This window comes from Acidimicrobiales bacterium, assembly GCA_016794585.1.
GTDB lineage: Bacteria > Actinomycetota > Acidimicrobiia > Acidimicrobiales > DATDAH01 > JAEUJM01.
This window is the reverse complement of sequence record JAEUJM010000026.1, coordinates 115343-230270: the sequence shown is the minus strand read 5'-3', so window position 1 is coordinate 230270 and position 114928 is coordinate 115343. Positions and strand designations below refer to the sequence as shown.

At 72.6% G+C, this 114928-nt stretch carries 102 protein-coding genes (1 of these 102 only partly in view); 38 read left to right on the top strand and 64 right to left on the bottom strand.

Annotation, left to right across the window (positions count from 1 at the left end):
• A protein-coding gene (locus JNK12_13655) for a PIG-L family deacetylase (protein MBL8776982.1) crosses the window boundary here: on the top strand, positions 1-212 show its 3' end. Its footprint begins 529 nt before the window's first position; 212 of the gene's 741 nt are visible here — the last part of the coding sequence; the start codon falls outside the window, past its left edge; its stop codon occupies positions 210-212.
• Positions 213-329: 117 nt separating this feature from the next.
• Here JNK12_13655 and JNK12_13650 read toward each other — a convergent pair whose 3' ends face one another.
• Together JNK12_13650 and JNK12_13645 are read right to left on the bottom strand one after the other, a co-directional pair.
• Positions 330-971 carry a hypothetical protein gene (locus tag JNK12_13650; protein ID MBL8776981.1) on the bottom strand — a complete coding sequence of 214 codons (642 nt, stop codon included), beginning with the start codon at positions 969-971 and terminating at the stop codon, positions 330-332.
• Positions 972-1090: 119 nt separating this feature from the next.
• A complete protein-coding gene (locus JNK12_13645) occupies positions 1091-2890 on the bottom strand; it encodes an amidohydrolase family protein (GenBank protein MBL8776980.1) in 1800 nt (599 codons plus the stop codon).
• Positions 2891-3062: 172 nt separating this feature from the next.
• On the opposite strand from JNK12_13645, the gene JNK12_13640 reads away from it, so the two are divergent.
• Genes JNK12_13640 through JNK12_13630 form a run of 3 tightly spaced genes read left to right on the top strand, consistent with a single transcriptional unit; the run spans position 3063 to position 5713 of the window.
• Entirely contained in the window at positions 3063-4328 is a 1266-nt protein-coding gene (locus JNK12_13640) for an amidohydrolase (protein MBL8776979.1), read from the top strand.
• Between the two features lie 17 nt (positions 4329-4345).
• The gene (locus JNK12_13635; GenBank protein ID MBL8776978.1) at positions 4346-4903 is read left to right on the top strand and encodes a hypothetical protein; all 558 of its coding nucleotides are present in this window, start codon (positions 4346-4348) and stop codon (positions 4901-4903) included.
• A 48-nt stretch (positions 4904-4951) separates the two neighbouring features.
• Positions 4952-5713 carry a VOC family protein gene (locus JNK12_13630; GenBank protein MBL8776977.1) on the top strand — a complete coding sequence of 254 codons (762 nt, stop codon included), beginning with the start codon at positions 4952-4954 and terminating at the stop codon, positions 5711-5713.
• A 3-nt stretch (positions 5714-5716) separates the two neighbouring features.
• Here the strand turns inward: JNK12_13630 and JNK12_13625 are convergent, their stop codons facing one another.
• Entirely contained in the window at positions 5717-7363 is a 1647-nt protein-coding gene (locus JNK12_13625) for a fumarate hydratase (protein MBL8776976.1), read from the bottom strand.
• A gap of 53 nt (positions 7364-7416) precedes the next feature.
• A complete protein-coding gene (locus tag JNK12_13620; protein MBL8776975.1) occupies positions 7417-9603 on the bottom strand; it encodes a protein kinase in 2187 nt (728 codons plus the stop codon).
• Between the two features lie 71 nt (positions 9604-9674).
• On the opposite strand from JNK12_13620, the gene JNK12_13615 reads away from it, so the two are divergent.
• Together JNK12_13615 and JNK12_13610 are read left to right on the top strand one after the other, a co-directional pair.
• Positions 9675-10421 (top strand): ROK family protein, encoded by a 747-nt coding sequence (locus tag JNK12_13615; protein ID MBL8776974.1) that lies wholly within the window; start codon positions 9675-9677, stop codon positions 10419-10421.
• Between the two features lie 179 nt (positions 10422-10600).
• Positions 10601-13459: an NPCBM/NEW2 domain-containing protein gene (locus tag JNK12_13610; protein ID MBL8776973.1), complete on the top strand. Its 2859-nt coding sequence runs from the start codon at positions 10601-10603 to the stop codon at positions 13457-13459.
• Positions 13460-13538: 79 nt separating this feature from the next.
• Here JNK12_13610 and JNK12_13605 read toward each other — a convergent pair whose 3' ends face one another.
• The 8 genes from JNK12_13605 to JNK12_13570 form a co-directional block, all read right to left on the bottom strand.
• The gene (locus tag JNK12_13605) at positions 13539-15806 is read right to left on the bottom strand and encodes a DUF11 domain-containing protein (GenBank protein ID MBL8776972.1); all 2268 of its coding nucleotides are present in this window, start codon (positions 15804-15806) and stop codon (positions 13539-13541) included.
• Positions 15807-15958: 152 nt separating this feature from the next.
• On the bottom strand, positions 15959-17443 hold the full coding sequence (locus JNK12_13600) for an extracellular solute-binding protein (GenBank protein MBL8776971.1): 1485 nt from the start codon (positions 17441-17443) through the stop codon (positions 15959-15961).
• A 70-nt stretch (positions 17444-17513) separates the two neighbouring features.
• Positions 17514-19028 carry an extracellular solute-binding protein gene (locus JNK12_13595; GenBank protein MBL8776970.1) on the bottom strand — a complete coding sequence of 505 codons (1515 nt, stop codon included), beginning with the start codon at positions 19026-19028 and terminating at the stop codon, positions 17514-17516.
• Between the two features lie 37 nt (positions 19029-19065).
• Positions 19066-19971 carry a carbohydrate ABC transporter permease gene (locus JNK12_13590; GenBank protein MBL8776969.1) on the bottom strand — a complete coding sequence of 302 codons (906 nt, stop codon included), beginning with the start codon at positions 19969-19971 and terminating at the stop codon, positions 19066-19068.
• Complete coding sequence (locus JNK12_13585) at positions 19961-21382, bottom strand: sugar ABC transporter permease (protein MBL8776968.1); 1422 nt, start codon at positions 21380-21382, stop codon at positions 19961-19963. Before JNK12_13585 ends, JNK12_13590 begins: the two co-directional genes overlap by 11 nt.
• Entirely contained in the window at positions 21379-22464 is a 1086-nt protein-coding gene (locus tag JNK12_13580) for an ATP-binding cassette domain-containing protein (protein MBL8776967.1), read from the bottom strand. The genes JNK12_13585 and JNK12_13580 overlap by 4 nt, the downstream gene beginning before the upstream one ends.
• Before the next feature lie 188 nt (positions 22465-22652).
• Positions 22653-24095 (bottom strand): xylulokinase, encoded by a 1443-nt coding sequence (gene xylB, locus JNK12_13575; protein ID MBL8776966.1) that lies wholly within the window; start codon positions 24093-24095, stop codon positions 22653-22655.
• Between the two features lie 134 nt (positions 24096-24229).
• Positions 24230-24988, bottom strand: a complete 759-nt coding sequence (locus JNK12_13570) for a cyclic nucleotide-binding domain-containing protein (protein MBL8776965.1) — start codon at positions 24986-24988, stop codon at positions 24230-24232.
• A gap of 143 nt (positions 24989-25131) precedes the next feature.
• Between JNK12_13570 and JNK12_13565 the strand changes: the two genes are divergently transcribed.
• Together JNK12_13565 and JNK12_13560 are read left to right on the top strand one after the other, a co-directional pair.
• Positions 25132-27753 carry a hypothetical protein gene (locus JNK12_13565; protein MBL8776964.1) on the top strand — a complete coding sequence of 874 codons (2622 nt, stop codon included), beginning with the start codon at positions 25132-25134 and terminating at the stop codon, positions 27751-27753.
• Positions 27754-27781: 28 nt separating this feature from the next.
• Positions 27782-28549, top strand: a complete 768-nt coding sequence (locus JNK12_13560) for a tetratricopeptide repeat protein (protein MBL8776963.1) — start codon at positions 27782-27784, stop codon at positions 28547-28549.
• A gap of 19 nt (positions 28550-28568) precedes the next feature.
• On the opposite strand, the gene JNK12_13555 is transcribed toward JNK12_13560, so the two are convergent.
• From JNK12_13555 to JNK12_13545, 3 genes are read right to left on the bottom strand one after another with little or no spacing between them, the layout of a single operon-like run.
• The gene (locus JNK12_13555) at positions 28569-30866 is read right to left on the bottom strand and encodes a copper-translocating P-type ATPase (protein MBL8776962.1); all 2298 of its coding nucleotides are present in this window, start codon (positions 30864-30866) and stop codon (positions 28569-28571) included.
• Positions 30863-31042: a hypothetical protein gene (locus JNK12_13550; GenBank protein ID MBL8776961.1), complete on the bottom strand. Its 180-nt coding sequence runs from the start codon at positions 31040-31042 to the stop codon at positions 30863-30865. Before JNK12_13550 ends, JNK12_13555 begins: the two co-directional genes overlap by 4 nt.
• A complete protein-coding gene (locus JNK12_13545) occupies positions 31039-31245 on the bottom strand; it encodes a heavy-metal-associated domain-containing protein (GenBank protein ID MBL8776960.1) in 207 nt (68 codons plus the stop codon). The genes JNK12_13550 and JNK12_13545 overlap by 4 nt, the downstream gene beginning before the upstream one ends.
• A 94-nt stretch (positions 31246-31339) precedes the next feature.
• Between JNK12_13545 and JNK12_13540 the strand changes: the two genes are divergently transcribed.
• Positions 31340-31624 (top strand): metal-sensitive transcriptional regulator, encoded by a 285-nt coding sequence (locus JNK12_13540; GenBank protein ID MBL8776959.1) that lies wholly within the window; start codon positions 31340-31342, stop codon positions 31622-31624.
• Between the two features lie 19 nt (positions 31625-31643).
• Here JNK12_13540 and JNK12_13535 read toward each other — a convergent pair whose 3' ends face one another.
• The 5 genes from JNK12_13535 to JNK12_13515 all read right to left on the bottom strand — a co-directional run bounded on the left by JNK12_13535 (position 31644) and on the right by JNK12_13515 (position 38286).
• Positions 31644-32480, bottom strand: coding sequence for an SRPBCC domain-containing protein (locus JNK12_13535; GenBank protein MBL8776958.1), 837 nt, complete (start codon positions 32478-32480; stop codon positions 31644-31646).
• A 1-nt stretch (position 32481) separates the two neighbouring features.
• Positions 32482-33114: a helix-turn-helix transcriptional regulator gene (locus tag JNK12_13530; GenBank protein ID MBL8776957.1), complete on the bottom strand. Its 633-nt coding sequence runs from the start codon at positions 33112-33114 to the stop codon at positions 32482-32484.
• Positions 33115-33236: 122 nt separating this feature from the next.
• Complete coding sequence (locus JNK12_13525) at positions 33237-33566, bottom strand: hypothetical protein (protein MBL8776956.1); 330 nt, start codon at positions 33564-33566, stop codon at positions 33237-33239.
• 42 nt (positions 33567-33608) lie between these two features.
• Entirely contained in the window at positions 33609-36440 is a 2832-nt protein-coding gene (locus JNK12_13520) for a protein kinase (GenBank protein ID MBL8776955.1), read from the bottom strand.
• Positions 36433-38286, bottom strand: coding sequence for a dynamin family protein (locus JNK12_13515; GenBank protein ID MBL8776954.1), 1854 nt, complete (start codon positions 38284-38286; stop codon positions 36433-36435). The genes JNK12_13520 and JNK12_13515 overlap by 8 nt, the downstream gene beginning before the upstream one ends.
• Before the next feature lie 143 nt (positions 38287-38429).
• Between JNK12_13515 and JNK12_13510 the strand changes: the two genes are divergently transcribed.
• From JNK12_13510 to JNK12_13500, 3 genes are all read left to right on the top strand, one after another.
• On the top strand, positions 38430-40187 hold the full coding sequence (locus JNK12_13510) for an Hsp70 family protein (protein MBL8776953.1): 1758 nt from the start codon (positions 38430-38432) through the stop codon (positions 40185-40187).
• Positions 40188-40314: 127 nt separating this feature from the next.
• Positions 40315-41448 (top strand): C40 family peptidase, encoded by a 1134-nt coding sequence (locus JNK12_13505; protein ID MBL8776952.1) that lies wholly within the window; start codon positions 40315-40317, stop codon positions 41446-41448.
• Between the two features lie 139 nt (positions 41449-41587).
• On the top strand, positions 41588-43255 hold the full coding sequence (locus tag JNK12_13500) for a serine/threonine protein kinase (GenBank protein MBL8776951.1): 1668 nt from the start codon (positions 41588-41590) through the stop codon (positions 43253-43255).
• Positions 43256-43306: 51 nt separating this feature from the next.
• Here the strand turns inward: JNK12_13500 and JNK12_13495 are convergent, their stop codons facing one another.
• From JNK12_13495 to JNK12_13485, 3 genes are all read right to left on the bottom strand, one after another.
• On the bottom strand, positions 43307-44077 hold the full coding sequence (locus JNK12_13495; GenBank protein ID MBL8776950.1) for a hypothetical protein: 771 nt from the start codon (positions 44075-44077) through the stop codon (positions 43307-43309).
• Positions 44078-44088: 11 nt separating this feature from the next.
• Entirely contained in the window at positions 44089-44991 is a 903-nt protein-coding gene (locus tag JNK12_13490) for a hypothetical protein (protein ID MBL8776949.1), read from the bottom strand.
• Between the two features lie 105 nt (positions 44992-45096).
• Positions 45097-45879 (bottom strand): LmeA family phospholipid-binding protein, encoded by a 783-nt coding sequence (locus JNK12_13485; protein ID MBL8776948.1) that lies wholly within the window; start codon positions 45877-45879, stop codon positions 45097-45099.
• A 9-nt stretch (positions 45880-45888) separates the two neighbouring features.
• Between JNK12_13485 and JNK12_13480 the strand changes: the two genes are divergently transcribed.
• A complete protein-coding gene (locus JNK12_13480; GenBank protein ID MBL8776947.1) occupies positions 45889-46371 on the top strand; it encodes an HIT family protein in 483 nt (160 codons plus the stop codon).
• Positions 46372-46442: 71 nt separating this feature from the next.
• On the opposite strand, the gene JNK12_13475 is transcribed toward JNK12_13480, so the two are convergent.
• The 3 genes from JNK12_13475 to JNK12_13465 all read right to left on the bottom strand — a co-directional run bounded on the left by JNK12_13475 (position 46443) and on the right by JNK12_13465 (position 48913).
• A complete protein-coding gene (locus JNK12_13475) occupies positions 46443-47849 on the bottom strand; it encodes a wax ester/triacylglycerol synthase family O-acyltransferase (protein MBL8776946.1) in 1407 nt (468 codons plus the stop codon).
• A gap of 75 nt (positions 47850-47924) precedes the next feature.
• Positions 47925-48599 (bottom strand): GNAT family N-acetyltransferase, encoded by a 675-nt coding sequence (locus JNK12_13470; protein ID MBL8776945.1) that lies wholly within the window; start codon positions 48597-48599, stop codon positions 47925-47927.
• Positions 48600-48649: 50 nt separating this feature from the next.
• Complete coding sequence (locus JNK12_13465) at positions 48650-48913, bottom strand: hypothetical protein (protein MBL8776944.1); 264 nt, start codon at positions 48911-48913, stop codon at positions 48650-48652.
• A gap of 9 nt (positions 48914-48922) precedes the next feature.
• On the opposite strand from JNK12_13465, the gene JNK12_13460 reads away from it, so the two are divergent.
• Genes JNK12_13460 through JNK12_13450 form a run of 3 tightly spaced genes read left to right on the top strand, consistent with a single transcriptional unit; the run spans position 48923 to position 51164 of the window.
• The gene (locus JNK12_13460; protein MBL8776943.1) at positions 48923-49732 is read left to right on the top strand and encodes a TIGR03084 family protein; all 810 of its coding nucleotides are present in this window, start codon (positions 48923-48925) and stop codon (positions 49730-49732) included.
• Complete coding sequence (locus tag JNK12_13455) at positions 49729-50490, top strand: crotonase/enoyl-CoA hydratase family protein (GenBank protein ID MBL8776942.1); 762 nt, start codon at positions 49729-49731, stop codon at positions 50488-50490. The genes JNK12_13460 and JNK12_13455 overlap by 4 nt, the downstream gene beginning before the upstream one ends.
• Before the next feature lie 23 nt (positions 50491-50513).
• Positions 50514-51164: a NifU family protein gene (locus JNK12_13450; protein MBL8776941.1), complete on the top strand. Its 651-nt coding sequence runs from the start codon at positions 50514-50516 to the stop codon at positions 51162-51164.
• A gap of 76 nt (positions 51165-51240) precedes the next feature.
• Here JNK12_13450 and JNK12_13445 read toward each other — a convergent pair whose 3' ends face one another.
• Together JNK12_13445 and JNK12_13440 are read right to left on the bottom strand one after the other, a co-directional pair.
• Entirely contained in the window at positions 51241-52449 is a 1209-nt protein-coding gene (locus JNK12_13445; GenBank protein ID MBL8776940.1) for an acetyl-CoA C-acetyltransferase, read from the bottom strand.
• 117 nt (positions 52450-52566) lie between these two features.
• Positions 52567-54090, bottom strand: a complete 1524-nt coding sequence (locus JNK12_13440) for an adenylate/guanylate cyclase domain-containing protein (protein ID MBL8776939.1) — start codon at positions 54088-54090, stop codon at positions 52567-52569.
• Between the two features lie 137 nt (positions 54091-54227).
• On the opposite strand from JNK12_13440, the gene JNK12_13435 reads away from it, so the two are divergent.
• Positions 54228-55013: an enoyl-CoA hydratase/isomerase family protein gene (locus JNK12_13435; GenBank protein MBL8776938.1), complete on the top strand. Its 786-nt coding sequence runs from the start codon at positions 54228-54230 to the stop codon at positions 55011-55013.
• Positions 55014-55143: 130 nt separating this feature from the next.
• Here the strand turns inward: JNK12_13435 and JNK12_13430 are convergent, their stop codons facing one another.
• Positions 55144-55917 (bottom strand): DUF2786 domain-containing protein, encoded by a 774-nt coding sequence (locus tag JNK12_13430; protein ID MBL8776937.1) that lies wholly within the window; start codon positions 55915-55917, stop codon positions 55144-55146.
• A gap of 172 nt (positions 55918-56089) precedes the next feature.
• On the bottom strand, positions 56090-56494 hold the full coding sequence (locus JNK12_13425) for a transglycosylase family protein (GenBank protein MBL8776936.1): 405 nt from the start codon (positions 56492-56494) through the stop codon (positions 56090-56092).
• Between the two features lie 254 nt (positions 56495-56748).
• Here JNK12_13425 and JNK12_13420 point away from each other — a divergent pair, with 254 nt between their 5' ends.
• The gene (locus JNK12_13420; protein ID MBL8776935.1) at positions 56749-57990 is read left to right on the top strand and encodes a PQQ-dependent sugar dehydrogenase; all 1242 of its coding nucleotides are present in this window, start codon (positions 56749-56751) and stop codon (positions 57988-57990) included.
• Between the two features lie 18 nt (positions 57991-58008).
• On the opposite strand, the gene JNK12_13415 is transcribed toward JNK12_13420, so the two are convergent.
• From JNK12_13415 to JNK12_13350, 14 genes are all read right to left on the bottom strand, one after another.
• Positions 58009-58398, bottom strand: coding sequence for a CBS domain-containing protein (locus tag JNK12_13415; protein ID MBL8776934.1), 390 nt, complete (start codon positions 58396-58398; stop codon positions 58009-58011).
• A 117-nt stretch (positions 58399-58515) separates the two neighbouring features.
• Positions 58516-59742: a threonine ammonia-lyase gene (locus JNK12_13410; GenBank protein ID MBL8776933.1), complete on the bottom strand. Its 1227-nt coding sequence runs from the start codon at positions 59740-59742 to the stop codon at positions 58516-58518.
• A gap of 45 nt (positions 59743-59787) precedes the next feature.
• Entirely contained in the window at positions 59788-61479 is a 1692-nt protein-coding gene (locus JNK12_13405; protein MBL8776932.1) for a hypothetical protein, read from the bottom strand.
• Positions 61472-62176 (bottom strand): cysteine hydrolase, encoded by a 705-nt coding sequence (locus tag JNK12_13400; GenBank protein MBL8776931.1) that lies wholly within the window; start codon positions 62174-62176, stop codon positions 61472-61474. Before JNK12_13400 ends, JNK12_13405 begins: the two co-directional genes overlap by 8 nt.
• 27 nt (positions 62177-62203) lie before the next feature.
• A complete protein-coding gene (locus tag JNK12_13395; GenBank protein MBL8776930.1) occupies positions 62204-62809 on the bottom strand; it encodes an isochorismatase family protein in 606 nt (201 codons plus the stop codon).
• Between the two features lie 11 nt (positions 62810-62820).
• Positions 62821-63582, bottom strand: coding sequence for an alpha/beta hydrolase (locus JNK12_13390; GenBank protein ID MBL8776929.1), 762 nt, complete (start codon positions 63580-63582; stop codon positions 62821-62823).
• Positions 63583-63590: 8 nt separating this feature from the next.
• Positions 63591-64724: a BMP family ABC transporter substrate-binding protein gene (locus JNK12_13385; protein ID MBL8776928.1), complete on the bottom strand. Its 1134-nt coding sequence runs from the start codon at positions 64722-64724 to the stop codon at positions 63591-63593.
• A gap of 70 nt (positions 64725-64794) precedes the next feature.
• Positions 64795-65694: an ABC transporter permease gene (locus JNK12_13380; protein ID MBL8776927.1), complete on the bottom strand. Its 900-nt coding sequence runs from the start codon at positions 65692-65694 to the stop codon at positions 64795-64797.
• The gene (locus JNK12_13375) at positions 65694-66887 is read right to left on the bottom strand and encodes an ABC transporter permease (GenBank protein ID MBL8776926.1); all 1194 of its coding nucleotides are present in this window, start codon (positions 66885-66887) and stop codon (positions 65694-65696) included. The genes JNK12_13380 and JNK12_13375 overlap by 1 nt, the downstream gene beginning before the upstream one ends.
• A complete protein-coding gene (locus JNK12_13370) occupies positions 66884-68473 on the bottom strand; it encodes an ATP-binding cassette domain-containing protein (GenBank protein ID MBL8776925.1) in 1590 nt (529 codons plus the stop codon). The genes JNK12_13375 and JNK12_13370 overlap by 4 nt, the downstream gene beginning before the upstream one ends.
• Positions 68473-69177, bottom strand: coding sequence for a GntR family transcriptional regulator (locus JNK12_13365; GenBank protein MBL8776924.1), 705 nt, complete (start codon positions 69175-69177; stop codon positions 68473-68475). Before JNK12_13365 ends, JNK12_13370 begins: the two co-directional genes overlap by 1 nt.
• 164 nt (positions 69178-69341) lie before the next feature.
• Entirely contained in the window at positions 69342-70118 is a 777-nt protein-coding gene (locus JNK12_13360) for an enoyl-CoA hydratase/isomerase family protein (GenBank protein ID MBL8776923.1), read from the bottom strand.
• Between the two features lie 17 nt (positions 70119-70135).
• Positions 70136-71416 carry an amidohydrolase gene (locus tag JNK12_13355; GenBank protein MBL8776922.1) on the bottom strand — a complete coding sequence of 427 codons (1281 nt, stop codon included), beginning with the start codon at positions 71414-71416 and terminating at the stop codon, positions 70136-70138.
• A gap of 119 nt (positions 71417-71535) precedes the next feature.
• Positions 71536-72000, bottom strand: a complete 465-nt coding sequence (locus tag JNK12_13350; protein ID MBL8776921.1) for a DoxX family protein — start codon at positions 71998-72000, stop codon at positions 71536-71538.
• Positions 72001-72205: 205 nt separating this feature from the next.
• Here JNK12_13350 and JNK12_13345 point away from each other — a divergent pair, with 205 nt between their 5' ends.
• Together JNK12_13345 and JNK12_13340 are read left to right on the top strand one after the other, a co-directional pair.
• Positions 72206-72901, top strand: coding sequence for a TetR/AcrR family transcriptional regulator (locus tag JNK12_13345; protein ID MBL8776920.1), 696 nt, complete (start codon positions 72206-72208; stop codon positions 72899-72901).
• The gene (locus JNK12_13340; GenBank protein ID MBL8776919.1) at positions 72898-73875 is read left to right on the top strand and encodes an alpha/beta hydrolase; all 978 of its coding nucleotides are present in this window, start codon (positions 72898-72900) and stop codon (positions 73873-73875) included. The genes JNK12_13345 and JNK12_13340 overlap by 4 nt, the downstream gene beginning before the upstream one ends.
• A gap of 90 nt (positions 73876-73965) precedes the next feature.
• On the opposite strand, the gene JNK12_13335 is transcribed toward JNK12_13340, so the two are convergent.
• The 3 genes from JNK12_13335 to JNK12_13325 form a co-directional block, all read right to left on the bottom strand.
• On the bottom strand, positions 73966-74910 hold the full coding sequence (locus JNK12_13335) for a TauD/TfdA family dioxygenase (GenBank protein ID MBL8776918.1): 945 nt from the start codon (positions 74908-74910) through the stop codon (positions 73966-73968).
• Positions 74911-75019: 109 nt separating this feature from the next.
• Positions 75020-75889, bottom strand: coding sequence for an alpha/beta hydrolase (locus JNK12_13330; protein MBL8776917.1), 870 nt, complete (start codon positions 75887-75889; stop codon positions 75020-75022).
• A gap of 79 nt (positions 75890-75968) precedes the next feature.
• On the bottom strand, positions 75969-77636 hold the full coding sequence (locus JNK12_13325) for a long-chain fatty acid--CoA ligase (protein MBL8776916.1): 1668 nt from the start codon (positions 77634-77636) through the stop codon (positions 75969-75971).
• A gap of 74 nt (positions 77637-77710) precedes the next feature.
• Here JNK12_13325 and JNK12_13320 point away from each other — a divergent pair, with 74 nt between their 5' ends.
• Both JNK12_13320 and JNK12_13315 read left to right on the top strand, forming a co-directional pair.
• Positions 77711-78478, top strand: coding sequence for a class II aldolase/adducin family protein (locus JNK12_13320; protein MBL8776915.1), 768 nt, complete (start codon positions 77711-77713; stop codon positions 78476-78478).
• Positions 78479-78596: 118 nt separating this feature from the next.
• Positions 78597-79004: a hypothetical protein gene (locus JNK12_13315; GenBank protein MBL8776914.1), complete on the top strand. Its 408-nt coding sequence runs from the start codon at positions 78597-78599 to the stop codon at positions 79002-79004.
• A 207-nt stretch (positions 79005-79211) separates the two neighbouring features.
• Here JNK12_13315 and JNK12_13310 read toward each other — a convergent pair whose 3' ends face one another.
• Both JNK12_13310 and JNK12_13305 read right to left on the bottom strand, forming a co-directional pair.
• Positions 79212-80123, bottom strand: coding sequence for an SDR family NAD(P)-dependent oxidoreductase (locus JNK12_13310; protein ID MBL8776913.1), 912 nt, complete (start codon positions 80121-80123; stop codon positions 79212-79214).
• A 124-nt stretch (positions 80124-80247) separates the two neighbouring features.
• Entirely contained in the window at positions 80248-81492 is a 1245-nt protein-coding gene (locus JNK12_13305; GenBank protein ID MBL8776912.1) for an amidohydrolase family protein, read from the bottom strand.
• Positions 81493-81653: 161 nt separating this feature from the next.
• On the opposite strand from JNK12_13305, the gene JNK12_13300 reads away from it, so the two are divergent.
• On the top strand, positions 81654-82712 hold the full coding sequence (locus JNK12_13300; protein ID MBL8776911.1) for a cyclase family protein: 1059 nt from the start codon (positions 81654-81656) through the stop codon (positions 82710-82712).
• A 33-nt stretch (positions 82713-82745) separates the two neighbouring features.
• On the top strand, positions 82746-83117 hold the full coding sequence (locus JNK12_13295) for a VOC family protein (protein ID MBL8776910.1): 372 nt from the start codon (positions 82746-82748) through the stop codon (positions 83115-83117).
• Between the two features lie 19 nt (positions 83118-83136).
• Here the strand turns inward: JNK12_13295 and JNK12_13290 are convergent, their stop codons facing one another.
• The 3 genes from JNK12_13290 to JNK12_13280 are packed head-to-tail and all read right to left on the bottom strand — an operon-like array spanning position 83137 to position 86344.
• On the bottom strand, positions 83137-84354 hold the full coding sequence (locus JNK12_13290) for a type II toxin-antitoxin system HipA family toxin (GenBank protein MBL8776909.1): 1218 nt from the start codon (positions 84352-84354) through the stop codon (positions 83137-83139).
• Positions 84344-84670, bottom strand: coding sequence for a helix-turn-helix transcriptional regulator (locus JNK12_13285; GenBank protein MBL8776908.1), 327 nt, complete (start codon positions 84668-84670; stop codon positions 84344-84346). Before JNK12_13285 ends, JNK12_13290 begins: the two co-directional genes overlap by 11 nt.
• 42 nt (positions 84671-84712) lie before the next feature.
• Entirely contained in the window at positions 84713-86344 is a 1632-nt protein-coding gene (locus JNK12_13280) for an NAD(P)/FAD-dependent oxidoreductase (protein ID MBL8776907.1), read from the bottom strand.
• A gap of 118 nt (positions 86345-86462) precedes the next feature.
• On the opposite strand from JNK12_13280, the gene JNK12_13275 reads away from it, so the two are divergent.
• From JNK12_13275 to JNK12_13255, 5 genes are all read left to right on the top strand, one after another.
• A complete protein-coding gene (locus tag JNK12_13275; protein MBL8776906.1) occupies positions 86463-87839 on the top strand; it encodes an aromatic ring-hydroxylating dioxygenase subunit alpha in 1377 nt (458 codons plus the stop codon).
• A gap of 108 nt (positions 87840-87947) precedes the next feature.
• Positions 87948-88388: a nuclear transport factor 2 family protein gene (locus JNK12_13270; GenBank protein MBL8776905.1), complete on the top strand. Its 441-nt coding sequence runs from the start codon at positions 87948-87950 to the stop codon at positions 88386-88388.
• Between the two features lie 55 nt (positions 88389-88443).
• Positions 88444-89271, top strand: a complete 828-nt coding sequence (locus tag JNK12_13265) for a TIGR03560 family F420-dependent LLM class oxidoreductase (protein ID MBL8776904.1) — start codon at positions 88444-88446, stop codon at positions 89269-89271.
• A gap of 51 nt (positions 89272-89322) precedes the next feature.
• Entirely contained in the window at positions 89323-90159 is an 837-nt protein-coding gene (locus JNK12_13260) for a TauD/TfdA family dioxygenase (protein ID MBL8776903.1), read from the top strand.
• 85 nt (positions 90160-90244) lie between these two features.
• Entirely contained in the window at positions 90245-91009 is a 765-nt protein-coding gene (locus tag JNK12_13255) for an SDR family oxidoreductase (GenBank protein ID MBL8776902.1), read from the top strand.
• A 104-nt stretch (positions 91010-91113) separates the two neighbouring features.
• On the opposite strand, the gene JNK12_13250 is transcribed toward JNK12_13255, so the two are convergent.
• From JNK12_13250 to JNK12_13225, 6 genes are all read right to left on the bottom strand, one after another.
• A complete protein-coding gene (locus JNK12_13250) occupies positions 91114-91452 on the bottom strand; it encodes a nuclear transport factor 2 family protein (protein ID MBL8776901.1) in 339 nt (112 codons plus the stop codon).
• Positions 91453-91520: 68 nt separating this feature from the next.
• The gene (locus JNK12_13245) at positions 91521-92726 is read right to left on the bottom strand and encodes a cytochrome P450 (protein MBL8776900.1); all 1206 of its coding nucleotides are present in this window, start codon (positions 92724-92726) and stop codon (positions 91521-91523) included.
• Positions 92727-92814: 88 nt separating this feature from the next.
• Complete coding sequence (locus JNK12_13240) at positions 92815-93309, bottom strand: (2Fe-2S)-binding protein (GenBank protein MBL8776899.1); 495 nt, start codon at positions 93307-93309, stop codon at positions 92815-92817.
• Between the two features lie 107 nt (positions 93310-93416).
• On the bottom strand, positions 93417-94325 hold the full coding sequence (locus tag JNK12_13235; protein ID MBL8776898.1) for a xanthine dehydrogenase family protein subunit M: 909 nt from the start codon (positions 94323-94325) through the stop codon (positions 93417-93419).
• Positions 94322-96715 carry a xanthine dehydrogenase family protein molybdopterin-binding subunit gene (locus JNK12_13230; GenBank protein MBL8776897.1) on the bottom strand — a complete coding sequence of 798 codons (2394 nt, stop codon included), beginning with the start codon at positions 96713-96715 and terminating at the stop codon, positions 94322-94324. Before JNK12_13230 ends, JNK12_13235 begins: the two co-directional genes overlap by 4 nt.
• A gap of 3 nt (positions 96716-96718) precedes the next feature.
• Positions 96719-97453 carry an SDR family oxidoreductase gene (locus JNK12_13225; protein ID MBL8776896.1) on the bottom strand — a complete coding sequence of 245 codons (735 nt, stop codon included), beginning with the start codon at positions 97451-97453 and terminating at the stop codon, positions 96719-96721.
• A gap of 143 nt (positions 97454-97596) precedes the next feature.
• Here JNK12_13225 and JNK12_13220 point away from each other — a divergent pair, with 143 nt between their 5' ends.
• Complete coding sequence (locus JNK12_13220; GenBank protein ID MBL8776895.1) at positions 97597-98793, top strand: cytochrome P450; 1197 nt, start codon at positions 97597-97599, stop codon at positions 98791-98793.
• Positions 98794-98898: 105 nt separating this feature from the next.
• On the opposite strand, the gene JNK12_13215 is transcribed toward JNK12_13220, so the two are convergent.
• Positions 98899-100095: an amidohydrolase gene (locus JNK12_13215; protein MBL8776894.1), complete on the bottom strand. Its 1197-nt coding sequence runs from the start codon at positions 100093-100095 to the stop codon at positions 98899-98901.
• Between the two features lie 78 nt (positions 100096-100173).
• On the opposite strand from JNK12_13215, the gene JNK12_13210 reads away from it, so the two are divergent.
• The 3 genes from JNK12_13210 to JNK12_13200 all read left to right on the top strand — a co-directional run bounded on the left by JNK12_13210 (position 100174) and on the right by JNK12_13200 (position 103370).
• The gene (locus tag JNK12_13210; GenBank protein ID MBL8776893.1) at positions 100174-101391 is read left to right on the top strand and encodes a CoA transferase; all 1218 of its coding nucleotides are present in this window, start codon (positions 100174-100176) and stop codon (positions 101389-101391) included.
• A gap of 105 nt (positions 101392-101496) precedes the next feature.
• Positions 101497-102672, top strand: coding sequence for a thioesterase family protein (locus JNK12_13205; GenBank protein MBL8776892.1), 1176 nt, complete (start codon positions 101497-101499; stop codon positions 102670-102672).
• Positions 102669-103370, top strand: a complete 702-nt coding sequence (locus JNK12_13200; protein ID MBL8776891.1) for a DUF427 domain-containing protein — start codon at positions 102669-102671, stop codon at positions 103368-103370. Before JNK12_13205 ends, JNK12_13200 begins: the two co-directional genes overlap by 4 nt.
• A 152-nt stretch (positions 103371-103522) precedes the next feature.
• Here the strand turns inward: JNK12_13200 and JNK12_13195 are convergent, their stop codons facing one another.
• Both JNK12_13195 and JNK12_13190 read right to left on the bottom strand, forming a co-directional pair.
• Positions 103523-105019, bottom strand: coding sequence for a long-chain fatty acid--CoA ligase (locus JNK12_13195; protein MBL8776890.1), 1497 nt, complete (start codon positions 105017-105019; stop codon positions 103523-103525).
• A gap of 131 nt (positions 105020-105150) precedes the next feature.
• Positions 105151-105459: a hypothetical protein gene (locus tag JNK12_13190; protein MBL8776889.1), complete on the bottom strand. Its 309-nt coding sequence runs from the start codon at positions 105457-105459 to the stop codon at positions 105151-105153.
• A gap of 155 nt (positions 105460-105614) precedes the next feature.
• Here JNK12_13190 and JNK12_13185 point away from each other — a divergent pair, with 155 nt between their 5' ends.
• From JNK12_13185 to JNK12_13175, 3 genes are all read left to right on the top strand, one after another.
• Positions 105615-106535: an enoyl-CoA hydratase gene (locus tag JNK12_13185; GenBank protein ID MBL8776888.1), complete on the top strand. Its 921-nt coding sequence runs from the start codon at positions 105615-105617 to the stop codon at positions 106533-106535.
• On the top strand, positions 106536-107921 hold the full coding sequence (locus JNK12_13180; protein ID MBL8776887.1) for a TetR/AcrR family transcriptional regulator: 1386 nt from the start codon (positions 106536-106538) through the stop codon (positions 107919-107921).
• A gap of 134 nt (positions 107922-108055) precedes the next feature.
• Complete coding sequence (locus JNK12_13175; GenBank protein MBL8776886.1) at positions 108056-108847, top strand: SDR family oxidoreductase; 792 nt, start codon at positions 108056-108058, stop codon at positions 108845-108847.
• 86 nt (positions 108848-108933) lie between these two features.
• On the opposite strand, the gene JNK12_13170 is transcribed toward JNK12_13175, so the two are convergent.
• From JNK12_13170 to JNK12_13160, 3 genes are all read right to left on the bottom strand, one after another.
• A complete protein-coding gene (locus tag JNK12_13170) occupies positions 108934-109647 on the bottom strand; it encodes an ABC transporter ATP-binding protein (protein MBL8776885.1) in 714 nt (237 codons plus the stop codon).
• Positions 109647-110561, bottom strand: a complete 915-nt coding sequence (locus JNK12_13165) for an ABC transporter ATP-binding protein (GenBank protein ID MBL8776884.1) — start codon at positions 110559-110561, stop codon at positions 109647-109649. The genes JNK12_13170 and JNK12_13165 overlap by 1 nt, the downstream gene beginning before the upstream one ends.
• Before the next feature lie 88 nt (positions 110562-110649).
• Positions 110650-112755: an ABC transporter permease gene (locus JNK12_13160; protein ID MBL8776883.1), complete on the bottom strand. Its 2106-nt coding sequence runs from the start codon at positions 112753-112755 to the stop codon at positions 110650-110652.
• A 251-nt stretch (positions 112756-113006) separates the two neighbouring features.
• Between JNK12_13160 and JNK12_13155 the strand changes: the two genes are divergently transcribed.
• Both JNK12_13155 and JNK12_13150 read left to right on the top strand, forming a co-directional pair.
• Positions 113007-113834, top strand: coding sequence for an SDR family oxidoreductase (locus JNK12_13155; protein MBL8776882.1), 828 nt, complete (start codon positions 113007-113009; stop codon positions 113832-113834).
• A 96-nt stretch (positions 113835-113930) separates the two neighbouring features.
• Positions 113931-114887, top strand: coding sequence for a TIGR03564 family F420-dependent LLM class oxidoreductase (locus JNK12_13150; protein ID MBL8776881.1), 957 nt, complete (start codon positions 113931-113933; stop codon positions 114885-114887).
• Positions 114888-114928: the final 41 nt, after the last annotated feature.

The window sequence follows — 114928 nt, the reverse complement described above, 5'->3', positions numbered from 1 at the left end:
CCGTGGCGGTCGAGCACGCGGTGGCCAAGGTGAACGCCCTGCTCGCCCACGAGAGCCAGTTCGAGACCACCATGCGCATCGACCTCGACAGCGAGGCCGCCTCCGCCGAGCGGGCCGCCTTCCACGACCGCATCCAGCGCGAGCTGGCCGAAGCCGGCGCCGCCCACGGAGTCGAGCGCGCCGAGACCTTCAAGCTCATCGACGACCTCTGACCCTCCCCCTCGCCCCACGTTCCGCCGAACTCGACGCAATGCCTGTCGGATTCCGACAGCTATTGCGTCGGGTTCGAGGGAGCGAGGGCCGAGGGATCCGTGTGAGTGAGCGGCGCCTCAGGCGTCGCGGCGGGCGGCCATGCGGGCCTGGATCTCCTCGAAGTCGACCCGGATGAACAGCGCCTCGGCCTCGGCGGTGAGGAGGTCGCCTCCGCCGGCGTGGCACGTGGCCTTGGCCACGATGCGCTTCCCGTCGTCGGACTCGATCCAGGCCGCGAAGCGCAGCTCCTCCTCGACCGGGGTGATGTGGCGGTACCGCACGGTGAGGCGGCCGGTGACGCCGGGATCGCGCACGTAGCCCTGGGCGGCGCCGAGGATGTCGTCGAAGAGGCCGGCCACGAAACCTCCGTGCACGCCGTGGGGCGGGCCCTCGTAGGCCAGGTTCAAGGTGACGTGGCCCACCTTCACCCGGGAGCCGTCCGAGCGCACCTCATCGGTGAGGACCAGCGGCGGCGCCACCGGGTTCTCGGTTCCCCGGAAGGCGCCGTGGGCGAGGAAGGGGCTCACCGGGTCGTCGATGGCGGTCTGGATGCCGGTGCCGTCCATCAGCCCGTCGTACCAGCGCTCCCGGCGGGGACCGTCGAGCAGCGCCCGCAGTTCCCGGGCCAGGGCGAGGGCGTGCTCCTCCTTGCCCGCCGGCACGGTGTTGGCCGCCAGCTCCCCGATGATGCTCCGGACCTCGTCGGCGAGCTCGCGCATGGGACCCGTTCTAGCCCGTGGCGCGGAGGCGCTACGACGACGAACCGGATGCCGAAGGCGCCCCGAGGGACGAGGAGCCAGTGTGGGACCGGGGTACGTGGCGGAGCGGAGCGGAGCCGCTACGACGACGAACCGGATGCCGAAGGCGCTCCGAGGGACGAGGAGCCAGTGTGAAGGCTGACGGTCTCGGTGTCGCGGCCGGAGCGCAGGAGGGTGCCGGGGCGGGCGTCGGTGAAGGTGGCGCCGGGGCCGACGATCTCGACGCCGTTGACGAGCACGTGCTCGACGCCCTCGGGCTCGGAGTAGAGGCGGGCGGCGCCGGCCGGGAGGTCGGCGCGCATGCCGACCGGGCCGGGGGCGATGCGGTCGGGATCGAAGACCACGACGTCGGCGATCCAGCCCTCGGCGAGGCGCCCGCGCCCGGTCAGCCCGTAGAGGCGGGCGGGAACGTCGGTCAGCTTGTGCACGGCCTCCTCGAGACCCATGAGCCCCCGGTCGCGCACCGAGTCGCCGAGGAACGCCGTCGTGTAGTTGAAGGTGGCGATGAAGTCGAGGTGGGCGCCGGCGTCCGAGGCGCCGAGGATGACCCGAGGGTCGCGCCACGTCTGCGCCCGCAGCGCCCAGCTGTCCTCGTCGTCGCCGCTCTGGGGCGGGAGGATCACCGTGCGCAGCCCGTCCTCGACCACGATGTCGAGCAGCGCGTCGAAGGGCTCCTTGCCCTGTTCCTCGGCGATGTCGCCGACGAGGCGCCCCTCGTGGCGCTTGGTCTCGTCGGTGAAGGCCTCCTCGACGGTCATGCGGTGCCACTGGGCGATGCGGGCGAAGGGGCCGGCCTCGGGGCTGTTCACCCCGTCGAGCAGACGCCGGCGCACCTCCGGGTCGGCGAGGGCGGCGAGCTTCTCGTCCGCCGGGAGGGTCATCACCTTCGCCCAGCCGGGGAACGTGTCGAGCAGGAAGCCCGTGAGGAAGCACAGACGGATGCGCATGAGGTCAGGCACGGTCAGGGCCAGGACGCGGGCACCCCGCTCGGCGGCCCGGTCCGAAGCGGAGAGGCGCTGGGCGACGTCGTCGGCCGAGCGGGCGTTGGCGGCCACAAGGACGTTCCAGTTGAGGGGCCGGTCGGCGGCGAGGGACATGTCCGCCATCAGGTCCATGTGCTCGTCGGCGAACGGGCCCACCGTGGGGATGAACTCGAGCGCCGTGCCCGGGTGGTCGCGCAGCACCGAGCAGAGGCGCACGAGTTCGTCGTGGGTGGCGTGGCGGGAGGGCACCGGGTCGCCCTCGCCGTCGCTGTGGGTGGTGGCCCAGGACGACGAGAAGCCGAGCCCGCCGGCGGCGAGGCCCTCGGCCAACAGGGCCGCCATGGCGTCGACCTGCTCGTCGGTGGCCTCCTCCCCCACTGCGTCGTGGCCCATGACCGCACGACGAAGCGCCGAGTGCCCCACGAGGAAGCCCGCGTTCACCGCGAGGGTGCCGTCGAGGCGGTCGAGGTACTCGGCGGTGCTGCGCCAGTCCCACGGCACGCCCTCGGCCAGCGACTCGAGGGGCATGCCCTCCACCCGGGCCAGCATCCGCATCAGGTACTCACCGTCGGCGGGGTCGCCGCTCAACGGGGCGATGCTGAACCCGCAGTTGCCGGCCACCACGGTGGTGACGCCGTGGAGGGGCGACGGGCTGAGGGTCGGGTCCCAGAAGGCCTGGGCGTCGTAGTGCGTGTGCAGGTCGACGAACCCCGGGGCCACGACCAGCCCCTCGGCCTCGATGACCCGGGCGGCGTCCCCGGCGGCCACGGCATCGTCGAGGCCGCCCGGCTCGACGACGGCGGCGATGCGCCCGCCCTCGATGGCGACGTCGGCGGGCCGACGCTCGGCCCCCGTCCCGTCCACCAGCACGCCCCCTCGGATGACCACGTCGAACATGTCGATCCCCCTGTGTCGGTGGCGGTTCGGGGCCACGGACCCCTGCCGACGTTACCGTCGGCGGCGGTAGGGGTCTCCGTCGCACCGCGAGTCCACGCCGGCACGGCCATCGGTCGGCGCTCAGGGCGGCAACGGCCCACACCCCTCGGGCTGACCGTTACCGTTGGCGGCCATGGGGGACTCCGCCGCACCGGGCCAGGCCGCCACCACGGGTGCGCCCGACCCCGTCACGGGCCTGCTGCCCGACCCCGAGCCGGGGCCGGTCCACTACACGGTGATCTCGGTGGACGACCACCTCGTCGAGCCCGCCGACCTGTTCGACGGTCGCCTCCCGGCCCGCTTCGCCGATCGTGCGCCCCACGTCCGCGACACCTCCAAGGGGCACCAGGTCTGGGAGTTCGAGGGCAAGGTCTTCCCCCAGCTGGGCCTCAACGCCGTGGTGGGGCGGGACCGCAACGAGTCGGCCATCGAGCCCCGCCGCTTCGAGCACATGCGGCCGGGCTGCTTCCGCATCGACGACCGGGTGCGTGACCAGGACCTCGCCGGCATCTGGGCGTCGCTGAACTTCCCGTCGCAGATCACCGGCTTCTGCGGCACCGTCTACGCCAAGGCCGAGGACCCCGAGCTGGGCCTCGCCGTCACCCGAGCCTGGAACGACTGGGTCCACGACGCCTGGTGGCAGCCCCACCCCGAGCGCACCATCCCCCTCGGGATCACCTGGCTGGCCGACGCCGAGCTCGGCGCCGAGGAGGTGCGCCGCAACGCCGAGCGGGGCTTCCGGGCCGTCACCCTGCCCGAGAACCCCCACAAGCTCGACCTGCCGTCGGTCCACTCCGGCTGGTGGGACCCGATCCTCGCCGCCTGCGAGGAGACCGACACCGTCGTCTGCCTGCACGTGGGGTCGTCCGGGATGATGCCCATGCCCCTGGACGCCCCCATGATCGAGCTCGGCGCCACCCTCTTCGGCGCACTCTCCCTCGACGCCTGCGCCAACTGGCTGTGGTCGGGGGTGCCCGTGCGCTTCCCCGACCTCAAGATCGCCATGTCCGAGGGCGGCATCGGCTGGATCCCCATGCTCGTCGACCGCCTCGACTACATCGTCGGGCACTCCGGCCACGGCCGGAAGGCCTGGCGGGCGCTCGGCACCGACCTGTCCCCCAGCGACGTGCTGCGCCGCAACTTCTGGTTCTGCACCATCGACGACCCCACCTCGCTGGCCGCCGCGCAGCAGGCGGTCGGCACCGAGCGGCTCATGGTCGAGGTCGACTACCCGCACGCCGACTCGACGTGGCCCGACACGCAGTCGTTCCTGCACGATCGGCTCTCGGGCCTCCCCGACGCCGACGTGGCCGCCATCACCTACGCCAACGCCGCTTCCTTGTTCCGCTGGCCGCTGCCGCCCGACCCGCTCCCGCCACTCCCCCCGTCCCCCACCTGACCTGCCAGGAGACCCCCGTGCACCGTCCCGACCTCGACCACCTCCCGGTGCCGTCGCTCGCGTCGCTCCAGTCCTCCCTCGACGCCCTGCCCGCGCTGTCGGAGATCCAGGCCAACCTCTCGGCACTCGCCGAGCTCCAGGCCAACCTCCCGGCGCTCCCGTCCCGGTCCTCGCTGCCGGTGCTCCCGCCCGTGCCCCCCTGGGTGCCGATCACGCCGTTCCAGGCCAAGGTCACCCTCATGTCCCTTCGCTCGCTCATCGGGGTGTTGGGCTGGCTGGCGCCCAACTTCAGCGCCTGGCTCTTCGGCATCGACCCGGCCCGCAACCCGTCGGCTCCGTACCTCGGCCGTCTGTTCGCGGCCCGCGAGCTCGCGCTCGTCGCCCCGCTGCTCGTCGAGGACGTGGACGTGCAGCGCCGCTCCCTGCACGTCGGCATGGCCGTCGACACCGCCGACGCGGCCGCCTCGGTGGCCGCCGGCGTGCGGGGCACGCTGCCCAAGCGGGCCGCGGTGATGACGTTCCTCACCGCGGCCGCCGCCGTCGTTCTCGGCTGGATCGCCGCCTCGGACACCTGAGCGCGGATCCCGGGCACACGGGCGGCCTGCCCGCGGTAGGAAGGTCCCATGCTGCGCTTCGAGAACATCATCGTCGACGCCCGGGACATCCGGGCCGCCGCCGATTTCTGGCGACAGGCCGTCGGCTGGGTGGTCACCTTCGACGACGGTGAGGAGATCTGCATCAACCCGGGCGGCGGCGATCCGAACGACGCGGCGACGTGGCCGTTCCCGGACATCGCCTTCGAGCCGGTCGACGACCCCGACGCCCACCGCCAACGGGTCCACCTCGACCTGGCGAGCGCCTCGGTCGAGGAGCAACGGGCCACGGTCGAGCGACTGATCGCGCTCGGCGCCACGCCCGCCGACGTCGGCCAGCCCGCCGACGCCCCCTTCATCGTGCTGGCCGACCCGGAGGGCAACGCCTTCTGCGTGCTCGATCCCCGGGAGGAGTACACCGGCACCGGCAGCCTCGCCGCCGTCGTCGTGGCCGCCGAGGACGCCAACGCACTGCGGGACTTCTACGCGGCCGCCACCGGCTGGGACCTCGTGCGCGACGAGCCCGGCTACGTGGCGTTCCGCGACCCTCGGGGCACCGGCCCGTTCCTGGAGCTGATCACCCGAGAGGGCCTCGATCCCGCCGATGACCGCAAGAACCGCATCCACCTGGACTTCTCACCCCGGCAGGACGAGGACCAGACCGCTGCCGTGGACCGGCTCGTCGCCCTGGGCGCCCGCCGCGTCGACGTCGGCCAGGGCCCCGACGTCACGTGGGTCGTGCTCGCCGACCCCGAGGGCAACGAGGTCTGCGTGCTCTCGCCCCGTGAGTGACCCTCAGCGCTTGGCGGCGATGTCGACGGGGCGGGTGACGGCGGCGAAGAAGTCGTTGCCCTTGTCGTCCACGACGATGAAGGCGGGGAAGTCCTCGACGTCGATCTTCCAGACCGCCTCCATGCCGAGCTCGGGATACTCGAGCACCTCGACGTGGCGGATGCAGTCCTGGGCGAGGCGGGCGGCGGGGCCGCCGATCGAGCCGAGGTAGAAGCCGCCGTTGCGCTTGCAGGCGTCGGTGACCTGCTGGCTCCGGTTCCCCTTGGCCAACATCACGTGGCTACCGCCGGCGGCCTGGAACTGCTCGACGTAGGAGTCCATGCGCCCGGCGGTGGTGGGGCCGAACGAGCCAGAGGCGTAGCCGTCGGGGGTCTTGGCCGGGCCGGCGTAGTACACGCAGTGGTCCCGCAGGTACTGGGGCATCGACTCGCCGGCGGCGAGGCGCTCGGCGATCTTGGCGTGGGCGATGTCGCGGGCCACGACCATCGGGCCGGTCAGCGACAGGCGGGTCTTCACGGGGTACTTCGAGAGCTCGGCGCGGATCTCGTCCATGGGCCGGTTCAGGTCGATGGCCACCACCTCACCGCCCTCGGCGGCCTCCTGGTGGGCCAGGTCGGGCAGGAAGCGGGCCGGGTCGCGCTCGAGGTCCTCGAGGAAGATGCCGTCGGCCGTGATCTTGGCGAGGGCCTGGCGGTCGGCCGAGCACGAGACGGCGATGGCGACCGGGCACGACGCGCCGTGGCGGGGCAGGCGGATCACCCGCACGTCGTGGCAGAAGTACTTGCCCCCGAACTGGGCGCCGATGCCCGTCGTGCGGGTGAGCTCGAGGATCTCGGCCTCGAGCTGCGGGTCACGGAAGCCCCGGCCCAGCTCGTTGCCGGTGGTGGGGAGCGAGTCCAGGTAGCGGGCCGACGCGTACTTGGCGGTCTTCAGCGCGTACTCGGCCGACGTGCCGCCGATGACCACGGCGAGGTGGTAGGGCGGGCAGGCGGCGGTGCCGAGCATGCGGGTCTTCTCGTCGAGGAAGCGCATCAGGCTGGTGGGGTTGAGGACCGCCTTGGTCTCCTGGAAGAGGTAACTCTTGTTGGCCGAGCCGCCGCCCTTCGCCATGAAGAGGAACTTGTAGGCGTCGCCGTCGGTGGCGTACAGCTCGATCTGGGCGGGGAGGTTGGTCCCCGTGTTCTTCTCCTCCCAGACCGTCAGCGGAGCCATCTGGGAGTAGCGCAGGTTGGCCTCGGCGTAGGTCTGGGCGATGCCCTTGGAGAGCGCCGCTTCATCGTTGCCGGCCGTGAGCACGTTCTGACCCCGCTTGCCCATGACGATGGCCGTGCCGGTGTCCTGGCACATGGGCAGCACACCGCCGGCGGAGATGTTGGCGTTCTTCAGCAGGTCGAGAGCCACGAAGCGGTCGTTGGCCGACGCCTCGGGGTCGTCGAGGATGCCGGCGAGCTGCGCGAGGTGGCTCGAGCGCAGCAGGTGGGCGATGTCCCACATGGCCTCCTTGGCGAGGAGGGTCAGTGCCTCGGGCTCGACCTGGAGGAAGGTGCGCCCGGCGGCCTCGACGGTGGACACCCCCTCGGTGCTCACGAGGCGGTACTCGGTGTCGTCGCGGCCGAGGGGAAGGAGGTCCTGGTACTCGAATTCGCTCACGTCGCCACGCTACGGCGTCCCGCCGCTGCGACGGAATCCGGCGCCGGCGCCGCTCAGTTGGGGTCGACGCGGGTGAGGACGCTGCCGTCGTGGGGCACGGTCCAGAGCGAGCCCTCGCCCGCGGCCACCTCGCGCAGCTCGCCGCCGACGTTCACCTCGCCGACCACCTCGAGGGACTCGGGATCGATCTGGAGCAGGCCGCTGAGGCCGTCCACCCACGGGCGGCCGCCGTCGTCGATGGCCACCCCGCCAACGCGTTGGCCGATGTCGATGGTGTCGAGCACCTCGCCGCTCTCCTTGTCGATGCGCAGCACCGCTGAGGAGCCCTCGCTGGCCAGCCACACGAACTCGTCGTCCACCGCCGCCTCGGCGGGCTGTGCGCCCACGTCGAACGTGCCCACCACGGAGCGCTCGGCGACATCGATCTTGGTGAGGGTGCCGTCCTCGCGGTTGGTGACCCAGACCGCCTCGTCGCCGTCCGCCACGATGGCGACCGGGTCGGCCCCCACCGCGATCTCGGCCACGGTCTCGAGTGTGTCGGGGTCGATGGCCTCGACCGAGGCGTCGGCCCGGTCGGTCACCCACACCAGTCCACCCGCGGTCGTGACCGATTGCGGCCCGCCCTCGAAGGCGATGGTCTCGCGCACGGTGCCGTCCGCCGGATCGAGGCGCGCCACCTCCTGGGCCTCGAGCGACGCGACCCAGACCGACCCGAGCCCCACGGCCACGTCGCGGGGCCCCTCCCCCACGTCGACGGTGGCGGTGACCTTGTCGTCGCCGGCATCGACACGCGTGACCGTGGCGTCGTCGCGGTTGGCCACCCAGGCGGCACCGTCGTCGACGGCCACACCGCGCGGGGTGGCGCCCACCGGGACGGTGGCCACCACCTCGCCGCCGGTGCCACTGGGCACGTCGGCGCTCTCCGCGACGTCGTCGCCTCCGCCGCCGCCGGCATCCTCGCCCCCGTCGTCGCCACCACCGCCGCCGAGCAGCACTACGGCGCCGACGACGAGCAGAGCGACCACGACCACCGCGCCCAGGACCAAGGGCAGCTTCGAGCGGCGGGCCGGGGGATCGGCGGGTGGGACCGGCGGCGGCGCGGACTGGTCGGCCACGGATGGGGCCGGCGACGAAGCAGCCGGCGGTGTGGCAGGCGGCGGCGCGGCAGCGGGCGCAGGCGGCGCGGGTGCGGACGGTTCCGTGGCGGCCGCCGCCGGAGGTGGCGGCGGCGCGGAGGCCGGAGCAGGGGAAGCCGGTGGCGCCGGAGGGGCTCCCGCCGCCGGCTCGCCGGCGTCGGTGGCCACCTGCACGGTGGTGCCCGAGTCTTCGCCGGCGGCAGGCACATGCGGAAGGACGGCGCCCGTCACGGTCGGGCCGGATACCTCGCCGCGAGGGTCGAGGCGCATCTCGGTGACGGGCACCCCGAGGGCGCGCTGCGCCTCCTGGAGGGCGCGACCGAGCTCGGCGGGGCTCGCGGGCCGATCGGCGGGATCCTTGGCCGTTGCCGCCTCCACCACCGCCGCCACCTCGCCGGGCACGCCCAGACCTCGCAGGTCGGGCACCGGGTCGTTGACCACGCGGGTGACGGCGGCGAGCACGTTCTCGTCGGATGCCCGCAGGAACGGCGGATGGCCGGCGAGCAGGTGGAACAAGGTGGAGCCCAGCGAGTACACGTCCCCCGCCGCGCCCACCCGCTCGCCCCGGAGCGCCTCGGGGGAGGCGTGGGCGAGGGTGAACGACGCCATGCCCGCGGCGGTGGCCACCGTGTTCTCGCCGGTGGCGAGACCGAAGTCGGACAGCTTGGCCTCGCCGTAGAGCCCGATGAGCACGTTCTCCGGCTTGAGGTCGCGGTGCAACACGCCGGCGTCGTGGGCGGCCTGGAGCGCGCCCGCCACCTGGATGACCATGTTGACCGCCTCCTCCCACGGCAGCGGCCCGAGGTGCACGAGGCGGTCGGCCAGCGAGCCGCGGTCCAGGTACTCCATGGCGAGGAACGGGTCGCCTTGGCCGGTGGTCCCGAGGTCGTAGACCACGACGATGTTCGGGTGCCACGAGAGCGCGCCCATCGCCCGGCACTCCCGCTCCCAGCGCCGCGTGGCGCCCTCGTCGCCCTGGAGCTGGGAAAGCACCTTCAGGGCCACGACGCGGTCGAACTGCACATGGCGCGCCTTGTAGACGATGCCGAAACCGCCCCGGGCCACCTCGGTGATCTCGTCGTAGCCCTGCACGTCGATCGACATGGCGCGATGGTAGGTCGGACGCCGCCGCGGCTTCCGGCGGACCGGGAGCGCCCGCGCTACCGTCCCCCGCGATGGAGCGCTTCGGCATCGACATCGGCGGCAGCGGCATCAAGGGTGCACCGGTGGACACCGCCACGGGTCGCCTGCTGGCCGAGCGCCAACGCTTCGAGACGCCCCAGCCCGCCACTCCCGAGGCCGTCACCGACACCGTGGCGCAGCTCGTCGCCGGCTTCGGCTGGACCGGCCCCGTCGGCGCCACCTTCCCCGGCATCGTGCGCCACGGGGTCATCGGGTCGGCGGCCAACGTCGACAAGGCGTGGATGGGGGTCGACGCCGCGGCTCGCTTCGGGGCGGCGGTCGGAGCGCCGGCCACGGTCCTGAACGACGCCGACGCGGCCGGGGTCGCCGAGGTGGCCTTCGGCAACGGCAAGGGCGTGGCCGGCGTGGTGCTCCTGCTCACCTTCGGCACCGGCATCGGCAGCGCCCTGTTCGTCGACGGCCGCCTCGTCCCCAACACCGAGCTCGGGCATCTGGAGGTCGACGGCCACGACGCCGAGAGCCGGGCGGCGGCGTCGGTGCGCGAGGAGCACGACCTGAGCTGGAAGCACTGGGCCACGCGCGTCGATCGCTACCTCGAGGTCGTCGAGGCCCTCTTCTCCCCCGAGCTCATCATCATCGGCGGTGGCGTCAGCAAGAAGGCCGACAAGTTCCTGCACCTGCTCGAGCGCAGCACCCCGGTGGTCCCGGCCGAGCTGCGCAACGAGGCCGGCATCGTGGGAGCGGCGATGGCCTCGGTCCCCGCCACCCCCGGCCCCTAACAACGGCGCCGCCGAGGGCCGACGGGTACCCCATCGACCACTCGACGCGCGCCCCGGCGCAGGGGCAGGCGGGACCCGAGCCCGAGCAGGCGCTCGCGCGCCCGGGGCCGCCCGGGCGCGGACGGGGACGGGAAGGCACGGCTGGACGCCCGCGACGGCGCCGCCTCACCGCCCTGGTCGTGGTCGGCGCGCTGACCGCGCTCGCCGGGGTGACGGTCGGGCCGACCCCCGGGGGCACCCCCGGCCCCAGCGATGGTGTCGGCACCCCCGCCGCCGAGGCCGAGACCCTTCCCGCCGGATTCCAGGACCGGGTCGTCATCGCCGGCCTGGACGACCCGACCGTGGTGCGCTTCGCCGTCGACGGCCGCGTCTTCGTGGCCGAGAAGGCGGGCCGCATCAAGGTGTTCGACGGGCTCGACGACCGCACCGCCACGGTGGTGGCCGACCTGCGCACCAACGTGCACGGCTACTGGGACCGGGGCCTGCTCGGGTTCAACCTCGACCCCCAGTTCCCGGGCCAGCCCTACCTCTACGTGCTCTACGCCCACGATGCCGCCATCGGGGGCACCGCACCCCGATGGGGCGACACCTGCCCCACTCCCCCAGGGCCGCTGACGAACGGCTGCGTGGTGTCGACCCGGCTCTCGCGCTTCGAGCTCCAGGGGACGACCGTGGGCCCGGAGCAGGTGCTGGTCGAGGACTGGTGCCAGCAGTACCCCAGCCACGGCGCCGGCGACATCGAGTTCGGTCCCGACGGCACGCTCTACGCCAGCGGGGGCGACGGGGCGAGCTTCACCTTCAACGACTACGGCCAGTTCGGGGTCCCCGCCAACCCCTGTGGCGACCCTCCGACCCCGCCAGGGACCATGCTCAGCATTCCCCACACCGAGGGCGGCTCGCTGCGCTCCCAGGACGCCCGCACCACCTCCGACCCACTGGGCCTCGACGGCACCGTCATCCGGGTCAACCGCGCCACTGGCCGGGGCGTGCCCACCAACCCGTTCCCCAACCGCACCGGCAACTGGAAGCGCCTGGTCGCCTACGGACTGCGCAACCCGTTCCGGCTCGCCTTCAACCCCGCCGGCGAGCTCCACATCGCCGACGTGGGCGGCGGCGCCTACGAGGAGGTCGAGCGCCTCGCCGACCCGAGTGGCCAGGCGGAGAACTTCGGGTGGCCGTGCTACGAGGGCCCGGCCCGGATGCCCGCGTTCGACGGCATGGGCATCGACCTGTGCGAGCGCCTCTACACCCGGCCCGAGGCCGTGACCACCCCGGTGTTCTCCTACCGGCACGACGCCCACGTCGCCCCGGGCGAGTCCTGCCCGGTGGGCAGCTCGTCGCTGTCGGGCATCGGCTTCTACGACGGCGGGGACTACCCCGACGAGTACGACGGGGCCCTGCTGCTGGCCGATTACAGCCGCAGCTGCATCTGGGCCATCCCGCCAGGCGGCGACCCCGTGGCGCTGGTGGACGGCGCCCATGCCCCGGTCGACCTCCAGATCGGCCCGGACGGAGACGTCTTCTACGTCGACCTCACCGGGGGCGCCATCCGCCGCATCACCTGGGACGCGCTGGCTCCGCCCTCACGGTCGGCGTACCTGAGCGACCTCAGCTGGGCCACGGCGACCAACGGCTGGGGCCCCGTCGAGCGAGACACCAGCAACGGCGAGGAGGCGCCCCTCGACGGTCTCCCGCTGTCCATCGAGGGCGCGACCTACGCCAAGGGCCTCGGCACCAACGCCCCGTCGACCCTCACCTACCCCATGGGCGGCCGCTGCTTCTCGTTCACCGCCGACGTGGGCATCGACGATGAGGTCGGTGCGGGCGGCAGCGCGCAGTTCGTCGTGCGGACCGACGGCACCGAGCGATTCCGCAGCCCGGTCCTCACCGGCGTGGACGGGCCCCTGCCCGTCACCGTCGACCTCACCGGTGCGCAGCAGCTCGAACTGGAGGTGCTCGACGGCGGCGACGGCAACGCCGCCGACCACGGCGACTGGGCCGATGCCTTCGTGGACTGCACCCCCTCGGGCCCCGCTCCGCTGAGCGCCCGGGCCTGGCACGCCGCCAGCAACGGCTTCGGCCCGGTCGAAATCGACCAGAGCAACGGGGCGAACGGCGCCGGCGACGGTGGCCCGCTGACCTTGGACGGGGTGACCTACGCCGACGGCCTCGGCGCCCACGCGCCGTCGCGCGTCGTCTACGACCTCGAGCCCGGATGCACCTCGTTCACCGCCGACATCGGGGTGGACGAGGAGGCCGGCATGGCCGGCTCGGTGCAGTTCCGGGTCGAGGGCGGTGGCGGACGGGTCCTGTACGAGAGCGCGGTGATGCGATCGTCCACCCCCACCCGCCACCTGGACCTCGACCTCGCCGGCGAGACCCGCATCAAGCTGGTCGTGGCCGACGGCGGCGACGGCAACACCGGCGACCACGCCGACTGGGCACAGGCCCGGGTGACCTGCGACAACCCGCCCGCGGCCGGACGGGTCCACATCGACGCCCCGTCGGCCACCAGCCACTGGCGGGTCGGTCGGGTGCTCGCCTTCTCGGGCGGCGCTGAGACCGCCACCGGGGTCCCGTTGCCGGCCTCCCGCCTCAGCTGGGCGCTGATCATGCAGCACTGCCCGAGCAACTGCCACAGCCACGTGGTCCAGACCTGGCGCGGGGTGCGCTCCGGCACCTTCCTCGCCACCGACCATGAGTTCCCGTCACACCTCGAGCTGCGCCTGACCGCCCGGATGCCCGGCGGCGACACCGTGGTGCGCCGGCGCGACCTGGATCCCCGCACGGTGGAGCTCACCTTCGCCAGCACCCCGACGGGCCTGCCCCTGGTGGTCGGCGCCACCTCCGAGCCCGCCCCCCTCACCCGCACCGTGATGATCGGTTCGGTGAACTCGGTGGCGGCGCCGGCCACCGCACCCGTGATCGGGGGCACCGCCACCTTCGACCGCTGGTCCGACGGCGGCGCCCGCAACCACACCGTCACCGCGCCCTCCCACGACGCCCGCTACCGCGCGTACTTCACCATCACCCCCTGATCGGGCGGGCGCGGTACCGGTTCCCGATCCCGGTGCTTCCGCACCGAGATCGGGAACCAGAGGCGGACGGGCGCTGAACCTACGGCCGGCGGAGGCGGAGTCGGCCGCCGGGGGCCCGGCGGGCCAGGCCCACCAGGGCGGCGCCGGCGGCGACGAGGCCGCCACCCCACGCCGCCAGCTCGGCGACGTCACCACCGGTGCGGGGCAGCGGCCCGGTGCCGCCGGACGGGTCGGGGTCCCGGGTCAGGGGCGGCTCCTCGAGCACCGGCACGACGACGGTGTCGACGTCGATGTCGTGGTTGTCGTCGGGTGACGGGTCCGGCCCGTGGGTGCCGTCGTCCTGCACGCCCACCTGGTTGAGGATCTCCGCTCCCGCCACGGCGTCGTCGAGGACGGCCACGGTGACCTCCACGGTGCGCTCCTCGCCGGCGGCCAGGCCGAACCAGGGCCACACCACGGCGGGGCTCCCGTCGCGGGCCGGGTCGCCGGCGCCGTCGAACGCGGCGTCGTCCGATGCCGAGACGAAGCGCGTGCCCGGCGGCAGCACGTCCACCAGGGCCACGCCGGAGGCGTCGACCGTGCCGTGGTTGGCCACCGTGATCTCGTAGGTGGTCTCGTCCCCGGGAGCCAGGGTGTCGACCCCGTCGTCCTTGCTGACGGCGAGGTCGGGCCCGTCCAGCTCGGTGAACTCGACCACGGCGTCATCGCTCGCCTCCACGTCGTCGCCCTCGACACCGCTGGGCAAGAGCTCGACGCCGTGCACCGTGACCACGTCCACGTGGGGCCCGCCGTCGTGCGCGGGCTCGACCCGGGCCACGAACGAGCACGTGCCGGTGGCGCCGGGCGCCATCACCCGACTGCCGGGCTCCGAGTCGTCGCAGGTGTTGTCACGCACCAGGGTGTTGTCGGGGTCGAAGAGGTCGCCGTAGACATCGTCGTAGAGCGCGTCGATGCGCACGGGCTCGACCGCGTCCGGGTTGGTGAGGGTCAGGGTGAACGTGGCGTCGCCCGCCGTCGGCAGTGACGTGGGGGCGGCCACCTTGTCCAGCTCGAGCCCGGGGCCCTGTTGGTAGTTGCGCACCTCGCACACCGTCTGGAGGTGACGGGGCACGGTGACCGCGAACCAGGGCGTTTCGGAGGCCTCGGCCCCCCGCTCCACCGTCCCGGTCTGGCGCGACCCCGCCGACGGGGTCGAGCACGTGACCCCTGCCTGGCGCTGCCCGTCGGCCAGTTGCTCGGTCACCACCACGTCGGTGTCCCCCGAGGGGTTCAACCAGCTGAGGGTGGTGGTGCCGTCGGCGCCGGTGGTCACCTCGGTGCCCGGCGCGAGGAAGGCCGGGGCGCCACCGGGGAAGCTGACGTCGAAGTCCCAGTTCGCTCGAGGCACCCACGAGCCGGGCTCGGTGCCGGGCACGAGCTTGCGGATGACCAGCGAACCACCGCAGATGCGGGTGGCCACGTCGAGCAGGGCGTCGCTGAGACCCCCGAAGTCGGTCAGCCAGTAGTCCTGGAACTCTTCGGCGGCCGGGTAGCCCCCGGTGACCCGCTCGAGGTTGGGGGCGTTCACGTCGCCCACGCCGACGGCGATGACGCGCGTCGGGGCCGACGTGGTCTTCACCTCCTCGGCGGCGGCCAGCGCGCTGTCGACCTTCGCGTCGGTGGCGTCGACGCCGGCGACGCCCGCCGCAAGCTGGGCGTTGTCGATGGTGGGGGCCCCGTCGGTGAAGAAGATCACCACGTCGGCGTCGCGCGGCCGGTCACCGTTCGGTGCGACCGCGCCGGGGATGCCGTGCGAGGAACGGCCGAGGCCGGCCTCCCAGTTGGTGGCTCCCACCCGGCGCGTGTCCGGATCCGTGTCGGCGTTGAAGGTGCGGGTGAAGGGGATGGCGTCGACGGTCCCCCGCACGGTGGCCACACCCCCGGGCGTGGCCAGCGACGTGAAACCGACGCTCGGGTAGTCGGACGCCGAGATGGTCGCGCCCGCGGGGGCGCCGGCGAACGGGTTCGGGCCGGTGTAGCCGGAGGCCAGGGTGCCGAAGGACCAGACCGCCATGCTGGCGCCCGTGCCGCGGAGGCGCTCGGCGAGATCGCCCACGGCGCCGCGCACGAGCGCCGGGTTGGCCTCGCTGGCGCCCTTGATGGAGTCGGAGCGGTCGACGACGACGCCGACGCGCATGTTGCAGTCGGTGGGCCACGCGTTGTTGGCGATGCCCGGCCCGGGGTCGGCGCCGGCGGGCCGGGCCCCGGCCAGCAGGGCGACGGGGACGAACCACACCACCGAGGCGAGGAACAGGGCGACGGCCCACAGGGCGCGACGCGGGGGCGGACGGAAAAGGATGACGGGCATGGGCCCCTCCTGGTGCGACGGATCGAGGCCGGCGGTGCGTCAGCCGTCAGCGAGTCCGGGCACGGGGCCCAACGGGTCCTGAAACGCCTTTCAGTATGTATCAGTATCTTTCATGCGGTGCAAGGCCCGGGGTCGAGGCCCCGGGCCCGCCGCTAGAAGTTCTCCTCCTGGTACCGCTCGATGGCCTCGGTGATCTCGGCCTCGGCGTCGGCGAGCACGTCCTCCGGCGCGGCGTCGTTGAGGAGCATGTCCTCGACCGCTTGGCGGACCGCGGTGCGCATCTCGGTGTAGGGCCCGACCAGCGGGCCGGGGAACTCGGGATCGATGCCGTTCTGCTGCTGCTCGAACGAGATGGCCAGCCACTGCCCCGAGAGGGTGTCCGCCCAGGTGCGGGCCACCTCGGGCACGTCGGCCACGCTCACCAGGGTGGGGTCGTTGCTGCCGACCAGGTTGCTCACCACCTGCATGTCGACCGAGTTCACCCACTTCATGTAGTCCCACGCCGCCGCCTGCACCTCGGGGGGCGTGGTGCTCATCATGTAGTAGACGCCGCCGCCCACCTGGATGTGGCCGGGCTCCTCCATGCCGGGGAACTCGTCGGCGCCGATGTTCAGGCCGCTCAGGTCGACGTCGGCGTTGACCCGGCCGTCGGTGAGGTCACCAGCGCTCAGCTGGCCCTTGAGGAAGGCCTCCACCGAGGTGGCCGCGCTCGATGCCTCGACGCTGAACGAGCCCTGCTCGTTGGCGAGCGCGAGGTACTGGTCGATCTGGCCGGGCACGTCGGTGATGGGGAGCATCAGGCCGTCGTCGTTCATGTCCTTGAGCCACTGGAACAGCTCGAGGGCGCCCTCGCTGTTCAGCACCGACTCGGTGGCCGGCGCCTCCCGGCCGTTGTTGTTGTCCACGAACGGGATGTGGTTGCCGGTCAGCCAGAACTCGACCTGCCACGGGGCCATGTGCCACACGAAGGGGTGCTCGGTGACGCCGGCGTCCTTGATGGCCTGGGCCGCCTCGCGGATCTCGTCGAGGTTGGTGGGCGGGTTCTCGGGGTCGAGACCGGCCTCCTCGAAGTGGTCGACGTTGAAGTAGATGAGGGCGTTCGAGCCCGTCATCGACGCCGGGTAGAGGTTGCCGTCGACCGAGTAGTAGTCCACGAGGGTGGGGACGAAGTCCGACATGTCGTAGTCGTCGGCGGCGATGCAGGACTGCGCCGGCAGGATCGTGCCGGAGTCGGCCATGGCCTGGGTCTGAGTGTCCTCGAGCAGGGCGATGCCGGGAAGGTCGTTGCTCGGGATGGCCTGGTTGTACTTGCGCTGGAGCTCCTCGAACGAGGTCGCCTGGTTCTCGACCTCGATGCGCACCCGGTCCTGCGAGGCGTTGTAGGCATCGGCGATCTCGTTGATCGCCTCCTCGCCCTTGGCCACCGACGCGTGCCAGAGGGTCACCTCGATGGGCAGGTCGCTCTCGGGGACGTCGTCGAGCGCGGTGACGGGGCACTCGGGCAGCGCACCGGCGTCCCCGGCGCCGGCGTCACCGGCCTCGTCGTCGCCCGCTCCCCCGCCGGAGGTGCCGCCGCAGGCGGCGACGAACAGGGCCGCGACGACGGCCAGGGCGACGACGAACGGGGTGCGGCGCATGGCCGCAGGCTAGGCGACAGGTCCGGGTCAGGGCAGGGCCGGAAGACCCTGCCCTGACACCGGAGTGTCGTCAGAAGTTCTCTTCCTCGTACTGCGCGATGGCGTCGTCGACTTCGGTCTGGGCGTCGATCAGCACCGCCGCCGGATCACCGTCGTTGAAGTACATGTCCTCGAGGGCACCGGTCATCGCCGCCCGGAACTCGGTGTAGGGCCCGAGGGTGATGCCGGGGAACTCGGGATCGACACCGTTGAGGAGCTGGTCGTAGCCGAGGGCCAACCACTGGCCCGACAAGGTGTTCTGCCAGGTCTCCTGGAGCGTCGGGTCGGCGGCGGCCGACTCGAGCAGCGGGAGGTAGGAGCCCTGGAGGTCGTTGAAGACCTGGCTCTCGGTGGTGTTGATGAACTTCATGAAGTCCCACGCCGCCGCCTGGACCTCGGGCGGGGTGGTGTTGGTCATGTAGTAGACGCCGCCGCCCACCTGCGGGCGTCCCGGCTCGGAGACGCCGGGAAGCTGGGTGGCGCCGATGTCGAGGCCCTCGAGGTCGAGCCCCTCGACGTTGATGCGCCCGTCCCCGCTCAGTTGGCTGGTGTCGAGCTGACCCTTGAGGAACGACTCGATGGAGGTGGCCGCCGTGGTGGTCTCGACCGCCATCGACGACCGCTGCGTGGCCATGGCCGTGTACTGGTCGATCTGGCCGTCGGTGTCGGGGATCGGCAGCATCAGGCCGTCGTCGGCCATGTCGTTCAGGTAGCTGAACAGGTCGTTCAGCTGCTCGTTGTCCTCGAGGGTCGCCTCGGTGGCGGGCTCGTCGCGGCCGTCGCCGTTGTTGACCAGCTCGACGCCCTCGCCCGTCATCCACGACTCGATGAACGACGAGGTGGCCACCTGGACCCACGGGGCCTCGACGCCGGCGATGTTGGCGTCGGCGATGGCCTGCGCGGCGTCCCGCATCTCCTCGAGGGTGGTCGGCGGGTTCTCGGGGTCGAGGCCGGCCTGCTCGAAGTGCTTCTTGTTGTAGTAGAGGATGGGCGTCGACAGGTTCATCGAGGCCGGCCACACCACGTCGTCGATGCCGTAGTAGTCGAGGGCGATGGGCAGGAAGTCGTCGGTGCTGAAGCTGTCGTCGGCCTCGTCGCACGAGGTCAGGGGGATGACCGTGCCGCTGTCGGCCATCGACTGGTTCTGGATGTCCTCGAGGATGGCGATGGCGGGCAGGTCACCGCTGGGGATGGCCTGCTGGTACTTGCGCTGGAGCTCGCGGTACGACGCGCCCTGGCTCTCGATCCTCACCACGACCTTGTCCTGGGACTCGTTGTACTGCGCGGCGAGGTCCTCGAGGGCCTCCTGGGTCTTGGCGACGTAGGCGTGCCACACGGTCACCTCGACCGGGCCGGTGGCGCTCTCCAGCGCGTCGACCGGGCACTCGGGCAGGTCGGCGGCGGCGTCCTCGCCGCCGTCGCCACCGTCGCCACTGTCGCTGCTGCCCCCGCCGCTCGAGCCGCCGCAGGCCGCCACCACGAGGGCGAACAGCACGGCGACGACGACGGCGAGGAAGGTCCGGGAGGGTCGGGAGGTGCGGTGCATCACACTTCTTTCTGGTGGAAGCGCTTCATGGGTCCGGTCAGCCCTTCACCGCTCCGGCCGTGAGGCCGCGGATGAGCTGACGCTGGAGGAAGATCAGGAGCAACAGGACGGGGACGGCGGCGATGATGGCGGCGGCGAAGCCGATGTTCGACTCCTCCACGTTGCTGGCCGCCACGGACTTGAGGCCGATCTGCACGGTCTCCCACTCGGAGACGGTGACCACGGCCCGGGGCCAGAGGTACTGGTTCCAGGCCGCCAGCAGCGAGATCACCCCGAACGACGCCACCACCGGTCGGGTGATGGGCACGGCCACGCGGGTCATGAACGCGAAGTGGCCGTAGCCGTCGAGCTTGGCGGCGTCGAGCAGGTCCTTCGGGATGCCCATGAAGCCCTGGCGGATCAAGAAGATGCCGAACGCCGTGGCGAGGAAGGGAACGGTGAGGCCCTGGTACGAGTTGAGCCAGCCGAGGTCCCGGATGGTGCCCACGTTGGGGATCAGCGTGACCTCGATGGGCAACATGAGCGTGGCCATGAAGACCACGAAGACCAGGCGCTTGAACGGGAAGCGCAGGAAGGCGAACGCGTAGGCGCAGAGGATGGACGTCACCAGCTGGCAGGCGGCGATGATCACCGTGACCACCGCGCTGAGGGCCATGCGCCGGCCCAGCTCGCCTTCGGAGAAGGCCCGGCTGAAGATGTCCCACTCGGTCGAGACGGGATAGAGGGGAAGGCCCTCGTTGACGTAGGCCACCGGGGTCGAGAGCGCCCGCACCAGGGTCATCCACACGGGGAAGAGCACGAACAGCGAGAGGAACGACAAGAACAGGTACCAGCCCACGTTCTTGGCCGTGCGGGCGTGCTTGCCCGGCATGGCGCCCACCGCGGTGGACGGAGCGCCCAGCACCGGGGCCGGGTCGTTCATGGCGATGGTGTCAGCTGCCATAGTGCACCCGCCGATCCAGGATCAGGAACTGGCCCATGGTCACGATGAAGGTGATGCCGAACAACCCGAGGGCCATGGCGGACCCTTCACCGAGGTCGATGGGTTGTTGGAGCTGGAAGATCTTGAACACCAGCGTCTCGCTGGCCCCCGCCGGCCCGCCGGCGGTGAGGATGTCGATCTGGGCGAAGGCCTGGAAGGCGAACACGGTGAGCACCACGATGAGGAACAGCAGCGTGGGCGAGATGATGGGCAGGGTGACGCTGAAGAACCGGCGGATCGGGCCGGCGCCGTCGAGGGTGGCGCTCTCCACCAGTTCGTCGGGTACGGCCTGGAGGCCGGCCAGCACGATGATGAAGGTGAGGCCGAGGTTCTGCCACACCGACGACAGCGACACGCCGAACAGCACCTGGTTGGGCTCGGCCAGCCAGTCGACCTTGAAGTAGCCCACCTGCGGGTTGAGCAGCACGAAGAAGATCACCGACGCGACCGCGACCGACGTGGCCACCGTGGACGACAGCACGGTCTGGAAGAACTTGATGCCCTTGAGGCGGCGGTTGGCGACCACGGCGAGGACGATGCCGAGGACCAGGCCCGCGGGCACGGTGAACAGCACGTAGGTGAGGGTGTGCACCAACCCCTCACGGAACTCGTCCCCCGCCAACACGTCGGTGAGCTGGCTCGGGCCGACATAGCGCTCGGCGGTGCCGGTGCGGTTCTGCTGGTAGAGCGCGAAGTGCACCAGGCGCCCGAGCGGGTAGAAGAAGAACCCGTAGAACACGGCGAAGGCAGGCGCGAGGAACACCACCGCCAGGAGGGCCTCGCGTCGCTCGCTGGGGCTGCGCCAGTTCCACCGCTCGCTCGAGCCGCCGAACGACGAGCTGCCGCCGGCGGAGGCACTGGGGAACGGCCGCTGACCGCCGATGGCGAACAGCGCCAGCGCCACGAGGGGCAACACGACGGCCACGACCGGGAACACGACCGCGTCCTTGGTGATGACGAGGGTCCAGAAGGCGAAGAGGGCGCCGACGCCGAGGAACCACCACTGGAGGCCGACCGCGCTGGGCACCGCCTCGGGGTCGCCGGCGAGGAGCGCCCGGCCGAGGGTGATCTCCTTGCGGCTGAGCAGCAGCAGGCACGTGGCCACGACGGCCAGCAGCAGGTAGGTGTCGAGGTTGGCGATGGCGAGGTCGGGGAACAGGCCCGGGGTGGCGGCATCGATGCCCACCGTCCGGATCAGCGCCCAGACGATGCCGACCACCAGGTCGAGGGTCATCCCGAGGGTGACCACCGCGGCGACCGCGCCGGCCACGCCGAGGATGGCGCCCTGGAGGAACAGGACGATGGCCGCGCCGGTGACCCCAGCGGACCGCACCGGTGGCGCCACCGGCTCGATCGGCTGGATGAGGGTCAATTCAGGCGCTCCGTCGTCTGCGCGTCGAAGACGTGCACGTTCTCCAGGTGGTGGCCGAGCGTGACCGCGTCGCCGATCTTCGGCGCCGCGCCCTCGTCGGTCTCCTGGCGCACGATGGCCTTCGAGCCGGCGATGTCCACGATGATGTGGCGCTCGTGGCCCAGCCACTCGACGGCCTTGACCGTGGCGGCGATGGAGCCCTCACCGAGGTGCAGGTGCTCGGGGCGAATGCCCACGACCACCTTGGTGCCGACGGCGACGTCGCCCTGGAAGGGGATGCGGCTTTCGCCGGCGGCGACCATGCCCGCCTCGGCCACCTCGCCGTCGATGGTGTTCATCGGCGGGCTGCCGATGAAGCGGGCCACGAAGAGGTTGGCCGGGCGCTCGTAGACGGCCTGCGGCTCGCCCACCTGCTGGAGCCGCCCGTCGGCGATGACCGCCATGCGATCGGCCATGGTCATGGCCTCGACCTGGTCGTGGGTCACGTAGACGAAGGTGGTGGCGACCTCGCGGTGGAGCTCGACGATGTCGAGACGGGTCTGGGCCCGCAGCTTGGCGTCCAGGTTGGACAGGGGCTCGTCCATGAGGAACACCTCGGGCCGGCGCACCATGGCCCTGGCGAGGGCGACGCGCTGGCGCTGGCCACCGGAGAGGGCGCCGGGCTTGCGCTTGGTGAGCTCGGTGAGGCCCAGGGTGCGCACCGCGTCGTCGACCCGCTCCGCGCGCTCTTCCGCGGTGAGCTTGCGCGGCGTCCCACCGTCGACCGCGTACTTGCGGGCCTTCAGGGGGAACTCGATGTTCTGGGCCACGGACATGTGCGGATAGAGCGCGTAGCTCTGGAACACCATCGCGATGTCGCGGTCCTTCGCCTCGACGTTGTTGACGATGCGGTCGCCGATGCGCAGGGTGCCCTCGGTGATGGTCTCGAGGCCGGCGATCATGCGCAGGGCCGTGCTCTTGCCGCAGCCCGACGGGCCGAGCAGCACCATGAACTCGCCGTCGACGATGTCCAGGGTGAGCGCGTCGACCGCGGTGACGGTGTCGAAGCGCTTCGTGACGCCTTCGAAGGCGACCCCGCTCACCGCCGTCGCTCCCGGCGCCGACCGTCGACCACTGTGCTCATGTTCTGCTCCGCCCCAAGCTCGATCCGCTCATCGGTTGGCTGCCTCTCCCCTTCGACCCGGCCGTCAACGTAGGCCCGAGCGGCGACGCCGAGGCCAGGCGCGGGTAAACGTAGCCCACCGCGGAGGTGAACGATCGCCTCTGGTCGTCACCCCCGGGCCGCGGCGTAGGCGGCCCGAATGGCCGCGGCGTCGGTGCCGGCGTCGGGCTCGATGACCGGCCCCTCCCCCAGACCCCAGGCCGAGGCCACGGCGACCGGATCTGTGCCCGTGAGCGCGGCGGCGGCCTGGACGCACGCACCGGTCGCCACCAGCTCGCCGGCGGCCGGCACCGTGATGGGGCGATCCGACAGCGCGGCGAGCACGTGGCGGTACGCCCGCGAGCGCGCCCCGCCGCCGACGAGCACCGTGCGCCCGGACGAGACGTCCACGCCCGCGGCCACCAGGGCGTCGAGGCCCTCGAGCAGGCTGCACACGACGCCCTCGTAGGCGGCCCGGGCGAGGTGCGCCTTCGAGGTGCCGTGGCGCAGGCCGGCGACCGTGCCGGTGGCGTCGGGCCGGTTCGGGGTGCGCTCGCCGTTGAAGAACGGGACCAGGACCACCCCACCCGAGCCTGCCGGCGTCGAGAGGGCGAGGTCGGAGAGCGCGTCGGCGTCGAGGCCGAACAGCCGGCCCATGTCGTCGGTGACGCCCGTGGCGTTGAGCGTGCACACCAGCGGCAGGAAGCGCCCGGTGGCGTCGGCGAAGCCTGCCACCGCGCCGCTGGCGTCGGCGGTGGCGGTCTCGCTGACGGCGTACACCGTGCCCGAGGTGCCGAGGGAGAACGCCACGTCACCGGCCCCGAGACCCATACCCAGTGCGGCGGCCATGTTGTCGCCGGTGCCGGCCGCGACGAGGGGCTCGCCGCGGAGTCCCAGCACGTCTGCGGCGCCGCGGAACAGCGGGCCGGCGGCCTCGCCGGGCCCCAGGACCTTCGGCAGGCGGGCCAGCCAGCCGTCGTCGCCCGGGGCGTCGTCCACCACCCGCAGCAGGTCGGTGCGGTAGCGACCCTCGGTGGGCGACCAGTAGCCCGTGCCCGAGGCGTCGCCGCGGTCGGTGACCATGGCGCCGGTGAGCTTGTAGGTGAGCCAGTCGTGGGGCAACAGGACGTGGGCGAGGCGTTCGAAGTGCTCGGGCTCCTTGCGGTGCAGCCAGGAGAGCTTGGTGATGGTGAACGAGGCCACGGGCACGCTGCCGGCGGCCGCGGCCCACGCGTCGGGGCCGTCGAGCTGTTGCACCAGCCAGCCGGCGTCGGCCGCGGTCTCGGTGTCGTTCCACAGCTTCGCCGGGCGCAGCACCTGGCCGTTGTCGCCCAGCGCCACCATGCCGTGCTGTTGGGCGGCGACCGACAGGGCGTCCACCTCGGTGACGCCGGCGGCGGCGATCGCCCCCGCCAGCGCGCCCCACCACGCCTCGGGGTCCTGCTCGCTGCGCGGCGGCGCAGTCGGCGGGTGCGGTGCCTGGCCGGAGGCGACCAGCGCGCCGGTGTCCGCGTCGCGGACCTCCACCTTGGTGGAGCGGGTGGACGAGTCGATGCCGAGGACGAGCGCCATACGCGCGCCTGTCTAGTGCATTCCCGGCGCCGGTCGGGCCGAGCCCCTCGCTCGCGGAACCAGGATCGTGATGCCGGCGTGCGGACCCTGGTGCCGGAACGGGTCGGGCGGGCCGGGGCCGAGAAGCGAGGAAGCTAGAAGGAGGTGGCGCCCGGGGGTGCCCCCGGTGGCGGGCCGCCGGCCGGCGGGGTGGGCGGGGGGCTCGCCGGTGGCGGCGGCGGTGCTGCCGCGGGCGGGACCGGCGGAGGACCACCCCTCGGGACGGGGGGCGGCGCCGGCGTCTGGCCGAGCAGCGGGGCATCGCCCGTGGCCGCGCTGACGGTGAGTGCGGCGATGTAGTCCTCGGCCGGGAGCTTGAGGATCACGCAGTCGGTCACCGAGCGCACCCCGATGTCGGACAGGATGCGGTGGGTGATGGCGTGGTCGCCGAACCCCTCCCCCTCGGCCAGCTTGCGGCCGGTGGCCGTGGCGATGGGCCCCGTCGGGCCGCCCTCGCCGCCGAAGAGCTCGGCCTCGCCCTTCTTCAGCACGTAGTAGTGCGACGCCGGGTCGCCGTACTGGACGATCCACGTGTCGGCCGGCACCTTCTGCTCGTCCATGTAGGACGCGAGGTCGCGGGCCAGGTTGAGGTCGAGGCCGGCGAAGCTCTTCTGCACGAAGCCGCCGACCTCGCCCCACAGCATCTCGGTGGGATCGAGGGGCTCGTCGGGCGGCCACTGCTTGTCGATGGGCTTCGCGGCAACAAGGGTGATGAGCCACAGCACCACCAGCACGATCGCGGTGAGCACCGCGAGCGTGAGGAGCATGCGCAGGGGTGTCGGACCGACGCCCAGCAGCGGCAGCTCGATGCCGATGACCATCGAAGCGACTGCGTCCACGAGGCGTCCCTCCATCTCGTCCCCTCCCCGTTCCTGCTGGCGTGCTGCGTGCTGCTCCGCCCGGATCCGGAGGCGGCAGAAACCGCTCCCGTCTGCAAGCTAGGGTGCCAACCTACCAGGGCGGTTGGGCTCGCTCTGTTCGTCTCTCGGGGGGATCGTTGGCAAACAAGTTCCAGATCAAGTCCCGGACCTGGAACCTCATCGCGGGCATCGGCAGCGCCGTGCTCCTGGTGGCGGGATTCGGCGGGCTGTTCGTCCTGCAGGGAGCCGACGCGTCGGCCACCCTCACCCTCTTGTTCGTGGCCGGCCTCGGTGTCGTCACGTTCCTGCTCTTCGCCGGGCCCGGCATCGTCTACAGCGCCCGGAAGCGCAACAAGACGCTGAAGAAGACCCTCCCCGGCGGGACCATGGCCTGGATCCGCTCCCACCTCTACCTGCCCATCCTGGCGCTGGTGGCGGCCTTCGTCCACGCCACGGTCGTCCCCTTCCAGGACGTGCTCTCATCCGGGAAGGTCCTGACGGTGCTCGGCATCGTCGTGGCCGTCGCCGGCGTGTGCCGCCACCACCTGATCGGGGTCCAGAAGCAGGCCCTCAACGTCGACGTCAGCATCTCGAAGATCGTCGACGGCCAGCCCCGTCGCTTCCGCCAGCTCGCCGCCGACCTCGTCGAGGGTCGCCGGCCCGTCGCCGACATCGAGGCCGACGTGGCCCAGCTCGGGCCCGAGCAGCAGGAGGTGTGGCGCAAGGTCCGCGAGCTCTCCGACGAGGTCAACAAGAACTTCCCGCGCACCGGTGGCCAGAGCCGCTCGATCCGCACCTACAAGTTCCTGCGCGCCGTCCACGCCCCGCTGACCATCGCCCTGTTCGTGGTGCTCGGTTACCACGTGTGGGACGTCCTCGGCGCGAGCCAGGCCGTGCTCGGCGACGAGGCCAGCGCGTACGCGTCGGCCGACACCTGCGCCGACTGCCACAGCGACATCGCCGACGAGTGGAGCGTGTCGGCCATGGCCCACGCCCAGACGAGCGCGCTCATGGAGGCGCAGCTGCCCGTGACGCTGGCCGAGAACCGGCGCCTCGCCGACGAACGCGGCGCCGAGCAGCAGGCCCTCTACGACGCCGCGGCCAAGTCCTGCATCAACTGCCACGCCCCCGTCGGATCGCAGTTCACCGACGACATCAACGCGCTCCTCCCCCTCGACGAGCCCAGCGGCGACAACCCGCCGGCGGTGGACAGCGACAACCCCGCACTCGTCTCCGACGGCGTGGCCTGCACCACCTGCCACAGCCAGGCCGAGGCGCCCGCCGAGCGCGCCGGCTTCGGGCCCCTCGCCATCGAGCACGGGGGCGACGCCTACTACGGCGAGTTCTACGGGCCCCTCTTCGACGACCCCAACCCCCTGCCGGTCCGCCTCCACGACATCGACGGCGACCAGCCCCTGTGGTCCGACGAGGTCACGAGCTCCGAGCTCTGCGGGGCGTGCCACAACGTGGCCGTCGACATCGACGGCGACGGGCTCAGCCCGGTCGAAGGCGCCCAGCAGGGGCTCGTCGGGGCCGAGGCCACCTCCGACGAGGACGGCGACTTCATCCTCGACCAGAACGAGGTGGACGACTCGGACGAGGACGGCAACCTCGACGACCTCGTCCTGCAGACCACCTACGACGAGTGGCAGGACTACGTCGTCGGCTTCAGCGACCGCTTCGCCGACAACCCCGACCAGACCCTCGCCGCCCCGCTCGGCTGCACGAGCTGCCACATGCCCACCGAGGGCGACGGCGAGGCACCGGTCGTCGACGTCGCCCCCGGCCTGTTGCCCAACCCGGACCGCGACGTGCGGTCGCACACCTTCATCGGCGTGGACTACGACCTCGACATCGACTCGTACGGCGACCAGGAGGTCTTCGACGAGGTGCTCGCCGAGCGCGAGGCGCTCATCGGTTCGGCCGTCACGCTGAAGGTCGACAACGTCGACGGCGACACCGTCAACGGCGACCAGTTCGAGGCGGACGTCACCGTCAGCAACAACCTGTTGGGCCACAACTTCCCCACCGGCTTCGCCTTCGCCCGCCAGTTCTGGCTCGAGGTCACCGCCACCACCGCCGACGGCGAAGACGTGTGCCTGGTCGACTTCGGCATCGGGGCCGAGTCGGCCTGCGGGTCCGGTGAGATCGAGAGCCAGACCCAGGACCTGCCCCAGTGCGACCCGTTGGTCGCCGCCGACGCCCTGGGCCTCGACCCCGCCGAGTTCAGCAACTCGAACATCCTCCTCGCCGGCACCCAGGAGGACTGCGACCCCTGGCTGGCCAACTTCCAGCGCATCCTCACCGACGGCGACCAGAACGACGACGGCGTGTTCGAGGAGGTCCCCTACCAGACGTTCCTCGGCGGCGTGGTGAAGGAGCGGGCCCGCATCGCCGACGACCTCTCCATGCGGGTCCTCAACCCCACCCGCCTCAACGCCGACGGCGAGGACCAGAGCGAGCTGGTCATCCCCTACGTCTTCGACACCAGCCAGATCGCCGACGGCGCCGCGGTCACGGTCACCGCCACCATGCACTTCCGCCACCTGCCCCCGTACTTCATCCGGGCGCTGGCCGAGGCGCAGAACGACGCCGGTGAGATGCCCGAGTCGGCCCGCATCGACGACCCCGACGACCTGGTCGACAATCTGGTCGTGACCGAGGTGGTCTCGGCCGACTCCGGCCAGGGCCGGGTGCTCGCCTGTGAAGGCCCGCAGAACCGGGAAGGCGCCAGCATCCTCGACTGCATCGACGAGTGACGGCGGCGCACCCCTCGCGGCGAACGCCGTGAACCGCCCCTCGACGTCGAGCGGGGTCGCTCCCCCGGGGAGTGACCCCGTCGAGGCCGACGAGGCCGGCCTCGAGGAGGACGACGACGCTTCGGGCCCCCTCGGCGCCGGCGCCCAGCAGGCCGACCTGGACGACGGGCCGCGCTGGCCGAGCGGGGCCAAGCTGGCGGTCGCCTGTGTGCTCGCCCTCGCCGTCGGCCTCTTCCTCGCCGCCTTCCGCGACGGGTCCGACAGCAGCGACCCCACCGAGGGCGCCGACCCGGACCCGGTCGTCGCGCCCGATGCGAGCCTGCCGGCGGACCACCCGTCGCTCGACGACAGCGACCAGTACGAGTCGTTCACCCTCGCCCAGCTCGAGACCGAGGTGGCCGACGAGTCGGCGCCGGTGGCGCTGCGCCTCACCCTCGCCGAGCGCTACCTGACCACCGGGGACATCACCCTCGCCCGCGACCAGGCCCGGCTCGCCCGGGCCCAGGCCGGCACCGACGTCGAGCGTCAGCGGGCGCTGCGCGACCTCGGCTGGAGCCTGGCCCTGCTGGGCAAGCCCGAACGGGGCGCCACCCTGCTGGAGGAGGCCCTCGACCTGACCCCCGGCGAGCGCAACGCCACGTGGTACCTCGCCAACGTGCGCCTCTCCGGCCTCGACGACCCCGCCGGCGCAGCCGAGCTGTTCCGGCGCCTCCTCGCCGGCGACGAGCTCTCCCCCGAGCAGCGCACGGCGGTGGAGGAGCGCCTCACCGCCGCCGAGGCCCTCGCCTCCCCCTGACCCCTCCCGGAGGCGGGGATCAGGACGGAGCGTGGAGGGGCCGGAAGCGGCGCAGGCGGAGGCTGTTGGTCACCACGAAGACGCTGGAGAAGGCCATGGCCGCGCCGGCGATGAGCGGGTTGAGCAGGCCGGCGGCGGCGAGGGGCAGGGCGGCCACGTTGTAGGCGAAGGCCCAGAAGAGGTTGCCCTTGATGGTGCGCAGGGTCCGGCGCGACAGGCGGATGGCGTCGGTGGCGGCGCGGAGGTCGCCCCGGACGAGGGTCAGGTCGCTGGCCTCGATGGCCGCGTCGGTGCCGGTGCCCATGGCGAGGCCGAGGTCGGCCTGGGCCAGCGCGGCGGCGTCGTTGACCCCGTCGCCGACCATGGCCACGACCGCCCCCTCGCGCTGGAGCCGGGCGACCGCCGCCACCTTGTCCTGCGGCAGCACCTCGGCGATGACGTCGTCGATGCCGACGACGGCGGCCACGGCGTGGGCGGCGCGCTCGTTGTCACCGGTGAGCAGCACGGGCCGCAGACCGAGGCGGCGGAGGTCGGCCACCGCCTCCGCCGACGTCACCTTGGGGGTGTCGGCCACGACCAGGAGGGCCCGGACCTCGCCGTCCCATGCAGCGACGACGGCGGTGCGGCCAAGGTCCTCGGCCGCGAGCCGTGCCGCCTCCAGGTCGTCGGGGAGGCGCAGCGACCAGTCGGCCAGGAGGCGCGGCCGCCCGGCCACCACGGCGGAACCCTCGACCACCCCCTCGACGCCCAGGCCGGCCCGATTCACGAACGATTCGACCGCCGGGAGCGACCCCACCCGCTCGCGGGCCGCGTCGGCGATGGCACGGGCGATGGGGTGCTCGCTGGCGTCCTCGAGGGCACCGACGAGGCGGAGGGCCTCGCCCTCGTCCACCCCGTCGGCGGTGTGGACCTCGACGAGCGCCATCGCGCCGGTGGTCACCGTGCCCGTCTTGTCCAACACGATGGTGTCCACCTCACGGGTGGACTCGAGCACCTCCGGCCCCTTGATGAGGATGCCGAGCTGGGCACCACGGCCCGTGCCGACGAGCAGTGCCGTGGGAGTGGCGAGACCGAGGGCACAGGGGCAGGCGATGATGAGCACCGAGACCGCGGCGGTGAACGCGGTCGTGGCCGGCTCGCCCCGCCCCAACCAGAAGCCGAGGGTGCCGACGGCGAGGGCGATCACGACGGGGACGAAGACCGCGGAGACGCGGTCGGCGAGGCGCTGCACCGGGGCCTTGCCCATCTGGGCGGACTCGACGAGCCGGGCCATCTGGGCCAACTGCGTGTCACCGCCCACCCGGGTGGCCCGCACCACCAGGCGGCCCCCGGCGTTGACCGTGGCGCCGACGACGGCGTCGCCGGGCCCGACCTCGACCGGCACCGGCTCGCCCGTCAGCAGGGAGGCGTCGATGGCGGACGTGCCGTCGACGACCACGCCGTCGGTGGCGAGCTTCTCGCCGGGGCGAGCCACGAACTGGTCACCCACGGCCAGCTGGTCGACCGGGACGCGCACCTCGGCACCGTCGCGCACGATGGCGACGTCCTTGGCCCCCAGCTCGAGCAGGGCCCGGAGGGCCGCGCCCGACCGGCGTTTCGCCCGCGCCTCGAAGTAGCGGCCGGCGAGGATGAACACCGTGACCGCGGACGCCACCTCGAGGTAGATGTCGTGCTGGCCGCCCCCCTGGGTGGGGGTCACGTCGAACGCCATGGTCATGCCGGGGTTCCCGGCCTCGCCGAGGAACAACGCGTACAGGGACCACCCGAAAGCGGCGATCACGCCGACCGAGATGAGGGTGTCCATGGTGGCCGCCCCGTGGCGGAGGTTCACCCAGGCGGCGCGGTGGAACGGCGCCGCGCCCCAGACCACGACCGGCGCCGCCAACGTCAGCGACAGCCACTGCCAGTGGTCGAACTGGAGCGCCGGGATCATGGCCATGGCGACCACGGGGACGGTCAGGAGGGTCGACACCACGAGGCGTTGACGCAGCGACGCCACCTCGGGGTCGTCCTCGTCGGGCGCCGGCCCACCGGCCCCGTCGCCTGACGCGCTCGTCGCGTCCCGAGCGACGGGGAGCGAGGCGGTGTACCCGGTGGCCTCCACCTCGGCGATCAGGTCGTCGGCGTCGACTCCTTCGGGAACCCGGACGCGGGCCTTCTCGGTGGCGAAGTTCACCTCTGCGGTGACTCCGTCCATCCGGTTGAGGCGCTTCTCCACCCGGGCGGCGCACGAGGCGCAGGTCATCCCGCCGATGGCCAGGTCGATCTCCTGGCCACCGGGCGCGAGGTCGGCATCGATGCCAGTGCCGGCGCTCATGAGCCGTGGTCCATGTCCATGCCCGCCGGCATCGTGGTGGAGGTCGGGGCCCCCGGCGCGGGCTGATCGGCATCGGGCTCGGTCGCGGCCCCGATGCCGAAGCCGATCGCGAAGACCGCCACGAGGGCGAGCGCGAACCCGGCCAGCTTCGCGGCGACCGAGCGACCCCCGGTCATGCCACCAGCTCGTAACCCGCCTCGTCGACGGCGTCCCGGACCGCCCGCGCCTCCAGCGGGGCGCTGCTCGTGACGGCCACCTCCCCGGTGGCCAGGTCGACCTGCACGTCGGTGACACCGGCGAGTGCGCCGACCTCTTCGCTCACGGCGCGGACGCAGTGCTCGCAGGTCATGCCCTCGACGCGATAGGTGGTGCTGGTCATGTCGTCCTCCTACAGATACCCTGTATGGGTATAGTCTACCCCCTGGGGGTATGACGTCAACCCGCCACCATCCCGACCGACGCGAGGAGGGCCCATGGCCGCCCGGGGCTACACCGCCAGCAAGGACCAGCTGCGAGCGCGCCTCGCCCGCATCGAAGGCCAAGTGCGGGGCGTGTCGAAGATGGTCGACGAGGACCGCTACTGCATCGACGTGCTCACCCAGATCAACGCCGTGCGCGCCGCGCTCGAGAACGTCGCCCTGGGCCTGCTCGACGGCCACGTCCGCCACTGCCTCGTCGGCGGCCACGGCGGGCCGACCGAGCCCGACGCGCAGGCCGAGGAGCTGATGTCGGCCGTCGGCCGGATGCTGTCGCGCTGAGCGGCGCCGACCGCGGCCGTCAGCCCGCCGTCGGCGGCGCCGCGGCGCGCTCCCCCAGCCAGGACCACCAGCGGGGCTCGTCGCGTGCCGCGGCGGCTGCGCCCGCCTCGCCGTAGAGGTAGGACCAGACCGACACCCCCACCTCGTCGCCGTCGCCCTCGGCGGCGAGGAAGGCGGTGCCCGCGGCGGGTTCGTCGAGCAGGAGGGCGAGGCGCCACGACTCCGCGTCGAGCACGGTGCCACCGAGCGGGGGTGCGTCCGGGGAGGTGACCGCCACCCGGTCCCCGACCGACGGGGACGCCGGCAGGCCGAGGCCGTCGCACAGCGCCGCCCAGGTGGCCGCCCGGGGCCCGGGCCACATGGCCATGGGAAGCACCGCCGTGGCGCTCTGACCCCGGAAGTGCTCGCAGTGCAGCTGGAGGTTGCGCAGGAACAGGAGCCAACCCTCGGCCATGCCGTCGTACTGGTCGTCCCAGGGCTCGCCCGAGCCGAAGCCGGAGTTCACCAACCGCACGATGCACGTCCCGCCGTCGCGCGCCTCGACGAGCCACTCGAAGGCGAGCCCGCCGGCGTCCTCACCACCGTCGAAGACGATGCGGTGGGGCGGCTCCCAGGCCGCGACCCGCCCGGGGATCTGCATCTCCGGCCCCGGGCCGAACGAGGCCATGGCCGCGCCTCCCTCGCGCTCCTCGACGGTGTGGGGGACGTACCAGGACGAGATGCCGGGGCCGGTGGCGATGGCCCGCCACACCTCCTCGGGTGTGCCCGCCACCTCGACCTCGAGCTCGATGTTGCGCGCGGGCCCGGACGACGAGCTCGGCTCGGCCGTCGGGTCGGGGGAGGTGGAGTCGGGCACGTCAGCGCTCCTGTTGGTCGCGGTCCGGGGCATCCCGGGGATCAGTGGTGGCGGTTCGGGGAAGGGGGTGGGCGGCGACCACCAGACGGTGGCGCCGGCCTCCTGGCGCGGACTCGTCGTGGTAGCGCGCCACGAGCGAGCGCACCGAAGCGGCCAGCTCGTCGGTGAAGGCGGCCCGGTCGGCCGCCGACGCGAACCGGACCTCGGTGTCGAGGGCGAGGGTCGCGAGGGGGCGACCGGCACGCTCGGCGCCGCGGGCGAGGGCACCGACCTCGCGGACCATGCGGGCACCGAGGGCGACCAGGTAGCGGCTGGACCAGCGGTCGGTGCGGGACGGATCGGCGCCACCCGCGCCGAGGGCGGTCGTGGACACGACGTACGAGCGGGCCGAGGCGACCACGACCCGCTCGGTCAGGCCGCGACGGGGACGCTCCTCGACGAGCTCGACGAGGCCGACGGCCTCGAGGGCGCGCAGGTGGTAGTTCACCTTCTGGCGGGGCTCCCCGAGAACGGCGGACACCGAGGTGGCCGAACCCGGCTCGCGGAGGGCAGCGAGGATCCGCGAGCGCATGGGGTCGAGCACGGCGGCTGCCGCGGCCGGCTCGTCCAGCACCTCGATGTCGGCGACGGGCACGGCGCCATCCTGTATTAGACAAGAAGATTTGTCAATACGTGCCCAGGTGAGGCCGCGGGCTGGCCCCTCCCGGCGGTCCGGGGCCCCGGGGCATCAGCGCCGAGGCGTCGGCTGTCCGGACGTCAGCTGCCGGCGGTGCCGGTGACGGGCGCGTCGGTCTCCGGCGGCGCCGGGACCGGTCCCTCGGTCGCGCTCCCCGACGAGGTGACGCGATCGTCGTCGAGGTCGGGTTGTGGGTCCGCGGTCGCGTCCCCTCCGGCGCCCAGCGCCATGCCGGCCGTCAGGGCGCCGAGGCCCAGGAGCGCGAGGCCGGCGATGAGGAGGCGACCCACCCGGGCCGGGTGGTGCTCGCCGGTGTGACGGTGCCACCAGGTGCGCCCGTGGCGTGACAGCAGCACCACCGCGACCACGACGACGACGGCCACCAAGGCCATGCTCGGATCGCTGCGCACGCCCGCGATCATCGCGCCGTCGGCCGTCGCCGCGGCATCGGCTCAGGCGGGGACGGCGGTCATCGTGGCGAGCATGCCCTCGCAGCTGCGCACGAGGACCGCAGCGGCCTCGGCGACGTCGCGGGAGGTCATGGGGCTCTCGGCCCGCTGACGCCAGCGGGCGATCGTCTCGAAGAGGGCCGTGCGCAGGGCGTCGGTGGAGGCGTCCTCCGCGAGGCCCAGGCGGGCGGCGGGCGACGTGCCGAGCGCGCCCAGCAGGCGGTCGACCTCGTCCTCCTCCTCGGGGCGGAAGGTGATGGCTCCCGAACGGAACGCGTTGAACAGGCGCAGCTCGGTGAACTCGTGGGCGCCGGCCTGCACCCGCTCGAGGGCGAAGGCGAGGTCGGGGCTGGCGGCGATGGGGTCGTCGCGCAGCACGGCCTGGAGCACCAACAGGGCGGCCCGGGCCTTGAGTAGCTCGCGACGGGCGGCGAACTGGGTCATGAGCACCCGGCGGAGGTCCTCGACGCCGCTGCGCTCGACCAGCGCGGTCGAGAGCGTGTCCGAGTCGGGCGCCTCGCCGGCGGCGATGAGCTGCACGGCGAGTCCCACGCCGAACAGCCCGAGACGGCGCACCAGGTCGGCACGCTCGACCTGGGTGAGGGGCACCTCGGGATCGTCGGCCACGAACCGGTCGGCCGACGCGAGGAGCAGCCCCAGGCGCTCGGGCGGGAGCGCGGCGATGGCCGCGAGGGCCTGGTACTCGGCCTCGCGCAACGTGGCGCCCGACTGGGCGAGGAGCCCGGCCACCGGGAGCACCGTCTGGCAGAGCCGACGGATGCGGGCGTCGCCGCGGTAGCGGGTCGCCACCCGTTGCGCGGATTCGAGGGCGTCGGGCCGGCCGGAGCCCAGCTCGTCGGCGCGGGACAGGATGGCGATGGCGTTGACGGGCGACGGGTGGGCCAGCTCCTCGGCGTGGAACGCCTCCAGGAAGCGTGCGTCGCTGCGGTGGAAGTGGCGCATCAGGTAGAGCACCGCGTCGGCCGGGGTGTCGCGGTCGTTCTCGAGCGCCAGGAAGTCCTCGGTGCGCTTGGAGATCTCCTCGGAGACCGAAGCCAGCCCCGGGGTGTCGATGAGGGTCATCGCGGCCAGCGACGCGGACGGCCACTCCACGACGATGCGGTCGATGTCGCCCGGGTCGAGGCCTTGGAGGTCGACCTCGATGGCGCCGTGCTCCCGGGAGAACGGGGTCTGGCGCGGCTCGGCGCCCGACGGGAACAGCGTGGCGCGGTACGTGTTGCCGTTCGTGTACCAGGCCACGATCTTCGTGCACTCGCCGGCATCGGTCGGCGCGAGCTCGTCACCGACGAGGGCGTTGAGCAGCGTGGACTTGCCCGCCTTCACCTTCCCGGCGATGGCCACCCGCAAGGGGTCGTCGAGTCGGGCCTCGGCCTGGCGCAGGCGCTCGCCGCCAGGGCGGTCGGCGTAGGCGGCGAGGGCCGCCCGCAGCAGTTGGCGCGTCTGGGTGGCCAGGGGCAGCGACGAATCGATCTCGACCGGCGTCGACGCCGCCGCGGCGGGGGCGACCGGCTCGGGCGCCGGCGGAGCCGCGACCGGCTCGGGCGCCGGCGGGGCCGCGACCGGCTCGGGCGCCGGCGGAGGGACCGGCACGTCCGGCGTGGCCGGGGGCGGCGGCGGGGCACCGGGGACCGGCGCCGGCGCGGCGGGCGGGGGTGCGGGGGCGGCCGGCGGAGGTGCAGGCACGGCCGGCGGAGGTGCGGGGGCGGCCGGCGGAGGTGCAGGCGCGGCCGGAGCGGGCACGGGAGGCGCGGCCGCCGGCGGGGGCGGAGGAGCCCCGGGCACGGGAGCCGGCGGGGGCGGCGCCGCCGGCGTCGGCGGTGCCGGTGCGGCCGGTGGTGGTGCCGGTGCCGGTGCCGCCGAAACGGGCGGGCCCGGAGGGGCGGCGGGCGCGCCGCCGCGGGTGAGGAGCGCGGCGGGCAGAGCCGGGAGGGGCAGGGCCCGGTCGGCGTCGGTCTCGGGCAGCAGCGCCAGGCGGGTCGGCGGCTGGCCGGCGGCCTGCTGCGCCGCCTGGAGGAACCGACCGAGCTCGCGCACGGTCGGCGGTCGCTCGCCGGGGGCCTTGGCCATGGCCCACTCGAGCACCCCGCACACCCCCGGGGGCACGCCGGTCGGGCGGAGATCGGGCACGGGGTCGCTCGCGGCCCGGGCGATCACCCGAACGAGCGGCTCCTCCTCGTCCACCTCGAAGGGCGGGTGGCCGGCGATCAGCGTGAAGATGATCGAACCGAGGGAGTAGATGTCGGAGGCGACCGACTGCTGGCCGCCGGTGAAGAGCTCGGGTGCGGCGTGCATCTGGGTGTCGCGGGGATCGCCGCTGCGGGTGACGAACGACCCCGCGGGCGACACCTCGAAGTCGCCGAGGAGGGGCTCGCCGAGCGGGCTCACGAACACGTTGTGGGGCTTCAGGTTCTGGTGGAGGACCCCGGCCCGGTGGGCGCTCTCGAGGGCGCCGGCCACCTTCACCCCGATGTCGGCGGCCTCGCGCCAGTCGAAGGGGCCCGACCGCACGAGGCGGTCGTGCTCGTTGCCGCGGCTGAGCCACTCGGTGACGATGTAGGGCCGGCGCTTGGCCACGCCCGAGTCGAACACGGTGAGGGTGTGCGGATGGACGGAGATGACGCCCATCGCCGCGCACTCCTGTTCGAAGCGGGCCTGGGCGGCCCGGTCGAGGGCCTTGACGGTGAAGGCCTTGACCGCCACCTCGCGGTTGAAGTTCTCCTGCACCCCCCGGTAGAGCGCGCTGTGGTCGCCTCGGCGCACGAGGCGCAGCGAGCCGACCCCCGGGACCTTGATGTCGACCTTCTCGTCAGCCATCGGTGCTCCTCCCGCCCGGCGCACCGGGCACTGCCGCCAACGTGGCCCGCACCTCGCTGCGGGCCTGATCCCGTAGTTCCGCCACTGCGGCGAGCTCGCGGGCGAGCTCGTCGACCCCTGACGCCCGTGCGGCGTCGTCGACCGTAGCGGCTCGCTCGGTGGCCTCGAGGGCGGACCGGGTGGAGCGCTGCAACTCGGTGAGTCGCGTGGTGGCCCCGTCGCGCAACTGGCGCTGGAGGCTCCGGACGGCATCGTCGAGCGCCTTGGTGAAGCGCACCTGCACCTCGCCGAGGTACTCGCGGTACTCCTCTTTGACCCGTTGGCGCTCGGCGCTCAACGCCTTGCGTCGCTCTTGCCGGAAGGCACGGCCCACGGTGAGGACGCCGGCCACGCCCGCCACCGCCAGCAGCACGGGGGCGGCGACCACGCCACCCACGCCGAGGCCGATCATGCCCGCCACACCGAGGAGCGGCTCCATGCCGCCCCACGCGCCGCCGATGGCCACCAGCACCTTGTCCTCGTCGTCGTCGGCCGAGGTGGAGTGCGAGGTGAACGAGAGCTGGTCCGTCGGCTCCCCAGCGAGGGCCACCTCGAGGGAGACGAGCAGGCCGGCCGTGGCGGAGGAGAGCTCGGCCACCACCGCTTCGGCGAGCTCCTCGCCGCGCCGGGCCACGAGCTGGAAGCACTCGGAGACCACCGCCGCGGCGCGCCGGGAGACCCAGTTGGAGTAGTCCTCCTCGAGCGAGATGGGATCGCCCGCGTCGACCATCTCGCCGGCGGCGTGGCCGAGGTCGCGGAGACGCACGGCGAGCTCGTGGTGCACGTCGTTGCGCAGGTCCTCGATGCCGTCGGCGAGCACGTGACGCCACCGGGCGCTCTCGCCCAGCAGGTCGGACGCGCGCTGGTTGGAGGTGCGCAGCTCGTCCACCGAGGGCCCGGCGATGTCCGCGCTGAGCGCGGCCTGCTCGGCCCGCAGCACGCTCTCGAGCTGGTCGAGCACGCCGACCACCTCGGCCACCGCGGCCTGGTCACGAGCGGCGTTCGCAGGGATCACGACCTCGCGGATGAGGTGCTGGCGCAGGGCCGGGATGCCCGACTCGACCGCGTAGGCCTCGTCCCCGTAGGTCTCCGCGAGCTCGTGGAGCCGGGCGGAGGTGGCCAACAGCGGCGGTTCGAGGCCCGCGGCGCGCAGATGGCCTTCGTCGATCTCGAGGATGCGGCGCCATTGGGGGTGCAGGTCGATCTTGCTCATCACGCAGATGACGTCGGTGTCCGCCTCGGTCGCCTGTCGGAGGTACTCGAGCTCGGGCGCCGTGTACTCCTGTGAGGTGTCGGACACGAAGAGCAGGGCGTCGACGAACGGCAGCCCCATCAGGGTGGCCACCGCCTCGGGCGAGTCGAGGCCCCCCATGACCGGGGTGTCGATGAGCTCGAGCCCGCCGGCCAGGAGGGGGCTGGGCACGCCGACCGCGATCGACGCGAGCGCATGGCCCTCGTGGCTCCCCCGCTCGACCAGCTCGCCGAGCTGGTCGAGGCGCACGGTGGATCCGGCCACGGGCTCACCCTGCTCGCCCTTGTAGGCCACCGAGGCCTGGGGCTCGGGGGCGTGGGCCACCGAGGTGAGCACCGCGGTGGCGAGGTCGTCGTCCACCGGGCAGGCGTCGGTGCCCACCAGCGCGTTGACGAGCGAGCTCTTGCCGGACTTGAAGTCCCCGACCACCACCACGCGGGTGGTGCCGTCGCTGCGGTGGCGCTGGGCGCGCTCGAGCCGCTCGACCAGATCCGTGCGGCCGCGCCGGGCGGCGATGTCGGCCGTCGCCCGTATCGTTCCCCGCAGATCGGTCATCTGGTCCGTTCCTGGCGACGTTCGCCGGGCCTTCGGGAGGCCTGCACTGCACCCGGCCCCCCACGTGTCGTGCCGCAAGGGTATTGCCTGGCGGGAAGGGTAGGGGTGAGAAGGATAAGGTCAGGCACCTTGAAGGGACCGCGATGAGCTTCCAACTCGGCGTCGACCTGGGCACCACCTTCACCGCGGCTGCCGTGGCGCGCGGCGGCCGGGTGGAGATCGCCTCGCTCGACTACCGCACCGCCGCCATTCCCTCGGTCGTGTGGGTCGGCCCCGACGGCACCGTCGTCATCGGCCACCCGGCGCTCAACCGAGGACTCTCCGACCCGTCTCGCATGGCCCGCGAGTTCAAACGACGGGTCGGCGACCCCACGCCGCTGCTCCTCGGCGGCACCCCGTTCTCGGCGGACGCGCTCTCCGAGCGCCTCCTCAAGTCGGTGTCCGAGGCGGTGGCCTCGCTCGAGGGCGGCCGACCCAACTCCGTCACCGTCACCCACCCGGCCAACTGGGGCCCGTACAAGAAGGACCTGCTGGCGCAGGCCGTGCGCCGGGTCGACCTCGAAGGCACCTCGCTGCTGTCCGAGCCCGAGGCCGCGGCGATCTACTACGCCTCCACCGAGAAGATGGCGGCCGGCGAGGTCCTCGCGGTCTACGACCTCGGCGGCGGCACCTTCGACGCCGCGGTGCTGCGCAAGACCGACGACTCGTTCGAGATGCTCGGTGAGCCCGAGGGCATCGAGCGCCTCGGCGGGATCGACTTCGACGAGGCGGTCCTGAACTTCGTCAACGAGGCCACCGACGGCGCCATCCAGGACCTCGACCCGAACGACCCCGAGGCGGTCGAGGCCATCGTCGCCCTCCGCGAGGACTGCACCATCGCGAAGGAGGTGCTCTCCTCCGACACCGAGGCGTCCATCAAGGTCTGGCTGCCCAACAAGGTCACGCGGGTGCGCATGACCCGCGCCGAATTCGAGGCCATCATCCGGCCCACCCTGGTCGACACGGTGAACACCATGCGCCGCGCCATGGAGTCCGCCGGCGTGCAGCCCGCGCAGGTCGACAAGGTGCTGTTGGTCGGCGGCTCGTCGCGCATCCCGCTGGTGGGCCAGCTCATCGGCGCCGAGATCGGCCGCCCCGTCGTGGTGGACGCGCACCCCAAGCACGCCATCGCCCTCGGCGCCGCGCTGCACGCCGCGTCGGCGGTCGGCACCCGGGCGGCCATGGCCAAGGAGCAGCCCGCCGAGCCCAGCGCCGTCTCGCTCGCCGAGCCCCCCACCGGCGAGCAGATGGCCAACCTGCCGCCCACCTCGATCATCACCCCCCTCGAGCGCCAGGCCATCGAGCCCGACGTGTCGCTCGCGCAGGACTCCGCCGTCTCCGGCCCCACCGTGCAGGTCACCCCGGCGCTCCTGGCCCAGGCCGCCGGCGCGGTCATGGTGCCGGGCATCTACTGCGCCAACCAGCACTTCAACGATCCCCGCCTGGCCTACTGCGCCACCTGCGGCGAGCCCCTCAGCCGCAGCGGCGCCGACGTGCGCCAGGGACCACGCCCACCCCTCGGGGTGATCGTGCTCGACGACGGGCAGACCTTCGTGGCCGATCGCGACTACGTCCTCGGCCGCGACCCCGACAACGACGAGGCCGTGCAGAAGGGCGACGCCCTCCCCCTCATCGTCGCCGACCCCGGCCGTTCGATCTCACGGGTGCACGCCCGTCTCGAGCTCGACGAGTGGGACGTGCGCCTGTCCGACTGCATGTCCGCCAACGGCACCTTCACGGCCTACGGCGGCTCCAACTGGACGCCCGTCGTGCCCGGCCACGCCGTCACCATCCAGCCCGGCACCCACGTGCTTCTGGGCCAGCGCACCTTGCTGTTCGACTCGCCTCGACGGCTGGGCTGAGCACACCCGTGGGCGACCGAAGGCGACGAGACGCGCTCCAGTCGCGGTCGGCGCCGGCCGACGGTACTGGCATTGTTCGTTTCGAAATGACACACTTTCGCAACATGGCTGGTAGGAGCTCGCTGTCTTGACGCACACATCCCGTCTGCGCACCGCGGTGGTGGTGATCGCAGCATTGCTCGCCGGCCTCACGCTGTTCGCTTCGACCCCGGCCTCAGGCCAGTCGCCCATCGACGACAAGCGCGAGGAGGCCCGCCAGGTGGCGGCCCGCCTCGACGAGCTGAGTGCCCGCTACGAGCGCCTCTCCGACCGGGCCAACGAGGCCCGCGCCGAATTGGCCGAGGTGCAGGAGCGCATCGGTCAGGCCCAGGACCGCCTCGACGCCACCGTGGCCGAGCGCGACCAGCGCCGCACCGAGCTCCAGAGCTACGCCGTGGGCGCCTACCTCGGGGGCCCCGACAACTCAGCGCTCTCCGTGGCCGTCGAGAGCAGCGACGAGCGAGAGATGCCCGTGCGGCTCGGCTACCTCGACACCGTCACCGGCAACCGGGCCCAGCTCATCGACCAGCTCCAGGCCACCGAGCAGGACGTGGAAGACCGCATGGTCGACCTCGAGGAGAACCGGGCCGCGGCCGAGGAGCTCGTCACCCAGATCGACCAGTCCGCCGCCGATGCCCAGCAGGCCATCGACGAGCAGGAGCAGCTCCAGTCGCAGATCGACGCCGAGCTCGCCGACCTCATCGAGCAGCAGCGCGCCGCCGAGGCCGCCGCCCGCCAGGCGGCCCTCGACGCCGCCGCGGCGCAAGCCGCCGCCCAGAACCCCACCGCCCCCACCGGGGACGGTGGCAGCGGTGGCGACACCGGCGGTGGCGGCACCACGCCGGGCCCCACCCCCACGCCGGCTCCGCCGGCGGCGGGTGCCGCAGGTGCGGTGGCCGCGGCCATGAGCATGCAGGGCGTGCCCTACCGCTGGGGCGGTGCCGACCCGAGCGGGTTCGACTGCTCGGGCCTGATGATGTGGGCCTGGGCCCGTGCCGGCCGTTCGCTCCCCCACAGCTCGGCGGCCCAGTACGGCGCCACCCGACGGGTCTCGGCCAGCGACCTCCAGCCCGGCGACCTCGTGTTCTACGGCAGCCCCATCCACCACGTGAGCATGTACATCGGCGGCGGCATGACCGTGCACGCCCCCCACAGCGGCGACGTCGTGCGTACGGCCAGCCTCGGCTACGTGGGCACGCCCGTCGGCTACGGCCGGCCCTGATCACCCCCTGATCCCGGCCGCGGGAACCACACCGCTCCCCCACCTCGTCTGACGGGCACGGCGCCGCCACCAGGCGCACACCGGCCAATCGGTACACTCACGCCCGGGCGAGCCGGGCAGTTCTGAGCGAGAGGGAGCGATGTCCAACACGTTCGAGGTCGGCGCGGAGTTCGCCGGCTACCGCATCCTGGAGATCATCGGGTCCGGGGGGTTCGCCACCGTCTACCTGGGCGAGGACCTCCGTCCCGCCATGCGCCGCAAGGTCGCTCTCAAGGTGCTGCGCAGCGAGCTGAGCGCCCAGGAGGACTTCCGGGACCGCTTCCAGCGCGAGTCGCTGCTCGCCGTCCAGCTCGACCACCACCCCAACATCGTCCCCGTGTACGACGCCGGCGAGTCGGACGGCCACCTGTACATCGCCATGCGCTACATCGACGGCATCGACCTCAAGGAGAAGCTCAAGACCGGGCCGCTCGACCCGGACGAGGCGGTCTCCGTGGTCGCCCAGGTGGCGAGCGCCCTCGACCTCGCCCACCAGGCCGGTCTGGTGCACCGGGACGTCAAGCCCGGCAACGTGCTGTTGCCCGGGGGCGACCCCGACCACGTCTACCTGGCCGACTTCGGGCTCACCAAGGAGACGGCGGCCGAGCAGAGCCTCACCCAGGTCGGCCAGTTCCTCGGCACCTTGTACTACGCCGCCCCCGAGCAGATCCAGGGCAAGGACCTCGACGGCCGCAGTGACCAGTACGCCCTCGGCTGCCTGCTCTACGAGTCCCTGACCGGTGAGCCGCCCTTCGTCGGCGACGTGCAGGCCATCATCGGCGCCCACCTCACCCGTGAGGCGCCGAAGGCCACCGACAAGGTGCCCACGCTGCCGCCCGCCATCGACGCCGTGATCGCCAAAGCCATGGCCAAGGACCCGGCCGAGCGCTTCGACAGCTGCGGCGAGCTGGGCGCCCGGGCGATGCAGGCCCTGCGGGCGCCGGCCCCCGACGGCACCATCGTCACCGGGGCGCTCCCGGGGATCCCGGCGACGCCACCGCCGCCGATGGACCCGAACTCGACGGTCGTCGGCCGGACCAGCCCCGGCATCCCCGCCACCCCGCCGCCGGCCACCTCCGGTGGGCACGCCATCCCGCCCACGCCGCCGCCGGCCACCTCCGGGGGCTACGCCATCCCGCCGACACCACCACCGGCCACGTCCGGGGGCTACGCCGTTCCCACCCCGCCCCCGCCGACGAAGTCCAAGGTGCCCGTGTGGGCCATCGGCGCCGGGGCCGCGGCCGTGGTCATCCTGATCGTCGGCGTCCTCGTCGTCGCCCTGGGCGGCGGCGGAGGCGGTGACGACCCGCCCGGCACCACCGCGGCGCCGCCCACCACCTCGGTCGACAACACCACGACCACCGTGCCGGCGTTCGATCCCGGCACCGGCTCGGACACGCCGCCGTTGCTCGATCAGGCCTCGCTCGACGGTGAGGAGTCCCGCTGCGCGGCGGCGGCCGGCGATCCCCAGGAGCTCCTGCGCTGCGACTTCCTGTTCTTCGAGGCCGAGGCCGGGTCGACCCAGCAGGACTTCGGGTCCAGCTGCGGCGACACGAGCCCCGGGGCCAACGGCACCTGCGGCACCACCGCCGACACCGGCAGCAGCATCGACAGCCTCATCGCCTCCTGCGGCGGTGGCGACAACGCCGCCTGCGACGAGCTCTTCCGCATCACGCCGGTGGGCTCGAAGCTCGAGCTCTTCGGCACGACGTGCGGTGGACGCTCGGACGTGAACCAGTCCGGGAGCTGCGAGAGCGTCCTGGGCTGACGGGCACGGGGACGGGCGCGCCCGCGCGGCGGCGCGCCCGTCCCCCGCGGCCTAGTCGTTCGGGAACGCCACCGCGGTGACCCGGTAGCCGCGTGGCACCTCGTCCACGGTGAACAGCACGATCTCCGAGTCGTTGCTGTAGGTGCAGTCGAACCCGCTGCCGGCGGCGTCGCAGCCCTGGAAGTCGAGGTCGTTGCCCACGCCGTCCCGGCTGAACAGCGTCGTCACCGCATCAGGGTCGGCGAACGTGCCGGCGTTGGCCTGGTCCCCCGCGGTCCAGGCGTCGTAGAGGCTGGCGGAGGCCGCCTCGGGGCTGGACGCTCCCGCGGGCCCGGCCGCCGTGGTGGTGGTCGGCGCCGCCGTGGTGGTGGTCGGTGCCGTCGTCGTCGTGGTCGACGTGCTCGTGGTGGAGGTGCTGGTGGACGACGTGGTGGTGGAGCTGCTCGTGGACGACGAGCTGGTGGTGGTGTCCCCGCCGTCGTCGTCGCCGCTCTGACTCAGGATGATCCCGCCGATCAGCAGGGCGATGACCACCACCGCGAGGCCGACCAGCAGGTAGATCTTCCAGCGATCGTCGGGCGGCTCCTGATCGTCGGGACCGAGCGGGTCGTTGGGGTCGTTCGGACCTCCCGGGCCGCCGGGCCCGCCCGGCGCCGCTCCGGCGGCGGTCACCGGCGGATCGGTGTAGATGGACGGCGACGCCACCGTCGGCGGCGCGTCCGGAGGAACCGGCGCGCCGGTGCCCGGTCCACCGACGGAGGGGTTCCCGGCGGGCGGCGTGGGGACGCCGCCGGCCTGGGTGGGGTCGAAGGGGTCGCTCATGGGCCGACACCCTAGGGGAGACCCCACCCGTCGAGCGTCTCGTCCACCGCGACGGCGACGTCGGCGGAGAGCGCCACGGCGACCGCCTCACGCAGATAGGCCAGTGGGGCCACATCCATGAGCATCCAGCGTGAGAACATCCCCGCGTCCATCCAACGGGCCTGGGGTGCGGTGACGGCATCGAAGCGGCGCTCGCCCCGCGCGGTCTGGGTGCGCAGGGACTCCCACGGCGCCTGCTCGGCGTACCAACGCCCGGCCAGGACGAGGTCGTCGACGGTGTCGGGGGCGGGACGACCGGCCGCCGCCGCACGGGCCACGGCCGCATGGTGCGCGGCCACCCTGGGCCAGGTGCCCACCTCGCTCGGGTGCGCGGCGGCGGCCGACAGCACCCGTTCGAGCCAGTGGCAGGCCCAGAGCAGCTCGACGGCACTGGCCGGTGCCGGCGTCGGCAGGCCCAGCGCCCGACGGCAGATGTCGTCGACCCGCCCGATCGACGGCTCCTCGCTCACCCGGTCGGGACCGTCCTGGAGCCGGAAGTAGGCGGTGACCGCGCCGGTGCGGTCCACGAAGTGCCCCATGCGGGCCCGCTGTTCGACCGGCCGACGGCGGCCGTAGCAGCGACCCGCCTCTTCCTCGAGGTCGTGGACGCGCCCGCTGGCCACCACGCCGTAGGCGATCCAGGAGCGCTTCGCGTCGATGCCCACGAGCGAGCCGATGGGATCGACCATGTCGGCGGTGGCCAGGGCGAACTCGATCTCGCCGTCGGCGCCGATGCCGACGGCGACGGGGGGCTGGTCCCAGCCCATGGGCTCGAGCACCCGCTCGAGCTGGTCGACGAGCTCGCGCAGGGTCGGTCGGCTCGGGACAGGCCCGGGGGGAACCGCGGGGACGGGTGGAACGGGAACGGTGGCCATCGGGGCCCTCCTCTGGTGGTGTGCACAGAGGCGACCCGGACAGCAGAGGGGGTCGCGAGCCCCGGAGGGCCGAGGGTAGATCGCCGAGGCGGCGTTGGAAAGGGGTCAGCGCCCGCCGAGGCGGCGCTGCATGCGGGTGGGGAGGCTCGGGGTGATGGCCTCGTCGATGTCCTCGAGGGCCACCCGCACGGCCAACTCGCCGTCGGCGTGGGAGACGTGGGCGAGGCGGGCGCCGGCCGGCAGCGGCGGCAGGGGGAGGTTGCCCACGAGGAACTGGCGGATCGACGCCGGCAGCTCGCGGGCCGCCACCTGGCGGGGCCGGAGGCGCAGCCAACGGCCGCCGACCTCCAGTTCGGTGAGCACGTGGCCCACCCGAAGCGAGCCGATGCCGGTGCTGCTGAGGATGCCGTCGGCGGTGAGCTCGAGGCGCAGGGGCAGGTTGGCCGAGCCCACCCAGCGGTCCACGCTCTCCTGGGTGACGGTGGCCTTCACCGAGACCGGGCCGCCCTTCAGGCGGGGCAACAGGCCGGGCTGGATGCGCACCCGCTCGACCCGTCCGACGACCCGTTCCAGGCGCAGACCGGCCATGCGCATGGCGGGCACGCCGACGGTGACCACCTCGACCTCGCCCCGCAGGGCGTCGGCGGGGTTGGCCGTCCACCGCAGGGTGGTGGGCTGGCCGAACACCCGGGTGGCGATGCGGTCGACCAGCCAGAGGACGGGGGCGTACGCCGACTCGGCGCCGGGGAGCGTCCGGGCCGGCTCGACGGGCTCGAACTCGATGTCGGGCGCGTCCGGCTCGGCCGCCGACCGCTCGGTCCGGCCGGCCCCGCTCTCCGCTCGCTCCCCGCTCTCCCCGGTGTCCAAGGTGTCCCCCGTGTCCGCCATGGCCCGCCGATGGTACGTGGTCGTCGCCGGCCCACCCGCCTCGTGGCATCCTGCGCCATGGCTCCGTGCGTGTTCTGCGCCATCGTCGCCGGCGAGCTCGACGCCCACGTCGTGGCCGAGGACGAGTACACCCTCGCCTTCCTCGACCGTCGGCCCCTCTTCGCCGGTCACACCCTCGTGGTCCCCAAGGCGCACCACGAGACCCTGGCCGACCTCCCCGGCGACCTCCTCGTCCCGGTGTTCGCCCGGGCCCAGCAGCTGGCGGCGGTGGTGGAAGCAGCCCTCGGCGCGGCCGGCTCGTTCGTGGCCATGAACAACCGGATCAGCCAGAGCATGCCCCACCTGCACGTGCACGTGGTGCCCCGCAACCCCAAGGACGGGCTGAAGGGCTTCTTCTGGCCCCGCCACCCCTACGTCGACGAGGCGGAAATGGCGGCGTTCGCCGAGCGCCTGCGCGCCGGCGTGGCCGCCGCCGAGGCCGAAGGGACCTGACCGGAACGAACGGGCACCGGGTTTTCGGTGCCCTGACACCGAGATCCGGTGCCAGAACGCGTCGGACGGCGTCAGGCGTCGGCCTTCTCGGCCGCCTTCGACAGCTCGGCCAGCGCGTCGGCCAGGCCGTCAGCCAGGGACCAGACGTCGGGCAGCACGTCCGGGCAGGCCAGCAAGCCGAAGTCCAGGTTCTCCTGGTAGCTCATCACCGTCATGTTCAGGCCGGCGCCGTCGAAGATGGGCCCCACGGGGTAGTTGGCCACGAGGCGGGCGCCCGCCGAGTACAGCGGGAAGGGCGGACCGGGCACGTTGGAGATGGTGACGTTGAACGCCGGCCGGTGCAGTCCCGCCACCCGCATGCCCGAGTAGAGGCGGGCGGCGCGCCCGAGCAGGGCCGGCGCCGCGAACTCGGCCCAGTCCTGGAGGGAGTCGGCGCCCACCGCGTGGCGCTCCTTCCCCGTGGCCATGGCCTCGTGGATGGCCTGGAGGCGCTCGACGGGGTCGTCGAGGTCCGTGGCCAGGGTGGCGAGCATCGACGACACCCGGTTGCCCAGCGTCCCTTCCTGATCGGAAGTGCGCACCGACACCGGCACCATGGCCACCAGGGGGGCGTCGAGCACCTCGCCCCGGGCGTCGAAGTAGCGTCGGAGGGCGCCGCCGCACAGGGCCAGCACCACGTCGTTGACCGTGACCCCGAAGGTGTTCTTGATGGCCTTCACCTCGGGCAACGACAGCGTGGCCATGGCGTAGCTGCGGTGGCCGGTGATGGCGGTGTTGATGGACGTGCGGGGCGCGCTGAACATCGACGGCGGCGGCGTGGCGCCGGGGTGCCCCGGCAGGCGCTGGCGGTCGATGGTCGAGCGCACCGTGCGGGTCGTGGCCTTCGCCACCCGGAACGGCTGGCGGGCCAGCGAGGTGGCGGCATAGCTGAGCAGCTCGACGTCGGACGGCACCCGGTCGGGCACCCACGGCTCGTCGGGCGGCGGCGTGGGCGGCGGGTTGGGCTCGAGGTCGAGGGTGGCGACGATGATCTCGTTGCCGGACGCCCCGTCGATGGCGGCATGGTGCACCTTGCTGAGGACGGCCACGTGGCCGTGCTCGAGACCCTCGATGACCCACATCTCCCACAGCGGGCGGGAGCGGTCGAGGGGCAGGGCCACGAGGTGACCGGCCAGCTCGGCCAGCTCCCGAGGGCCGCCGGGCGCCGGCACCGCGATGTGGCGGATGTGCCAGTCGAGGTCGAAGTCGGGGTCCTCGATCCACAGTGGGTGGTGCAGGCCGAGGGGGACGTTGACGAGGCGGCGGCGGAACGGAGCGGCCAGGTGAAGGCGCTCGGCGTACAGCGACTTCACCTGGTCGAGGGACCAGCCCCCCTCGACGTCGCTGGGATCGAACACGGCGAGGCCGGCCACGTGCATGGGGCTCGTCGGCGTCTCCATCGAGAGGAAGCCGGCGTCAAGGCCAGTGAGTCGTTGCATGCGTCGCCCCCCGGCGTGTCGTGCGTGCAGGTGTCGGTTGCTGGTGTTGCGCGATTTGGTCGTGCCGCGGGCAGCTTAGGAGGCGGGCTCGTCCCCCACCCCGAAGAGTCCGACGCAGGCGTCGAGGCCCTCGATGACGACATCGTCGCGGCGCCGGCGCTCCCAGTCCCCGCGATCGAGCACGAAGTCCACCTGGCGGTCGTAGACGTCGCGGCGGAGCTGGACGTGGTCGCCGTTGGGCCGGTAGCCGAGCGAGGTGGTGACCCCGATGGAGGCGGCGTTGTCGTGCCATGCGGAGGTCTGGGCGCGGACCGCGCCGAGGCCGGCGAAGGCGAGGTGGAGGACCGCCGACCGCATCTCCTTGCCGAGGCCCCGGCCCTGGTGGGCGCGGCCGAGCCACGAGCCCGTGGTGACCGTCCGCGAACGCCCGAAGTCGTCGGCCAGCACGTCTTGGGCGCCGACGAGGGTGCGCTCGCCGTCGGGCCCGATCTCGCTGACCATCAGGCCGAGGATCCAGTTCTCGGGCGTCCACTCGGCCCGCTGGCGCCACCACCACTGCATGGTCTGGCGGTGGCGGAAGGGCGGCTCCCAGTCGGTCCAGGGCACGGAGAACGGCATGGTGGCGGGGTCGTGGATCCCCTCGTCGGACAGCGCCACGATGGCCACGACGTCGTCGTCGGCGGGCGGCCGCAGCTCGATCCGCGGCGTGCGGATCACCAGGTCGAACAACGGCCAGTAGGGGTGCCCCATCGCCCCAGTTTGACCGGCCCCGCCGGGCCACCCGCCGGAAATCTCGGCGTCTAGGGCTCGAGCTGGACGCTGGGGACGCCGTCGGTGACGGTGAGGGTGCCCGGGACGCCGAGCAACAGAATGGGGTCACCGGCGAGGCCGACGGCCCGCACCGAGACGATCTCGCCCTTCGCGTCGCCGGCGAGGATGGTGAGGTCGAGCGACACCGCCGTCGGCTCCCCCGGGCCGGAGGCCACCTCGTCGGCGTCGACCACGATCACGTCGTAGGTGCCGTCGGCCAGGAGCCCGTCGTCGGCCATGGTCCAGCCTGTCATGCTGCTGCCATGGCTGACGACCTCCGCGACCTCTGCGCCGACCTCGCCGCCGAGCACGCCGCCCTCGACGCGGTGGTGGCCGACCTCGACGACGCCGGCTGGGACACGCCGACGGCCTCCGACCGCTGGGCCGTGCGCGACCAGATCGGCCACCTCGCCTACTTCGACGAGACCGCCACCCAGGCCATCGTCGACCCCGAGCGCTTCGCCGCCGACCTCGAGGCGGCGCTGTCCGGCGACCTCACGGAGTTCCTCGATGCCACCGAGGTGCGGGGTCGCACGCTGCCGCCCGCCGACCTGCTGGCGTGGTGGCGGGAGGGCCGGGCCGCTCTGCTGGCCGCGGCGGAGCCGCTGGACCCGAAGGCACGACTGCCCTGGTACGGGCCGTCGATGGGCGCCCGCTCGTTCATCACCGCCCGCCTCATGGAGACCTGGGCCCACGGCCAGGACGTGGTCGACGCCCTCGGTGCCGAGCGCCCCGCCACCGAGCGCCTCCGCCACATCGCCGACCTCGGCGTGCGCACCAGGAGCTTCAGCTACGCCGTGCGCGGCCTCGAACCGCCCACCGACGACGTACTCGTCGAACTGACGGGCCCCCGTGGCGAGCTCTGGAACTGGGGGCCCGAGGACGCCGCGGAGTGGGTGATGGGCACGGCGCTGGACTTCTGCCTCGTCGTCACCCAGCGCCGCCACGTCGACGACACCGAGCTGGCGGTGATGGGCCCGGGAGCCAACGAGTGGATGCTCATCGCCCAGTGCTTCGCCGGCGGGGCCACGCTCGGCCCCGAGCCGGGCGCACGTTCGGACGCCGCCGGATGACCCTCCGCTACGAGACCGACGGGGCGGTCGCCCTCGTCACCATCGACCGACCCGAGGTGCGCAACGCCGTCGACGGCCCCACCGCCGCCGAGCTGGCCGACGCCTTCCGTCGCTTCGAGGCCGACGACGATCTCGCCGTCGCGGTGCTCACCGGGGCGGGCGGCACCTTCTGCGCCGGCGCCGACCTCAAGGCCATCTCGGAGGGGCGGGGCAACCGCGTCACGACGGACGGCGACGGTCCCATGGGTCCCACCCGCATGCTGCTGTCCAAGCCGGTGCTCGCGGCGGTCGAGGGCCACGCCGTGGCCGGAGGCCTGGAACTGGCCTGCTGGTGCGACCTGCGGGTCGCGGCGACCGACGCCGTGTTCGGCGTGTACTGCCGCCGTTGGGGCGTCCCGCTCATCGACGGCGGCACCATCCGCCTCCCCCGCCTCATCGGCCAGAGCCACGCGCTGGACCTCATCCTCACCGGCCGGGGCGTGTCGGGCGAGGAGGCGCTGCGCATGGGCCTGGCCAATCGCCTGGTCGAGCCCGGCGATGCTCTCGCGGTCGCGATCGAGCTGGCCCGACAGCTGGCCGCCTTCCCCCAGCGCTGCCTGCGCTCGGACCGCGAGAGCAGCTACCGACAGTGGGGCCTGCCCCTCGACGACGCCCTGGCGCTCGAGACCGATCTCGGCCTCGAGGTCATCCGCTCGGGCGAGACCGCCGAGGGCGCCACCCGCTTCGCCGGCGGCGCCGGCCGCCACGGCACCTTCTGACCCTCCACCCGTATCCTGGGGGCATGACGACGACCGAGTCCGACCTGACCTCCGAGGCGGCCACCGACGTCCCCGTCCTCACCGTGAGCGACAAGGCCCTGCGCCGGGTGCTCGACATCCGCGCCCAGGAGGACGAGCCCGACTCGCTCGCCCTGTGGGTCGAGGTGATGGGCGTCAACGGCGGCGAGTACGCCTACGACATCTACTTCCAGTCCCCCGCCGAGGCCGGCGCCGGCGACGAGCGCGCCCGCTTCGGCGAGCTCGACGTCGTGGTGCCCGCCGACAGCATCGACGCGCTGCGGGGCGCCACCCTCGACCTCAACCGGGACCTGCTCAACCCCGGCCTGATGATGAACAACCCCAACGTGCCGCCGGCGCCGGCCCCGCCGGCCGGGATGGAGCTGAGCGGCACGCCCGCCGAGCGCATCCGCCAGGTGCTCGAGGGCCAGATCAACCCCAGCATCGCCAGCCACGGCGGCCGCGCCGACCTCGTGCGCTTCGACGACGCCACCGGCACGGTCGAGCTGCGCCTGAGCGGCGGCTGCCAGGGCTGCGCCCAGTCGACCGCCACCCTGCGCAACGGCATCGAGGGTGCCCTGCGCGCCGCCATCCCCGAGATCACCGAGGTGGTCGACGTGACCGACCACGCCAGCGGCGAGACCCCCTACTACTGAGCCCGAGCCCGGACGCGGCGGTGCCCGCGACCGAAGGCCGCGGGCACCGTGGGTCCTGCGTCGAGCGGGTGAGGAGCTAGAGCTTCTCGATGATCATGGCCATGCCCTGGCCGCCGCCGACGCACATGGTCTCGAGGCCGATGGACTTGCCGGCGTCCTCGAGGCCGTTGATGAGCGTGGCGGTGATGCGGGCGCCGGTCATGCCGAACGGGTGGCCGAGGGCGATGGCGCCGCCGTTGACGTTGAGCTTGTCGAAGTCGATGCCCAGCTCGTCGGCCGACGGGATGACCTGGGCGGCGAAGGCCTCGTTGATCTCCACGAGGTCGATGTCGTCGATGGTCATCTTGGCCCGGCCGAGGGCCTGCTTGACGGCCTCGATGGGGCCGAGGCCCATGATCTCGGGGTTCAGGCCGGACACGCCGGTGGCGATGATGCGGGCCAGCGGGGTGATGCCCAGCTCGGCGGCCTTCGTGTCGCTCATGATGACCAGCGCGGCGGCGCCGTCGTTGAGGGGGCAGGCGTTGCCGGCCGTGACCTGACCGTCGGGGCGGAACACCGGCTTCAGCTCGGCCAGCTTCTCCTTGGTGGTGCCGGCGCGGGGGCCGTCGTCCTTCGAGACCACGGTGCCGTCGGGCAGGGTGATCGGGGTGATCTCCCGCTCGAAGAAGCCTCGCTCCTGGGCGGCCACGGCCCGCTGCTGCGAGTTGGCGGCGAACTCGTCCATGCGCTCGCGCGACACGTTCTTGTACTGCACGACGTTCTCGGCGGTCTGGCCCATGGCGATGTAGACGTCGGGCAGGCCGGCCGGGGGCTCCCACGAGGACGAGCCCTCGCCCGAGCGCTCGGCGGTGCGGGCCATGGCGTCGTTGAAGAGGCCGTTGGTGCTGCCCGGGGCGCCGTCGGACATGCCGATCATGAAGCGGCTGACCGTCTCGACGCCGGCCGAGATGAAGATGTCGCCCTCGCCCGCCTTGATGGCGTGCATGGCCATGCGGGTGGTCTGGAGCGACGACGAGCAGTACCGGTTGACGGTGGTGCCCGGCACGTCGGGCATGCCGGCGAGGATGGCCACGACCCGGCCGACGTTGTAGCCGGCCTCACCGGCGGGCTGGCCGCAGCCCATGATGAGGTCCTCGACCTCGTTGCGGTCGAGCTCGGGGACCTGGGCCAGGGCCGCCTCGACCACCTGAGCGGCGAGGTCGTCGGGGCGCATGTCGACCAGCGACCCCTTGTTGGCACGGCCGATGGGGCTCCGCGTGGCGGCAACGATCACTGCTTCGGGCATTCCGGTCTCCTCAGGCGTCAGCGACAGGCCTTCGACGGTACCTGCGCCGCCCGCTCGCCCACCAATGCCCCCGAGCTGCCGGCCTCGCCGCTTCGCCATTCGGCGGAGGGGCGTCGGCTACGCCGTGGCGGCGGGCACGAAGCACTCGGACGGCCGCTCGCGGCCCCGCAGCGTCACCTCGCCGCAGCTCACCCAGTGGGCCGACTCGTCGCCCGAGGCGAGCGCCAGCGCTGCCGCGCCGGCCATGACCCGGGCGGGCACCCGCTTGGCCTCGTCGGTGAGGCGGGCGGCCTCGTTCACGGGGTCGCCCAGGACGGTGTACTCGTAGCGCTCCTCCGCCCCCACGTTGCCCGCCACCACCCGGCCCGACGAGACGCCGATGCCCACGTCGAGGTGGGCGAACGCCTCCCGCAGCACCGCGACGGCGGCGTGCAGCTCACGGGCGCTGCGCAGGGCCCGGTCGGCATGGTCGACCTGGTCCGCCGGGGCACCGAAGACGCACAGGGCCCCGTCGCCCTCGAACTTGTTCACCCAGCCCCCGTTCCCGGTGACCACCCGCACGGTGGCGTCGAAGAGCGCGTTGAGGGTGGCCACCATCTCGACCGGGGCGAGCTCGACCGCCAGCCGGGTGGACCCGATCAGGTCGACGAAGAGGGCGCTGGCCACCTTGATCTGCGCCGACAGCCCCACCTGCTCCTGGAGGGCGATGCGAGCGACCTCCTCCCCCACGTGACGGCCGAAGAGGTCCTCCAGGTGCTGACGCTCGCGCAACCCCGCCACCATCTCGTTGAACCCCGCCTGGAGGCTGCCGATCTCGCCACCGTCGTTCACGGGGACGGCCACGTCGAGGTCACCCTCGGCCACTTCGCCGAGGGCGTCGTGCAGGTCCTCGAGTGGCTCGGCCACCGAGCCGGCGGTCGCCCACAGGAGCAGCCCGCCGCCGACGAGCACCACGAGGCAGAGGAAGGCCACCGAGACGCGGAAGTTGCCGGACACGTCACGGGGGCCGACGAGCACCAGGAGGATGCCGCAGACGGGAAGCGCCGAGCCCACCAGCCAGCCGAGGAGCAGCCGCATCGTGATGGACAGCCGTCGTGCCCTCGACGGTGCCACGCCGGTGAGCGCCTTCTCCCGCAGCGGCCGCAGGGTCTGCTCGATGGCCAGGTAGCCCAGGGCACAGGTGATGAGGCCGCCCACGAGCAGCGCCAGCACCACGCGGCCGATGGCCAGGCGAGGCGAGCCGAGGCCGGCCATGAGCGCGGCGAAGACCACCGCGGCCAGCACCCAGTGCAGGTACGAACGGGTCACCATGTTCCACGGCAGGCGCAGCACCCGTTCGCGGTCCTCGGGCGTGGCGGGGCGCCCGTCGGTGAGCCACGCCTCCACCGGCCGCAGGAGGTGGCGCAGGTGCAGCACGCCGTCGATCGCACTGATGGTCACGAGGACGGCGATGGTGGCGACGACGAGGGGGAGGTCCTCCTCGAGGTCGGCCGAGGGCGGGTTCACGTGGACCAGGTAGACGTACTCCAACGCCGCCCCCACCAGGGTGGCGAAGGCGAAGCGGAGGTTGGCCCGGGTGGTGAGGCGTCGGGCGCGGCCCTCCACCGGGGTCCGGCGCCGCCGGCGGACGAGTCGGGGCACTACCCGGGGCCGACCAGCTCGCCCACCGCGTCGGCGAACACCTCGCGCGCCCGCAGATCCGCCAGCCGCCCCCGATCGATGGTCATACCCCACCGTACGCCGCGCCCGCGGGCCGCCTCCCGCGTAGCGTCGGGCCCATGTCGGAGACGAGCGAGACGGTCGGCTACGACCTGGACGGGCACGTGGCCACCATCACCTACAACCGGCCCGAACGCCTGAACGCCATCAACGGCGAGATGCGCCAGGGGCTCAACGCCGCCTGGACCCGCTTCCACGAGGACGAGGACGCCTGGGTGGCCATCGTCACCGGCGCCGGCCGGGCGTTCTGCGCCGGCGCCGACCTGAAGGACGGCCAGGGGTCGGTCGGCACCTGGCCCGGGTCGTTCTGGGAGATCCCCACCCACAACTCGTTCGAGAGCGGCTGGGAGATCTGGAAGCCGACCATCGCCGCCATCAACGGACCGTGCATCGGCTACGGCCTGACCGCCGTGGCGGCGTGCGACTTCGTCATCGCCAGCGACCGGGCCACCTTCGCCTACCCCGAGGTGACCATCGGCGTCCCCACCATCGTCGGGGCCATCCGCCTGCCCGGTCGGATCGGCTGGGCCAACGCCATGGAGCTGCTGCTCACGGGCGAGACCGTGGACGCCGAACGCGCCCTCGCCATGGGCCTGGCGTGGCGGGTGGTCCCCCACGACGCCCTGCTGGACGAGGCGCGGGCCTGGGCGGACCGGCTCTGCGCGGCGGCGCCGTTGGCCGCGCGCGCCACGAAGGAGGTGGCGTGGCGTTCCCAGGAGCTGCCCTTCGCCGACGCGGTCCGCTTCGGTGAGACCATGCGCCGGGTCGCGGCCCAGACCGAGGACGCCGCCGAGGGCCGGACGGCGAGAGCCGAGGGACGCCCGCCGGTGTGGCGGGGGCGCTGACCCGGCGGCCCGCTCCCCCACCTCCCCCACCTCGCCGGCCGCGCCCCCGGACCCGTCCCGCCCCGGCGCAGTCGTCCGGCCACCTGCGCCCCGTTCGCCGGGCGGACGGGCGGACGGGCGGACGGACCCCTCAGCGACCGAGGCGCCCCCGAGGGCCGCCCCGCACCTGGCCCTGCCCGGTGAGCGAGGCGCGCTCGGCGGCAGCCCGTCCCGCGTGCCAGCCCTGGCCGTTGGACACCGATGGCCGGGCCGTGCGCGTGTGCGGGAAGGCCTCGTCGCGCGCGGCCTGCACGGCCTCGGTGCGGTCGGCGAGCACCGGCAGCAGGCCGGCGGACTCGCCGCCTTCCGCGGCCGCCTCTTCGACCGCGCCGGCGGTGGCCTCGGCGAGGCGCTCGCCGATGCGCACCGCGAACGAGTGCAGGAACGACGTGCGGAACGACCGGGTGCGCGACCGGCCCAGGACGTCGACCTGCGAACCTGCGGCCAGCGCCGCGGTCGTGGCCTGCACCAGCAGCGAGGTGAAGAGCAGCTCCACGGCCTCGAGGTCGACCGGGTAGCCGAACACCACGACCACGCCCTCCCGCTGCATCCACACCGCCTCGCACCGGTTGGCCCGGGCCACCGCGCTCAAGAGGTGGACCTTCGGCGACACGTACGGGTTCTCGATGGTCACCCGCCGCTGGTCAGGACGCCCGGTGCGGGCCTCGCCGGCGGCCGCGAGCGCGGCGTCGATCGAGTGGCGGGCCATCAGTTCCTGCGCCTTGGCCGTGAGGGCCTCGGCCTCCTCGGGGAACTGGGTCGACTCGGCCTTGGCCAGCAGTGCCCGCACGCGGGCGAGGACCTTCTGCTCCTGCTGCTGGTCACCCGAGCCTCGGGAGTCGGGCGGATCGGTGGGCTGCCCCATGGGACGTCGCTCCTGGGTGAGGGCCGCCTGCGACACGCGGGCGACCGGAGTGGTCGATGCAGGGGAGCCTGCGCACGGTGCCACCTCGGCGGCGCCGGCGCAAGGGCCGGAACGCGCTCGGGCCCCCACCCCGGGTGGGGTGGGGGCCCGAGCAGGGAGTCGGGGGCGGCGCCTAGAAGCGCGCCCCGCAGACCGGCCAGTGGTGCAGGCCCGAGGAGGTCCGGACGCGCTCGGCGACGCGGATCTGCTCGGCCTTGCTCTGCTGGTTCGGGTAGCCCGAGCCGCCGTAGGCACGCCAGGTGCCGAGGCTGAACTGCAGGCCGCCGTAGTAGCCGTTGCCGGTGTTGATGGCCCAGTTGCCGCCGGACTCACAGGCGGCGACACGATCCCAGCCGGCCTCGTTGGGGACCGAGGCGGCCTGGACCGCGGCCAGGTACTGCAGGAGGGCCCGGTTCTGGGCCTCCCAGATGGTCAGGTACTCGGCGATCTGGCTCGCCTTCTGCGTCGACACGGGGGTGCCGCGCGCCGCGAACCAGGTCTGGACCTGCTGGGTGCTACACGATGCAGCCACGGTCATCGTCGCCAGCACGAGCGCGGCGATGGTCAGGATGCGACGTAGGGGGGACACGAGTCGGAGGAACCTCCGGTGGGGGTACAGGGGACAGCCCGTCCGCCTTGGGCAGCCCTCTTGTTATCCCCGAAACGGCCAAATGTTGCGGTTTCGTTACAGACATGTGTCACACGTGACATATGTCGCCACCCCACCCCCGCCGTCCCCAGGGGCTCCGGCGGTGCCCCGACCGGGGGGCCCGTGCGCGTACGCTGGCCGCCATGTCACCCGTCGTCGCCCGTCCCTTCGGCCGCCGCGCCGTGGCCGCCGCCCTCGCCCTCGTCGTCGGCAGTGGTGCGCTGCTCGCCTCGGGGACCGCCGGTGGCGCGGCCCCGGCCCAGACCGAGGGCGCGCCCCCCTTCACACTGGCCCTCAACACGGTCGCCACCCTCGACCAGCCCATCGCCATGGCCACCATCGCCGGCAACGACGACCTCTTCGTGGCCGAGCGGGCCGGGCGCGTGCGGCGCCTCCAGGTGGACGGCGCCACCGTCACCCCCGTGGCGACCCCGCTGCTGAACCTGTCGAGCCTCACCTCCGAGGACGGCGAGGGCGGCCTCCTCGGCCTCGCCTTCAACCCCGCCGGGGACCGCCTCTACGTGTTCCACACCAACCTGCGGGGCAACCTTCGCGTGGCCGAGTACCAGGTGGCCGACGGCGCCACCGACCCGTCGATCGTGCCCGGCACGCGCCGGGTGGTCCTGAGCATCCGCCACCAGCCCTTCTCCAACCACAACGGCGGCGCCCTCGCCTTCGGGCCCGACGGGCGGCTGTACGTGGCCGTCGGCGACGGGGGCGGCGGCGGCGACCCGCAGGGCAACGGCCAGAACCGCGGCGTGCTGCTGGGCAAGGTGCTGCGCATCAACCCGTCGCCGGGCGGCGGCCGGCCGTACCGGATCCCGGCCACCAACCCCTTCGTGAACCAGTCCCCCCGGCGGGGCGAGATCTGGCTCTACGGGGTGCGCAACCCGTGGCGCATCTCGTTCGACCGGGAGAACGGCGACCTCTACGTAGCCGACGTGGGCCAGGACGTCTACGAGGAGATCAACGCGCTGCCCAGCGACGGCGACGGCCGCAACGCCGGCCGGGGCGCCAACCTGGGCTGGAGCCGGATGGAAGGCCCCGATCCCTTCGACGGCACCGAACCCGCCAACCACACCGAGCCGACCTTCGTCTACACCCACGGCAACGGCCCCGGCGAGGGGTGCTCGATCACGGGTGGCTACGTCTACCGGGGGACGGACATCCCCGGCCTCGTGGGCCAGTACGTGCACGGGGACTTCTGCACCGGCGTGATCGGCTCCATCACGGCTACCGACGGGACGCTGACGACGTTCGCCACCGACCTCGGCATCTCCGTCGCCGACTTCTCCCTGTACTCGTTCGGCGAGGGCCCCGACGGTGAGCTCTACGTGCTCACCAGCAACGGCGCCGTGTCACGGATCGAGCCCGCCGGCACCTGATCGCCGGCCGTCGGCGCCTCAGCCCACGTGGGCGGCGAGCACGTCACGGATCGAGACCACACCCGCGACCGCGTCGCCGTCGACCACCGGCAGGTGGCGGATGTTCCCGGCGAGCATCGCCGCGGCGGCCTGCGCGACCGTGTCCTCCACCGAGGCGTTGACCACGTCGACGGCCATCACGTCTCCGGCCCGGACGTCGTCGACGTCCTCGCCGTTGGCGACCGCGCCCACCACGTCACGCTCGGAGAGCACGCCACCGGCCCGGCCGTCCACCACCACGACCACCGCGCCGACCTCCTCGCGCTCCATCACGACGGCGACGTCGCGCAACGTCGCCGCCGGCGACACCGTCACGGTGCCGCGCTGCACCAGCTCGCTCAGGGTCGTCTCGGGCGTGGGCGGGGTCATCGGGATCTCCTCGGGCATCGGGCGTGCGGCCGCTGAGCGTAGGCGACCTGGACCGACCCGCCGACCGCGCCCGCCGGCGCCCGGGCCGGCCGATGACGGCCGGCCGGCGTGCGCCGCTCAGGGTCGGGCGGCGGCGTCCACCTCGACCCGCACTCCGGCCGCCCGCAGCGCAGCGAGCACTTCGTCGCCGTGCTGGCGGTCCCGGGTCTCGACCGTGACCAGCACCTCGACCTCGGCCACCCCCACGACGCTGCCGGCGCGGTGGTGCTCGACGTCGGTCACGTTGAGGCGGAGCTCGGCCAGGAGGGCCGTGAGGTGTGCCAGCGCCCCGGGCCGGTCGGGCACCACCGCGCGCAGACGCAGGTAGCGGCCGGCGACGTTGAGGCCGTGCTCGATCAGCGCGGTCAGCAACAGAGGGTCGACGTTGCCGCCCGAGAGCAGGCAGACCACCGGCCCGCCACCCACGACACGATCACCGAGAAGGGCGGCGAGGCCGACCGCGCCGGCCGGCTCGACCACGCAGCGCGCCCGCTCCATGAGCAGGAGGACCGCGGCGGCGATCTCCTCCTCGCTGACCATGACCACGTCGTCCACCAGCGCCTCGACGTGGGCGAGGGTGAGCTCCGACGGGCTCTTCAGGGCGATGCCGTCGGCCATCGTCGCCGGGGAGGCCACCGCCGTGGGGCGACCCGCGGCCAGGGACGCCACCATCGAGGCCGCCCCTGCGGCCTCGACCCCGATGATCGTCCAATCCCCGCCGACGCCCCGCAGCGCCGCCGCCACCCCGCTGACCAGCCCGCCCCCGCCGACGGGCACCAGCACCGTGGCCCCGGGGGGCACCTGCTCGGCCAACTCCAGGCCGACGGTCCCCTGCCCGGCGATCACCAGGGGATGGTCGAACGGGCTGACGAAGACTGCGCCCGACTCCTCGGCGAAGACCTTCGCCGCGGCGATGGCATCGTCCACCGAGTCGCCCACCTGTCGCACCTCGGCGCCGTACTCCCGGGTCGCCCGCACCTTCGGCAGCGACCCCGTCGTGGGCATGAACACCGTCACGGACCGCCCCGCCATCGCCGCCGCCAATGCCACGCCCTGCGCGTGATTGCCGGCGGATGCCGCGACCAGCGGGCGCCGGTCCCCCGGATCGGCCCGCAGGAAGCTGAGTGCTCCCCGGGGCTTGAACGACCCCGTGCGTTGCAGGTTCTCGGCCTTGAGCCACACCTGCCGCCCGGCGAGCGTGGAGAGGGAGGCCGGCTGCCACACGGGAGTCACCCGTAGGTCGCCGTCGATTCGCACGCGAGCGGCGCGGATGTCGGCGACCCCGACCAGCGCCTCGCCGGACACGGTCAGTCCTGCGTGCCCGTCGCGTGGTGTGCCACGCGACCATGATCACACGTCGCCGCCACGTCCCCGCAGGTAGCGCCGCCAGCTGCCGTTGGCGGTGATGTCGGTGGCGTCGGCGAGGCCGTGGGTCTCGCAGATGAAGCCCTTGACCCAGCGGCCGCCGTCGAGCTCGACCGATCCGATGCCGAGGGGCGGCGCCACCAGGGCCACGACTTCCCCGAAGGCGGCGGCGTCGAGCGACCAGACCTCGACCTCGATGGCGCGACCACTGAGGCCCACGCGTTCGAGGGCGGGACGCTCGGGCGGGCCGCCCCGCAGGTGGTAGAGCCGGTAGCACGGGGCGGTGGCGGCCGTGGCCACCAGGACGCCGCCGCGGTCGACCAGCTGGTGGTTGAGGGGCTGACCCCGCAGATGGGCGCCGACGACCGCGAGGTGCACCCGCCCACCCGCGCCGAGGGGCCCGGGCTCGAGCGCCTCGCCGCGCAGCGCACCGGCGATCGCCGCCACCGCCCCGGCCCCCGCCGCCGGCGCGAGCACGGTGACCCCGCCGGGCCCGTCGGCCGCGGGCACGGTGATGGCACAGAGACCCAGGAGGTTGGCGAAGGTGGTGTTGCGCCCGAGCCGGGCGTTGACACCGATCGGATCGGCGGCGACCTCGGCGAGGGAGGGGACGGCCGGCACCGTGGGCACGACGAGCACGTCGACGTCGTCCCACCACGCCGCGAGCGAGCGACGGAGGGCGGCGAGACGTTCCACGGCGCCGAACACCTCGGTGCCCGTGTACGCCTCCCCACCGGCGACCACCGTGCGCACCACGTCCACGAGGCCCTCGGGCACGGCGGCCAGAGTCGAGCGCAGCGCCGCCGTCCGGTCGGCCAGCCATGGCCCGCCGTAGAGGAGGTCGCCCGCCTCGTGGAACGGGGCGAGATCGACGGTGAGCACCTCGTGGCCCGCCGCTGCGAGCGCCACTCTCTCCATCGACACGCCGTCCGCCACCGCCGCCCGGAAGGGTCCCTGGGCCACCGGCCACGGTGTGGCGGCCATCGCCGACTCCACGAGCAGGCCGTCGGCCACGGAGCGGGCGAAGGTGGAGACGCAGTCGATGGTCGGGCTGGCCGGGACGACCCCGTCGGTCGGCACCGCACCGGGGGCGCCCTTCACCCCCACGATCCCGCAGAGCGCGGCGGGCACCCGCCCCGAGCCAGCGGTGTCGGTCCCGAGGGCGAAGGCCACCTGGCGGGTGGCGACGGCCACGGCCGAGCCCGACGACGAACCGCCGGGCGCGAGGGTGGGGTCGAAGGGGTTGCGGGGGGTCCCGTAGGGGGATCGGGTGCCGACGAGGCCCGTGGCCAACTGGTCCAGGTTGGTCTTGCCCACGTACAGCGCCCCGGCGGCGAGGAGGCGCTCCACCGCAATGGCGGTCGCCTCCGCGGGGTAGGCCGCCCCGGGGAGCCCCGCCGTGGTGACCCGGCCCGCCACGTCGATGTTGTCCTTGACCGCGAAGGGCACCCCCCAGAGGGGGCCCCGGGCCTCCGGCGGCGTGGCCGTCAGCTCCTTCGCTGCGAGCAGCAGCGCGTCGGCCGGCTCCACGTCGATCCAAACCGCCGGATCATCAGAGGCGTCGAGGCGGGCGAGGACCTCCTCGACCACCGTCACCGGGTCGAGCCCCAGTCCGTAGGCCGCGGCGAGACCCGCGACCCCGGCGTCGAGCGCGGCCGCGGCGGCGTGCTCAGCCAACGGGCGCGGTGGCGTCGAGCGCGGCCAGCAGGGCGCTCGATCGGGCCACGGCCCCGAACACCCCGCCCTGCATGGTCACCATGTGCAGCGCCGCTTCGTAGTTGCCGACGTCGGTGGCCCCGGTGCAGTCCTCGAGCAGCAGGCACTCGTAGCCGCGGTCGTTGGCCTCGCGCATCGTCGTGTGCACGCAGACGTCGGTGGTGATCCCCGTGAGGATGATGTGGGTGATGCCCTTGGTGCGCAGCACGAGGTCGAGCTCGGTGGCGTAGAAGGCCCCCTTGCCCGGCTTGTCGATGACCACCTCGCCCTCGACCGGGTACACCTCGGGGACGATGTCCCAGCCTGGCTCACCGCGCACCAGGATGCGTCCGCAGGGGCCGGCATCGCCGATGCCCGCGCCGATGCGCTGCGAGCGCCAGAGCTTGTTGGGCGGGCAATCGGTGAGGTCCGGGAGATGGCCCTCACGCGTGTGGATCACGAGCATGCCCACGGCCCGGCACGCGGCCAGCACCTCCATCGTCGGGGCCAGGCCGGCCCGCGTCAGGTTCAGGTCGTAGCCCATCGCGTCCACGTAGCCGCCCGGACCGCAGAAGTCCGTCTGCCAGTCGATGTTGACGAGGGCCGTGGTGGACGGGTCGATGGCCCCGTCGTACGGCCAGGCGTACGGGCGGGCGTCGATGGGTCCGAAGGTGGGCATGGGTCGCTCCTTGGCGGGTCGGGACGGTCAGCGGGGAGGGTCGAGGGCGGCGAGGACGGCGGCGGCGGAGCCGACGGCGCCGAAGATGCCGCCGGACATGGTCACGGTGTGTGCGGCGGGCGCGGCCAGCTCGGGCACGAGTGGAGCGGAGGCGTCGGTGACGAGCAGGCACTCGTACCCCCGGTCGTTGGCCGACCGCAGGGTCGAGTGCACGGGGCCCTCGAGGCCGAACCCGGCGACGAGCAGATGGGTGCGCCCGGCCCGGCGGAGCAGGGCGTCGAGCGGGCTGCCGTGGAACGCGTCGACTCCGGCCGCCACGACGGCGATGGCCTCGACGGGCAGGGCCGGCCCGCTCGACGGGTCGGACGCAGGCCCGTGGGCGACCGAGAGGACGAGGCCGCCGTAGGCCTCGACCGCGAGCGCCAGCTCGAGGCAGGCGGCCCGCGCCGCGGCGGGGTCGTGGGCCCGGGTCGACCAGCTGTCGTCCCAGCCGGCGAGGACGAGGGCGAGGTGCCCGGGCGCCAGCGCACCGTCGTAGGGCCAGGGATACGGCTCGGTGCCGGCCACGAACGTGGCGCCGGCGTCGGGGCCGCCCACGGGGGGCGGGGTGGTGGTCATGGGGTTGGCGGCCATGGGGTGGGTCGTCACGATCGGGCTCCGGCGGGAAGGGCCAGCCACGTGCGCACGAGCTGTGCGAAAGCGTGGGGGGCGTCGAGTTGGACCGCGTTGCCGGCGCCGGCGACGACGGCCACCTCGGCCCCGGCGAGTCGGGCCAGCGCGGCCGCGGCGGCGTGGCGCTCGGGGCCGCTGGCGGCGCCGACGGTGCAGAGGATGGGAAGGCCGGCCAGGCCCCGAAGGTCGTCCTGGCTCGGGTCGAAGGCGGCGAACTGGGGGATCTCCGCCCGCCAGCGGGCGGCGCCGGCGGTCGCGTCCGCCCGCACGGCCGGATCGAGGGCGGCCCACGCGGGCTCCCCCATCACCGACCGCACCACGGCGAGTGCGGCGTCGTCGCCGGCGGCGGCCTGCGCCGCCGCCTCGGCGAAGCGACGGTGCAGGGTCGGGGCCTGGTGACCGAGCAGGGGCTCGTGCACCACCAGGCCGGTGGCCACGCCGGGATGGCGGATGGCCAGGTCGAGGGCGAGGGTTGCCCCACCGCTCACGCCGACCACCGCCACTCCGACCGCCCGCTCCTGGCTGAGGAGGGCGACCACCTGCTCCACCTGCTCGGCGAGGTCGCCGGCCTCGCCGTGCCCCCGGCCGCCGACCGGACGCTCCACCACCAGCACGTGGTGGTCGTGCGCCAGGTCGTCGGCGACCGTGGCGAACGTGGCGGGGCCGGCCCCGACGCCGTGCAGCAGCACGACGCCGGGGCCCTCGCCACGATCGAGGTGGATGGTGGCCGGCACGGGACGTGCTAGCCGATCGTCCCGGTGACGCCCTCGACGAAGAAGTCCATCTGCTCGACCTCGTCGTAGGTGGGCTGCTCGCCCTCGTCGTAGACGACCTCGCCGTCCTGGTTCTTCACCACGCCCTCGAAGGGCGAGCCGCCGTCGATGAAGCGCTGCTTGGCCTCTTCGATGAGGGCGATGGTCTCCTCGGAGACCATCGTGCCGAAGGGCGACTGGACGAACGGGTTGTCACCGGTCTGCAGGCCGACCCGGAAGTCGCCGTTGTAGTCCGACTCGGCGAACTCGCCGGCCTGGATGGTCTCGACGATGTCGCTGTAGAGCGGGCCCCAGTCCCACTCGGAGCCGGTCACCCAGCCCTCGGGGGCGAGCTCGGAGGCGTCGTAGTGGTAGCCGACGGTCATGGCGCCGGCGGCCTCGGTGGCCTCGATGATGGTCTTGGTGCAGTCCTGGTGCTGGCTGATCACGTCGACGTCCTGGTCGAGCAGCGAGGCGACGGCCTCGGCCTGCACGGCGGGGTCGCACCAGCTCCCGGTGGAGATGGTGATGACCTCGGCGTCGGGGTTGACCGACTGGGCGCCCAGGGTGAAGGCGTTGATGTTGGCCAGCGTCTGGGGGATGGGGAAGGCGTAGATGTAGCCGAGCGTGTCGGTCTCGGTGCTTTCACCGGCCGCGATGCCCGCCAGGTACACCGGCTCGTACACGGTGCCGAAGTACGTGCCCACGTTGTCGAGCTGGTTGTCGCCCTCGAGGCCACCCTGGTGCACGAAGGTCACGTCGGGGTTGCGCTCGGCCACGTTCTGGGCGAACTCGAGGTGCCCGTAGCTGGTGGCGAAGATGATCTCGGCGCCCTGGTCGATCATGTCCTGCATGACCTGCTCGGACTCGGCGGTCTCTGGGACGTTCTCGGCCTGGAGCAGCTCGACGCCGTCGACCGTCTCGGCCATGGCCTCGCTGCCCTCGTAGGCGGCCTGGTTGTAGCCGAAGTCGTCCTTGGGGCCGACGTAGATGAACCCGACCGTGGTGGCGTCGTCGTCACCGCCGGTCGTGTCGGAGGAGGACGAGTCGCTGCTCGACGAGCAGGCGCCGGCGAGCAGCGCCAGGCCGCACACGACGGCGGCGACACGTAGGGATCTGGGCATGGAGGCTCCTTGATGGGGGTGTTGGTGGTTGGTTTGGGGGGTCGGGGCGGGCTCGACGGCGCCGGGGCGTCTAGTGGTCGAAGACCCGTTCGAGGGTGGCCGGGCCGCCGTGGATGCGGCGGCGGCTGAGCAGGGCGAGGACGACGAGGACCAGCAGGTAGGGCAGGGCCTCGAGCAGGTAGCGGGAGATCTCCCAACCCCGGGCCTGGAGCTGGAGCTGGAAGGCGATGGCGCCGGCGAAGAGATAGGCGCCGAGGGCCAGGTTGAGCGGCTTCCAGCCGGCGAAGATGACGAGGGCCACGGCCACGAAGCCCCGGCCGACGGTCATGCCCTCGGACCAGTTGAGGGTGGCGGCGGTGGACAGCTGCGCCCCGCCGAGCCCGGACATCGCCCCGCCCACGAGGACGGTGATCCACCGCACCTTGCGGGCCGAGGTGCCGTAGATCTCGAGGACCTCCGGGGCCTCGCCCGCGGCCCGCAGCACGAGGCCGGCCCGGGTGCGCCACAGCACCCAGGAGGTGAGGGGCACGGCCGCGAACGCCAGGTAGGTCAGCGGGTCGTGCTGGAAGAGGACGGGCCCGAGGAAGGGCAGCTCGGAGAGGCCGGGGATGTCCCAGGTCTCGAGGGGCACGACGCCCTGGCCGACGTAGTTCTGGCCGAACAGGGCGGTGACGCCGAGGCCGAGGAAGGTGACCACGAGGCCCGAGGCGATCTGGTTGGCGCCCCGCTCGAGCACGAGCAGGGCGTGGACCGACGACAGGGCCGAGCCCGCCAGCATCCCTGCCACCACCCCGAGCCAGGGGTTCCCGGTGGTGATGCCGATGGCGTAGGCGGTGAGGGCGCCGCAGAGCATCGAACCCTCGGTCCCGAGGTTGATGACGCCGGAGCGCTCGGTGCACACCTCTCCGAGGCCGGCGTAGACCATGCAGGTGCCGCCGGCGACGGCGCCGACGAGGATGGACTCGAGCATCAGGCAGCGCTCCGGGTGCGACGGGGCCCCCAACCGAGGACCGTGATCAGGACGAGCGCCATGAGGATGTTCACGGCGCCACCGGACAGGCCGGCGGTGATGCGCAGCCCCGAGCCGCCCACGGCGATGGCGCCGAGGAGGAGGGCGGCGAGGCACGCCTTGAGGGGGTCGTGACGGCCGAGCCACGAGGCGAGGAAGCCGATGAAGCCGATGCCCACCAGCAGGTCGGGACGGAGCCGGCCCTCGGTGCCGGCCACCTCGATCATCCCGCCGAGCCCGGCGAGGGCGCCGCCGAGGCCAATGGCGGCGATGGACAGGCCGCCGACGGCCAGTCCGGCCCGGCGGGCGGCGGCCGAGTTGCCCCCGACCACCCGCAGCTTGAAGCCCCAGGTGGTCGAGCGCAGCACCCACCACAGGACCACCGCGGCGACCAGGGCCACGAAGATGCCGGCGTGCACACGGGCACCCCAGATGACGGGGAACCGCTCGCCGTCGACGAGCTCACGGCTGTACGCCTGGCCGAGGCTGGTCGGGTCCTTCCAGGGCTCGAAGCAGAGCCAGGTCACCACGAGGGCGGCGATGTAGTTGAGCAGGAGGCTGCTGATGGCCTCGTTGGTGCGGGTGACCACCTTCAGCAGGGCGGGCAGGGCCGCCCAGAGGAAGCCCATGGCGGCGCCGCCCAGGCCCATCAGGACGAGGGTGGGAACGCTCGGCGCACCGGCGTCGAGGCGGTTGGCCACCAGGAACGCCCCGATGGCGCCCATGAGCAGCTGGCCCTCGCCTCCGAGGTTGAACAGGCCGGCGCGGGCGGGCACCGCGGCGGCCAGCGCAGCCATGAGCAGCGGCGTCGAGCGGATCAGGGTCTCGCCGATGGCATCCGGGTTGCCCAGCGCCGTGTCCCACATCGACCGGAGCACCGCGAGGGGGTCGGCTCCCTTGGCCAGCAGGAAGGCCGAGTAGATGACGATGGTCGAGCCGATGACCAGCACCCAGCGCACGGCGGCGCGGAGCAGGTGGTGCTCGCTCCAGTGGGCGGCCTCGGCGTCGGCCTCGGCGGCCTCGCCGTCGGGCTCCCAGTGCGCCCCGGGCTCCTCGCTCGCCGGCTCGGCCGTCTCGACCGTCAGACCGGACGAGGTCGTGGCACCGGGCTCGCCCGCCGGGTCGGGGACGAGATCAGCCTGCGTGGTGGTCATGCGGCGGCCCCTTGGAGCATGAGGCGACCGATCGCCTGGCGGTCGGTCGTGGACGGATCGACGATCCCCGCGACCTCGCCGTCGTGGAGCACGACGATGCGGTCGGCCAGCGCGAGGAGCTCGTCGATGTCCTCGGACACCATGAGCACGCCGGCACCGGCCGCCCGCCGGTCGAGGAGGAGCTGCTGGGTGGCCCGCACCGAGGCGACGTCGAGGCCCCGGCTCGGGTAGGCGACGACCACCAGCGTCGGGTCGTCGACGAGGAACGTCCGGGTGAGGACGACCCGTTGGATGTTGCCGCCCGAGAGGGTGGCCACCTCGCGCTCGAGAGGCGCCATGTTGAGGCGCTCGGCGATGTCGCTGGACTCGACCGCGGCGCGGACCGCCTTCCAGTCGATGCGGGGGCCCCGCTTGGGGAAGGGGCGTCCGTTCAGGGGCAGGTGCCCGAGCACGGCCAGGCCCCCGACGACGGCGTCGTTCACCGGGTCCTCGGGAACGGACACCACGCCCGCACCGAGGGTCTTGCCCGGCTTGCCCAACTTGCTCATCTCGCGGCCGCCGACGTGGATCTCGCCCTTGTGGAGGGGCAGCATCCCGAGGATGGCGTCGAGGAGCTCGCGCTGGCCGTTCCCGGACACGCCGGCGATGCCCACCAGCTCGCCCGGCTGCACGAGGAAGGTGACGTCGTGGATCTTCGAGCGACCGTCGACGGACGTGGCGCTCACGCCACTGACCGCAAGGGCGGGCTCGCCGTGGCGGACAGGCTCGCGTTCGGCGGGCAGGGGCGGCGGGACGCTGCCCACCATGGTCTCGACCAGCTGTGCGTCGGTGTGGTCGTCGGGGTGGGCGTCGGAGAGCGCCATCACGCCGTGGCGCAGCACGGTCAGGCGGTCGGCCACGGCCCGGGTCTCGGCCAGCTTGTGGGTGATGAGGGCGATGCCCAACCCGTCCGACCGCAGCCGCCGGATCACGTCGAGCAGCGCCTCCACCTCCTGGGGAGCCAGGGCGCTCGTGGGCTCGTCGAGGATCACGACCTTGGCGTCCATCAAGAGCACCCGCAGGATCTCGACGAGCTGACGCTCGGCGATGGACAGGTCCCGCACGACGGCACCGGGCTCGACCTTGAGCCCGTACTTCTCGGCGCCCTCGGCCACCCGGGCCCGGGCCTCGGACCGCTTGTACCGGCCGGTGCCGCAGGCCAGCTCGACGTTCTCCGCCACCGTCAGTGCGGGGACGAGACGCAGGTCCTGGAAGACCATGCCGATGCCGGCGGACCGGGCCGAGGCCGGCGAGCCCAGCTCGATGGGCTCGCCGTGGATCAGGATCTCGCCCTCCTGCGGGTGGTTCACCCCGTAGAGGACCTTCATGAGGGTGCTCTTGCCGGCCCCGTTCTCGCCGAGGAGGGCATGCACCTCGCCGGTGCGGATGGTGAAGTCGACGTGATCGTTGGCCACGAACGAGCCGAAGCGCTGGGTGATGCCCCGGGCCTCGAGGAGTGGCGCGTCGACGAGGGGGGCCTCGGCGGCGGCGAGATCGGCGGCGGCGAGATCGACGGCGGCGGGATCGACGGGTGCGGGGTCCGACATCAGCGGTGCCTCCGGTTGAACATGCGGGCGATGGCCAGGGCGGCGCGCTCCTCGACCACGGACAGCGACTCGTCGAAGTGGGCGACGAGCAGGTCGTCCGCGGTCCCGAAGTCATCGGCCAGGACGACGTCGAGGATGCCGACGTGCTGGGTGATGGTCCGTTCGATGCGCTCGGCGGTGAGGAAGTCCTGCATGCGCACGATGCGGATGCGCTCGTTGACCCGGTGGAGCTCGTCGACGAGGGCGACGTTGCCGGCGGCGGCGGCGAGGCGCTCGTGGAAGTCCTCGTCGAGGAGGACGAAGTCACTGTCGACCTCGTCGTCGGAGGCGGGCGCCTCGAGGTCGGCCCAGTCGGCCCGCAGGGTCCGGATCTGCTCCTCGTCCTGGGCCGTCTCGCCCGACGGGAGGCGCCGGCCCAGCGCGCACCGCTCGAGGGCGAAGCGGATCTCGTAGAGCTCGCGGATCAGGTGCAGGTCGACCAGGGTCGGCCCGAACCCCCCGTCGGGGAGTCGCTCGAGCAGGCCCTCGGTGTGGAGGCGGGAGAAGGCCTCGCGCACCGGGGTGCGGGACATGTCGAGCTCCGCCGCGACCCGCTCCTCGCCCAACCGGGCCCCCGGCGGGTAGGCACCGGTGAGCAGGCCCTGCTTGAGGAACTGGTACGCCACGTCGCGCCGCGGGAGCGTTGTATACGAGCTTGTGTCCACGCCGGTATCCACGAGGCCGAACGTAAGAGGGCGGCATCACCGGCCCGTATCGCCCGTGTCAGCAGCGTGAGGCGATCACCTGACACCTCGCGTGACACTTTCTGCACCGCATCTGAACCGGCGGGTCACGCCACGTGCCGGTACGGCGGGCGGCCTCGGTGGGGTCAGTCGGGCTCGGGCGGGACCCAGCGGGGCGGGCGCTTCTCGAGGAACGCGGCCATGCCCTCGCGGGGCTCGTCCGAGTGCTCGAGGGCCCAGAACATGGTCTGATAGTCGATGGCCCCGTAGTGCTGGTGGAGCATGCGCTTGGTGTGGACCCGGGCGTCGGGCGGGGTCTGCAGCACCTCGCGGGCCGCCTGGAGGGCGGCGGCGCGGAGCTCCTCGTGGGGCACCACCCGGGCGATGAGCCCGAGACGGAGCGCCTCCGCGGCGTCGAAGCGCCGGGCCGACAACAGCAGGTCCTTGGCCACGGCCATGCCCACGTGCGCGGGCAGGATGGCGGCGTAGGTGGCGTCGGGGATGCCCCGCAGCAGCTCGGGCACCCGGAACGTGGCGCGGTCGCTGACCACGGCGATGTCGGCCAACATCGCGATGAGCAGGCCGCCGGCCTGGCAGATCCCGTTCACCGCGGCGATCACGGGCGCACGGCTGTCGCGGACCGCGAGGAAGGGCAGCACCTCCTGGCCGAGCCCCTCGGGCAGGGCCTCGTCCTCGCGGGAGCGGCCTCCGAGGTCACCCCCGGGCGAGAAGACGTCGCCCGTCCCGGTGATGATCAGCGCGGCCAGGTCGTCGTCGGCGTTGACGAGGCGGACGGCCTGCTTGATGCCCCAGTACATGGCCGGCGTCAGCGCGTTGCGCGCCTCGGGCCGGTCGATGGTGCACCAGGCGATGGGGCCCTCACGCTCGAGGTGCAGGCCAGAGGTGCCGAGGTCGTCGCCCATGGTGGCGGGACCGGGGATCAGTCGTTGGCCGGGACGTAGAGGTCCGTGGCGAGGGCGGCGTGCTTGCCCACGGTGTCGGCGCTCACCGAGCGGATGGCCACGTCGTGGCCCTGCGCCTGCGCCCGCAGCGCACCCACGGTGCAGTTCTCCTTGCCCCCGAGGGCGGTGAACGGGTCGTAGCTGAACTCGCGCATCGCGTTGAGGTGGGTGACCTTGTCGATGGTGGCGTCGTCGACCCCGTCGAAGTGGCCCATGACCTCCTCCGGCGCGAACGGCCAGGTGGAGTCGGAGTGCGGGTAGTCGCACTCCCACATCACGTGGTCCATGTTCAGGAAGTCCCGGCTGGCCATGCCGAAGCGGTCGTCGATGAAGCAGGTGAGCACCCGCTCGTCGAACACCTCGCTCGGGAGCTTGTCGCCGAAGTCCTGACCCGTCCAGGCGTGGTGGCGGCGGTAGTTGTAGTCGATGCGCTCCTTGAAGTACGGGATCCAGCCCGTGCCGCCCTCGGACAGCGCGATCTTCAGGTTCGGGAACTTCCGCAGCACCGGCGACCAGACCAGGTCGGCGGCGGCCTGCACGATGTTCATCGGCGTGAGGGTGATGAGGCAGTCGATGGGGGCATCGGGGGCGGTGATGACGAGCTGCGACGACGAGCCGATGTGCAGGCAGACCACGACGCCTTCGTCCGAGCACGCCGTCCAGAACGGGTCCCAGTGGTCGGAGTGGAAGCTGGGCCAGCCGAGCTTCGAGGGGTTCTCCGAGAAGGTGACCGCGTGGGCGCCCTTGGCCGCGGTGCGGCGCACCTCGTCGGCGAGGATCTGCGGATCCCAGATGGCGGGGAGCGAGCAGGGGATGAAGCGGCCGGGGTGGGTGCCGCACCAGTCGTCGATGTGCCAGTCGTTGTAGGCCCGCACCATGGCGAGGGCGACGTCCTTGTCCTCGGTGCGGGCGAAGAGCTGGCCGCAGAAGTGGGGGAACGACGGGAAGCAGAGCGAGCCGAGGACGCCGTTGGCGTTCATGTCCATGACCCGCTCGTCGATGTCGTAGCAGCCGGCCCGGAGCTGCGCGAACGAGGTCGGCTCCATGCCGTACTCCTCGGGGGGCCGGCCGGCGACCGCGTTGAGGGCGACGTTGGAGATCTCCTGGCCCTCGTAGACCCAGGCGTTGGTTCCGTCGTCACGGGTGATGAACTTCGGCGCCAGGTCGACGTACTTGGCGGGCAGGCGCCCTTCGAAGAGGTGCGGCGGCTCGACCACGTGGTCGTCGACGCTCACCAGCACCATGTCGTTCATGTCCATGACGGGACCCCCCTGGGCTCGTGCCGCAAACTAACAACGGCGTCACTTCACAAGGTAGCACCTACCCACGGAGGGCGCGCCGGCGCGCTCCGAGGCGCGATTCGTGCGGTTGCGGAAGCTCAGCCGGCGTCGGCGTCCGGCTTGGCCGGGCGCCAGAACACGGCGAGGAGCAGGGCTGCTCCCCCGCCGCCGGCGATGGCGGCGATGGCGAGGCCGGTCCAGCCGTTCATGTCGCTGAGCTCGAGGACGTCGTCGAGCGACCACTCGCCGGCGCCGAGCATGGCCAGGCAGAGGGCCACGACCGTGAGGGTGAGGACGTACTCGTAGCCCTCGCCCGGGCGGAAGATGAAGAAGCCGTTCTTCAGGTGGTTGGTGATGAGGGCCACCAGCATCACCCCGATGACCGCGGCACAGGCCAGCGGGGTGGCCAGGCCGAGCACGAGCATGGCGCCGCCGGCGATCTCGGTGATGCTGGCCGTCCACGCGTGCAGCGGGCCCGGCTTCATGCCGAGGCTCTCGAACCAGCGACCGGTGCCGGCGATCTTGCCGCCCCCGAAGATGTGGTTGATGCCGTGCGCGAGCATCACCGCCCCCAGGATGAGGCGCAGGCCCAACAGGGCCAGGTTCACGGCATCAGCGTCAGGCACGCCCGACCTCCTCGGTCCACCACTGGGTCGGCGTCATCGTAGGCCCGGCCCCGAGGTGAGGAAGCGCTCCCTCTCATGTGCATCTCGTAGTCTGCGGGCGACGCGGCCCGGCGACGTGCGACCCGGGCCTCGAGGAGGATGCATGGCCAACCGAGCGAGCGGAGCCGTCGTGGCGGGCGCCGATGGCGTCCCGCCCGTTCGCCAGCGCCTGACGGCCGAGGCGCGCAAGCGGTCGATCCTCCAGGCGGCGCGGGAGGCCTTCACCGAGACCGGCGACGCCAACGGCACCACCATCCGGGTCATCGCCGAACGCGGCGGCATCAGCGAGGGCGTGATCTACCGCCATTTCGAGAGCAAGGACCAGCTGTTCTTCGAGGCCGTCGTGGAGCCGCTGCGAGAGGCGGTCGACTCCCTCGTGGCGGCCACCGAGGTCGTCGACCGCGACGGACCCATCACCCCAGAGCGCCGCCAGGCCGCGATGAAGAGCCTCTACCGCCAGCTCACCTCGACGCTCGACGAGATGCTGCCCCTCCTCGGGCTCGTCCTGTTCGGCGACCCGGAGACCGCGCACCGCTTCTACCGGGAGAGCTTCGCCGCCGCCATGGATCGGCTCGGCGCCGCATGGCAGGCCGCCGCCGACCGCCTCGGTGTGCCCCTGGAGTCGCCCGACCTCTCCGCCCGGGCCGTCATGGGCATGGCGCTGATCACCGCCTTGGAGCACCACCACAACGAGCGCTTCGACGCCGACGGCGCGCTCGACACGCTGAGCGAGCGGACCATCAACGGCTTCTTCCCCGACGTCCCCGCGGCGTCGCGGACCGGGCGCACCTCCCGATGAGCGCGCTCCACCCCGATCTGCTGCCGGTCGCCCGGCTCGTCCCTCGGGGAACCCTGACCGCCCGTCGCCTGGGCGTGGTCCGCTACCTCACCCGCCTGCGCCGGGCGCCCCGGGTGCCCGCCCTCGACGACGTCGTCGTGGAGGACCATGCCGCCCCGGCCCCAGAAGATGGTCGACCCGTGCCGGTGCGGGTGTACCGCCCTCGCGACCCCGACGGCCCCGTGCCTGCCCTGCTCTGGTTGCACGGCGGGGGCTACGTGCTCGGCGACGCCTACCAGGACCAGAACGCCAACCTCGCCCTCGTGCGTGAGCTGGGCATCGCGATCGCCTCCGTGGACTACCGCCTCGCCCCGGAGGACCCCTTCCCGGCCGCGACCGACGACGCGTACGCCGCCCTGCGCTGGCTGCACGGGTCCGCCGACGAGCTCGGCGTCCGAGCGGACCGCCTCGCGGTCGGCGGCGCCAGTGCCGGCGGCGGGCTCGCCGCCGGCGTGGCGCTGATGGCGGCCGATCGGGCCGAGGTGCCGCTCGCCTTCCAGCTGCTGATCTACCCCATGCTCGACGACCGCACCGTGGTGCGCCCGGGCCTCGACGACTCCGCCTGTCGGATGTGGACCGCGCCCAGCAACCGGTTCGGGTGGGGCGCGTACCTCGGGACCGAGCCCGGCGTGGGCGAGGTCAGCGCCTACGCGGCGCCGGCTCGCCGCGAGGACCTCTCCGGCCTCCCGCCGGCCTGGCTCGGCGTGGGGTCCTGCGACCTCTTCCACGACGAGGACGTCGACTACGCCGACCGCCTCACCACCGCCGGCGTGGCCTGCGAGCTGCACGTCACCCCCGGCGGCTACCACGCCTTCGACCTGCTCCAGGCGAAGGCCGGCGTCTCCCGGGCCTTCCGCTCCGGCTACGTCAGCGCGCTGCGGGCGGCGCTGTTCGACCCCGACCCCGAGCCCGAGCCCGGGGCCGACGCCGAGTAGTTCCCGGCCCACGCGCCCCGAGTCCATCGCGGCCCAGGGCCCCCGAGCCCAGCGCCCGACCGAGTCCTGAGCCCGCCGACCCCCAGGCGGTCAGGCGCCGGCGGTGGCGAGGTCCTCGAAGCGGCCGAGGCCGTAGTCGCCGGCGATCGTCGTGCGGTGCATGCACCGCCCGTACTCGGGCGGCGAGCCCGACACCGAGTGCAGCACCCGCCAGTTGTCCCAGATGACCATGTCGGTGGGCTTCCACTCGTGCTCGTAGCAGAGGCCCTCGGCGACGACGACGAGCTCGTCGCACACGGCGGCGAGCAGGGCCTCGCCGTCGGCGTCCTCGTGGCCGACGAGGCCCTTGGCCATCCAGGGCGACACGTGCAGCACCTTCTCGCCGGAGTCCCGGGTCCACACCGCGGGGTGCAGCGCGCGGGGCCGGCCGGCGTACTCGGTCATCACCCCTTCGGCGGCGCCCGGCGCCTCGATCTCCTCGAAGCCCTCGGGACGGCCGTAGTGGAGGTTGTCGAGGATCACGTCCATGGCGTACGCCACCGTCTCGCCCTCGATCCGGTCCCGCAGGTCGGGCGACAGGGCCTGGTACAGGGCGATGCCGTCGACGAAGCGGGTCCGGCCCCCGACGGGCGGCGCCTCGATCGAGCGCAGCACCCCGGCCCGGTTGAGCTGGTCGTTGTAGCAGTGGTCGAAGTGCCACGGGAGCCATTGGGCGAGCAGCTGGCCGTCCACCCGGACGACCCCGCCTTCGTTCGGTTCGTGGCGGATCTCGATCACGCCGAGCAGCTCGCCGTCGCCTACGCGGGGCGTGGCCTTGCTGGGGTGGTCCTTCAGCGGGCCGAACACCGTGCTCAGTGCCACCTGCATCTCGGGCGTCGGCTCGACGTCCTCGAACACGAGCAGGCCGCGAGCCTCGAACAGTGCGTTGAGCGCGGCCCGCACCTCGGGGTCGGCCACGCGCTCCTGGGTCAGGCCGCTCACCCGCGCCCCGAAGGGCGGGTCATCGAGGATCGGATGCGTGTCGAGGGTGCTCACGAGAAGGTCCTCCTGGTCGGGCACATCCGGCATCGGTGGGCGCCGGACGGGTGGTGGGCGTCGCGCCCGTCGGGGGCGGTCGGGTGGGGGCGCGTCCTTCGGTGGCGCGTCACGTCGGGGCGCCGACGGTGCGGTCGGCCCACTCGACGAGCTGGGGGACGAGCATCGGCCAGCGCACGAAGAGCGAGCCGGTGTCCTCGACCGCGGCTCGGCGCTCGTTCCACTCGGCCTCGTTCCATGGGGGCTCGACGAGCTCGGCGCCGGGCAGGCCGGCGGCGAGGGCCTCCGAGGTGGCCCGCGTGTGGGACATGTCGGAGGCGCCGCTGCGGAACACGAGGACGGGCACCTCGAGGCGGGCGACGTCGTCAGCGCTCAGACCGGGGACCAGCGTGTCCTCGCACGGGCAGTAGGCCATCGCCCACCGGTCCATCACGTCGAGGAACTCCTGACGGTCCATCGCGAGGATGCGCTCGCGGTTGGACGGGTTGGACGCCTGCACCTCCTGCCACTGGTCGAGGTCGGCCACCGCCTCCATCCCGCCGTGCCAGGCGGCGTCGAGCGAGGGCATGCAGTAGTAGCCGGCGAGCTGGAGCAGGCCGGGCACGCCGCCGCTGATCCACCACATGGCCAGGCCGGCGGCGATGTCGGGGTTGCGGGCGGCGGTGAGCAGCGACACCCGGGCGCCGCCGGACCCGCCGGCGATCACCGTCGGCCCGAGGTCCAGGTGGCGGATGAGGGCGGCGAGGGCGTCGGCCTGCACCTCGGACTCGGACGGCCCCTCGAAGACCACGGAGGAGGCCCCGCAGTTGGGCCGGTCCCAGGTGAGCACCTGACGGCCCTGGTCGGCGAGGGCGCGTGCCATCTCGGGCAGACCGCCGACCTCCTTGGTGAAGCGGCCGCCGGGCGTCAGCACCCAGGGCTGGCCCTCCCCCACGAGCTCGTAGGCGATCTCGATCCCATCCAGTTCTGCCACCGGCATGGTGCCCCCCTTCGTGCGCATTTGTAACACTCACGTCACCACCCGTCCACGAGAACGGGCCGCGTCGTCGTGAGCGTGGTCAGGGCGCGGCGCGCAGCTCGCGCTTGAGGACCTTGCCCGACGGGTTGCGGGGAAGGGCGTCGATGAAGGTGACCGCCTTGGGCACCTTGAACTTGGCCAGCTGCGCGCGGCAGTGCTCGATGAGCTCGTCCTCGGTGACCTGGGTGGGGGCGCCGTCGGCGTCGGGTCGCAGCGCGACGTAGGCGACGGGCACCTCGCCCCAGCGCTCGTCGGGCCGGGCCACGACCGCCACCTCGAGCACCGCGGGGTGCTCGTAGAGCACGCGCTCGACCTCCGAGCCGGCGATGTTCTCGCCGCCCGAGACGATCATGTCCTTCAACCGGTCCACGATGAACAGGTAGCCGTCCTCGTCGCGCACGCCGATGTCACCGGTGTGGAACCAGCCGCCGGCGAAGGCCTCGGCGGTGGCCTCGGGGTTCTTCCAGTAGCCCTTGAACACCTTCGGGCCGCGCAGCACGATCTCGCCCCGCTCCCCCGGCGCCACCGAGCGGCCCTGCTCGTCCCATACGTCGAGCTCGAGGTGGAGGCACGGGCGGCCGACGCTGCCGAGCTTGGTGATGATGCTGTCCCGGTCGAGGAAGGTGTCGCCCGACACCGTCTCGGTCAGCCCGTAGGCATCGGCGAACCAGGCCGACGGGAAGGTGCGCTGGATGCGCTCGATGAGCGGGATGGGCATCTTCTCGCCGCCGTTGATGATCACCCGCACCGACGAGAGGTCGCGCTGCTCGACGTCGGGGAGGGCCATGATCGCGTTCACCATCGCCGGCGCCAGCCACACGGTGGAGACCCGTGAGCGCTCGAGCTCGTCGACCACCGCGGCGGCGTCGAAGGCCCGGTGGAGGATGACGGTGGCGCCGGCGGCGATCAGGGTCGTCGTGGTCAGGTCGAGCGCACCCACGTGGTAGAGCGGCCCGCAGGCGAGGCCGAGGTCGCCGGCGTTGAAGCCGAACTCGACGAGGTGGGCCAGGTTCTTCCAGGCGAGGTTGCCGTGGGTGAGCATCACGCCCTTGGGGCGGCCCGTCGTTCCGGACGTGTACATGAGGCGGTGCACGTCGTCGGAGGTGGCGAGCGCCCACGGCTCGACCCCGGCGGCGCCCGTGCCGACGCCGGCCCGGGTGCCCTCGGCGCTGGCTTCGGTCGGCTGGCCGGCGTCACCGACACCGCCGTGGGCGTGCCCGTCGACGTCTCCGGTCTGGCGGTCACCGCCGCGCACGTCGACCAGGCGCTCCCATGCGTAGGGCACGTCGGTGTCGACGGTGATGCAGAGGCGCACGGGCATGGCCTCCATCCCCCGCGTGGCCTCGGCGGCGAGCTCGACCAGCGCCTCGTCGCAGATCAGGACCCGGGCCTCGGAGTGCTCGAGGATGTAGCGCACCTCCGGCGCGGCGAGGCGCCAGTTGATGGGCATGGCGATGCCGCCGAGGTGGTTGGCGGCGAAGACGGTCTCGAGGAACTCGGGGCAGTTGTAGGAGAGAAGGGCAACCACGTCGCCGGCGCCGACGCCCCGGGCCCGCAGACCGGCGGACAGCGCCGCCGAACGTGCCGCCATCTCGGCGTAGGTGGTGGTGACGCCCTCGAACACGGTCAGCGCCTTGTCGGGCGCCGCGGTGGCGTGGTGCGCCAGCACCCCGAACCAGTTGACGTCGGCCTGCATCGCCTCGCTCATGCGCTCCCCCTGATCGAGCCCGACCGCCGCCGGCGGCCGAGCCGGCGCCGACCGTGCTGCGTACGCTCGCGGCCATGGCGTCCGACCGCACCCCGCCCACGCCGCCGACCTTCGCCACGGTCGAGGACGAGCGTCGGCACCGCAAGCAGCGCCTGGCGGCGGCGTTCCGGCTGTTCGGGCACTTCGGCTTCGACGAGGGCGTGGCCGGCCACATCACCGCCCGCGACCCCGAGCACCTCGACCACTTCTGGGTCAACCCCCTCGGCATGAACTTCAAGCACATCCGGGTGCGCGACCTGCTGCTCGTGAACCACGAGGGCGAGGTGGTCGACGGCAACTGGCCCCTCAACAAGGCCGCCTTCGTGATCCACTCGCAGGTGCACGCGGCCCGACCCGACGTCGTGGCCGCGGCGCATGCCCACTCGAAGCACGGCAAGGCGTGGTCGACGCTGCGCCGGCCGCTCGATCCCCTCACCCAGGACGCCTGCGCCTTCTACGGCGACCACGTGGTCTTCGGCGACTACACCGGCGCGGTGCTCGAGCTCGAGGAGGGCAAGCGCATCGCCCACGCCCTCGGCGCCCACAAGGCGGCCATCCTCGCCAACCACGGGCTGCTCACCGTCGGCCGCTCGGTCGACGAGGCGGCGTGGTGGTTCATCACCATGGAGCGCACCTGCGAGGTGCAGCTCATGGCCGAGGCCGCCGGCACGGTGCTGCCCATCGACGACGACGTGGCGGCGCTCACCTACACGCAGACCGGCGGCCACCGCACGGGCTGGCACCAGTTCCAGCCCCTGTGGGACTGGATCGTCGACCAGCAGCCCGACTTCCTCGAGGAGTAGCGCCGCCGTCCCCCCGTCCCTCCGAACTCGACGCACTAGCTGTCGATTTCCGACGGTCATTGCGTCGAGAACGAGCGGTCTCCGGGCGATCGGGCGGTGGCGGGTACGGTCCGGGCCGATGCGAGGGTGGCAGATCGGGGTGGCGGCGGCGTTGGCGCTCGGCGCCGGCCTCGTCGCGGCAGCGTGCAACGAGAGCTTCGACCCGAACGATCGCCGCCTCGCCACCCAGGACGAGTACGCGCTGAGCGACCAGACCTGCGGGGTCTCGGACGGGCGAGCCGTCACCACCGGGACGTTGACCAACCACTCGGGACGCGACACCGGCTTCGGGGTGATCGTGCGCTTCCTCGACGGCGACGTGGACCTCGGCCGACCGCAGAGCGTCGAGCACCCCGAGCCCCTCGCCGACGGCGACACGTGGGCGTGGGAGGTCGACCTCGACGTCGATGCCGACTCGCCGCCGGCGGACCTGCGCTGCAACGTCATCCAGGTCGTCCTCGGTGACGACGTGACCCGCTCGAGTTGAGCGGCGACCGCCCGACGACCACGCACTCGACGTCGAGGTTGGCGTCGGGCGGGACCACTCACGACGGGGCACACGCCAAGGGTGCTCCCAGGACACGGCGGACGCGCCGCCCTCCGTGTCGCAGACGCGAACCCTCGCGAGCAAGGCACCCGCGGAGACGGCTGAGGCGAGGGAGTGATGCTCGAGCGACGACGCCGCCGGCGGTGGTCATCGCTCAGGCGGGGGCAGGTGGTCGAGGAACGTGCGGGACCACGCCATCAGGTCGGCGGGGACGGTGTAGCCCTTCTCGTCGTTGATGGCGTCCCAGTGTGCGGCCACGTCCTCGAGCGTCGGACCAGCAGCCTCGTCCGCACCGCCGCCGTCGACCCAGCCCGGGGTCGAGGCCAGGAAGAGGCGGGCGAAGCGGCCGGCGCCGGCGGTGTACACCTCGCCGGTGACAGGGCAGTCCTCGTGGGCGAGGTAGGCGGCCAGGGGCGCCACCAGGGCCGGGTCGAGCTCGGCGGGCCCGCCGTCGGCCATCCGGGTGTTGGCGGCGGGCGCGATGGCGTTGACCTTGAGGCCGTACTTGGCGCCCCGGGTGGCGAGGCTGCGGGTGAGCCCGAGCACCCCGCCCTTGGCGGCGGCGTAGGACGCGTTGTGCGGGAGGCCGAGGATGCCGGTGGACGTGGTCATGACCACCCGCCCGCTCCCCGAGTCGACGAGGTGGGGCCAGGCGGCCCGGGTCACGAGGAACGAGCCGCGGAGATGGACGTCGAGGTGCGCGTCGAAGTCCTCGGACGTGACGTCGGGGAACGGCGCCCAGCGGATGATCCCGGCGTTGTTGATGAGCGCGTCGAGACGGCCGTAGGCGGCGACGGCGCCCGCCACCAGCGCCTCGGCGCCGCCGGGGTCGGACACGTCGTGGCCGTCGACCGTCGCCGTCTCGCCCGCGTCGGTGATGGCGGCGACCACCTCGGCCGCGGGGCCCTCGTCGGCACCCTCGCCCTCGATGGAGGCGCCCAAGTCGTTGACCACGACGGCGGCGCCGCGCTCGGCCAGCAGCAGGGCGTACGCCCGCCCGATCCCCCGGCCGGCGCCGGTGACCACGACGACCCGCCCGTCGAAGCGCATCCCGCTCACGCCGCCCCCCACGAGGAGCGCTCGCCGATTTCACCTGAGCCCGCCGTCGCTTTCCGACAGGCAGTGCGTCGAGTTCGGCGGGTCCGGGGGGAGAGGGTCGTGGTCACGCCGCCGCCCACCGAGTTCAGGCCGGGACGGGGGCGCTGAGGCCGAGCAGGCCGCCGAGGGTGCCGCCCACCATGGCCTGGCGCTCGTCGTCGGGGACGCCGGCCATCAGGTTCGCCAGCAGCTCGCGGCTGGCCCGGAAGGTGCCCTCGGCGTGTGGGTAGTCGTTGCCCCACACGATGGTCGACAGTCCGGTGAGGTGGCGGCAGGCGACGGCAACCGGGTCGTCCTGGAACGAGATGTGGAACTGGCGCTGCACGTACTCGCTGGGCATCAGCGGGTACGGCCATTTCTCGTTGAGGCGGAACAGCTGCGCCATGCCGGGCTGGTCGTCGGCGGGGCGGGAGTCGTCCCAGACGCCGAGCCACCAGTCAGCGTCCTGGCCGATGCCGGTGATCCAGCACTTGTCCATCGACCCCACGAGCGACGACAGCCAGTGGGCGTTGAACTCGATGAGCGCGAAGTGCAGCCCGGGGTAGCGCTCGGGCACGCCGCCGCCGATCAGCTGGCAGATGACCTGCTGGGGGACGAGGGGCTGGTACACGGCCTGGGTGATCATGCGCTTGGCCGCGGCCTTCTCGGTCATGGGCTGGTTCACCTGCTCCGCGTTCTCCATGACGATCTTGAGGGTCAGCGCCTCGGGGTCGTCGACCTTCACGCCGCCGGTCTGGGTGTGGATGCAGACGAGCATCCCGGCGTCCTGGATGGCCGCCCAGACCGGGTCGTACTCCCGCCGGTAGTAGGGCATCGGCGAGGTGGCGGGCAGTAGGACGGCGCGGAAGCCGGCCGCGGCCACCCGCTCGATCTCGACCACGGCGTCGTCGACGTCGGTGAGGGGGATGGGGGCGGTGGGCGCCAGCCGGTCGAAGTAGGGCGAGAAGCGCTCGACGACGTAGTCGTTGTAGACGCGGGCGTGCGCGATCGAGAGCTCGTGGTCGTCGGAGTAGAGACCGAAGAGCGACAGGTTGGGATGGAGGACCTGGGCGTCGACGCCGTCGACGGCCATGTCCTCGAGGATGATCTCGGGGTCGCCCTCGGGCGTGCGGCCACTGGTCTGGCGGTAGCGCGAAATGGTCCAGCCCTCGAAGCCCGGGGTGTGCAGGCGCCGGAACACGCGGGCGCCGCCCTCCACGAGCGGCTCGATCTCGAAGTCGTCCTCCCAGACCGCCCGCTCACGCAGGTGCTCCGGCAGGCGGGTGCGGAACAGGTCGACGGGCTCGAGCAGGTGGCCGTCGGCGGAGACCACGAAGTCCTTCTCTGTCACGGCGGCGACCTCCTGAGCGTGGCGGGTGAGCAGCACCGTCCCGGCGTCTGTCGTCCCCCCGGAACTCCTGCTCGCGTTGTGCGAGAATCCCGTTCGCGAGAGTACGTCAGGCCCTGGACCACCGCAACGGGCGGGCCGGGCAGGCCGAAGGGGGACGACCGATGACGCAGCGCTGGACGCGACGGCCGGAAGGGTCGACCTGGGGGGACTGGGGCGACGACGACGAGCTCGGTCGCATCAACCTGCTCACCGCCGAGAAGGTGCGCGAGGGCGTGGCCGAGGTGCAGGCGGGCATCAGCTTCAGCCTCAGCCTCCCCCTCGATTTCCCCGGCGGCACCGCCCTCAACCAGCGCCGGCACCCGCCCCGCCTCGCCCCCACCGAGGACATGGAGGGCACCCCGGACACCTTCTACAACGTCCACATGAGCGCCATGCCCGACTTCGGCGACCCGAAGTACGTCGACGTCTGGGCCGACGACGTGGTCACCCTCTCGCTCCAGTACTCCACCCAATGGGACTCGCTGGCCCACGTCGGCGCCGAGTTCGACGCCGACGGCGACGGCGTCGAGGAGGCCGTCTACTACAACGGCTGGCGGGCGGGGACCGACCTCGTCGGGCCCAGTGACGATGCCCGGGGCGACGGCAGCGGTCACCGGGCCTTCGCCCGCCACCTCGGCCTCGAGCACATGGCCGCCCACGGGGTACAGGGGCGCGGGGTGCTCGTCGACCTGGCCCACCACCTCGGCCACGACTGGCGGCCGGTCGACCTCGACACCCTCCAGTCGATCATGGCGGCCGACGGCGTCGTGGTCGAGCCCGGCGACATGCTCCTGCTGCACACCGGGTTCGCCACCGAGATCCTCGCCATGGACCGCGACCCCGACCCCCGCCGGATCTTCACCCTCTGCTCGTACCTCGACGCCCACGACCCGGCGCTGCTCGAGTGGATCGCGTCCTCCCAGATCTCCGCCCTCGTGGCCGACAACTACGCGGTCGAGGGCCTCCTCGGCAAGGACAAGGACCCGAGCCGCCACTCGTTCCTCCCCCTCCACCACCTCTGCCTGTTCAAGCTGGGCGTGCCCCTCGGCGAGCTCTGGTACCTCCACGACCTGGCGGCGTGGCTCCGCGAGCACGACCGGAGCCGCTTCCTCCTCACCGCTCCCCCGCTCCGGTTGCCGGGCGCCGTCGGCTCCCCGGTGACGCCGGTGGCGACGGTCTGATCACGGGCCGCCGTTGGGCGTAGCGTCGGCACCATGCTCGACCACCTCGGGATCCACTGTCGCGACGTCCCCACCAGCGCCGCCTTCTACGACGCCGTCCTCGCCCCGCTCGGCGCCGTCCGGATGATGGACTTTGGCGCCTTCATCGGCTTCGGCGCCGGCAAGCCCGACTTCTGGCTGTCCCCGCTGGGCGAGGACGAGGGCCTGTTCGAGGCCCACATCGCCTTCTCCGCCGCCGACCGGCCGACGGTCGACGCCTTCTTCGCCGCCGCCGTGGCCGCTGGCGCCGAGGTCCTCCACGAGCCGAGGGTCTGGCCCGAGTACCACCCCGACTACTACGGCGCCTTCGTCCGCGACCCCGACGGCCACAACGTAGAAGCCGTCTGCCACACCCCCGCCGACTGAGCGGACTCGGACGACTTGCCTACGTGAAGGCGTGAGGGTTGAGGAACTGGCGCCCCAAGAAGGCGTCCCGCTGCGATTCCGTGAGCTCGGCCAGGTCGCAGACCTCGTTCCACTCCCCTCGGATCGCCGTCGCTTGTCGATCGACGATCGCCTGCGCCTCGACCCGATCCAGGTGGTACTCGGCGGCGGCATCGACGAGGAGCGACAGTCGGGCATCCCGGCCGCCGTCACGGGTGAGGGCCATGGCCTGGGACGCCGTCTCGCCGACCCGACCTTGAGGACACAGGTCGTACGCCGGGCTGAGCACGAGGCCAGCGGGTTCGATCAGGGCGGCGTGGTTGCGGGCGTGGTCGTCCGTGTTCCCGCACAGGATGTTGAACGAGATGCGTGCGAAGAGCTCGCGAAGGCTCGCGTCAGGCCGGACGAACTGGGCACGGATCTCGTCGGCCAGACCGACGTACGTGGCGTAGCGGCCGCCGGGGAAGGCATCCAGCCCGAGGATGGTGAGGGCCGACACGGCGCGCCTTCGTCGATCTGCCGCCCGGTCGAAGCGCTCGACCAGCAGCGCGTAGCGGCCCGCGGCACGAGTGAGTTGGACCTCGGCGACGTCGAGGCCGACCCGGCGGGCAAGCTCCATCGCCACGAACTCGCCCTGGACGACCGGGTACGGGTCGCCTGTCGACGAGAACTTGGCGATCAGCCGGCGCTCGCCGTCGTCGATCAGCGCCTTGGGCCGCGCCCCTCCGATCGACGTGCCCCGGAGCAAGGCCGCCTCGAGATCGGCGCCCAGCGGCTCCCCCGCCTCGATCCGTTCGGCTGCCGTGGCCAGGACGTCGAGTGTCGGCCGTTCGTCACCGCGTTGCTCGTACCGCTCGGCACCGGCCTGAGCATCGAGTGCACCGAAACGATCGGACCCGGACTCCAAGAGGTACGTGAGCTCTCCGAACTCGGCCGTCGAGGAGCCGAGTCGGTGGTTGACGAGCCGTCGACCCCAGGCGTCCGGCATCGCATCAGCGATGCAAAGAGGGAGGCCCTGTCCTGTCGCAGCGTGCTGCCGGCCTCTCCGCAGCGGGAGTTCGGGCTCGTAGATGGGCACGGCATCGGACCGATCGAGATACGAGCGGACGTAAGCGAAGGACGCGCTGTCCCCGTCGTACTCGAGTCGACCGCAGACAACGGGCTCGGCGTCATCGGGCAGCCAGATCCACACGAAGGCCGACGTCGGCTCAGTAGTCATCGTTCATCGGCCCCAACTCGCGCGCCCGCGACGGCAACAGCGCCAACTCGGTGCGCCGGCGCTCCAGCTCCCGCGCCCGAGTGTCGGCGTCGGGGTGGAAGAGGGGGACGCCGACGAGGGTGGCGGCCTCGAGCGCGGTGCCGAGGGCGACGCCGGGGTCGCCGCGCTCGACCTTCTGGATGGTCACGTGGGAGACGCCGACCCGCTCGGCGAGGTCCCGGATGGTCCAGCGCCGGCGCAGGCGTCCGGCCCGGATCGAGGTGCCCAGGAGCTCGAGCGCCTCGCGGGTAGCGAAGGAGAGCGCCGGCGGAGCCATGACAGAATACTTTCTCTAATCGACTCTTAAGGCAAACAAGATTTATGGCGAGAGGGTAAACGCCGCCCAGTCGTCGGACTTCACCCTCGCCATCTCCTTGAAGAGCTTGGGGCGGCCGCCGGCGTTCAGGAGGTAGCGGCGGGGCTTGCCGGGGACGTTGGCGCCGAAGAAGTAGCTGCTCTTGCCGAAGCTCGGGGGCTGGTTCGCGGCCTTGTCGATCATGGCGGTCCAGCGGTCCTCGGCATCCTGCGTGGGCTCGACCACCGTCGCCCCCCGCTCCCGGGCGACGCACAGCAGGTCGGTGACGAAGTCGACCTGGTCGCCGTTGTAGCGGGGGTTGTTGCCGGCGGCGGCGTGGGGGCCGCCGGGGAAGAAGAGGTTGGGGAAGCCGTGGGTGCCGACGCCGAGGAACGTCGTCGGGCCGTCGGCCCAGTGGTCGGCCAGCGCCACGCCGTCGCGGCCGACGATGCCCATGCGCAGCAACGCCCCGGTGCCGAAGTCGAAGCCGGTGGCCCAGATGAGGACGTCGAGTTCGACGAGACCGTCGGCGGTCTCGATGCCCTCGGGGACGACACGGAGGATGGGCGTGGCCTTCAGGTCGACGAGACGCACCTTCGGGTCGTTGTAGGTCTCGTAGTAGCGCTCGACGAAGGGCGGGCGCTTCTCGCCGAAGACGTGGTCGTCGGGGATCAGGCGCTCGGCCATCTTTGGGTCGTCCACGATCGAGCGCACCTTGGTGGCGATGAAGTCGCACCACTCGCGGTTGGCCGCCGGGTCCATCAGAAGGTCGACGTAGTTGCTGCTCAGCTTCGAGAACCCGGGGCTCGACCACATCTGCTCGTAGAACGCCTGGCGCTCCTCGGCCGAGTCGTCGAAGGTGGCCCGCCCGCTCGGCTCGTGCAGGAACCCGGCCACCGAGGTGTCGAGGATCTCCTTCATCCGCACGAAGCCCGCCCGCAGCTCGGCCTGCTCCTCGTCGGTGATGGGCCGGTTGTTGAGCGGGGTGCACCAGTTGGCGGTGCGTTGGTAGACGGTGAGCGAGGCGACCTCGTCGACGATGTTGGGGATGATCTGCACACCGCTCGACCCGGTGCCGATCACCGCGACTCGCTTGCCGGCGAGGTCGACCGGCTCCTGCGGCCAGCGGCCCGTATGCACCGACACGCCGGCGAAGTCCTCTCGCCCGGGCACGTCCGGAGAGAAGGGCACGGACAGCACGCCCGTGGCGGACACCAGGAACCTGGCCCGCACCACCTCGCCGGCGTTCCGCTGAACGCTTTCGTCGAGCGCCACCGCCCAGCACGAGCCGGCGTCATCCCACGTCGCCGACGTCACCCGCGTGGCGAGGGACATGTGGCGGCGCAGGTCGAAGCGGTCGACCACGTGGTTCAGGTAGCGCTCGATCTCGGGCTGGCCGGCGAAGTGCTCCTCCCAGACCCACTCGTCGAAGAGCTCCTTCGAGAACAGGTAGGCGTACGTGTAGCTCTCGGAGTCGAAGCGACACCCTGGGTAGCGGTTCCAGAACCAGGTGCCGCCCACGCCGTCGCCGGCCTCGACCAGCCGGGCGGTGAAGCCGACCTCCAGCGCCCGGTACAGCTGGTAGATGCCGGTGATGCCGGCGCCCACGACGAGCACGTCCACGTCGACCGGTCCGTCGATCGCATCGTCGCCCACCGGCGCCTCCCCTGTCCCCCGCCGTCGGCGAGAACGACATTCCCTTGATGGGGTAGCGTACTTCTCAGCAGGGCCGGCCGAGGCAGGTCCGGGCACGACGCCGCAGAGAGGGGGACCCATGGCGACCGTGGACGACGCACCCGCGACGCCTCCGTTCCCCTATGCGATCGAGGTCCCCGACCGCATCCCGAAGGAGCGCTACTACGACGAGGGGTTCTTCCGTCTCGAGGCCGAGCGCCTGTGGCCCCGCGTGTGGCAGATGGCCTGCCGGCTGGAGGAGATCCCCGAGCCGCGTGACTTCGTCGAGTACGAGAACCTCGACCAGTCCGTCCTCGTCGTGCGCCAAGACGACGGCTCGGTCGCCGCCTTCCAGAACGCCTGCCGCCACCGCGGCGTCAAGGTCGCGGTGGACCGCGGCCGCTGCGAGTCGGGCTTCACCTGCCCCTTCCACGGCTGGTGCTACGACGCCGACGGCACCAACACCTACGTGTCGAAGCGCAGCAGCTTCGCGGAGCACAACCTCGACCCCGCCGACCTCGCCCTCACCCCGGTGCGGTGCGAGACGTGGTCGGGGTGGGCCTTCGTGAACCTCGACCCCGAGGCGCCGCCGCTGCGCGAGTGCATCGAGCCCTTCGCCTCCATCCTCGAGGCCTGGGGCGTCGACGACGTGCGGGTCGAGTGGTGGAACGCCTTCCGCCTGCCCGTGAACTGGAAGCTGGCCGAGGCCGCCTTCCTCGAGCAGTACCACGTGATCGAGACCCACCCGCAGCTCGTCGACGTCGACCGCTTCCCGCCGCGCGACCCCGCCGCCTTCGACCCACAGCGCTACCTCGCCGGCCAGCTCCGCTACCTGCGCACGATGAACGAGGGCATGGCCGGCATGGTCCACGCCAGCGACGTGGCCGTGGCCGAGCGTCTGGCCGCCGACCTCCCCGCCGACGCCCTCGCCGGCGACTACGCCACCGCCACCGCAGCATGGGAGCGGGCGTACAAGGACGCCGTCGTCGCCTGGCACCGCGACGCCGGCCACGCCATCGTCGACCTCAACGAGCTCGAGGCGCAGGGCCTCGAGGAGCCCATGGCCTACTGCTTCCCGCACTTCTTCGTGCTGCCCATGTACAGCAGCGCGTCGTCCTACCGCTTCCGGCCGCTGGGACCCGAGGAGACCCTCATGGAGATCTGGTCCCTCACCCGCTACCCCGTCGACGAGGTCCGCCCGAGGCCGATGCCACCCGAGCCCCTCGCCCACGACGATCCCCGCGTGCCGCCCATCCCCGTCCAGGACTTCTCGAACCTCCCCCGCCAGCAGCGGGGCCTGCACAGCCGGGGCTTCGAGTATCTGCGCCTGTCCGCCGGCATCGAGGGCGGCGTGGCCAACTTCGAGCGCACCGTCGACGGCTACCTCGCCGGCCTCCCCCACGACCGGCTGGCGCCGGCGCTGCGCGAGGTCAACGTCAACCCCCTGGAGCGCCCCATCGTGGACCTCGGACTCTGACGTGACCCCGCCAACCGTCCCAACCATGGACTACTTGGAGGAAATAGCAGTCACAGGTGACTGCTATTTCCTCCAGTTCGAGCGGAGCGTGCGTCCGGGAGGAGCACGATGACCGAGCCCGCCACCGGCGACCGGCCGAGCTACGCCGAGGTGGACGCCGGCGTGCGGCGGGCCATCGCCGCCTACACCCAGGCCCTCGACGACGGCCGCACCGACGACGTCGTGGCCACCTTCTGCGCCGACGCCACCGTCGAGATCCCCGGCATGGGCACCCACGTCGGCACCGACGCCATCCGCGAGGCCTACGCGGCCTGGGCGCCCCGCCGCCCCCAGCGCCACCTCGTCCTCAACACCCTGGTCACCGAGTGGACCGCCGACGAGGCCCACGCCACCAGCGACCTCGTCTTCCTCCTGAAGGGCGAGGACGGCTGGGCCGTGCAGGTGGTCGGTCGCTACGACGACGTCCTGCACCGCGACGACGCCGATGCGCGCGCCAGCGACGAGAACCGGTGGCGCTTCCACGCCCGACGCGCGAGCTTCCTGGACTGACGGTGCACCCGGCACCCGCAACGACCGGCTCGACGAGAGCGACGAGGAGGCAGTCATGAGGTTCGGACTCGACGTGGCGCAGCAGCGGATGCCGTGGGACGAGGTCGTCCGGCGGGTGCAACTGGCCGAGGAGCTCGGCTTCGACGGCGCGTGGGGCTTCGACCACTTCCAGCCCATGTACGGCGAGGGCCCCGGCGAGACCTTCGAGGGCATGACCACGCTGGCGGCGCTCGCCGGCCTCACCTCCACCATCCGCCTCGGCCTGCTCGTCACCGGCGCCACCTACCGCCACCCCTCGGTGTTCGCCGCCCAGGCCATGACCATCGACCACGCCTCGCACGGGCGCCTCGAGCTCTCGCTCGGCGCGGCCTGGTTCGACAAGGAGCACACCGAGCTCGGCATCCCCTTCCCACCCACGGGCGAGCGCTTCGACCTGCTGGAGGACACCCTCGAGATCGTCACCCGCCTGCTCTCGGGCGAGACCGTCTCCTACGAGGGCAAGGTCGTCTCCCTCCAGGACGCCCGCCTCGGCCCGGCTCCGGTGCAGCGCCCCCACCCCCCGATCTGGATCGGCGGGCAGGGCCCCAAGCGCACGCTCCCCCTCGTCGCCCGCTACGCCGATGTCTGGCACGCGTGGGGATCGCCCAACTCGCTGCGCGAGGCCAACCAGCGCATCGACGAGCTCGCCGTCGAGGCGGGCCGCGCCCCGTCCGACATCACGCGGGCCAGCTCGCTGTCGCTCGACGACCTCGACACCGCTCGCAAGCACGCCGAGAAGTTCATCGACGCCGGCTACGGCTACCTGGTCTGCGGCTGGCCCGAGGCCGGCGCCGCCCAGGTCGAGGCCTTCACTCGCGACATCCTGCCCGACTTGACCGACTGACCCGCGCTCGCTCGCCGAGCGCCTGCCTGCACCCCCGCCCCGGAGGATCCCGTGACCACCGACGACCTCACCCTCGAGAAGCTCACCGACAGCGTCGGCGCCGCCGTCCACGGCGTGGACCGGGACCGGCTGCTCCACGACGACGAGCTGCCGGACTGGACCCTCGACGCCCTGGAGGCCAACGGCGCACTGGTCTTCCCGGGTCTGCACCTCGACGACGAGGCCCAGGTGCGGTTCAGCCGCAAGCTCGGCAAGGTCGAGGTCTTCGGCGAGGGCGAGTGGCCGGAGATCTTCGTGGTCACGATGGATCCCGAGCGCTCCAAGTCGGCCGCCTACCTCAAGGCCACGGTGCACTGGCACATCGACGGCTGTACCGACGACATCCCCATCATGGCCACCATGCTCAGTGCCCACGCGGTGGCCGAGACCGGCGGCGAGACGGAGTTCGCCAGCAGCTATCAGGCCTACGACGACCTGTCCGACGACGAGAAGGCCCACTGCGAGACGCTGCGGGTCGTCCACACCATCGAGGCGTCCTACCGGCTGATCGACCCCGACCCGCCCGAAGCCGTCCTCGACATGCTGCGCAAGCGGCCCGCCAAGAACCACCCGCTGGTCTGGACCCACCGTTCGGGGCGCAAGTCGCTCGTGCTCGGCGCCACCGCCGACCACGTCGAGGGCATGGCCGCCGACGAGAGCCGAGCACTGCTCGACAGCCTCCTGGCCCGGGCGACGGCTCCCGAGAAGGTGTACCGCCACGAGTGGGTGGTGGGCGACCTCGTGATCTGGGACAACCGCGGCGTGCTGCACCGCGCCCTCCCCTACGACGAGAAGTCCCCGCGGGACATGCACCGCACCACCTTCACCGGCGACGAGGCGATCCAATGACGAGGAAGGTCGCGGAGCGGAGCGGAGCGGCGCAGTGGAACGAACCAGATCCCGAAGGGACACCGACGAAGGAGGTGCAGGCGGCATGAGCGCCGGCCCACTGGACGACAAGGTCGCGATCGTCACGGGCGGCGCCTCGGGCATCGGCCTGGCCATCGCCACCCGGCTCGCGGCCGACGGCGCCGCGGTCGCGGTCCTCGACCTCGACGGCACGGCCGCCGACGCCGCCGCCTCCTCGATCAAGGCCGCCGGCGCCGACGCCATCGGCGTGGCCGTCGACGTGACCGACCGGGCCGGCGTCGAGGCGGCCGTCGCCGCCGTCGTCGACCGGCTCGGCGCCCCCACCATCCTCGTGAACAACGCCGGTCTGCCCCAGTTCGGCTCGTTCTTGAAGCTCGACCTCGACACCTGGCACCGGGTCATCGACGTCAACCTCACGGGCACGTTCCACTGCTGCCAGATCGTGATCCCCCACATGATCGAGGCGGGCACGGGGCGCATCGTCAACATCTCGTCGTCCAGCGCCCAGGGCGGCCAGCAGCTCATGGCCGCCTACGTGTCGTCCAAGGCGGGCGTCATCGGGCTGACCAAGTCCCTCGCCCTCGAGTTCGGACGCAAGGGCATCACCGTCAACACCATCCCGCCCGGCTTCATCGACACCCCGATGCTCCGCCGGAGCGAGGCGGAGGGCCAGCTCGGCCCCGGCGTCGACGCGGCCATCGCCGCCACCCCCGTCCGCCGCATCGGCCTCCCCGAGGACATCGCCGCCGCGACTGCCTTCCTCGTGCGGGACGACGCGTCCTACATCACCGGCCAGATCATCGGCGTGAACGGCGGCCGCAACACCTGAGCAGCGGCGACGCCTCGGACCGCACGATCTCGAGGCAATGACGCGCGCCTTCGGCGCGCTGTTGCCTCGAGAACGGTTCACCGGGTCCGGCCGGCGCCGCCCGGTCAGCCGAAGTGGAGGGCGACGGTCTGGACCGCGATCTTGCCGTCGCGGACCAGGAAGGTGTCCGTGCCGAAGGGGATGCCGTCGGCCTTCCAGGTGACGTAGCCGACGTCGCCGTCGACGTGCTGGCTGGTCTGCTCGAACCCAGGGAGGTCGCCGGCGCTCGAGAAGATGGCCTTGATGGCCTCGACCCCCGTCACCACGCCACCCAGGTTGCTGATGAACACGGCGTCGTCGTGGTAGTCCGCGGCGATCTCGTCCAGCGCGGCGTCGTCCATCACCTCGGCGGCGAGCGCCTCCGAGTGGTGGTCCATGATGGCCTTGGTCTGCTCGGTCGACATGTGCGGCTCCCCCGTCTCGGCGAACACCGATGTCTAGCGGATGGCGGAGGCGCCGGGCGCCACCGACCTCAGCGGACGGCGGCGACGGGCACGTGCGAGTAGCCGGCCACGTTCGACATGTGCACGCGACGCAGGCCGTCGGTGTCGACCTCCAGCCGCCGCCAGCGGCGGGCCAACTCCTCGAGCGCGATGCGGCTCTCCATGCGGGCCAGCGCCGCGCCCAGGCAGCTGTGGATCCCGTGGCCGAACCCGAGGGACACGCTCGGCGGGCGGTCGATGTCGAACTCGTCGGGGCGGTCGAACGCCCGCGGGTCGTGCGTGGCCGCGCCCGTGACCAGCAGGACGGGGAACCCGGCGGGGATCGTGCCGCCCTCGAAGGTGCGGTCCTCCACGCTGTAGCGGCCCTGATACTGCGAGGGCGGCAGCAGGCGCAGGATCTCCTCGACCGCGGCAGGGATGGCCGACGGGTCGTCCAGGATGCGCTGCCACTGGTCCGGGTGGCGGTCGAAGAGCACGACGGCGTTGCCGATGAGCTTCGTCACCGTCTCGGCGCCGGCGCCGCCCAGCAGGCCGGCGAAGCCCGCGATCTCGCCGTCGTCGAGGCCCGTCTCCACGCCGTCGCCGCGGTCCACCGTCACCTGCGTGAGCCGGCTCAACATGTCGTCGGTCGGGCGCTCCCGCTTCTCGGCGATGAGCTCGTGGTAGTAGGTGACCGACTCGATCATGGCGGCGACGCCCTCGGGCGTGGGGTCGACCTCGCCGCGTTCTCGGTGCAGGCTGAGGTCCAGCCACTCGCGGATCTGCTGGCGCCGGCCCTCGGGCACGCCGAGCATCCGGCTGATGATCTCGACGGGGAACAGGGCCGAGAAGTCCGCCACCGCGTCGAACGACTCGCGATCGTCGAGCGGGGCGAGGAACTCGTCGACCACCTGGCGGATCATGGGCTCGAGGTCGGCCACCGCCCGCGGCGTGAACACCCGGCTCACGAGGGCCCGCAGCCGAGCGTGCTCGGGCGGGTCCATCATGATGATCATCTTCATGCTGCTGTAGTTGGCGTGCTTCGACAGCGTCGACAGGTCCACGCCGTACGAGCTGGAGAAGCCCTGCCAGTCGCGGTGGGCCGCGGCCACGTCCTCGAAGCGCGAGAGGGCGTAGAAGCCGTAGCGCTCGTTGAAGTAGACCGGCGCCTCGTCCCGCAGGCGGCGGTACACCTCGGACGGGTCGTTGAAGTACTCGTCCGACATCGGATCGAACTCGACCGCGGTCGTGGTCATCGACGCATCCCCCTGTTGTCCCCCGGACCTGCCCCCGCAGCCTGCCACGGACACCCTCGATGCGGCGGCGTCCCGCCGAACGCAGGGCTCACGTCGGCAGCGCTCCCCCGTCGCGGGCGTCGCCGGCGAGGGAGCGGACCGCGGCGAGGATTCCCTGGTAGCCGGTGCACCGACAGAGGTTGCCGGACAGGGCGTCGCGGATCTCGCCCTCGTCGGGGTGGGGGTTCTCGTCGAGCAGGGCGGTGATGGTCACCACGAAGCCCGGCGTGCAGAACCCGCACTGGAGGCCGTGGCACTCGCGCATCGCCTCCTGCACCGGCGACAGTGTCCCGTCGGCGGCGGTGATGCCCTCGACCGTGGTGACCTCGGCCCCGTCGGCCTGCACCGCGAACATGAGGCAGCTGCGCACGGCGGCGCCGTCGACGAGGACGGTGCAGGCGCCGCACGCCCCGTGCTCGCAGCCGAGGTGGGTGCCGGTGAGTGCGCAGCGCTCGCGCAGGAAGTCGGCGAGGGTGAGGCGGGCCTCGACCGCGGCCTCCCGCACCTGGCCATTGACGGTGACCCGCACGGGGACGTCACCCATGGTCGACTCCTTTCGCGTCACCGGCGGCGTGACCGCGTCGTACCGGTAGAAACCGGGCGGGGGACTCGGGAAGGGCGCAGGTGCCGGCGGGGTCGGATCGCTGGACCTCAGCCATTGGTCGCCCCCGCCGTCGCGCCGACCGTCGCCTCGGCGGCGGCGTCGGCCCAGGCCCGCGCCACCATCACCGCACCGACCTTCGTGCGGTACGCCGCCGAGCCGTGCAGGTCAGAGGGCACGTCGGAGAGGTCGGCGACCGCGACCCGCCCCACGTCGTCGGCGTCGATCTCGGCCAGCGCTCGTCCCGTCGCCGCCGCCTCGGCCGCGCTCGCGCGCAGGGGCACCGAGCCGAGCCCGAAGAGCCCGATGGCGGCCCGCACCACCCGGTCGTCGCCGTCGACCTCGAGGGCCACCGCGGCGCCGGCGATGGCGAAGTCGCCGTGGCGGCGCGCGATCTCGCGCACGCCGAACCCGCAGCGGGTGGCGGCGCCACCCCGGACCGGGAGGCGGATGCCGGTGAGCAGCTCGTCCTCGTCGAGGGCGGTGCTCCAGAAGCCGGTGAAGAAGTCGGCGGCGGCGATGGTCCGGGCGCCGCGCGGCGAGACGGCCTCGAGCTCGGCGTCGAGGGCCAGCACGACCGCCGGGTACTCGGCGGCGGGGTCGGCGTGCGCCAGCGAACCGCCGATGGTCCCGCGGTTGCGGATCTGGCGGTGGCCGATGAGCGGTGTCGCCCGGGCCAGGAGCGGGACGGCGGCGGCCACCTCGGCGGACCGCTCGACCGCGGCCTCGGTCGTGCCCGCCCCGATCCAGAGGTGCCCCTCGCGGCGCTCGATGCCGGACAGCTCGTCGATCCGGCTGACGTCGACCAGATCGTCGAAGACGGCGAGGCGCAGGTTCAGCATCGGCACGAGGCTCTGGCCGCCGGCCAGGAGCTTGGCCCCGTCGCCGAGGTCAGCGAGCAGACCCACGGCCTCCGCGGCGGTCTCGGGCCGGTGGTAGGTGAACGGCGCCGGCTTCACGCGACGCCCTCCGTCCCGCCGGCCGCGGCAGCCTCGAGGAGGTCGACGATGGCCGCCGGCGTCAGCGGCAGGTGCTCGACCTCGACGCCGAAGGGCGACAACGCGTCGGCCACGGCGTTGATGACCGCCGGCGGGGCGCCTATGGCGCCGCCCTCCCCCACGCCCTTGTAGCCGGGGCCGGGCGCCGGCGTCTCGACGTGGCCGTACTCGATGTCGGGGACGTCGGTGGCGGTGGGCAGCAGGTAGTCGACGAAGGTGGTCGCGAGCGGGTTGCCGTCCTCGTCCCAGACGAGCGACTCGAGCAGTGCCCCGCCGATCCCCTGGACGGTGCCGCCGGCGATCTGGCCTTCGACCACCGCCGGGTTGATCATGCGCCCGCAGTCCTCGCTGACGATGAAGCGCAGGATGGTCACCTCGCCGGTGGCGATGTCGACCTCGCAGGTGCAGACGTGGGTGGCGTTGGCCCAGATCATGGGCGCCGCCGCGCTGAACCGGGCCGACGCCTCGAGGCCCGCCTCCATCCCCGCCGGCAGCGACGCGGGCTGGAAGTAGGCCACGTTGGCGAGCTCGGCGACCGTGATCCCGACCGCCGGCGTGCCCCGCACCGTGGCCCGACCCTCGGCCAGCTCGATGTCGTCCTCGGCCGCCTCGAGGCGGTGGGCGGCGATGGCCACGAGCTTCTCCCGCAGCGTCCCGCCCGCCTGGGCCACCGCACCGGCGGTCATGGGGCCGCTGCGGGACCCGCCGGTGCCGGCGCCGAAGGGCGTCACCGCGGTGTCGCCCTGGATGGTGTTCACCTGGTCGATCGCCACGCCGAGGGCGTCGGCGGTGAGCTGCACGACGGTGGTCTCGAGGCTGTTGCCCGTCGACCCGCCGGCCACGTAGACGTTGACCATGCCCGAGGGCTCGATGCGGATGGTGGCGCCCTCGGTGCCGTAGAAGCCCATGCCCGAGGCGGTCGGCTCGACGTAGGTGCAGGTGCCGACGCCCAGGTAGCGGCCCTCGGCGCGGGCGGCGGCCTGCTCGGCCCGAAACGCCTCGTAGTCGAGGATCCCGAGGGCCTGCTCGAAGGTCTCGGTGGGCGAGATGTCCGAGTACGGCATCCCGAGCATGTTCGAGTAGGGAAGCTCGTCGCGGCGCAGGAGGTTGCGGCGCCGCAGCTCGACGGGGTCCATCCCCATGGCCCGGGCGGCCCGGTCGAGCATCACCTCGCGGGCGACCGACTCGAACTGCCACGGACCCCGGTAGGCGGTGCGCCCGGGCGTGTTCGAGAACACGAGCTTGGTGGTGAAGTTGCCGGCGGGGATCCGGTAGGGCCCCGGGAACATGAGGCCGACCGCGAACGCCGCCTGGCCCGGCGCCGGCGTCGGGTAGGCGCCGACGTCCTGCGCGTGGTCGAGCTGCGCGGCGATGAAGGTGCCGTCGGCGTCGAACGCCATCCGCACCCGGCCGTGCTCGTGGCGGGCCTGGCCGGCGCCGAGCAGGTTCTCCCGGCGGTCCTCGATCCACTTGAGCGGCCCGGGCACCAGCCTCGAGGCGATGAGGACGGCCATGTCCTCCCGCATGGGGATGACCTTCTGGCCGAACCCGCCGCCGGTGTCGCGCATCAGCACCCGCGCTTTGTGCTCGGGGATGCCGAGCAGGCGGGCGGCGAAGGCCCGCGTCTCGTGCGGCGCCTGGGTGGCGGCCCACACCGTCAGCTCACCGCTGGCCGCCGACCACTCGGCGACGAGGCCCCGGGTCTCCATGGGGACGGCGGCGTACGCCTGCTGGTGGATGGTGGCGTCGACCACGTGGGCGGCGCCCGCCCAGGTCTCGTCGAGGGTCTCGGGTGGGAGGATGCCGAGGTCGGCGGCGAGGTTGCCCGGGTAGGCGTCGTGGACGAGCTCGTCGACGCCGACCGCGGCGGCGTAGTCGGCCAGCGCCGGCAGCGGCTCGTAGTCGACCACCACGAGATCGACGGCGTCCTCGGCGACGTACCGGCTCTCGGCCACCACGAGCGCGACGGGGTCTCCCACGAACTTCGCCTCACCGTCGGCCAACGGGGGTCGGGGCGTGTCCGGGTCCTTCGGGCCGACGAGCGTGTACCACTGCTCGTGGACGCCGGCGTTGATCTCGGCGGCGGTGAACACGGCGTGGACGCCGGGCAGGGCGAGGGCATCGGCGGTGTCGATCGACTCGATGCGGGCACGGGCAAAGGGGCTGCGCACGAAGCAGGCGTGCAGCATCCCGGGCCGGACCACGTCGTCGACGAAGGTCCCCGTGCCCGTCAGCAGGCGGGCATCCTCCACCCGGTTGATGCGGGCGCCGGCGTAGCGGGTGGCGGGCGCGGCGCCGGTGGCCGGCGTCGGCGTCGGCGTCGGCGTCACGGTGGCTGCGGGCTCGGCCACGGCTCAGGCGATCTTGGCGATCCAGCCGCCGTCGACGGGGATCACCGCGCCGCTCACGTACGAGGCCCGGTCGCTGGCGATGAACGCTGCCACCTCGGCCACCTCCTCGGCCTGGCCGACCCGCATCAGCGCCGCCTTCTCGGCGATACCGGGCATGTTCTCGGCGCCCTTCGACATGTTGGTGACGATGAAGCCCGGGCAGATGCAGTTCACCCGGATGCCGAAGGGACCGTTCTCGATGGCGGCGATCTTCGAGATGGCCACCACACCGGCCTTGGCAGCGGAGTACGAGCCCGTGAAGGGCGAGCCGTTCAGACCGCCGATGGACGACCAGTTGATGATGTTGCCGCTCTTCTGCTCGCGCATGACCCGCAGGGCGTGCTTGGTGCCGTGCACCACCCCGCGCAGGTCGACGTCCATGATGCGGTCGTACTGGGCCATGTCGATCTGGTGGATCTCGGCGGCGTCGGCGATGCCGGCCACGTTGAGTACGGCGTCGATGCGCCCGCAGCGCTCGACCGCGCCGGCGATGAGGGCCTCGACCTCGTCCTCGCTGGTGACGTCGCAGTGGGCGGGAGCGAAGGCGTCGCCGAGCAGCGACGCGGTTTCGTCCTCGGCCCCGCTCACGTCGGCGCCGACGACCTGTGCCCCTTCCCGCACGAACACCTCCGCGGCGGCTCGACCCATCCCCGAGCCGGCGCCGGTGATCACCGCGAACTTGCCGTCCAGAAGTCCCATGGCGTTGCTCCCCCGGGGCACCCCTCGCACCCGCTCGTATTGGTGCCAGCAGCATGACACGAAATGTCGGAGCCGTGCCCCCGAAACGCGACACGAGTGTTAGATTCGCGCCTGCCGTCGACCGGAACGCACCAGGGGGAACCGTGACGCTGATCAACGAGACCGACGTCTACTACGACCCGTACGACGCTCAGATCGACGCCGACCCGTACCCCGTGTGGAAGCGGCTGCGCGACGAGGCGCCGCTCTACTGGAACGAGACCCACGAGTTCTATGCCCTGAGCCGCTTCGACGACGTCGAGAAGGGCCTCGTCGAGTGGCAGACCTACCTGTCCGGCAAGGGCACCATCCTCGAGCTCATCAAGGCCGACATCGAGCTGCCGCCCGGCATCATCCTCTTCGAGGACCCGCCCGACCACGACGTGCACCGCAGCGTCCTCTCCCGGGTGTTCACCCCCAAGAAGATGAACGCCATCGAGCCGCTGGTGCGCGAGTTCTGCGCCCGGTCGCTCGACCCGCTGGTGGGCAGTGGCGGCTTCGACTTCATCGCCGATCTCGGCGCCCAGATGCCCATGCGCACCATCGGCTACCTGCTCGGCATCCCCGAGTCCGACCAGGAGGCCATCCGCGACGCGGCCGACGACGGCCTGCGCATGGAGGAAGGCGAGATCCCCGACTTCTCCGAGCGGGGCTTCAGCAACGAGCTCTTCGAGGAGTACATCGACTGGCGCAAGGACAACCCCTCGGACGACCTCATGACCGAGCTCCTCAACGCCGAGTTCGAGGACTCGACCGGCGAGCGCCGCACCCTCACCCGTGAGGAGGTCCTCACCTACATCGGCCTGCTCAGCGGCGCCGGCAACGAGACCGCCACGCGCCTCATCGGCTGGACGGGCAAGGTGCTGGCCGAGCACCCGGACCAGCGGGCCGAGATCGTGGCCGACCGCAGCCTCGTCCCCCAGGCCATCGAGGAGCTGCTGCGCTACGAGGCACCGTCACCGGTGCAGGCCCGGCTCGTCAGCAAAGACGTCGAGCACTACGGCCACACCGTGCCCGCCGGCAGCATCATGTTGCTCATCAACGCGTCGGCCAACCACGACGAGCGCCACTTCCCCGACGGCGACTCGTTCGACATCCACCGCACCATCGACCACCACCTGAGCTTCGGCTACGGCATCCACTTCTGCCTGGGCGCGGCGCTGGCCCGCCTCGAGGGCCGGGTGGCGCTCGACGAGGTGCTGAAGCGCTGGCCCGAGTGGGAGGTCGACACCGCCAACGCCAAGCAGGCCCTCACCTCCACCGTCCGCGGCTGGGAGTCCCTCCCCGTCATCACGCCCTAGACGGTTCTGGCTCCCGATTCGATCGTCCTGGCGATCGAATCGGGAGCCAGTTCGGCCGGCCGGGTGGAGGTGCGGCCGGTCCAACCGTGGCGGGTCAGGTCGGAGTCAGACGCCGGCGGGGGTGTCGACCTTCATGATGGCGGCGAGGTTGCCACCCATGATCTTGGCGACGTCCTCGTCGGGCATGTCCGCCGGCAGGTGGTCGACGTACGAGCACGGCTCGGCCAGGCCCTCCGGGTGGGGGTAGTCCGACCCGAAGCAGATGTGGTCGACGCCCAGCAGCTCGGACAGACCGCCGAGGTCGTCCTCGTGGAACGGGCTGATCCAGATGTTGTGCTTGAACTGCTCGACCGGGTCGCCGTCGAAGGCGTGGGGCATGTTGCGGTGGGTGTGCGCGAGCTGCTCGAGGTAGCCGGGGACCCACTCGCCGCCGTTCTCGACCACGCACACCCGCAGGTCGGGGAAGCGGGCGAACACGCCGTGGCACACGAACGCCGACATCGAGTCCTGGATGGGGCGGTGGTGGGCGGTCATGTAGCGGAAGGGGTCGGGGCGGAACGGCAGCATCTCCTGCGGTCCGGTCCAGTCGCCCTGGTAGCGGGAGTAGCCGCTGTCCGAGGCGTGCATCGACACGAGGATGTCGGCGTCGACCACGGCCTGCCAGAAGGGGTCGAACTCCTCGAAGCCGAACGAGCGTGAGCCCCCGAAGCCGGGCACCGGCGCGGGCCGGATGAGCACGGTCTTGGCGCCGCGCTCGAGGCACCACTCGAGCTCCTCGATGGCCTTCTCGACGATGGGCAGCGAGATGACCGGAGTGGAGAAGATCCGGTTCTCGTAGTTGAAGGTCCACTCCTCGTACATCCACTCGTTGAGGGCGTGGATGGCGGCGTGGATCAGCTCGGGATCGTCACGCATGCGCTCCTCGAGGAGGCTGGCGAGGGTGGGGAACATCAGGGTCTGGTCGACGCCGAGCTCGTCCATCAGCTCGATGCGGGGCCCGGGCGAGCGGAAGGCCTCGATGGCCCGCATGGGCTCACCGATGAGCTCGCGGTACGACTTCCCCTCCGGGTTGCCGTTGCGGAAGTACTCCTCCTGGGCGCCGGGCCGGGCCACGACGTCGAAGGTGGGGTTGGGGATGTAGTCGCTGATCTGGCCCCGCACCGCGATCTTGGTGCGGCCCCGCACCTCGACGTAGTCGATGGCGCTCTTGTACTTCTTGGGCAGATGGCGGGTGAAGGCGTCCTGCGTCTCGTAGAAGTGGTTGTCGGCGTCGAAGACCGGGAAGTCGCAAGTACGGGCCATGCCCTGACGCTATGGTTGTCTAACAGTTGTGTCAACAATTTGGCGACACAGCTTCTCGCACACCCCGGGGGGATCCACATGACCGCAGTGATGCAGGGCGTCCGCGTCCTCGAAGTCGCCGAGCACACCTTCGTGCCCGCCGCCTCGGCCCTCCTGGCCGACTGGGGCGCCGAGGTCATCAAGATCGAGCACGTCGAGCGGGGCGACGCCATGCGCGGCCTGGCTTCGTCGGGCATCGCGGTCATGGGCAAGGACGTCCACGTCCTGCTCGAGCACTCCAACCGGGGCAAGCAGAGCCTCGGGCTCGACCTCACCTCCCCCGACGGCCTCGACATCCTCGCCAAGCTCGCCGCCACCTGCGACGTGTTCCTCACCAACAAGCTGCCGAGCGTCCGCACCAAGCTGAAGATCGACGTCGAGGACATCCGGGCCGCCAACCCGGACATCATCTACGTGCGGGGCACCGGCCAGGGCGAGCGGGGCCCCGAGGCCGACCGCGGCGCCTACGACGCACTGGCCTACTGGTACCGCGCCGGCGTCTCGAAGGGGATGATGTACCCCGACGACGAGACCCCTCCCCCGCCGCCGGCGCCCGCCTTCGGCGACTCCATCGGGGCCATGACCATCGCCGGCGGGATCATGGGCGCCCTGTTCCACCGCGAGCGCACCGGCGAAGCCACCACGGTCGACGTCTCGCTGCTCAGCGTCGGCCTGTGGTCGATGGGCGCGGCGCTCGCCCTCTCCCTCCAGAACGACGTCCCCTGGGCGCCGCCCCCACGCAACTCGCCCCCCGGGAACCCGCTCGTCAACACCTACCAGACCTCCGACGGCCGGTTCGTCTCGCTGTGCTGCCTGCAGCCCGGCGCCTATTGGGCCGAGGCCTGCGAGAAGCTGGGCATCCCCGAGCTGGCCACCGACGAGCGCTTCGCCGACGTGCTGTCGCTCATGGGCAACGTCGCCGAGGCCACTGCCGCCGTGCGCGAAGCCATCGCCTCCCGCACCGCCGACGAGTGGCGCGAGCGCCTGTCCACCTTCAGCGGCCAGTGGGCCATGGTGCAGGACACCATCGAGGCCGCCGCCGACCAGCAGGCCGTCGCCAACGGCTACGTGTCCGACTGCGCCACCTCGGCGGGCGTGCCCTTCCAGCTCGCCACCGCGCCCGTCCAGTACGGCGGGGTGCCCGCCCAGGCCCAACGGGCGCCCGAGTTCAACGAGCACGGCGACGCCATCCTCGAAGGCCTCGGCCTCGACTGGGACACCATCGTCGACCTGAAGGTCCGTGGCGTCGTCGCCTGACGGGCCGCCCGCCGTGTCCGGCGTCACCACCGCGCCGCGGCCTCCGACCCGGGTCGCCGCTGCGGCGGCGCCGGGCTCAGAGGACACCCACTCCCCAGCGCGCCCGTGAGCGATCCGACGGTCACCGCCACGCCCGTCCCCTACCGGGCGCGAGCCTGGTGGGACGGCGCGCTGGTGGCCGACAGCGCCGGCGCCGTGCGCGTCGACCAGGCCGACGGTCCGCCGGCGCTGTGGTTCCCCGAGGGCGACGTCCGCCTCGACGCCCTCCCCGACGGCGCCCGGTGGGCCGACGCTCCCCCGCCGCCCGACGGCACCGCCGGGCTGGTCGCCCTCGACCACGACCTCCTGCGGGTCGAGCTGGTCGACGCCGGCCCCGGCGAGGCCGAGGACGCGCCCGGGGTCACGACCAAGCGCTTCCCCCTCTGGGGTGACGCCGCCGACCTGATCGCCCTGCTCGACCTCACGCCCGACGGCGATCTCGCCTGGGTGAGCGGCGCCCGCAGCGACTGGCGCCGGCCGGTGGTCGAGGCCAGCCAGATGCTGGGGCAGAGCGTCGTGGCGGCGATGCGCCACGCCGGCGGTCGACGCGTCGTGTCCGCCCATCTCGTCGTGCCGCGGGTGGCCGACGCCCGGCTGCCCCTGCGCTTCGCGGTCGACGAGCTCAGCGCCGGCCGCACCTTCTCCACCGTCGAGGTCCGCACCCACCAGGGCGACCGGCTCGTGGCGGCGGGCACCTTCCTGCTCGACGCCACCGCCCCCGACCTCATCCGCCACGCCGAGCCCGCGCCCGACGTCCCGGGGCCGCTCGACTGCCCGGCCTACGACATGTCCGTCACCGGTCGGGACCTGCGCATCGTCGACGACGCCTACACGGGTGACCCCGACGCCCCCGTCGGGCCGCCCGAGCTCGACACCTGGGTGCGCTTCCGTGAGGTCCCGGACGACCCCGCCATCCACGCCGGACTGCTCGCCCAGTTCACGGGTCACATGTCCATCGCCGCCGCCCTGCGCCCCCACGCCGGGATCGGCCAGAGCGCCGCCCACGTCACCCTCTCGACCGGCATCAACGCCATCGCTCTGTCGTTCCACGCCGACGTGCGGGCGGACCGGTGGCTGCTCTACCACCACCACTCGACGGTCGCCGCCGACGGCATGACCCACAGCGAGTGCCGCGTCCACGACGAGGACGGTGTGCTGGTCGCGTCCTTCACCGTCGACGCCATGGTGCGGGCCATGGCCCCGCCCGCCGGCGCCGCCGTCGACCCCCGGACCGCGATATGAGCCTCACGTCGGGTCGCGGCCCGCTCTCCCGCAACCCCGCCGGCCGGTTCACCGCTCCGGTTCCCGACGACGTCGCCTACGTCGAACCGGTGCGCCGGCGGGTCCGGGCCGTCCTGGCGGACCGAATCGTGGTCGACACGGAGGCCGCTCTGCTCGTGCACCGCGCCGGCGGCCCGCCCACGTACGCCTTCCCACCGGCCGATGTGGACGTCGCCGCCCTCGGCGCCGCCGTCACGCCCCACCCGGACGCCGACGGCTTCGTGGCCGTGGCCTGGGCCGCGCCCGACCACTGGTACGAGGAGGAGGACGAGGTCTTCCTCCACCCCCGCAACCCGTACCACCGCATCGAGTGCCTGCGGACGACCCGCCACCTGCGGGTGGCCGTTGGCGACACCGTCCTGGTCGACGCCCCCGCCACCATCGCCCTCTACGAGACCGCCCTCGAGCCCAAGCTGTACGTCGACAAGGCCCTGGTACGCACCGACCTTCTCGTCCCCAGCACCACGACCACGCTCTGCCCCTCCAAGGGCACCGCCACCTGGTGGAGCGCGGTCGTCGACGGCGTCACCCACCCCGACGTGGCCTGGAGCTACGAGGACCCCCTCCCCGAGAGCCTCCCGATCGCCGGCCTCCTCTGCTTCGACCCCACCGACCCCGCGCTGAGCATCGACGCCGACCTGCCTCCGGGGCCCGCCTGACCGCACGCTCCTCCTTCCGGGACCAGGATCACGCCACCAGCAACACCACCGTGGTCCCAGAACGAAACCCCCCCTCCTTCTGGGACCACCATCACGCCACCAGCAACACCAGCCTGTCCCAGAACGGGAGCAGGCGGCGGTCGTCTCCGCGGTCAGGCGCCGGCGTCGAGCTCCGCCGCGAGGTCGGCGAGGACGACCCGCCGCAGGAGCTTGCCCGTCTCGGTGTGGGGCAGGGTCTCATGGAAGACGACCACGTCGGGGGTCTTCGAGCCCCGCAGGGCCGCCCGGGCGTGGTCCTGGAGCGCCGACGCGTCAGGCGTCGCCCCGGGCCGCAGCACGACCACGGCGGCGATGCGCTGGCCCCACTCGTCGTCGGGGACGCCCACGACCGCGCACTCGGCCACGTCGTCGTGGGTGAGGAGCACCTCTTCGATCTCGGCGGGGGCGATGTTCTCGCCGCCGCGGATGATGGTGTCGTCGCTGCGCCCCTCGACGAAGAGGTAGTCCTCGTCATCGACCCAGCCGCGGTCACGGGTGGGGAACCAGCCCTCGTCGTCGAGCGGGTTCTCACGGCCGGCGTACTCGCCGGACACCTGCTCGCCCCGCACCCAGATCTCGCCCACCTCGCCGGCGCCGAGCACCTCACCCTCGGCGCCCCGCACCTGCACCTCGACCGTCGGCAGCACCTGCCCCACCGACGCGAGCCGGCCGATCGCCACCGCGTCACCGTCGCGGGCGGCGCGGTGGTCGTCGGGGCCGAGCACGGCGATGGTCGAGCTGGTCTCGGTGAGGCCGTAGGCGTTGACCAGGTTCACGTCGGGCAGGACCGTCATCACGCGCTGGAGCACGGTGGACGGGGTGCGGGCGCCGCCGTAGCTCAGCGAGCGCAGGGTGGGCAGGCCCTCGCGGTCGGCCTCCACGATGTCGCAGATGCGCGACAGCATCGTGGGGACGACCATGGCGTTGGTGACCTGCTCGCGACGCACGGCGTCGACCCAGCCCCGGGCGTCGAACTGGGTCAGGTAGACGATGCGCCGGCCGGCGTAGAGGTTCGAGAGCAGGTTGGCGATGCCGGCGATGTGGTACGGCGGCACGCTCACGAGGACGGTCTCGTGCTCGCCGGCGCCGCCGAACTCGACGGTGCCGATGATGTACGAGGTGAGGTGGCGGTGGCGCAGCACCGCGGCCTTGGGCGCCGCGGTCGTGCCGCTCGTGTAGAGCAGGACCGCGGGGGCCTCGGCGTCGAAGGGCAGGTCGCCGAGGTCGGCGCCGGCGCGGGCGGCGGCCACGAAGTCCTCGGCGGCCACCACCCGGTGACCGCGGGCGGCGAGGTGCTCACCCACCTCGCCCTCGGCGATCACCAACGCCTGGCCGAGGGGGACGAGGAGCTCGTGGAGCTGCTCGTCGGTGAGTCGGTAGTTCAAGGGAACGAAGGGCACCTCGGCCGCCGCCGCCGCGAACAGCCCGAGGGGGAAGGCCAGACCGTTGGTGCCCACGTAGGCGAGCACGTCGGCGCCGTCGACCAGGGCGGCGCCCGCCCAGGCGCCGGCCAGCAGCTCGGCCGCGGTCAGCGACTCGCCGCCGGCCTGCACCGCGACCTCGTCGGCGCGACCGGCCGCGGCCATGTCGGCAAGCAGGAGGAGGTTCACAGGAGGCGCTCCGGATCCGTCAGGGGGTCAGGCGGTGGGGCTCGTCGACACGCCGATCGCTCGACGGCCGACGGTCAGGCGACGGGTGCCGGCGGGCGGCGACACGAGGTGGGCTCGGCGCCGGCACGAGGTCAGTCCGACGAGGGCAGGGGCTTGGCGCCCTTCAGCGCCAGCACCGCACCGTCGGCGGTCAGCGCGCCGGCGCCGGCGCGGGTGCAGAGCAGCTCGAGCCCGAGCTCCTCGTCGGCGTAGCGCTTACCGAGCTGCGGCCCGTCCCCCAGGGACTCGTCGAGGGCGGCGCCGGCCGGCGCGTCCTCGCCGTCGGGGACCATCGGCGCACCACCGCAGCCCACCTCGACGTCACCCGCCGGGGCGCGCACCACGACCACCTGCGCGTCGCAGACCGCACTCGCCAACTTCAGGCCCGGCCGTAGCTCCATGGATCCTCGTGTCCTCCCCGGTGGCGGCGCACGGCGACAGCCCACGCCTCGTAGCGCCGCGCAGCCTAGCGGATGGGTGACGTCACCGTTAGATACCCACTAGGGTCCGGGCCAGCGATCCACCGACGACGCCCCGCCACAGGAGGCCCCCGACCATGTCCGACGGTCAGCCCGACTACAAGTTCGTCACCTACGAGACCCTCGACGACGGGACGATCGCCCGGATCATGCTCGACCGGCCGGACGCCCGCAACGCCCAGAACCGGGGCATGCTCGTCGAGCTGAACGACGCCTTCCTGCGGGCCGAGGCCGACGACCAGGTCCGCGTGGTCATCCTCGGCGGCAACGGGAAGATGTTCTCCTCCGGCCACGACCTCGGCTCGAAGGTCTCCGTCGAGGAGTACACGCCCGGCCCGAACCAGCACCCCACCCGCGCCATCAACGGCGGCACCCGCGAGGGCGCCGAGGCCCTGATGCTCCAGGAGTGGCACTACTTCTTCGAGAACACCCGCCGCTGGCGCAACCTGCGCAAGATCACCATCGGTGTGGCCCACGGCGACGTCTACGCCGCCGCGCTCATGCTGCTCTGGTCCTGCGACCTCATCGTCGCCGCCGAGGGCACCACCTTCGCCGACGTGGTGGGCAGCCGCCTCGGGATGTGCGGCGTCGAGTACTTCGGTCACCCGTGGGAGTTCGGCCCCCGCAAGGCCAAGGAGCTGCTCCTCACCGGCGACTCCATCTCCGGCGAGGAGGCGCATGCGCTCGGCATGGTGTCCAAGATCTTCCCCGCCGACGTCGTGCAGGACCGCGCCGTCGAGTTCGCCCGGCGCATCGCCCAGACGCCCACGATGGCCGCGCTGCTCATCAAGGAGGCGGTCAACCAGACCGTCGACAACCAGGGCTTCTACAACTCGCTGAACGCCTGCTTCACCCTCCACGAGCTGAACCACTCGCACTGGGCGTGGGTGCACGGCGGCGGCTACCCCGTCGCCCAGGAGCAGGACGGCATCCCCCACTTCAAGGACGCCCCGCCCATCGTCCCGGCGGTCAAGGACCAGGTGCGGGCCGAGCCCTAGATGGCCGAGGCGGACAAGGGCGCGGCGCCACCGGGCGCTCCCGGCGAGCCGGAGCCGGTGCTCCGGCGCGCCCCCTTCTCCGACAACCCCACCGTCGGCGCCCGCGGGCAGCGCACGCAGCAGCGCATCCTCGACGCCGCCCTCACCGTGTTCGGCGAGGTGGGCTACCACCCGTGCAGCATCGACCGCATCGCCAAAGAGGCGGGCTGCTCGCGCATCTCCTTCTACCAGTACTTCGCCGGCAAAGAGGACGTGTTCCGCCAGCTCGCCGGGCAGGTGGCCCGCCAGCTGAACGCGTCGGTCGAGGCCCTCGGGCCGCTCACCCCCGACCTGGATGGGTGGACCCAGCTCCGCAACTGGGTCGAGCGCTACGTCGAGATCCACGCCCGCTTCACCCCCGTGTTCTCCACCTTCCAGTCCGCGGTCACCAGCGACGAGGAGGTCGCCGGCGGCTCGATGCGCACCGGCGAGCGCAACCGGGCGCGACTGCGCGCCCGCATCGAGGGCAGCACCGTCCCTGACCGATCGCTCGACGCCACCCTCGACCTGCTGGTGAAGTCGGTCACCGCGGGCATCGGCACCGCGGCCACGCTGCGCTCGGCCGCTCCGGCGGCGTGGCCCGCCGGCCGGGTGGCCGACGCCCTCGCCGACGTCATGCACCGCACCCTGTTCGGCCTGCAGCCCGCCGTCAGTGTGCACCCCCCGGCGCGCCGCCGGCCCCCCGAGATCGCCTTCGGCCCGGCCATGACCAAGGTGCTCGAGTCCCACCACGACGGCGCCGACCTCACCCCGGCCGGCCGCCGCACCCTCGAGGCGCTCCTCGCCGCCGGTCGCCAAGAGCTCGTGAAGCACGGCTACCACGGCACCCGCGTGGACGACATCGTCACCGCCGCCGACCTGTCCCACGGCGCGTTCTACCGGTACTTCGAGAACAAGGACGAGTTCGCCCGCCTCCTGGCCGGCGAGGCCATGCGCACGGTCTCGACCGCCTTCGCGGGCATCCCCACCGAGGCCGTCCATGCCGACGGCAGTGGCGCCGAAGGTGCCGAGGCGGACGGCGGGGTGGACGGCGCCGCCGCCCTGCGCACCTGGTTGCGCCGCTACAACAGCGCCCAGGCGGGCGAGGCGGCACTGATCCGGGTGTGGTCCGACGCCACCTTCCAGGAGCCCGCCCTCCGCACCGAGTCGGCCGCCGTCCTCGACTGGGGACGGCGCCAGATGGCCCGCTTCCTCCAGCCCCGCCCCTTCGGCGGCGACGTCGACACCGAGGCCGTCGTCCTCGTCGCGCTCCTCGAGGTCTACGGCGCCCGCGCCCGCTCCTCCGCGGCCACCGCCACCGCCGCCGACGTCATCGAACGCGGCCTCCTCGGCCGCACGATGGACTGACCGGGCGCCCCGCGACCACCCTCCCGCCCCTTCTGGGTACTCGTATGTGTTCTCCAGAACACATACGAGTACCCGGAACGATGGGCGTGGGTGACGTCGTCTAACATCGGCGTCAACTCAAGGGGGGTGCAACCGTGCGCACGGTCGTCGTTGGAGCATCGAGCGGTCTCGGCCGCTGCATCGGGGTCGGGCTGGCCCAGCGGGGCGACGAGGTGGCCCTCCTCGCCCGCCGCCTCGACCGGTTGGAGAGCGCCGCCGCCGACGCCGGTGAGCACGCCCACCCCATCGCCTGCGACGTCACCGACGGCGCGTCGATCCAACGGGCCATCGAAGAGGCGGCCGCCACGCTCGGGGGAATCGACGGGCTCGTCTACGCCCCCGCCATCGGCCCCCTGGCCAAGCTCACCGACATCGACGGTGACACCTGGGCCCAGGTCTTCGCCACCAACGTCACCGGCGCCGCCCTGGTCACCGCCGCGGCCATGCCCCACCTCGAGGCGTCGCAGGGCACCGCGGTCTTCCTGTCCTCGGTCATCGCCTCGCTGACACCGCCGTGGCCGGCGCTCGGCGCCTACGCGGTCAGCAAGGCCGCCCTCGACAAGCTGGTCGAGGCGTGGCGCATGGAGCACCCGTCGGTGGGCTTCACCCGCCTGGTGGTGGGCGACTGCGCCGGCGGCGAGGGCGAGGGCGCCACCGAGTTCAACCAGGGTTGGGACATGGACCTGGCCGGCGAGGTCGTGCCCATCTGGTTCCAGCGCAACTACCTCTCGGGCTCGCTCCTCGACGTGGAGGAGGTCGTCGCCGTGGCCCACACGGTGCTGTCCACCGGTGCCACCGTGGCGGTGCCCTCCGTGACCCTCGCCCCGCGTGTGAGCCCCATGCCACCCGAGCTCGCCGAACAGCTCGGCGACCTCGCCGGCGACTGACCGGCCCGCCGGGATCAACCTGCCACTGAGGAGGTCCCCGCCGGAGGTGGGCGCGTGCGCGGGCCGCGCTCTCTTCCGTTGCTTCGTCAGGAGGTGGGTAGGTCCAGCTGGGTGGCGACCCGCTCGCCCGCCTCGGCGCTGGGGCCCGACCACAGCACGGTGCCGTGGTCGAGGACGGCCACCTGATCGCAGAGCGCCAGTGCGTGGGTGACGTGTTGCTCGATGATCAGCAGGGCCGTGCCCTGCTCGCGCAGGCGCCGCAGCGAGTCGTAGGTGCGCTCCACGATGATGGGGGCGAGGCCGAGCGACAGCTCGTCGGCGACGAGCACCTTCGGCTCCTCGACCAGGACCCGGGCCATGGAGAGCATGCGCTGCTCGCCGCCCGAGAGCGTCCCCGCCTGCTGGCGCCGACGCTGCTCGAGCACGGGGAACATCTCGTAGGCCTTGGCCAGGCCGCCGGCGACCCCGCCACGCCCGAGGGTGCGGCGGAAGGCGAGGGTGAGGTTCTCCTCGACGCTCAAGGTGGCGAACACCGAGCGCCCCTCCGGGGCATGGGAGATCCCGGCGCGGTTGAAGCGGTAGGGCCGCGCCCCGGTGAGGTCGGCGCCGTCGACCAACACCTGGCCGGCGGTGGGGACGACGAGGCCCGACGCCAGGCGGGCGACCGTGGTCTTGCCGGCGCCATTGGGGCCGACGAGGGCCACCGCCTCGCCGGGCTGGACGGTGAGGGACACGCCGAACAGCGCCCGGAAGGGCCCGTATCCGGCCGAGACGTCGCGGAGCTCGAGGGCGGCGGTCATCAGCTCGGCTCCTCGTCGGTGCTCGTGGGGTCCGAAACGTGCTGGGCAGGGGCGTCGCCGGCTGCGGATCCGCCGTCATCGGCGTCGCCGGCGGGCGATGTGGCGGCCTCGAGGGCCTCGGCGGCCTCGGCGGCGTCGGCGCTCGCCGGCTCGAGGTCGCCCAGGTAGGCGTGGCGCATCTCGGCGCTGGCCATCAGGGTGGCGGTCGGACCCTGCGCGATCAGACGGCCGAAGTCGAGCAGGTAGCACCGGCTGGTGAAGCTGGCCACCAGCTCGACGTCGTGCTCCACCAACAAGATGGCGAAGCCCCGCTGGGACTGCACCTCGCCGAGCGTCTCGGCCAGCGCCGCGGTCTCGCCGCGGTCGAGGCCCGACGAGGGCTCGTCGAGCAACAGGAGCTTGGGCTCGGTCATCAGGGCCCGGCCCACCTCGACCAGCCGGCCCTGCCCGAGGCTGAGGCGCTCGATGGGCTCGTCGGCCAGGTCGGCGAGGCCGAGCAGCTCGAGCACCTCGTCGCAGGTGGCGATCTCGTCGGCGTTCGGCCGGCCCAGGCCCACGACGTCCTTCCAGAGACGGCCGGTGCGACGCTTGACCCGCTCGGCGATGAGGAGGTGCTCGCGCACCGTCGAGTCGGGGAACAGCTCGATGCGCTGGAACGTGCGCCCGATGCCGAGCCGAGCCCGCTGGTGGACGGGCAGGCGGGTGACATCGCGCCCTTCGAGGCTGACCGTGCCGCCGTCGGCCCGCAGCACGCCGAGCAGGCAGTTGAAGAACGTGGTCTTCCCGGCGCCGTTGGGACCGATGAGGCCGACCCGCTCGCCCTCGTCGATGGCGAGGTCGACGCCGTCGAGGGCGACGATGCCGGCGAAGCGCTTGGTGACGCCGACGGCCTCGATGACCCGGGTCCCGCTCATGCCCCGTGCTCCCGGTTCGCGACGACGTCGGGCCGGCACCGGACCCCGGCGCCGGGACGGAGGGCCTCGACGACGACCGCTGGGGCCCTCATGCCGCCGCCTCCGGCTCGGGGGTGGGCGCTGGTCGGCCGGGTGCAGAACCACCGGCGCCACCGGCCGCCGCCGCCTTGCGGGCGGCCTTCTCGGCCTTGCGCCGGCGGCTGGACTCGATGACACCCTCGGGATGGCGGGCGAACTGGATGGTGGCGAGGCCGAACAGCACGAAGCGCCACGTCGGGTCGAGGGGGAACAGGCCCGGCACCCGGTCGGGGCTGCGCAGGAGCCACTCGAACACCGTCCCCTTGAGCACCAGGGTGTCGAAGATCGCGAAGGCCAGCGCCGCCGCGGCCGCGCCCTCGAAGGTGCGGGACCCGAGCGTGACCACGAGCACGAGCCAGAACAGCGCCGCGAACGGGGAGAAGTTGGTGCCGTAGTTGACGTTCTCCTGGTGCACGGCCAGCAGGGCGCCGCCGAGGCCGGCGATGAAGCCGGACAGGGCGAAGGCGATCAGCGTCGACCGCCCGGGCGAGATGCCGATGGACTGGGCCGCCACCGGGCTGCCGCGGAGGGCCCGCAGCGCCTGGCCGGTGGTGCCCTCGCGGATCTGCACGACCACGAGGCCGACGATCGCGAGCACCACGAGGCACAGCACGAGGAAGGCCCGGTCGTCGGCGAAGTCCCACGGGCCGATCACCGGCCGGGGCACGTCGGTGCCCTGGAACAGGGAGGCGTCGCCCGAGACCCACGACATCTTGATGATCACCGAGTCGAAGAAGAACGCGAAGGCCAGCGTGCCGATGGCCACCCAGATGCCCGTCACGCGGCGTAGGGGGACCGCCACGAGCACCGCCACCCCGGCGGCGACCACGCCGCCGAGCAATGCGCCGGCGATCACCGACAGGTCGTAGCGGTCGACGGTCTGGAACACCGTGAACGCGCCGGTGGCCGCGAAGGCCCCCTGGGCCAGCGAGATCTGCCCGGCCATGCCCGTGATCACGGTGATGGACAGGAAGATCGTGGCCATGATCGCGGCCTGGGTGACGAGGAACATCCACTGGTCGTCGGCCCGGAAGAACACCACCGACCCGACCACGAGGAACACCGCAGCGCCCATGCCCCACGTGAACAGCGCCGACCGCCCGGTCTGCGAGCGGCCTCCGAGCGCCGGCGGCGGCGGGTCGACGCCGGCGAGCGGATCGGACGCCTCCCGGGTGCGCCCGATGCCCGGCGCCAGCACGATCACCCCGAACAGGACGATGAAGGGGATGGCCGGCGTGAGGTTGTCCTGGAGCGGCGACAGCCAGTCGTAGGTCTCGGCCCAGCGGGGCAGGAAGGTGTTGATCTCGGCGATGAGGATGCCCAGGCCCAGGCCGCCGAGCAGGGCCCGGGGCAGGCTGACCAGCTTGCCCACCGCCGCTGCGGCGATGGCGACCACCACGAGGTTGAAGAAGTCACCCGCGGCCAACGTGTTGAAGCGGGGGGCGATGAGCACGCCCGCCAGGCCGGCGAAGAACGACGAGAGCATCCAGGCGAACGACGAAATGCGGTCGGAGGCCCAGCCGTTCAGCTCGGTCATGCGGGGCGACTCGACCACCGCCCGCATCTGGAGGCCCTTGACCGTGAACTTGAACAGAGCACCGAGGCCGAGCATGGCGAGGACGGCGACGGCCATCGCCACGAGCTCGTTGCGGCTGAACGCGTAGACCCCGAAGGGGTCGTAGAACACGCTGGCGCCGTCGGGGACGATCCCCTCCGGGGTGACGCCCGCCACCGACTGGAAGTTCGCGGCCAGGTCGACGAGCGCCGGCAACGCCAGCGTCAGGCCGATGGTGACCACGAGCTTCGCCACCGGGGTGGCCGTGCGGAGGTGCCGGAAGATCAGCGCCTCGAGGACGAACCCGACGAGCGGTGCCAGGATGACCACCGACAGGATCACCGAGGGGACGATGGGCCAGCCCCACTCGGTGTGGGCCTTGAAGTAGACGACGGCGGAGATGTACGCCTGCGCCCCGAAGGCCAGGTTGAACACGCCCGAGGTCTTGTACGTGAGGACGAACCCGAGGGCGATCAGCGCGTACACCGTGCCCGGCGGCAGGCCCTGGAGGAACCCCCGGAACACGTCCGTGCCCAGGCCCGCGGCGAGGATGCCGGTCACCCGTGACGCCCCGATGCGTTCGTCATGCTCGATTCCCCCTGGGCGGTTGGTGGCCGCGTGCGCCGACCCGGGGGCCGGTCGGCGCAGACCATAGCCCAGCTGATCGAACCTGATGAGAATGCCGTTCCACCTTTTCGTGCACGCCATGCTCATCTGGGCCAGAATCCCCCTATCGGGCCCGAGCGGGCCCGGGCCGAGGGGGCGGGGGCCCGCTCGAGCCATCGACCCCCGACGCAGTGGAGGCACCCCTCATGAGCCTGTTCGACGCATTCCGGTACGACGGCAAGCGCGCCCTGGTGGTCGGAGGCGCCACCGGCATGGGCGCCGCCGTGGCCGAGCTCGTCAAGGACGCCGGCGCCGAGGTGCTGAACGCCGACCGCGCCCCGGTCACCCAGGAGGGCGTCACTGCGCTGTCCGTCGACCTCGCCGACCGGGCGTCGATCGAGGCGCTCGCCGCCGAGGTGGAGGGCCCGATCGACGCCCTCTTCTCCTGCGCCGGCGTGGCCGACGGCACCCCGGGCATCGAGAAGATCAACTTCCTCGGCCACCGCCTGCTCATCGAGCTGCTGCTCGCCAACGGGAAGCTGGCCCGGGGCGCCGCCATCGGCATGATCTCCTCGGCGGCGGGCATGGGGTGGCGCACGAACCTCGAGAAGGTGCAGACCTACCTGGGGATCGCCGACTTCGAGGAGGCGTCCACCTGGGCCCAGGACAACGCCAAGGCCGACTACATGTGGTCGAAGATGGCGGTCAACGGCTACGTCGCCGGCGAGTGCATGAACCTGCTCAAGCAGGGCGTGCGCATCAACGCCATCCTCCCCGGCCCCACCGACACCCCCCTCGCCCAGGCCAACGCCGACACCTGGCTCACCTTCGGCGCCGACTACCGCGAGGAGACCGGCATCGCCGCGTCGACCCCGCTCGAGCAGGCCTACCCGCTGGTCTTCCTGTGCAGCGACGCCGCCGCCGGCATCACCGGCGTGACCGTCTTCACCGACGCCGGCTACCACGCCTCCGGGGTCACCGGCGCGTACGAGACCGCGGGCCTCGCCGTGGGCTTCCTCGAGGGCGAGTTCTGATCTGACGGCGGCGCGGGCGGGACGGTCCCCGCCCGCGCTGCTGAGATCCGCGTTACGCTGTGGTGAGAATGTGATTCTCACCGGCAGGGGGACGGCATGCGCATCGGAGTGATGGTGGGCCCGGAGCGGGGCCGTTACGCGACCAAGGTCGCCCGCATGCGCGCCGACGCCACCTGGGCCGAGGAGGCCGGGCTGGCCTCGGTGTGGGTCCCCCAGATCCCCGACGAGTTCGACGCCATGACCGCGGCGGCGCTCATCGGCGACGTCACCGAGCGGGTCGAGATCGGCACCGCGGTCGTCCCCATCCAGACCCGCCACCCCATCGCCACCGCGCAGCAGGCGCTCGCCACCCAGGCCGTCTGCGAGGGCCGCTTCTCGCTCGGCCTCGGCGTCTCCCACCACTGGATCGTCGAGGAGATGCTGGGCCTCCCCTACGAGCGCCCCGCCCGCACGATGGCCAACTACCTCGACGTGCTCGACCGGGCCCTCGCCGGCCCGGGCATGGTCGACGTCGAGAACGACGACTGGCGCATCCACAACCCGCTCGACGTCACCGACGTCGCCCCCACGCCCGTCCTGCTCGCCGCACTCGGCCCCGTGATGTTGCGCCTCGCCGGCGAGCGCACCGACGGCACCATCCTGTGGCTGGCCGACGAGAAGGCCATCGCCTCCCACGTCGTGCCCCACCTGACCAAGGCCGCGGAGGGCGCCGGCCGCCCTGCGCCCCGAGTCGTCGCCGGCGTGCCGGTGTGCCTGTGCCGGCCCGACGAGGTGGACCGCGCCGTCGAGCGCACCAACCGGATCCTCTCCGAGGCCGAGGTCTCGCCGAACTACCAGAAGCTGCTCGACCTGGGCGACGCGGAGAGCGTCGGCGACCTGCTCGCCGCCGGCGACGAGGCCATGGTCGAGCGCCGCCTGCGGGCCTACGCGGACGCCGGCGTCACCGACCTGTCCGTGCGGGTGGTGCCCATCGGCGACGGCCGCGACGAGCTCATCGCCTCGTCCAAGCGCACCCGCGAACTGCTCGCCTCGCTCGTCGGCGCCCTCGCCTGACGGCCGATCCTCGTTCTGCACCACCTGCGACCTGCACCACC

Excerpts from the sequence above, each read along its gene's own strand:
- JNK12_13650 (MBL8776981.1), bottom strand. The coding sequence starts at position 971 with ATGCGCGAGCTCGCCGACGAGGTCCGGAGCATCATCGGGGAGCTGGCG.
- JNK12_13645 (MBL8776980.1), bottom strand. The coding sequence starts at position 2,890 with ATGTTCGACGTGGTCATCCGAGGGGGCGTGCTGGTGGACGGGACGGGG.
- JNK12_13640 (MBL8776979.1), top strand. The coding sequence starts at position 3,063 with ATGGGGGACTCCGCCGCACCGGGCCAGGCCGCCACCACGGGTGCGCCC.
- JNK12_13630 (MBL8776977.1), top strand. The coding sequence starts at position 4,952 with ATGCTGCGCTTCGAGAACATCATCGTCGACGCCCGGGACATCCGGGCC.
- JNK12_13620 (MBL8776975.1), bottom strand. The coding sequence starts at position 9,603 with ATGTCGATCGACGTGCAGGGCTACGACGAGATCACCGAGGTGGCCCGG.
- JNK12_13615 (MBL8776974.1), top strand. The coding sequence starts at position 9,675 with ATGGAGCGCTTCGGCATCGACATCGGCGGCAGCGGCATCAAGGGTGCA.
- JNK12_13605 (MBL8776972.1), bottom strand. The coding sequence starts at position 15,806 with ATGCCCGTCATCCTTTTCCGTCCGCCCCCGCGTCGCGCCCTGTGGGCC.
- JNK12_13600 (MBL8776971.1), bottom strand. The coding sequence starts at position 17,443 with ATGCGCCGCACCCCGTTCGTCGTCGCCCTGGCCGTCGTCGCGGCCCTG.
- JNK12_13595 (MBL8776970.1), bottom strand. The coding sequence starts at position 19,028 with ATGCACCGCACCTCCCGACCCTCCCGGACCTTCCTCGCCGTCGTCGTC.
- JNK12_13590 (MBL8776969.1), bottom strand. The coding sequence starts at position 19,971 with ATGGCAGCTGACACCATCGCCATGAACGACCCGGCCCCGGTGCTGGGC.
- xylB (MBL8776966.1), bottom strand. The coding sequence starts at position 24,095 with ATGGCGCTCGTCCTCGGCATCGACTCGTCCACCCGCTCCACCAAGGTG.
- JNK12_13570 (MBL8776965.1), bottom strand. The coding sequence starts at position 24,988 with ATGGAGGGACGCCTCGTGGACGCAGTCGCTTCGATGGTCATCGGCATC.
- JNK12_13555 (MBL8776962.1), bottom strand. The coding sequence starts at position 30,866 with ATGAGCGCCGGCACTGGCATCGATGCCGACCTCGCGCCCGGTGGCCAG.
- JNK12_13550 (MBL8776961.1), bottom strand. The coding sequence starts at position 31,042 with ATGACCGGGGGTCGCTCGGTCGCCGCGAAGCTGGCCGGGTTCGCGCTC.
- JNK12_13545 (MBL8776960.1), bottom strand. The coding sequence starts at position 31,245 with ATGACCAGCACCACCTATCGCGTCGAGGGCATGACCTGCGAGCACTGC.
- JNK12_13540 (MBL8776959.1), top strand. The coding sequence starts at position 31,340 with ATGGCCGCCCGGGGCTACACCGCCAGCAAGGACCAGCTGCGAGCGCGC.
- JNK12_13520 (MBL8776955.1), bottom strand. The coding sequence starts at position 36,440 with ATGGCTGACGAGAAGGTCGACATCAAGGTCCCGGGGGTCGGCTCGCTG.
- JNK12_13515 (MBL8776954.1), bottom strand. The coding sequence starts at position 38,286 with ATGACCGATCTGCGGGGAACGATACGGGCGACGGCCGACATCGCCGCC.
- JNK12_13510 (MBL8776953.1), top strand. The coding sequence starts at position 38,430 with ATGAGCTTCCAACTCGGCGTCGACCTGGGCACCACCTTCACCGCGGCT.
- JNK12_13500 (MBL8776951.1), top strand. The coding sequence starts at position 41,588 with ATGTCCAACACGTTCGAGGTCGGCGCGGAGTTCGCCGGCTACCGCATC.
- JNK12_13495 (MBL8776950.1), bottom strand. The coding sequence starts at position 44,077 with ATGAGCGACCCCTTCGACCCCACCCAGGCCGGCGGCGTCCCCACGCCG.
- JNK12_13490 (MBL8776949.1), bottom strand. The coding sequence starts at position 44,991 with ATGGCCACCGTTCCCGTTCCACCCGTCCCCGCGGTTCCCCCCGGGCCT.
- JNK12_13485 (MBL8776948.1), bottom strand. The coding sequence starts at position 45,879 with ATGGCGGACACGGGGGACACCTTGGACACCGGGGAGAGCGGGGAGCGA.
- JNK12_13480 (MBL8776947.1), top strand. The coding sequence starts at position 45,889 with ATGGTACGTGGTCGTCGCCGGCCCACCCGCCTCGTGGCATCCTGCGCC.
- JNK12_13475 (MBL8776946.1), bottom strand. The coding sequence starts at position 47,849 with ATGCAACGACTCACTGGCCTTGACGCCGGCTTCCTCTCGATGGAGACG.
- JNK12_13470 (MBL8776945.1), bottom strand. The coding sequence starts at position 48,599 with ATGGGGCACCCCTACTGGCCGTTGTTCGACCTGGTGATCCGCACGCCG.
- JNK12_13465 (MBL8776944.1), bottom strand. The coding sequence starts at position 48,913 with ATGACAGGCTGGACCATGGCCGACGACGGGCTCCTGGCCGACGGCACC.
- JNK12_13460 (MBL8776943.1), top strand. The coding sequence starts at position 48,923 with ATGGCTGACGACCTCCGCGACCTCTGCGCCGACCTCGCCGCCGAGCAC.
- JNK12_13455 (MBL8776942.1), top strand. The coding sequence starts at position 49,729 with ATGACCCTCCGCTACGAGACCGACGGGGCGGTCGCCCTCGTCACCATC.
- JNK12_13450 (MBL8776941.1), top strand. The coding sequence starts at position 50,514 with ATGACGACGACCGAGTCCGACCTGACCTCCGAGGCGGCCACCGACGTC.
- JNK12_13445 (MBL8776940.1), bottom strand. The coding sequence starts at position 52,449 with ATGCCCGAAGCAGTGATCGTTGCCGCCACGCGGAGCCCCATCGGCCGT.
- JNK12_13435 (MBL8776938.1), top strand. The coding sequence starts at position 54,228 with ATGTCGGAGACGAGCGAGACGGTCGGCTACGACCTGGACGGGCACGTG.
- JNK12_13430 (MBL8776937.1), bottom strand. The coding sequence starts at position 55,917 with ATGGGGCAGCCCACCGATCCGCCCGACTCCCGAGGCTCGGGTGACCAG.
- JNK12_13425 (MBL8776936.1), bottom strand. The coding sequence starts at position 56,494 with ATGACCGTGGCTGCATCGTGTAGCACCCAGCAGGTCCAGACCTGGTTC.
- JNK12_13420 (MBL8776935.1), top strand. The coding sequence starts at position 56,749 with ATGTCACCCGTCGTCGCCCGTCCCTTCGGCCGCCGCGCCGTGGCCGCC.
- JNK12_13415 (MBL8776934.1), bottom strand. The coding sequence starts at position 58,398 with ATGACCCCGCCCACGCCCGAGACGACCCTGAGCGAGCTGGTGCAGCGC.
- JNK12_13400 (MBL8776931.1), bottom strand. The coding sequence starts at position 62,176 with ATGCCCACCTTCGGACCCATCGACGCCCGCCCGTACGCCTGGCCGTAC.
- JNK12_13395 (MBL8776930.1), bottom strand. The coding sequence starts at position 62,809 with ATGGCCGCCAACCCCATGACCACCACCCCGCCCCCCGTGGGCGGCCCC.
- JNK12_13385 (MBL8776928.1), bottom strand. The coding sequence starts at position 64,724 with ATGCCCAGATCCCTACGTGTCGCCGCCGTCGTGTGCGGCCTGGCGCTG.
- JNK12_13380 (MBL8776927.1), bottom strand. The coding sequence starts at position 65,694 with ATGCTCGAGTCCATCCTCGTCGGCGCCGTCGCCGGCGGCACCTGCATG.
- JNK12_13375 (MBL8776926.1), bottom strand. The coding sequence starts at position 66,887 with ATGACCACCACGCAGGCTGATCTCGTCCCCGACCCGGCGGGCGAGCCC.
- JNK12_13370 (MBL8776925.1), bottom strand. The coding sequence starts at position 68,473 with ATGTCGGACCCCGCACCCGTCGATCCCGCCGCCGTCGATCTCGCCGCC.
- JNK12_13360 (MBL8776923.1), bottom strand. The coding sequence starts at position 70,118 with ATGGGCGACGACCTCGGCACCTCTGGCCTGCACCTCGAGCGTGAGGGC.
- JNK12_13355 (MBL8776922.1), bottom strand. The coding sequence starts at position 71,416 with ATGGACATGAACGACATGGTGCTGGTGAGCGTCGACGACCACGTGGTC.
- JNK12_13350 (MBL8776921.1), bottom strand. The coding sequence starts at position 72,000 with ATGCTCGCGCACGGCATCAACCACATCTTCGGGGGCGGCAAGATCGCC.
- JNK12_13345 (MBL8776920.1), top strand. The coding sequence starts at position 72,206 with ATGGCCAACCGAGCGAGCGGAGCCGTCGTGGCGGGCGCCGATGGCGTC.
- JNK12_13340 (MBL8776919.1), top strand. The coding sequence starts at position 72,898 with ATGAGCGCGCTCCACCCCGATCTGCTGCCGGTCGCCCGGCTCGTCCCT.
- JNK12_13330 (MBL8776917.1), bottom strand. The coding sequence starts at position 75,889 with ATGCCGGTGGCAGAACTGGATGGGATCGAGATCGCCTACGAGCTCGTG.
- JNK12_13325 (MBL8776916.1), bottom strand. The coding sequence starts at position 77,636 with ATGAGCGAGGCGATGCAGGCCGACGTCAACTGGTTCGGGGTGCTGGCG.
- JNK12_13320 (MBL8776915.1), top strand. The coding sequence starts at position 77,711 with ATGGCGTCCGACCGCACCCCGCCCACGCCGCCGACCTTCGCCACGGTC.
- JNK12_13315 (MBL8776914.1), top strand. The coding sequence starts at position 78,597 with ATGCGAGGGTGGCAGATCGGGGTGGCGGCGGCGTTGGCGCTCGGCGCC.
- JNK12_13300 (MBL8776911.1), top strand. The coding sequence starts at position 81,654 with ATGACGCAGCGCTGGACGCGACGGCCGGAAGGGTCGACCTGGGGGGAC.
- JNK12_13295 (MBL8776910.1), top strand. The coding sequence starts at position 82,746 with ATGCTCGACCACCTCGGGATCCACTGTCGCGACGTCCCCACCAGCGCC.
- JNK12_13290 (MBL8776909.1), bottom strand. The coding sequence starts at position 84,354 with ATGACTACTGAGCCGACGTCGGCCTTCGTGTGGATCTGGCTGCCCGAT.
- JNK12_13285 (MBL8776908.1), bottom strand. The coding sequence starts at position 84,670 with ATGGCTCCGCCGGCGCTCTCCTTCGCTACCCGCGAGGCGCTCGAGCTC.
- JNK12_13275 (MBL8776906.1), top strand. The coding sequence starts at position 86,463 with ATGGCGACCGTGGACGACGCACCCGCGACGCCTCCGTTCCCCTATGCG.
- JNK12_13270 (MBL8776905.1), top strand. The coding sequence starts at position 87,948 with ATGACCGAGCCCGCCACCGGCGACCGGCCGAGCTACGCCGAGGTGGAC.
- JNK12_13265 (MBL8776904.1), top strand. The coding sequence starts at position 88,444 with ATGAGGTTCGGACTCGACGTGGCGCAGCAGCGGATGCCGTGGGACGAG.
- JNK12_13255 (MBL8776902.1), top strand. The coding sequence starts at position 90,245 with ATGAGCGCCGGCCCACTGGACGACAAGGTCGCGATCGTCACGGGCGGC.
- JNK12_13250 (MBL8776901.1), bottom strand. The coding sequence starts at position 91,452 with ATGTCGACCGAGCAGACCAAGGCCATCATGGACCACCACTCGGAGGCG.
- JNK12_13245 (MBL8776900.1), bottom strand. The coding sequence starts at position 92,726 with ATGACCACGACCGCGGTCGAGTTCGATCCGATGTCGGACGAGTACTTC.
- JNK12_13240 (MBL8776899.1), bottom strand. The coding sequence starts at position 93,309 with ATGGGTGACGTCCCCGTGCGGGTCACCGTCAATGGCCAGGTGCGGGAG.
- JNK12_13225 (MBL8776896.1), bottom strand. The coding sequence starts at position 97,453 with ATGGGACTTCTGGACGGCAAGTTCGCGGTGATCACCGGCGCCGGCTCG.
- JNK12_13215 (MBL8776894.1), bottom strand. The coding sequence starts at position 100,095 with ATGGCCCGTACTTGCGACTTCCCGGTCTTCGACGCCGACAACCACTTC.
- JNK12_13210 (MBL8776893.1), top strand. The coding sequence starts at position 100,174 with ATGACCGCAGTGATGCAGGGCGTCCGCGTCCTCGAAGTCGCCGAGCAC.
- JNK12_13200 (MBL8776891.1), top strand. The coding sequence starts at position 102,669 with ATGAGCCTCACGTCGGGTCGCGGCCCGCTCTCCCGCAACCCCGCCGGC.
- JNK12_13190 (MBL8776889.1), bottom strand. The coding sequence starts at position 105,459 with ATGGAGCTACGGCCGGGCCTGAAGTTGGCGAGTGCGGTCTGCGACGCG.
- JNK12_13185 (MBL8776888.1), top strand. The coding sequence starts at position 105,615 with ATGTCCGACGGTCAGCCCGACTACAAGTTCGTCACCTACGAGACCCTC.
- JNK12_13180 (MBL8776887.1), top strand. The coding sequence starts at position 106,536 with ATGGCCGAGGCGGACAAGGGCGCGGCGCCACCGGGCGCTCCCGGCGAG.
- JNK12_13170 (MBL8776885.1), bottom strand. The coding sequence starts at position 109,647 with ATGACCGCCGCCCTCGAGCTCCGCGACGTCTCGGCCGGATACGGGCCC.
- JNK12_13165 (MBL8776884.1), bottom strand. The coding sequence starts at position 110,561 with ATGAGCGGGACCCGGGTCATCGAGGCCGTCGGCGTCACCAAGCGCTTC.
- JNK12_13155 (MBL8776882.1), top strand. The coding sequence starts at position 113,007 with ATGAGCCTGTTCGACGCATTCCGGTACGACGGCAAGCGCGCCCTGGTG.
- JNK12_13150 (MBL8776881.1), top strand. The coding sequence starts at position 113,931 with ATGCGCATCGGAGTGATGGTGGGCCCGGAGCGGGGCCGTTACGCGACC.